A 115,063-nucleotide genomic window follows, 5' to 3' on the forward strand; every position below is an offset into this window, starting at 1 on the left:
TCCCAATCGGGACGCGGACACCCCGAGGGTGGTGCCCACCCGCTCGACCGGAAGAGTCAGGCGCTGAAGTCCCGACCGGCGAACGGGCCGACGACGGCGAGGGACATCGGCCGGTCCAGCAGTTCGGCGGCGAGGGCGTTGACGTCGTCGAGGGTGACCGCGTCGACCCGGTCGAGCAGCTCGTTGACCGGCACCAGGTCCCCGTAGAGCAGCTCGCCCTTGGCCAGCCGGCTCATCCGGGAACCGGTGTCCTCCAGGCCGAGCACGAACGAACCCTTGCTCATCCCCTTGCCCCGGGCCAGTTCCGCCTCGGTGACGCCGTGCGCGGCGGTACGCGCCAACTCGGCCCGGGTCAGCTCCAGCACCTCGTCGACCCGACCCGGGGCGCAGCCGGCGTAGACGCCGAACAGGCCGCTGTCGGCGTACTGGCTGGCGTAGGAGTAGACGGAGTAGGCGAGGCCGCGGCGCTCCCGGATCTCCTGGAACAGCCGGCTGGACATGCCGCCGCCGAGCACGTTGTTCAGCACCCCGAGAGCGAAGCGGCGTTCGTCGAGCCGGTCGATGCCCGGGCAACCCAGCACGATGTGCGCCTGCTCGGTCTCCTTCGCCTCCACCACCGTGGCGGCGGCCCGGGTGCGTACGGCGGGGGTGGCCGGTCGCTGCGGCGCGGGCGCCGCCGGGTCGGTGTCCAGCGGGGTGCCCCGCAGCGCCTGGCGGACCAGCCGCACCACGGCGGTGTGGTCGAGGTTGCCGGCGGCGGCGATGACGATCTGCGGCGCGACGTAGCGCCGCCGGTAGAAGCTCTGGATCTGCCGGCGGGTCATCGGGGTGACGGTCTCCGCGGTGCCGGAGATCAGCCGGCCCAGCGGGTGGTCACCGTAGACGGCCTGGGCGAACAGGTCGTGCACCTCGTCGCCGGGTTCGTCGTCGTGCATGGCGATCTCCTCGAGGATCACGCCGCGTTCGGTCTCCACGTCGGCCGGCTCCAGCAGCGAGTCGGCGACCAGGTCGCACATGACGTCGATGGCCAGGGGCAGGTCCTCGTCCAGCACCCGGGCGTAGTAGCAGGTGTACTCCTTCGTGGTGAAGGCGTTGGTCTCGCCGCCCACCGCCTCGATGGCCGAGGAGATCTCCAGCGCGTTCCGCTTGTGGGTGCCCTTGAACAGCAGGTGTTCCAGGAAGTGGGCGGCACCGGCCTGCGGGCCGGTTTCGTCCCGCGAGCCGACAGCCACCCAGATGCCGAACGAGACGCTGCGCATGGCCGGGATCGCCTCGGTCAACACCCGCAGCCCGTTGGGCAGCACCGTGCGGCGCACCGTGCCGCCCAGCGGATCGTCGCTCAGGGTCCGGGTCACCGCCCGGGTCGACCCACCGGCGGCCCGAGCGGTAGGGGTGGCCTGCCGCCCGGCGCGCGGCGTCGACCCCGGTCGGGTGCCGAGGAAAGACGAATGCCGGGTCCGGCTCACGGCCACCTGCTTCCAGTACGACGAGGGGATGGATGAGTTGACGAACGAACCGGCCGGGCGACGGTGTCGCCCGGCCGGTCAGCGGTTCACGTGTCAGCTGTGCCGGGTACGGCGTCGCGGACGGTTGTCGCCGCCGCCCTCGCCACCGTCGCCACGCTCGGGGCCACGAGCGCCCCGGTCGCCACCGCGCTCGCGGTCACCCCGGTCACGCGGACCCCGGTCACCACCCCGGTCGCGGCCGGCGGGCCGCTCCTCACTAGTTGCGGCGGCCGGCGCCTCGGCACCCTCCGGGCGGACCTTGTCCAGGTAGATCTTGCCGCGCTGGTCGATGTCGGCGATCTCCACCTCGACCCGGTCGCCGACGTTGAGGAAGTCCTCGACCTTCTCGACCCGCTTGCCGTCGCCCACCTTGGAGATGTGCAGCAGGCCGTCGCGGCCCGGCAGCAGCGAGACGAACGCACCGAACGGAGCGGTCTTCACCACCGTGCCGAGGAACCGGTCACCCATCTTGGGCAGGGTCGGGTTGGCGATCGCGTTGATCCGCTCGACGGCGGCCTGCGCCGACGGACCGTTCGTCGCGCCGACGTAGATGGTGCCGTCGTCCTCGATGGAGATCTCGGCGCCGGTCTCGTCCTGGATGGCGTTGATGGTCTGACCCTTCGGGCCGATCACCATGCCGATCTTGTCAACCGGGATCTTGACCGTGGTCACTCGGGGCGCGTAGTCGGACATCTCGGCCGGTGCCTCGATCGCCCGCTGCATCACGTCGAGGATGGTCTGCCGCGCCTCGTGGGCCTGCTGGAGGGCGGCGGCCAGCACGTCGGACGGGATGCCGTCGAGCTTGGTGTCGAGCTGCAACGCGGTGACGAAGTCGCGGGTACCGGCGACCTTGAAGTCCATGTCGCCGAAGGCGTCCTCGGCACCGAGGATGTCGGTGAGCGTGACGTACTGGGTCTTGCCGTCGACCTCGTCGGAGATGAGGCCCATCGCGATGCCCGCGACCGGCGCCTTCAGCGGCACACCGGCGCTGAGCAGGCCCAGCGTCGAGGCGCAGACCGAACCCATCGAGGTGGAGCCGTTGGAGCCGAGCGCCTCGGAGACCTGCCGGATCGCGTACGGGAACTCCTCCCGCGAGGGCAGCACCGGGATCAGCGCCCGCTCCGCCAGAGCGCCGTGCCCGATCTCGCGGCGCTTCGGCGAGCCGACCCGACCGGTCTCACCGGTGGAGTACGGCGGGAAGTTGTAGTTGTGCATGTAGCGCTTGGACTTCTCCGGAGAGAGGGTGTCCAGCGCCTGCTCCATGCGCAGCATGTTGAGCGTGGTGACGCCGAGGATCTGGGTCTCGCCGCGCTCGAACAGCGCCGAGCCGTGCACCCGGGGCAGCACGCCCACCTCGGCGCTCAGCGGGCGGATGTCACGCGGACCCCGGCCGTCGATGCGGACCTGCTCGCGCAGCACCCGGCTGCGCACCTCGGACTTGGTCAGCGACCGGAACGCGGCGGAGAGTTCCTTCTCGCGGCCCTCGAAGCGGGCGCCGAGTTCCTCGTGCACCCGCAGCTTGATCGCGTCCAGGGCCCCCTCGCGGTCGGCCTTGCCGGCGATCTGCAGGGCCTCGGCGACGTCGGCGCGGGCCAGGTCGGCGACCGCGTCGTACGCGTCGTCCTGGTAATCCAGGAAGACCGGGTACTCGGCGACCGGCTTGGCGGCGACCTCGGCCAGCTCGCTCTGCGCCCGGCACAGCTCGCGGATGGCGGGCTTGGCGGCCTCCAGACCGCTGGCCACGACCTCCTCGGTCGGGGCGGGCGCCCCGCCGGCGACCAGCTTCACGGTGTGCTCGGTGGCCTCCGCCTCGACCATCATGATCGCGACGTCGCCGTCGGGCAGGGCCCGGCCGGCAACCACCATGTCGAAGGTGGCCCGGGCCAGCTCCTCGTGGGTCGGGAAGGCGACCCACTGGCCGTCCACGTGGGCCATCCGGGTGGCCCCGATCGGGCCGGAGAACGGCAGGCCGGACAGCTTGGTCGACATCGACGCGGCGTTGATCGCGACCACGTCGTACGGGTGCTGCGGGTCGAGCGCGAGGATCGTCTCGACGACCTGGACCTCGTTGCGCAGGCCCTTGACGAACGACGGGCGCAGCGGCCGGTCGATCAGGCGGCAGGTGAGGATGGCGTCCTCGCTGGGCCGGCCCTCACGACGGAAGAACGAGCCGGGGATGCGGCCCGCGGCGTACATCCGCTCCTCGACGTCGACGGTCAGCGGGAAGAAGTCGAACTGCTCCTTCGGCTGCTTACCGGCGGTGGTGGCGGACAGCACGACGGTCTCGCCGAGCTGGGCGGTGACGGACCCGGCGGCCTGTCGGGCCAGCCGTCCGGTGGAGAAGGTGATCTCACGGGTGCCGAACGACCCGTTGTCGATCACGGCGGTGCGGGTTTCGGTGCCGAGTTTGGTCTCGGTCATGCTGTTTCAATGCTCCTTCGCATCGGGGGCCACGACGCGGGAGCTGTGCGGACGGCCGGTCTTCGATCGAAGCGCCCGGGACCGCCGGCGGGATGCCGGGGTGCCCGGAGGCCACTACCGGAGACCGGTACGCCGACGCTCCCTTGTCTGGGTGGTCGTGGCCCGTTTCTCGGTTGGGACGCCGACGGGGGAGTGACCTGGTGGGCCACTCCCCCGTCACGTCACCGGCGCAGGCCGAGCCGCTCGATGAGCGACCGGTAGCGGTTGATGTCCTTCTTCTGAACGTAGTTGAGCAACCGACGGCGACGGCCGACCAGCAGCAGCAGCCCACGGCGGCTGTGGTGGTCGTGCTTGTGCACCTTCAGGTGCTCGGTGAGGTCGGCGATCCGCTTGGTGAGGACCGCGACCTGCACCTCGGGCGACCCGGTGTCACCCTCGGCGGTCGCGTACTCCTCGCGGATCTTGGCCTTTGCCTGCTGGTCGAGCGCCATGTTCTCCCTGTTCTGGTGGGTTGTCTCAATGCGGTCCGTCGGGCCGGGCTACGGCACCGGTGACGGACGGTCCTCGCACCCGCGGCGTCGAGCAGGCAGGCGAGGCCCCACGTCGGTCAGCCGACGTCCCAGCCAGCCTACCAGCACCCGCCCGACCCGGCCGGTCAAGGGCCACGGGCGGGTCGGTGACCGGTCAGTTCAGCGCCCGGCGGGTCCGCTCGACGTCCTGGGCGATCTGGGCGATCAACGGCTCGATCGAATCGAAGCGGGTCTGGCCGCGCAGATGCGCCACGAAGTCCAACGCCAGCCGCTCGCCGTAGAGGTCGCCGTCGAAGTCCAGCGCGTACGCCTCGACCCGCCGCTCCCGGCCGGAGAACGTCGGGTTGGTGCCGATCGACACGGCGGCGGCGAGCGGCTGCCGCTGCCCTCGACGGATCATCCGGGCGGCGTAGACGCCGTCGGCCGGGACCGCCGCGTTTCGGTGGCAGAGCAGGTTCGCGGTCGGGAAGCCGAGTTCCCGCCCACGCTGGTCACCGCGGACGACCACCCCCTCCAACCGGTGCGGGCGACCCAGCGCCGCCGCCGCGGCGGCCACGTCACCCGCGTCGACGCAGGAGCGGATGTAGGTCGAGGAGAAGACCGTGCCCGACTCGGCCACCAGCGGCGGCGCCTCGACGGCGAACCCGAAGGTGCGGCCGAGCCGCTCCAGCAGCGCCACGTCACCGGCGGCCCGGTGGCCGAACCGGAAGTTGTCGCCCACCACCACGAGAGCGGCGTGCAGGTTCTCGACAAGCACGTCGTGCACGAACGCCTCGGCCGACAACCGGGACACCTCGGGCGTGAACGGCATCACACAGAGCACATCGGCCCCGAGGGTCTCGATCAGCTCCGCCTTGCGGTGCGGCTCGGTCAGCACCGCCGGATGGGAGCCGGGGCGCACGACCTCGGCCGGATGCGGGTCGAAGGTGAGCACCACCGACTTGACGCCGAGTTCACGGGCGCGGGCCACGGCGTGCCCGATCGTCGCCTGGTGCCCCTTGTGCACGCCGTCGAAGACGCCGATGGTGACGACCGACCGTCCCCAGCCACCGGGCGCCGCGTCGTACCCCCGCCACCGCTGCATGCTGCTCCTCCGCTGTCGTTCACCGCCGAACGCCGACGGTCGGCCGTCCGGTACCCGGCGTCAGGCCGGGGCGAGCACGATCTCCGCGCGGGCCCGGCCGGCCCGCTCGCTGACGATAGCGATCAGCCCACCGGCCGGATCGAAGACCGCGTACGGCCCGGTGCGGCCGACCGGATCGAGCGGACCGCCGTGCGACAGCACCTTCGCCTCCTCCTCGGTGGCGTCCCGGCGCGGGAAGAACCGCTCGGCGGCGGCCGCGAGCGGCAGGTCCACCACGTCCGGCGCACGGTGCTCCAGCTCGTCGAGGGTGGCCGCCTCCGCCACGGTGAACCCCCCCACGGCGGTGCGGCGCAGGGCGGTCAGGTGGCCGCCGACGGCGAGGGCCAGACCCGCGTCGCGGGCGATCGCCCGGATGTACGTCCCGGTCGAGCAGGCCACGTCGATGTCGACGTCGACCACGTCGGGCGAGGTCCGGCGGATCGCCAGCACGTCGAGCCGGGACACGGTGACCCGCCGGGCCGGCAGGTCGACGCTCTCCCCCGCACGGACCCGCTTGTACGCGCGCTGGCCGTTGATCTTGATGGCGCTCACCGCGCTCGGCACCTGGTCGATCTCCCCGGTCAACCCGGCCAGGGCGGCCCGGACCGCCTCGTCGGTGAGCGTCCCGGCGGGAGTGGTGGCGATCACGTCGCCCTCCGCGTCATCGGTGACGGTGGCCTGGCCCAGCCGGATGGTCGCCGCGTAGCTCTTGTCCGCACCGATCACGTACGTCAGCAGTCGGGTGGCCCGGCCGATCCCGATCACCAGGACCCCGGTGGCCATCGGATCGAGCGTGCCGCCGTGACCGACCCGCCGGGTCCGCGCCAACCGACGCAACCGGGCGACCACGTCGTGCGAGGTCATACCGCCGGGCTTGTCCACCACGATCAGGCCGTCTGTGCTCACGACGTGCAAGCCTGCCAGACCCGCGCGCCCGCCCGAGCACCGGACAGGGCGCTGAAAACGGGATGTTCGCGCTGGGACCGCCCTGCCACGATGGGCTCATCGGCGACGGTGAGTGCCGCGCCGGCAGACACGGGGAGAACGAGATGAGCACGGACCGTGGTCCCGATCGCGCGCGTCGGCCCGACGATTCGGTCGGCCTGCATACGCCCGATCAGCCCAGCGCGCTGCCGGACTGGATGCTGAATCCACCACCGGCGAGGCGCACGCTGGGCGTCCGACTCGCCGAGGGCGTGGCCGCGCTGCCCGGTGCCGGGGCCCTGCGGCGCCGCTGGTGGGCCTGGCAGCGACGACAGCCCCTGCGTCAGCGCTACCCCAACACCGTGAAGATCCTCGCCCTACTCGTCTCCTTCGTGGCGAGCCTGGCCCTGGTACTCGTCATCTACGCGCTCTACGGCCAGGTCTTGTCAGGCGGGTAGGCGCTCCGCGCCGATGACCGCCCAGCCACCGCTGCGCAGCCGCAGCAGCAGCCCGACGAGGCGGATCACGGTGAACAGCATCAGCCCGGCCCAGATGCCACCGAGCCCGAGATCGAGGGCGTACGCCAGCCAGATCGCCGGCAGGAAGCCGCCGAGCGCGCCGACGACGGTGAGGTTGCGCAGATAGCGGATGTCGCCCGCGCCGATCAGCACACCGTCGAGGGCGAACACCACCCCGGCCAGTGGCAGCATCGCGGCGAACCAGGGCCACGCCACCAGCGCCTGCTCGTGGACCGCGCGATCGGAGGTGAACCAGGTGGGCACCACGGTGGCACCAGCCGCGGCGAGCACGGCGAACGCCGTACCGCAGATCGCGCCCAGCCGGCCGCTCCGGCGGGCCAGCGCCCGGGCCGTCGCGTCGTCACCACCGCCGAGCGCCGCACCGACGAGCGCCTGCGCGGCGATCGCCAGCGCGTCGAGCACCAGCGCCGCGAAGAACCAGAGCTGCACGGCGATCTGGTGGGCGCCCACCGTGGCGGCACCGAACCGGGCGGCCACCGCCGTGGCGGACAGGAAACTGGCCTGGAAGGCCACCCCACGGATCAGCAGGTCCCGGCTGAGCACCAACTGCTGGCCGATGACCCGGGGACGCGGGCGCAGCGCCACCCGCTCGGCCACCAGGGCGGCGGCGAAGAGTGCCCCGGAGAGGGTCTGCGCGATCACGTTCGCCACCGCCGAGCCGATCAGCCCCATGCCCACCGGATAGACGAGCACCGGGCAGAGCACCGCGGAGAGCAGGTTGGGGCCGACCACGAAGAGCAGCGGCCGACGGGTGTCCTGCACACCCCGCAGCCAACCGTTGCCGGCGGCGGCGAGCAGCAGCCCGGGAGCACCGAACGCGGCGATGCGCAGCCACTCGGCGGCGGCGAGCGCCACCTCACCACCGCCGGCCAGGGCACCGCCAGGGCACCGCCGCCGATCTGCATGCCGACGACGACCACCAGCCCGACACCAAGGGCCGACCAGGACGCCTGGACCCCCTCGGCCACCGCCGCGGCGCGGTCGCCGGCACCGTACCGGCGGGCCGCGCGGCCGGTCGTGCCGTACGCGACCACGGTCCCCAGCCAGGCGGTGAGGGTCATCACGGTGCCACCGACGGCCACCGCCGCGAGCGGCACCCGGCCCAGGTGGCCGACGACCGCCGTGTCGACGAGCACGTAGAGCGGCTCGGCGGCGAGTACCACGAGGGCGGGCAGGGCTAGCGCGGCGATTCGGCGCGGCGAGGCGACCCGATCGGCGGCAAGGGTGGACTGGCTCATCGGCGCCGATGGTGGCACGCGGAATGTAAGGGGATCAAACTGGGGTGCTACTTACCGGGGTGAACGTTGTCCCGGGTCAGTGTGGTGGCGCCGCCCCTCAGTACGGCGGCGCGCAGGAATCGTTCGGACCGGTGGTGACGTCGCACGCTTCGGCGGCCGGACGTCACCACCGGCCGGACACCGTCACTGACGGGTGTCCATGGAGGTCTGCAGGGCGCGACGGGCCTGCTCGCGGGCCTCGTCAGTGGTCTCGGGCTGGGGCTTGGCGGCCATCGTGGGCTCCCTTCCGGGGCACGCGTCACCGAGCGCGGCGGCGCGTCACGGGCGGTGCGGGGACTGTCGCCCGAGACCGGTTCCGGGATCGCCGGAACGGCGGAGGGCGGCCTGTTGGCCCGGGTCGGTCAACCCTGGAGCGCGAGCGGCACCGGGTATGGCTCCGCCCTGACCTGCGCTGAAAGCGACGCCGGCCGTTTCCCAAGTTATCGTTCAGGTCCACATGGTGCGTACTGTTCCCGCGATCTGGACAGGTTGCCGCACCATCAACGGGCCAGGAAGTGCCAGCCGATCCACCACCAGAACCCGAACAGACCGATCCGGCCCACCGGCACCGGCCCCACCTCGTACCGCATCACGTACCCGCAGAGTTCGCCGAGCGTCGGGATCTTCGAGCCCTCCCGTCGGGCCAGCCACTCGACCAGCCCGAACAGTGCCAGCCCGACCAGGAACCCGCCGATCGCCAGTGCCCGCATCATCGCCGCACCAGCCCCCAGAACGCCGACAGCCAGACCAACCAGGCCGCGGACCGGACCAGGCGGTCCTCCAGCAGCGGGTCGGCCAGCAGCGAGAAGGTGGGAAAGTCGTCACCGGCCGCCGCGATGAAGGTGACCCCCTCGAAGATCCCGAACACCACCACCGGCAGCGTCCACCAGACCGCACCGGGCCGCAACCGCTCCGGCGCCGGACGAGCCTGCACCCGCTTGGTCAGGCCGAGCCAGATCAGCACCCCGCCAGCACCGAACACATAGACGTTGGCCTCGGTCGAGAACGACGGGAAGCGGCCACCCACCAGGGAGAGGGCGACAAGCACCGGTACGCAGACGACCGGCCGCTCCCAGGTGCGAGGGGTGTCGACGGTGAGGTCGTGGGGCTGCTCCATCATCCGATTCTCCCCGCCCTGTCCAGGTGCCGAAGTCTCGACGCCCCGGAGCTGACCCTGAAATCACCCCTGCTGGTCGGCGTCGCTCTCCGGGTCGTACGCCCGCAACTGGGCCCGGATCCGCTCGACGACCTCGTCCACCGTGCCACGGCCGGTGAAACCGGCGGCCAACCGGTGCCCGCCGCCGCCCAGCGCGACCGCCACCCGACTCACGTCGGTCGCGCCCTTGCTGCGCAGGGAGACCGCCCACACGGCCGGCGCGGTCTGCTTGACCACACAACTGACGTCGGCCTCGGCGGTGCAACGCACCGGATCGATGAGCGCCTCCAGCACGTACGGCCGCTGCTCGTGGCGGGCCAAGTCGTCCAGGGTCGCGTAGGTCCAGACCAGGCCCTGCCCGCCGGCCTCCTCCGGCTCCAGCCGGGCCCGCCCGAGCACCTCACCGAACAGCCGCACCGCGCCGAACGGCCGGCTGTCGAACACCCGTCGCGAGATGTCACCCGGCCGGATCCCGGTGGCCAGCAGCCGGGCCGCCATCTCGTGCACCGCCGGGGTGGTCGCGTCGAACCGGAACGACCCGGTGTCGGTGCTCAGCGCCACGTACAGGCACTCGGCGATGCCGGCGTCCAGCGGCACGCCGAGCCGCTCCAGCAGCTGCTCGGCGAGCACGGAGGTCGCCGCCGCCGCCGGGTCCACCAGGTTCACGTCGCCGAAGCCGCGGTTCGAGGCGTGATGGTCGAGCACCAGGGCGGTGCCCTTCCCGGTCAACCGGCCGGCCAGCTCACCGAGCCGCGACTCGCTCGCCGCGTCGAAGCAGATGACCAGGTCCGGCTCGGGTTCCGCCTCCCCCTCCGATACCAGCAGGTCCAGACCGGGCAGGCCGCGCAACGGCTCGGGCACCTCCGGCGGACCGGGGAAGGTGGCCTGCACCCGGTGGATTCCGAGCCGCCGCAGCCCGAGCGCGAAGCCGAGCATGCTGCCCAGCGCGTCCCCGTCCGGGTTGACGTGACAGATCAGCAGCACCCGGCCGTCGGCGGGCAGTTGGCGGACCGCCGCCACCGCGGCGGCCCAGTCGGCCTCGGTCGGCCCGGATGCCGGCGCGGACGGACTCGACCCGGCCGAGTCGACCGGCCCGGCGGTCGCGGCCCGAGCCGACGCCGCCGCCGGCCGAACCCACCCGGCCGGGGCCGGGCTGTCGCCGCACGGCGGGATCCGGCTCGGTCACGGCACCACCGGAGGGAGCGGTCACCGACGGTCCCCGCCCCGGGCCTCGTCGGCGGTTCCGTCTGGTTCGTCCTCGTCCTCGTCCTCGGTGCCGCTGTCGTCCTCGTCGAGGCGGTACGGCTGCGCCTCACCGGCGTACTCGGCCCGTGCCGCCAGGCGCTGCACCTCGGCATCGGCGTTGCGGGCCGCGGCGAGCAGATCGTCGATGTGCTTGACCTGATCCTGGACGTCGTCCAGGACGAAGGTCAGCGTCGGCGAGTGCCGCAACCCGAGTGCCTTGCCGACCGTGCTGCGCAGCATGCCCTTGGCGCTGTCCAGCGCGGCTGCGGTGCCCGCCTGGGCCGCCGCGTCGCCGAGCACGGTGTAGAAGACCGTCGCGTCCCGCAGGTCGGCGGTGATCCGGGCGTCGGTAATGGTGATCATCCCGAGTCGGGGGTCCTTGATCTGACTCCGCACCACCGACGCGACCAGCTCGCGCACCCGTTCCGCGTGCCGGCGTACCTTGGCCGCATCCGTCATCTCCGCCACCTCCACGGCGTCCCGCCACCGGCCGGGTTTCGGTGACGCCGGCGTCACCGGAGCCCGCACCGACCCCAACACTCGAACCCTACCCGCGCCCCTTGCCCTGTCGTGCGGGGCGGAGGGCAACCGGGCTCAGTCGTCGTCGCCGTGCAAGCGACGACGCACCGACAGCAGTTCGACCTCCGGACGGCCCGCCACCAGACGCTCGCACGAGTCGAGCACCTCGCGGGCGTGTGCCGCCTCGGCGGCCACCACCGCCACCCCTATCTCCGCTCGTCCGTGCAGGTCGAGCGCCCCCACCTCGGCGGCCGACACGTCGAACCGGCGCAGCGCCGCGACGATCGGCCGCACGTACGACCTCTTGGCCTTCAGCGACCGGGAGTCCCCCGGCAGCAGCAGGTCGAAAACTACGGTTGCGGTGTACATCGCTGCGGACACTACCCGCACCCCACCCCACATGATCAAGGGGTTTACGCCAAACGGCGTAAACCCCTTGACCAGTGCGTCACCGCAGGATCAGGCGCGAACCTTCTCCCGCATCTCGAAGGTCTCGATCACGTCGCCGACCTGGACGTTGTTGTAACCACCCAGGGTCAGACCGCACTCGAAGCCCTCCCGGACCTCCGTCGCGTCGTCCTTGAACCGCTTGAGCGAGCTGATCGTGAGGTTGTCCGCCACGACCGTGCCGTCGCGCAGCAGGCGCGCCTTCGCGTTCCGTCGGATGACACCCGACCGGACGATGCAACCGGAGATGTTGCCGATCTTGGACGAGCGGAACACGTCGCGGATCTCCGCGCTGCCGAGCTCGACCTCCTCGTACTCCGGCTTGAGCAGACCCTTGAGCGCCGCCTCGATCTCCTCGATGGCCTGGTAGATGACGGTGTAGTACCGGATCTCCACGCCCTCGCGGTCGGCCATCTCGCGGACCTTGTTCGAGGCCCGCACGTTGAAGCCGATGATCGTGACCGGCTCGGACGAGGCGCTCGCGAGCATGATGTTGCTCTCGGTGATCGAGCCGACGCCCCGGTCGAGGACCTTGAGCTGGACCTCCTCGGGAATGTCGAGGTTGAACAGCGCGTCCTCCAGGGCCTCCACCGAACCGGAGACGTCACCCTTGAGGATGAGGTTGAGCGACGTCTTCTCGCCCTCCTTGAGCTGCTCCATGAGCGTCTCGAGGGTGGCCCGGCCACGGGAGTTGGCGAACGCCGCCGCCCGCCGGCGGGCCTGCCGCTGCTCGGCGATCTGCCGCACCGTGCGGTCGTCCGCCGCGGCGAGGAAGGTGTCGCCCGCGCCCGGCACCGCGGTCAGACCGAGGACCATGACCGGACGCGCCGGCCCCGCCTCGGTGACCTGGTTGCCGTTCTCGTCGAGCATCGCCCGGACCCGGCCGTGCGCCCCACCGGCGACGATCGAGTCGCCCGCCCGCAGGGTGCCCTTCTGCACCAGCACCGTCGCGACCGCACCACGGCCCTTGTCCAGGTGCGCCTCGATGGCCACACCCTGCGCCGGCCCGTCGGTCGGAGCGGTCAGCTCCAACGACGCGTCGGCGGTGAGCAGCACCGCTTCGAGCAGTTCCTCGATGCCGATGCCGGGCTTCGCGGCCACGTTGACGAACATGGTCTCGCCGCCGTACTCCTCGGCGACCAGGCCGTACTCGGTCAGCTGCTGGCGGACCTTGTCCGGGTTCGCCTCCGGCTTGTCGACCTTGTTGACCGCGACCACGATCGGCACCTCGGCCGCCTTGGCGTGGTTCAACGCCTCGATGGTCTGTGGCATGACACCGTCGTCGGCCGCGACCACCAGGATCACGATGTCCGTGACCTGGGCACCACGGGCACGCATGGCGGTGAACGCCTCGTGGCCCGGGGTGTCGATGAACGTCACCGCGCGGTCCTCGCCCTCGTGCGGGACGTGGACCTGGTAGGCACCGATGTGCTGGGTGATGCCTCCGGCCTCGCCGGCGACGACGTTCGCCTTGCGGATCGCGTCGAGCAGCTTGGTCTTACCGTGGTCGACGTGACCCATGACGGTCACCACCGGTGCCCGGCTGACCAGGCGGTCCTCCGCGACCTCGGCGTCGAGGTCGATGTTGAACTGCGCGAGCAGCTCGCGGTCCTCGTCCTCCGGGCTGACGATCTGCACGTTGAAGCCGAGGTGTTCCCCCAGCAGCAGCAGCGTGTCGTCGGAGCACGACTGGGTCGCGGTGACCATCTCGCCCAGGTTGAACATCTCCTGGACCAGCGAACCCGGGTTGGCGTTGATCTTGTCAGCGAAGTCCGACAGCGAGGCGCCACGGGAGAGGCGTACCGTCTGCCCCTGGCCCCGGGGGGCACCCGAGCTCATGGTCGGAGCCGACAGGTTGTCGAACTCCTGTCTGCGCTGCTTCTTGGACTTGCGACCACGGGTCGGCTTGCCGCCCGGACGCCCGAAGGCACCGGCGGCACCACCGCCACGGCCACGACCACCGCCGCCGGGGCGACCGCCGCCACCGGCCGGCGCACCCAGGCGGAATCCACCGCCACCGCCGCCGCCACCGGGACCGCCACGGTAGCCACCGCCACCGCCGCCGCCACCGGGACCGCCACGGTAACCACCGCCACCGCCGCCGCCACCGGGAGCCGCCACGGTAGCCACCGCCACCGCCGCCACCGGGACGACCGGCACCGCCACCGGCACGACCGGCACCAGGCCACCGGGGCGACCCGGCCGCTGGCTCGGCATCGAGGCCGGCTGGGCCGCGGCGGCATCGAGGCCGGGCTGGGCCGCGGCGGCATCGACGCCGGGCTGGGCCGGGAACCACCGGCACCGGCGGCGGCGGCCGCTGCTGCTGGCTGCCCTGGATACCGAAGGGGTTGTTACCGGCGCCGCGCGCCGGCGGGCGACCCTGCCGGCCACCCGGACCCGGGTTGGTGGGACCAGGACGACCCGCGGCCGGGGAACCCGGGCGGGGCGGCATCGCGCCGGGACCGGGTCGGGGACCCGGACGGGCGCCACCGTCGGCCGGGGGCTCCGGCGGACGTTGTCCGCGCTGCTGCTGGCGGGCGGCCTGGGCGGCCTTGACCGCGGCCTCCTGCTCAGCCTTCAGGGCGGCGGCACGCGCACTATCCGCGGCGGCACACCTCGATGTCGTGAGCGCTCGCCGGCTTGGCGACCGGGGCCGCCGGCGGCGGCGGACCGGGCACCGGACCCTTCGGCTTCGGCCCGGGCACCGCCGACGCCGTGGCGGCGTCGGCTTGGCGGTGACCCGAGGCTCGCCGAGGGTCGGCGACGGGGTCGGTGCCGCCGTCGGAGCCGGTGCGGCCGGCGCGGCCGCCGGGGCTCCGGAGCCGCCCGAGGCGACGAAGGCGTTGCGCAGCCGTCGGGCGACAGGCGCCTCGACGGTGCTCGACGCGGACTTGACGAACTCGCCCATCTCCTTGAGCTTGGCGAGTACGGTCTTGCTTTCGACCCCGAGCTCTTTTGCAAGCTCGTGTACGCGGGCCTTACCTGCCACTGCACTCCTCACTCCGAGGTCGTGCGGGCAGCACCCGCAGCGACCTCACTCGTGCACTTGAAGCCTGATCATTTCTGGGACTTCATCGTGTGCTCATGTCGGTCGTCCTACCTTGCTAGCGGCCCTCGTCCGGTCGGGTGACCGGACGTGGTGGTTGACGCGTCAGGTACTCCGCGAGGGCCCCGTCATCCGGAACCCCGGCGACACGCAGCGCGCGCCCGAAGGCACGACGCCGCACTGCCTGCGCGAAGCAGGCCGGATCCGGGTGCATGTTCGCTCCCCGACCCGGCAGCGTGCGGGCCGGATCGGGTCGGAGGCTGACATCAGCCTCGTCGCCAATCGCGACAATCCGCAGCAGTTCACTGGCCGGTGCGCGCCGTCGACAACCCACACAGGTGCGCTCCGGCAGCGCGCGTCGTGCCACTGGTGGAAGTCTACCCCTAGCTACCCGACACCGCTCCGCCCGGTTCCCGGACGTGATCAGCTTCAGCTTGCCCGGCGGGGGCGGCCGGCTCGGCGTCGGAACGGATGTCGATCCGCCAACCGGTCAACCGGGCAGCAAGTCGGGCATTCTGCCCCTCCCGCCCGATCGCGAGCGACAGCTGGAAATCCGGAACCGTCACCCGCGCGGCCCGATTGGCCAGGTCGACCACCTCGACGCGCAGCGCCTTGGCCGGGGAGAGCGCGTTACCGACGAAGGTCGCCGGGTCGTCCGACCAGTCGATGATGTCGATCTTCTCGCCGTGCAGTTCGCTCATCACCGCCCGGACCCGCTGGCCCATCGGGCCGATGCAGGCGCCCTTGGCGTTGACCCCGGCCGCGGTGGAACGCACCGCGATCTTCGTACGGTGACCCGCCTCACGGGCGATCGCGCCGATCTCGACCGTGCCGTCGGCGATCTCCGGCACCTCCAGGGCGAACAGCTTCTTCACCAGATTCGGGTGCGTCCGGGACAGCGTGATCTGCGGGCCACGCATTCCCTTGGCCACGTGCACCACCACGCAACGGATCCGCTCGCCGTGGGTGTACCGCTCGCCGGGCACCTGCTCCGACTGTGGCAGCACACCCTCGAGCTTGCCCAGGTCGACGGTGACGATGCCCTTCTCGGCCCGCGCCTCGTGCGCCTGCACCACCCCGGTGACCAGGTCGCCGTCGCGGCCGACGTACTCACCGAAGTGCACCTCGTCGGTGGCCTCCCGCAGCCGCTGGAGGATCACCTGCTTGGCGGTCATGGCAGCGATCCGACCGAAGTCGTGCGGGGTGTCGTCCCACTCCCGCTCCACGGTGCCCTCGGCGCCCAACTCCTGGGCGTAGACAAGTGCCGCGCCGGTCTTCCGGTCGATCTCCACCCGGGCGTGCGACTGCGCCCCCTCGGTGTGCCGGTACGCGGTCAGCAGCGCGGTCTCGATCGCCGCGAGGATCGTGTCGAACGGGATCTCCCGCTCGCGCTCCAGTGCGCGCAGCGCCGCGAGGTCGATGTTCACCTCTCCTCGTCCTCCACATCGTCATCGTCGTCGACGTCTTCTGATTCGGCCAACTCGTCCAGGCGGGTGAACTCGACCTGTACCCGGCCCGGGCCGAGGTCGGCGTAGGCCCACCGGGTACGGTCCGCGTCGGTCTCCAGCACCACGCGTTCGGCGTTGGCGTCGACCACCCGGCCGGTGACCTGCCGGTCGCCCCCGGACGGCGGGTTACCGCGTACGGTCACCCGAACCAGCCGCCCGACGTTGCGGCGCCAGTGCCGGGGCAGCGTCAACGGACGGTCCACCCCCGGCGAGCTGACCTCGAGCTGATATTCCCCCGCGACGATGTCGCCGCCGCTCTCCTCCGCCGCGTCCAGCGCGGTGGAGACGGCGCGCGACACGTCGGCCACCGCGTCCAGGTTGATCCCGCCGTCGGCGTCGACGATCACCCGCACCACGTGCCGGCGGCCGGCTCGGGAGACGGTGAGATCCTCCAGGTCGTAGCCGGCGGCCTGCACCACGGGCGCGATCACCGAGCGCAGCCGCTCGCGGCGGGCGGCGAGGTCGCCACGGGAGGTCTGACCCGCGCGTGCAGCCTGGCCACCGCGGGGTCGACCCGTCGTCCTGGTGGCACGGCCACGCTGCGTCATCCGAAGAACCCTTCCGCTGCTCGCCGACGCCATGCCGGCACGCCACCGGTGCGGACGCGCCGGTGGCTGCGCAGAGCGTAACGCGCCGCCGGGACGAGGGCCCGGGCGGCGCACCGACGCCACCGCCGGACACACCGCGCGGCGATGGTGTTGACTTGTCCGGTGGCGATGGGCAGAACGACGCGGCAGGACGACGCCTCCGAGCTTTCCCGACGCGGCCTGCTGCGGGCCGGTGCGCTGCTGGCGCTCGGTGGGGCCGCCGCTCCGCTGACCGGTTGCGGCCTGCTCGACCGCGACGAACCACCGCCGCTGCCCGACCCGCTCGCGCCGCTGCTGGACGAGTCCCGACAGCTCGCGGCCGGTCTGCGCGCCGCCGCCACCGCCCACCCCGACCTGGCCGCCCGGCTGCTCCCGCTCGCCGAGTCGCACGAGGCGCACGCCACGGAAATCGCCCGGCTGACCGGTGCGGCGACCGCCACCGCCCCGCCCACCGCCACGGCCGCCCCGTCGGGCACGCCGCCGACGGATCGCTCGGCGACGCTTGCCGCACTGCGCAGGTCCGAGCGCGCCGGCCGGGAGGCGGCGATCCGGCCTGCGCCACGGCGCCCGCCGAGCGCGTAGCGCTGCTCGGGTCGGTCGCCGCCGCTCGCGCCACCCACCTGGAGGCGCTGCGATGAGCGAATCCGCCGAGGCGCTCGCCGCCGCCCTCACCGCCGAGTACGCCGCGATCTGGGCCTACGGCCCCGTCGGGGTCCGACTCAGCGGGGCCGAGCGCAAAGCCGCGGCCGAGGCCGAGGCCGCCCACCGGGCTCGCCGGGACGCGCTCGTGGTGCAGTTGAGTACCGGTGGCGGCAGCGTTCCGCCGGATCGGGCCGGGTACGCGTTGCCCTTCCCGGTGACCGACCGGGCCAGCGCACTGCGGCTCGCCGTGCAGGTGGAGGAACGTACCGCGGCCTTCTGGCGGGCGGCGCTGCCGGTCAGCACCGGCGCCGATCGGGATCGGGCCCTGGCCGCCCTGGTGGAGTACGCGGTCCGGGCGACCCGCTGGCGGCGCAGCGCCGGAATCGCCCCGCTGACCGTGCCGTTCCCGGGCCGGCCGAGCTGAACCGGCCCGGCGGACCCACCCGGGCGTAGTCGAATTCACGTCCGCGCCGGTTGCGGTCCGCATACCAGGTATGCATACTCCGGTCCATGTCCATCCGCCACGGCCTGCTCGCGCTGCTCGAACGCGGGCAGATGTACGGCTACCAGCTCCGGGCCGCCTTCGAGGAGTCGACCGGCGCCACCTGGCCGCTGAACATCGGGCAGGTCTACACGACCCTGTCCCGGCTGGAGCGGGACGGGTTGGTCAGGTCGCTGCCGGAGAGCGAAGCCGGCCAACGGCCGTACGAGATCACCGACGCCGGGCGGGCGGACCTGGCCCTGTGGTTCGCCACCCCGATCAGCCGCAGCGACCGCCCGCGCGACGAGTTGGCGATCAAGCTGGCGCTGGCGTTGACCACCCCCGGGGTGGACGTCCGCGCGGTGGTCCAGACCCAGCGGACCGCCACCATGCGCACGTTGCAGGAGTTGACCAGGCTGAAGTACGCCAGCGACCGGCCGGAGGATCTGCCGTGGCGGCTGGTGCTGGACGCCATGGTGTTCCAGGCCGAGGCCGAGGTGCGCTGGCTCGACCACTGTGAGAGCAGTCTGGTACGGCACCGCCCCCCGGCCGCCGGCCCAGCGCCCCTCTCCGAGGCGGTGGGCCACAGTGGTGAGGAGGCACGACGGTGACCACTGGCGGCGGACGGATGCCGGCCGCACCCGACCCGCGAGCCGCGTCCGACGCCGCCGCGACCGCCGACCCGGCCGTCCCCGGCCCGGCCGGCGACACCGTACTCGACCTGCGTGACGTGCATCGCACGCACGGCAGCGGCCCGGCGGCGGTATGCACGCCCTGCGCGGGGTGAGCCTGGCCGTGCGCCCCGGCGAACTGGTCGCCGTGATGGGCCCCTCCGGCTCCGGCAAGTCCACCCTGCTCACCCTGGCCGGCGGGCTGGACAGCCCGACCGCGGGTGAGGTGCACGTCGAGGGGCAGCCGCTGCACGCCCTCGACCGGCGCGGGCTGGCCCGGCTGCGCCGCCGGCGCATCGGATACATCTTCCAGAACCTGAACCTGATCGGCAGCCTGACCGCCGTGGAGAACGTCGCCCTCCCCCTCGAACTGGACGGCACCGGGGTACGAGCGGCCCGCCGGCTGGCCCTCGACGCACTGACCGAGGTGGGGCTGTCGGAGCTGGGTGACCGGTTCCCGGACCAGCTCTCCGGTGGCCAGCAGCAACGCGTCGCCATCGCCCGGGCGTTGGTCGGGCAGCGGCGACTGGTGCTGGCCGACGAGCCGACCGGGGCGTTGGACTCGCAGACCGGGGAGGCGGTGCTGCGGCTGCTGCGCCGCCGGGTCGACGCCGGGGCCGCCGGAGTGCTGGTCACCCACGAGGCGCGCCATGCCGCCTGGGCCGACCGGGTGGTCTTCCTGCGCGACGGCGTGACGGTCGACTCTCCGACCGCCCCGCTGGCCGGCGTGGAGGCCCTGCTCAGCGGCAGCGGCTCGGTGAGCGGTCGACCGTCCGGACCGACCGGCGGCGGGCGGCTGGCCGAGGCGCTCGGCTCGTGGCGGCCGCGCTGCGGATCGCCCGACGGGGAGGCGAGGCGGGCGCGCGGGCGCACCACCCTGGTACTGGCGATGATCGTCCTGCCGGTGCTGGCGTTGAGCTTCGTCGCGGTCAGCGTCGACATGGCTCGGCTGACCCCGAGCGAGGAACTGGAACGTCGGCTCGGCAACGCCGACGCGGAACTCCGGGTGGTGGGACGCGGCCCGGTCGAGCAGAACTCCGACGGCAGCGGCTGGACCTCCGGAGACGCGGACAAGCCCCCCACCGCACCGGTCACCGCAGCATTTTTCGCCGCGCTGCTGCCCGAGGGCAGCCGGGTGCTGCCGGTACGTCGCTGGGTGCCGTTCAGTGCCTGGCGGGGCGACCGGATCCGGGACGACGTCGCCGCCACCGTGATCGACCTGACCGACCCCCTCGGGCGCGGCCTGGCCCGGGTCCACCGAGGCCGGGTACCGGCCGCCGCCGACGAGATCGCGGTGAACCTGGCAGCCCGACGCAGCCTCGGCGTCGACGTCGGGGACCGGGTCGTGGCCGCGGACGGCAGCCGCACCTGGACGGTCGTCGGCGTGGCCGAACTCCCCGAGCAACTGACCCCGATGGTCCTCCTGCACCCCGCCGGGGCGCCGGTGGAGACCGACCCCGACGAGGTCTTCCTGGCCGACCTGTCCGGCCCGCTCACCGACGACGTCTTCCGGCACCTCAACCGCAACGGTGTCGTGGTGGCCGCCCGGGTACCCGCGCCGCCCGGGAAGCTGCCCCAGCACGTCGACTCGCCCACGGGCCGGATGAGCCTGGAGGAGGTCAGTACCGGCGTGCTGATCGGCGGGCTCGGTCTGCTCGAGGTGGTGCTCCTGGTCGGGCCCGCGTTCGCCGTCGGGGTGCGCCGTCGGCGACGGGAACTGGCTCTGGTGGCGGTGGCCGGTGGCGACGCGGTGCAGCTGCGCCGGGTGGTGCTCGCCGACGGCGTGGTGCTGGGCGGAGTCGGCGCCGTGACCGGGATCGCGCTCGGCGTGGCCGCCGCCTTCGCCGGCCGACCCCTGGTCGAGCAGTTCATCTTCTCGCAGCGGTTCGGCGGTTACCGTGTCTGGCCCGCCGCCCTGGTCGTGATCGCCCTGGTCGCGGTGCTGGCCGGGGTGCTGGCCGCGCTGGCACCGGCGTGGACGGCCGCCCGGCAGGACGTGGTGGCTGGGCTCGCGGCCGGCGCACCGCGCCCGTGCACCGACGTCGGTGGCTGGCCATCGGCACGCGCGGCACGCCGGCGGGACCGTCGTGGCCGCGATCGGCGCTGTGGTCACCTCGCAGCCGGTCATCCTCGCCGGGCTGGTGCTGGGCGAACTGGGGCTGGTGTTCGCCACCCCGACGCTCGTCGGACTGCTGGCCCGGCTCGGTCGGTTCCTCCCGCTGGCACCCCGGATCGCGGTACGCGACGCGAGCCGCAACCGTGCGTCGGCCGCGCCGGCCATCTCCGCCGTGATGGCCGCGGTCGCCGGCAGTGTCGCCCTCGGTCTCTTCCTGGCCAGCGACGACGCGCGCAACGAGCAGCAGAACCGGGCGTTGCTGCCGGAGCACACCGTGCTGGTCACCACCGGCGGCGATCCCGCGACGGACCGCCCGCCCACCCGCGACGAGATCAGCGGCCCGGCGCGGCGGCTGCTCGGTGCCGACACGATCGCTCCGCTGGTGGCGGCCGGCTGCTCGCCGGACTTCTACGCCCGCACCATCACCGCGACCATGCCTCCCGAGCGGGTCTGCCCCTGGCAGCCGTACGAGCCGCTCAGCGCGGCCGACCAGCTGCTGGCCCGCGCCGACCCACGCTGCCAGCACGACGACGAACCGCACGGCCCGTACCTGCGGGTCGCCGTGGACGACGGCACCACGCTGCGGCTGCTGACCGGGGTCGCACCGGCCGACGTCGCGGCCGCCACCGCCACGTTGCGCGCGGGCGGCGCGGTGATCACCGACGCCCGCTTCTCCACGACGACCGTCTGGATCTCCGGGTCGAACACGGGGACGAGACCCGGCCCGCGGACACCGCCACCGTGCCCGGACAGCGCTGCACACCGGGCTCGGTGAGCACTGGCTGCTGCTCTCGCCCGCCGCCGCCGACCGGCTCGGGCTGGCGACCTGGCAGGTCGGCTGGGCGTTGGACGCCCGGCGGCCACCGGACCAGCAGCGACAGGACGACCTCGCCGGCGCACTTCGCCCGCTCGGTGCCGCCGGGGTCGCGGTGGAGCGGAACCGGGACTACGACGACACGCGCCCGCTGCTGCTGTTGCTGGCGGCGGTCTCCGCGGTGGTCACCGTCGGCGCCGCCGGCATCGCCACCGGTCTGGCCGCCGCCGAGGGACGGGCCGACCTGTCCACCCTCGCCGCGGTGGGTGCGGGGCCGGGTGTACGCCGCCTGCTCTCGCTCTGCCAGGCCGGCGTGATCGCGGTGCTCGGCTCGGCGCTGGGCATCGTCGCCGGACTCGCCTCAGCCCTGATCGTGCTGGCCTTCACCAACCAGCGGTACGCCGACAGATGGCCGATCGAACCGCCCTATCCACTGGTGATGCCCTGGTTGACCCTGGGCGTGCTGGTGGTGGTGCCACTGGTGGCGATGCTCGGCGCGGCGCTGCTCACCCGGTCCCGGCTACCGGTGGAACGCCGTCTGGACTGACCCGTACCTGACACCGCAGACTGTGCGGATGTCCGTGCTGGGAAGCCTCACCCGCCGGGTCGGTCGGTACCGCTGGTTCGGTGCCACCGTCCGGCTGCTGGTGCCCGTCGACCGGGCCGTCGGGCGACTGACCCGGGGCCGGGTGGTCGCCCTCGGGCTCGTACCGTCGTTGGTGATCACCACGACCGGTCGCCGGTCTGGTCGGCCACGCAGCAACCCGCTGCTCTACGTGCCCGACGGCGACGCCTACGTGGTGGTCGGATCGAACTGGGGCCAGACCCACCAGCCGGCGTGGTCGCTGAACCTGCTCGCCGAACCGAGGGCCGAGGTGGACGTCAAGGGTCGCCGGATCCCGGTACGCGCCGAGGTGGCCACCGGCGCCGAACGCGACCGGCTGTGGCGGCTGCTGGTCGACCAGTGGCCGGCGTACGAGACGTACGTGGCGCGGGCCGGTGGCCGCCAGATCCGGATCTTCCGGCTGGTGCCCGACGACCGCCTCACCTGATCCCGGTCGCGGCTCGACCGGGGGCACCGACACAGGCGTTAGGGTGTGCGGTGACCGACAGGTCGCTGTGGGTGGCGCGAACGCGGGGTGGTCGGCGTGGACGGTGTCCAGGAACACCGGGACGATCCCCGGTGGGACGTGGCCGAGCGGGTCGCCGCGGCCGTCCGGCGGCGTTTCCCGGCCGATGTGCTCGCGGTCGCGGTCCACGGTCCGCTGGCGCACGGCGACGACGACGGCGGTGGCGACGGTGAGGTGGGGCTGCTGGTGGCCACCTACCGGCCCGGCACCGGGCCGCCGCCGGCGACCCGCCGGGTGGACGGCGTGCTCGTCGACCTGACCGTCGTCGCCGCCGAGGAGCGGCTGCGCCAGGCCCGACAGCTGACCAGCCGGTGGCCACTGACCGCCGACCGGTACGTGACCACCCGGGCCCTGCACGACCCGACCGGATGGCTGGCCACGCTGCGCGACGAGCACCTCGGCCGGCTGGCCCGGGCCCGCCCGGCCGAGTTCACCTCGGCCGCCCGCCGGGCCTGGTACCGGGGCAGCGCCGCGCATGCCCGGGCGGCCCGGCTGGCCGAGTGGTACGAGACCGACCAGGCCCTGCTGATGCTCGGCGAGGCCCGGCTCGGTGCCGCCACGGTCAGCGGGCTGCTCAGCCGCACCTACTTCCGGGATGCGGGCGACGCGATACGGCGAACCGGGCTGGCCGGGGCGGACATGACCGAGGTGGGTGCCGTGCTGGCCCGCCAGTCGGCGGAGCTCACCGCCCGCGGCCGTCCGGTCGACGGCACCATCGACGACCTGCTCGACGGCTGACTCAGCCGAGCCCGCCCTGGACCCCGATCAGCGCACCGATCAGGTACGTTGCCACCGCGGCGGCGGCGCCGAGCAGCAGTTGGCGCAGCCCGCCGGACCACCACCGGCGGTTGGTGAACCGGGAGACGATCGCACCGGCGACGAAGAGCCCGAGCCCGCCGACCGCCAGGGCGAGCGCCAGGCTGGTCGCGCCGAACAGGTACGGCAGCAGTGGCACCAGGGCGCCGACGGAGAAGCAGAGGAACGACGAGAGCGCCGCCGCCCACGGGTTCGGTTGTTCGTCCGGGTTGACGCCCAACTCCTCCTGCACGTGCATCCGCAGCGCCTGCTCCGGGTGGCGGCGTACCGCCTCGGCGACCTGGATCGCGAGGTGCTCGGGCAGCCCCCGGGCGACCCACATGTCGGCAAGCTCGCGGGCCTCGGCCTCCGGGTGACGCTCCAGCTCCCGGCGTTCCTTGGCCACCTCCGCGGCGATCTGCTCGTTGGCGGACCGCACGCTCGTGTATTCACCGAGCGCCATCGAGATGGCACCGGCGACCAGGCCGGCGGTGCCGGTGAGCACGATGGTGCGGGGCGAGACCCCGCCGCCGCCGACGCCGGCGATCAGGGCGATGTTGGTGACCAGGCCGTCCATCGCCCCGAACACGGCCGGGCGCAGCCAGCCGCCGGACACGTCGGCGTGGTGGTGCTCGCGCAGTGCGGCCGGGGTCTCGGTCACGGCAGCGTCAGGATCTCGTGGCCGTCCTCGGTCACCAGCACGGTGTGCTCGAACTGGGCGGTCCACTTCCGGTCCTTGGTGACCACCGTCCAGCCGTCGTCCCACAGGTCGTACTGGTAGGTGCCGAGAGTGATCATCGGCTCGATGGTGAAGGTCATTCCGGGCTCCATCACGTCGGTGGGGCGCGGGCTGTCGTAGTGCGGCACGTAGAGCCCGCTGTGGAAGGACTCGCCGATGCCGTGGCCGGTGAAGTCACGGACCACGCCGTAGCCGAAGCGCTTCGCGTACGACTCGATGACCCGGCCGATCACGTTGATCTGTCGCCCTGGGGCGACGGATCGGATCCCCCGCATCATCGCCTCGTGGGTCCGCTCGACGAGCAACCGGTTCTCCTCGGCCACCTCACCGACGCAGAACGTCGCGTCGGTGTCGCCGTGCACGCCCCCGATGTACGCGGTGACGTCGACGTTGATGATGTCGCCGTCGACGAGCACGGTCGAGTCGGGGATGCCGTGACAGATCACCTCGTTCAGGCTGGTGCAGCAGGACTTCGGGAAGCCCCGGTAGCCCAGGGTCGACGGGTAGGCGCCGTGGTCGACGAGGAAGTCGTGCACCACCCGGTCGATCTCGTCGGTGGTCACGCCGGGCTTGCAGTGCTCCCCCGCCAGCTGCACCGCCTGGGCGGCGATCCGCCCGGCCAGACGCATCTTCTCGATGGTCTCCGGGGTCTGCACGTGCGATCCCTGCCAGGGCTGAGGGGCCTTCTTGCCGACGTATTCCGGGCGGGCGATGTGGGCGGGCACCGGCCGCCACGGGGAGAGCGTGCCGGGGGTCAGCGGCGCACGGACGGTCATGACGCAAGCCTATCGCCGCCCGCGTAGTGACCCCCGCCACCGGTCCTCGCGAGCGGTTGTTGCCCTACCACAAGCACTGTGTCAAGGTGTCTGCGTGGATCAAGGGGGCGCACCTCCCGTCTTCTCCGCCAACGCGGAGACCGATGGTGATCACCTGAGCGTGGTGGTCACCGGCGAGGTCGACATGGCGACCGCCGACACCATGCTCGAGACCGTGCTGCGCGAGCCGGCCGGCCGGGTGACTCTCGACCTGCGGGCGGTCACCTTCTTCGACTCGGCGGCGATTCACGCGGTGGTCCGGCTGGCCGGCCACTATCCGGACGCGTTGACGGTCCTGCCGTCCCGGCAGGTCAGCCGGGTGCTGGAGATCGCCGGTCTGGCAAGTCAACCCTGGTTGCATCCGGCCTGACCGCGACCACCGCTGGCCGCGCGGTCAGCCGGTCAGCACGCGGCGCAGGGTGAGCCGGGTCCCGTCGGGGGTGTGCTCGACCGAGAGATCCCCGAGTGCCCGGATCAGCGACAGTCCGCGACCCCGGAAACCCGAGCCGGTCGACTCCCGCCACTGCCCGCTGTCCGACACCGTCGCCACCACCGTGCGGTCCTCGATCCGCACCTCGATCTCGACCACCGGCTCCACCGGGTCGACCGGGTGCTCGATGGCGTTCGCCGCCGCCTCGGAAACCGCCACGGTCAGGTCGAACAGGTCCGTCTCGCCCACCCGGTGCGCGACGAGAAAGTCCTCCAGCCGCTTGCGTAGCACGCTCAGCCGGGTCGGGTCGGCGGGCAGCCGCAGCGCGAACCGGTTGAGTTCGACCGCCTCCAGGGCCAGTACCGCGACGTCGTCCCGGCGGGGCCGGCCGGCGACCCGCGCCACCACCGCGTCGATCAGGTCGGCCACGTGTTCGCCGGAGCGGGCCGCGTCGGCGCGCAACAGGGCCAACGAGTCGTCGATGCCCATCTGCCGGTCCTCGATCAGGCCGTCGGTGTAGAGCAGCAGCCGGTCACCGGCCCGCAGCTCGCCGGAGACGGTCTCGTACTCGGTGCCCGCGATGGCACCGACCGGCGGCCCGAGCGCCCGCCCGTGCAGGAACGCGACGTCGTCGCCCCGGATCACCAGGGGCGACGGGTGCCCCGCGCTGGCATAGCGCAGTCGACCCGTCCGGGGGCTGAACCACAGGCAGAAGACCGTCGCGAACGAACGTGACTCGGTCGAGCCCACCAGCCGGTTCAGCCGGGTCAACGACTCGCCGGGATCGAAACCCTCGAGCACGTACGCGCGCAGCGCGTTGCGCAGCTGGCCCATGGCCGCCGCCGCCGGCACCCCCTTGCCGACCACGTCACCGATGATCAGCATGAGTTCGTCGTCGTCCCGGGCCACCACGTCGTACCAGTCGCCACCCACCTCGACGTCCGCGCTGCCCGGCAGGTAGCGGCTGGCCACCACAGCCCCGGGCAACTGGGGCAGGGTACGGGGCAGGAAGCTGTGCTGAAGGGTGGTGGCGATGCGGTGCTCGGCCTCGTAGAGCTGAGCGTTCTCCATGCGTACCCCCACCAGGCGGGCGAGCTGGGTCAACGCGGCCTCGTCGGCGTCGGTGCTCTCCGCGGTCGGATGCCACACCCGCAGCTCACCGAGCGGCTGGTTGGCCACCCCGGTCAGCGGCAGGACGAACGACGGCTCGGCGCTGCTGGGCCCGCCGGCGTCGGCCTCGAAGCGCGTGCCACCGGCGGAAACCACCACCCGGACGGCCTCGGCGAGACTCAACGCGTGACGGGCGGCGATCTGGAGCACGTCGGCGGTGGAACGGGCGGTGTTGACCGCGACCGCCGCGTCCGCGAGCGCACGCAGCCGGCGGATGATCTGGTTACGTAGCTGGCCGAGGGCCATGTTCGCCCGGACCCGGGCGATCAGCTCCTGCCCGGAGAACGGTTTGGTGAGGTAGTCGTCGGCACCCACCGACAACCCGGCCACCTCCTCGGCCGAACCGGCGCGGGCGGAGAGCAGCACGATCGGCACGTACCGGGTACGCGGATCCGCGCGCAGGGCGGCGACCAGCCCGAAGCCGTCCAGTCGCGGCATCATCACGTCGGTCAGCACCAGGTCGAAGGCGCTCTCGGTGGCACGCCGCAGCGCCTCCACCCCGTCGGCGGCGGTACTCACCTCCCAGGTGGGCACGAGCAACCGGGTGACGTGTTCGCGCAGATCGGGATTGTCGTCGACGACCAGCACCCGACCGGCGGGCACGGCGGCGAGGGGCCGGGGTGCCCGCTGCGTCGAGGCGTCGGCGTCCGGCACGGTGGAGGCGTCGGTCGGCACCGGGCGGGACCCGGCCGCGACGGCATCGGCGGTCCAGTGCACGGTCTCGGCGACGAAGAGCGGGGCCTGCCGTGGCTCGCGAACGGCCTGCTCGGCGTGCTCGGCATCGGCCACCCGGTCGGTCTGCAGATGCCCGGCACCGAACGGGACGGTCACCAGGAAGGTACTGCCGACGTCGACCTGGCTCGTGACGCTGACCCGGCCGCCGTGCATCTCGACAAGTTCGCGCACCAGGGCCAGGCCGATCCCGGTGCCCTCGTGGCTGCGGGAGCGCACTCCCGGCACCCGGTGGAACCGCTCGAACACGTGCGGCAGTTCCCGCGCATCGATACCCACCCCGGTGTCGGAGACCTCCAACTGCGCCGCACCGTCGACCGCACGGACCCGGATGCTGATCTCACCCTCGAAGGTGAACTTCAGGGCGTTGGAGACCAGATTGAGGACGATCTTCTCCCACATGTCCGGATCGACGAAGACCGGCTCCGCCAGCGGCGGGCAGTCCACGACCAGCCGCAGGCCGGCCCGTTCGGTGGCAGACCGGAACGTGCTGGCCACCCGGGAGGTGTAGTCGGCCAGGTCGGTCGGCTCGTAGTGCGCCACCAGCCGCCCGGACTCCAGCCGCGAGAAGTCGAGCACCGTGTTGACCAGCTTCAGCAGCCGCAACGCGTTGCGGTGCATCACGGTCAGCCGCTGGTTGTGTTCCTCGCTGAGCCCCGGGTCCGCGAGCAGGTCCTCCAACGGGCCCAGCACCAGGGTCAACGGGGTGCGGAACTCGTGACTCACGTTGGCGAAGAAGTTGGTCTTGGCGAGGTCCAGGGCGGCCAGCTCGGCGGCGCGGGCCCGTTCCTGCTCGTACGCCCGCTGCTTGCCGACCGCCCGGGAGATCTGCGCGGCGACCAGTTCAAGGAACGTGCGGTAGTCCTCGGTGAGCGGCAGGCGCCGGGTCACTCCCAGCACCAGCACCCCGGCCGGGTCGTTGGTCGCGCTGATCGGCAGCACCACCGCCTCGTCGGCGGCCTCGGGCGGGACCCGGCCGAGCAGCTCGGCGGTGGCCACCGCCGCTTCGACGCCGACCCCGCCCAGCTCCACCACCCGGGCAGGCGGATCAACGGCGACGCTGACGGCTCCGCTCACCCCGGCCAGGCGCAGCTGTCCGTCGTCGTCTCGCAGGTAGAGCAGCCCGAACGGGACATCGGCCCGATGCCGGTCCAGCACCGCCGCCGCGACCTGGCCGAGTTCCGCGCTGCGGACCGGATCGGCCAGCTCCGAGCCGAGTTCGGCCAGCGCCCGCAGCCGGCGTTCGCCGAGCACCCGCCCGGTGGTCTCGCTGCAGATGCAGAGCACCCCGCTGATCGTGCCGTCGACGTCGCGGATCGGATCGTACGAGACGTCGAAGTAGACGTCCTCCACGAAGCCGTGTCGATCCAGCAGAAAGTGATGGTCGCGGGCCTGGTACGCCTCGCCGCTGCGCAGCACGCCGGTCAGCAGCGGCCCCAGCACGTCCCAGGTCTCCGCCCAGTGCTCCCGGGCGGGTTCGCCGAGCACGGCGGGATGCTTGTCTCCGATGGTCGGCCGGTAGGCGTCGTTGTAGAAGGCACGCAGGTCCTCGCCCCAGAACATGGCGATCTGCGCCTTCGAGGCGAGCATCGTGCTGACGGCGTTGCCCAGCGACGTCGGCCAGCGCTCCGGTGGACCGAGCGGACTGGCCGACCAGTCGCGGTCCCGCAGCAGGGTGCCCATCTCGCCGCCGCCCGCGAATGCCGCCGAGAGCAGCGGCGACATCCCACTTCCCGCTGCGGACGGCTGACCACCGTCCACGCCCCCCTGGGCCGAGTTCATGCAGCCTCCCCGGCCGTGTCCCACACCGCGCCCGATCACCAGTGCCCTGATCCGCCTTCTACCCAGACGGATCAGCAACGTAACGCATCCGACGGTTCGGACGCTGTTCAGCTCCAGGTGAGCATCGGTGACGGTCCGACCGACGTCGGACCACTACTCCTTGCGCCCGAACAATCACAGTGGGGTGACGTACGCGCCGGTGATGCCGCCGTCGACGACGAACTGCGCGGCGGTCATGAACGAGGCGTCGTCGCTGGCCAGAAAGGCCACCGCGGCGGCGATCTCGGTCGGTTCACCGAACCGGCCCATCGGCACGTGCACCAGCCGGCGGGCGGCGCGCTCCGGATCGGCGGCGAACAGCTCGCGCAGCAACGGCGTGGCAACCGGTCCCGGGCAGAGGGCATTGACCCGGATGCCCTCCCGGGCGAACTGCACGCCCAGTTCCCGGGTGAGCGCCAACACCCCGCCCTTGCTCGCGGTGTACGCGATCTGTGACGTCGCCGCGCCCATCAACGCCACGAAGGAGGCGGTGTTGATGATCGAGCCCCGGCCCTGCCGGCGCATGTGCGGGATGACGTGCTTGCAGCAGAGGTAGACGCTCGTCGTGTTGACCCGGAGCACCCGTTCCCAGGCGTCCAGCCCGGTCTCCAGGATGGAGTCGTCGTCCGGCGGGGAGATGCCGGCGTTGTTGAACGCGACGTCCACCCGCCCGTACCGCCCGACCACCCCGTCGAAGAGGTCGCGTACCGCCGCCTCGTCGGCCACGTCGGCCGCCACGAAGCTCCCGCCCACCTCGTCGGCGGCCCGCTGGCCGGCCTCGGTGTCGACGTCGACGCAGACCACCCGGGCACCCTCGGCGGCGAACCGCCGCACGGTGGCCAGCCCGATACCGCTGGCCGCCCCGGTCACCACGGCCACCCGGTCCCGCAACCGTCCCTGCATGCTCACTCCTCGGTGCTGACGAAGACGTTCTTGACGTCGGTGAACGCGTGCAGGGCGTCCGGTCCCAGTTCCCGACCCAGGCCGGAGCGCTTCATCCCGCCGAACGGCGTCCAGTACCGCACCGAGGAGTGTGAGTTGACGCTCAGGTTGCCGGCCTCGACGGCCCGGGCCATCCGCAGCGCCCGGCCCACGTCCCTTGTCCAGATCGAGCCGGAGAGACCGTACTCGGTGTCGTTGGCCAGCCGGACGGCGTCGGCCTCGTCGTCGAACGGCAGCACCGAGACGACCGGGCCGAAGATCTCCTCCCGCCAGTGGCGGTCCCCGGGCGAGTCGGCGAGCAGCACGGTCGGGGCGTACCAGTAGCCGGAGCCGTCGGGCCGGGAGCCGGTGAACGCCACCCGCGAACCGTCGACGTACCCGGCGACCCGGTCCCGCTGCCCGGCCGAGATCAGTGGTCCCATCTCGGTGCTCTCGTCGGCCGGGTCACCCACCCGGAAGGCGCGTACCGCCGGTTCGAGCAGTTCGAGGAAGCGGTCGTACACCCCGCGCTGCACCAGCAGCCGGGACCGGGCGCAGCAGTCCTGGCCGGCGTTGTCGAAGACCGCGTACGGCGCACTGGCGGCGGCCCGCTCCAGGTCGGCGTCGGCGAAGACGAGGTTCGCCGACTTGCCGCCCAACTCCAGGGTCAGCCGCTTCACCTGGCTCGCGCAGCCGGCCATGATCCGGGTGCCCACCTCGGTGGAGCCGGTGAAGCAGATCTTGCGGACCGCCGGGTGGCTGACGAACCGTTCGCCGACCACCTCGCCCCGCCCGGGCAGCACGGTGAACACGCCCTCCGGCAGACCCGCCTGGTCGGCCAGCTCGGCCAGCCGCAACGCGGTCAACGGCGTCAGCTCGGCGGGCTTGAGCACCACCGTGTTGCCGGCGGCGAGCGCGGGAGCGAAGCCCCAGGCGGCGATGGGCATGGGGAAGTTCCACGGCACGATCACCCCGACCACGCCGAGCGGTTCGTGGAAGGTGACGTCCAGCCCGCCCGGCACCGGGATCTGCCGCCCGGTGAGCCGTTCCGGCGCCCCGGCGTAGTAGTCCAGCACGTCCCGGACGTTGCCCGCCTCCCAGCGGGCGTTACCGATGGTGTGGCCGGCGTTGGCCACCTCCAGCCGCGCCAACTCCTCCAGGTGCTCGTCCACCACCGCCGCGAACCGCCGCAACAATCGGCCCCGCTCCGCCGGGCTCACCCACCGCCACCGCTGGTACGCCCGCTGCGCCCGCTCGACCGCCGCGTCCACGTCCCCGACCGAGCTGTCCGCGACCTCCCGCAACACCACCCCACGAGCCGGATCCCGTACCTCACCCATCCACCCTCACCCCACCCTCTCCTTGTCGACGGGGTGGGGGTCAGAGGCGTTCGAAGCCACGGGTGAGTTCCCAGTCGGTGACGGCGGCGTCGAAGGCGGCCAGCTCGACGCGGGCCATGTTGGCGTAGTGGGCGACCACCTCCTCGCCGAAGGCGGCGCGGGCGACCGTCGAGCCCTCCCAGAGGGTGAGGGCGTCGCGGAGGGTGCCGGGGACGCGTTCGGCGTTCGGGTCGTCGTACGCGTTGCCGGTGCACTCCTCGGCCAGGTCCAACTCGTTCTCGATGCCGTGCAGCGCGCCCGCCACCAGGGCCGCGATCGCCAGGTACGGGTTCACGTCGGCACCCGGCACCCGGTTCTCCACCCGCATCCCCTGACCGTGGCCCACCACCCGCAGCGCGCAGGTGCGGTTGTCGGTGCCCCAGCGCAACGCGGTCGGAGCGAACGAGCCCGGCTGGTAACGCTTGTAGGAGTTGATGTTCGGCGCGAAGAGCAGGCTCATCTCCCGCATCGTGGCGAGCAGTCCGGCGAGCACCCGCTGCCCGGTCGGGCTCAGGTGTGCCGGCCCGTCACCGAGCATGGCGGAGCCACCGGAGGCGTCGCGCAGCGAGAAGTGGATGTGGCAGGAGTTGCCCTCCCGCTCGTTCGGCTTGGCCATGAACGTGATCGACATGCCCTCCTGGGCGGCGATCTCCTTCGCCCCGTTCTTGTAGATGACGTGGTGGTCGGCGCAGGCCACCGCCTCGTCGTAGCGGAAGGCGATCTCGTGCTGGCCGAGGTTGCACTCCCCCTTGGCGCTCTCCGGAACCAGTCCCGCGCCGGCCATCTCGGTGCGGATGCGGCGCAGCAGAGGTTCCACCCGGGCGGTGCCGAGCAACGAGTAGTCCACGTTGTACTGGTTCGCCGGGGTCAGCTCCCGGTAGCCGCTGCGCCACGCCTGCTCGTACGAGTCCCGGAAGAGCACGAACTCCAGCTCGGTACCGGCGTACGCGGTCAACCCGTGCCCGGCCAGCCGGTCCAACTGTCGACGCAGGATCTGCCGCGGCGAGGCGATCACCGGACCGGTGCCGTCCAGCCACTCCAGATCGGCCAGGAGCAGGGCCGTCCCCGGCTGCCACGGCACCCGACGCAGGGTGCCGAAGTCCGGTTTCATCGCGAAGTCGCCGTAGCCGCGTTCCCAGCTCGACATCGCGTACCCGTCGACGGTGTTCATGTCGACGTCGACGGCGAGCAGGTAGTTGCATCCCTCGCTGCCGTTCGCGACGACCTGGTCGAGGAAGTACGGGGCGTGGAACCGTTTGCCCTGCAACCGACCCTGCATGTCGACAAGGGCCAGCACCACCGTGTCGATCTCGCCCTCGGCGACGGCGACCCGCAGTTGCTCCAACGTGAGCGGCGGCATTCTCATCCGCGAGCCTCCATCACCAAGGTCTACCGGCCCAGCCGATCACCGTCAACAGGACGCTCCGCCCGTACCCCCATCCACTCCCCCGGCAAACCGTCCGGGACCGATGACCGGTCGCCATCCGCGCACCGCGACAACGTCGACGCCGGCGATCGTGAAGTAGGGATCGTCGGCCATGAGCCGATCGACCTCCGCCCGGTCGCCGGTGAAGACCAGCAACGCACCGGAGTCGCCGTCCCAGGGGCCGGCGAGGAGCAGTGCGCCCTGCTCGTGCAGCGCCCGCAACCGGTTCCGGTGGGCCGGCCGGGCCGCCAGCCGGGCAGGTTCATCGGTGAAGGAGAGTTCCACACAGATCATGGCGAGGAGCCTAGGAACCAGGCGGTCGTACGGCTGTATCCCGCGATACGCTCCGCGAGATGGACCAGGTCGAACTGGCGGCGGTACCGCTGTTCTCGATGCTCGATGAGGCACGCCTGGCGTGGCTCGCCACCAGGTGTCCGCCCCGCGACCTTTCCCGGGGCGCCACCGCCGCCCGCGTCGGCGAGCCGGCCCGACACCTCGTTGTTGTGATCCGCGGAACGCTCTCGGCCGGCTATGACACCAGCCACGGCTCGCGAGTCCGATTCGTGACGGTGACCGGCCCATGCGTGATCGACAAGGCCGCCGTACTCGGCGGCGAATCGCACACGGCAACCTGGACCGCGTCGACCGCCTGCCGGATCCGCCTCCTACCGGCGGGCCTCCTGCGAGATCTCATCGACCAGGTTCCGGCGCTCCGCGACCACGTCCTACGCCACCTGTCCGACCAGGTGAACCGCGAACGCCGGGCCCAGGTCCGCCGCGCCGCGCCGCAGCCCGTCACGCGGGTCGCCGCCTGGGTCGCCGAATCCATGCGTACGCGGGGCAGCCGGATCATTCTGCCCGGGGCGCAGCAGGGACTGGGCGAGGAGATCGGCCTGTCCCGGGTAACCGTCAACCGCGCGCTACAGGTTCTCGTCGGCGCGGGCGCCATCCGGGTCGAGCCCGGCGCCATCATCGTGTTGGACCCGAGTCGCCTCACCGACAGGGACGGCAGGTAGGAGCGCCAGGGTCGCAATTGCGTTGCCGGTCGGGCGGGGTGTGCCTCATCCTTAGGCCTGTGACCAGGCCCGATCGCGACGGGCCGACCACCGGGCCCTCGGAACGGCCCGGCCGCCGCGGCGGCGCGGGAAAGCGTCACCTCTCTCTCGGGTACGGCGTCACGCCATACCCCGACTCCGCCCCGCGCCGCTTCGGTCAGCACCGGTGCCGCGACCGGTCAGGCCATCACCAGGCCGGCCACCCACAGCGCACCGATCACCATGCCGGAGAGGAACTCGACAAGCATCGACAGACCCGCCGCGGCGACCGCCTGTTTCGTCGCCGGCCAGGCGAGTCGGGTGTCGCCGAGCCGCAGCCGCTCCATCGCGAAGATGCCGCCCACGAAGCCGATGACCAGCCCGACCACCGGGATCACGAAGAAGCCGACCAGGCCGAGCACCGCACCGGCGAGCAGTGACGTGGTGGGCACCCCGGCCCGCTTGAGATTGCGGCCGGGCCAGGCGTACTTGACGACGGTGCCGGCAACGGCGACAAGCGTCGCCGCGGCGAGCACCAGCCACCGGCCGGCTCCGGCGTCGCCGAACAGGGTCCACACCAGTACCCCGCCCCAGCACAGCGGCAGCGCCGGTAGTCCGGGCACCACCACCCCGGCCAGCCCGGCGAGGATGGCCAGCGCGGTGATCACCGACACCGCGGCACCCGTGTCGGTCAGGCTCACGTCGACTCCCATTGGCTCGGCACGTCAGTTGCGAAGGGCATTGTCCACCGCGGGCGTCGACCCGGTGCCCTTCCTCACTCCGGATCGCGGAGCCGGGCGACGATCGCCTCCGCCGGTCCCGGTGGGCCGAACAGCCGGCCCTGCGCGGTGTCGCACCGCAACGCCCGCAACCGTTCCGCCTGTACCTCGGTCTCCACCGCCTCCGCCGTGACCCACAGTTCCAACGCGTGGGCCAGCCGCACCAGCGCGTCGACGATGCGTTCGTCGCGGTGGTCGGCGTCGTCCGGCTCGGTGCCCCGGATCCCCTCGACGAACGGGCCCGCCAACTTCAGGCAGGTGATCGGCAACCGGCGCAGGTAGGCCAGATTCGAGTACCCGGTGCCGAAGTCGTCCACGGCCAGCCGTACGCCGAGCGCGGCGAGCCGGTGCAGCGTCCGCAGCGGCTCCCCCGCCGACCCCATCACCGCGCTCTCGGTCAGCTCCAGTTGCAGCAGTTCCGCCGGCAGTCCGCTGCTGGCCAGCGCGTCGGCCACGGTGTCAACGATCGCCGGGCGGTCGGCCTGGCGGGCGGCCAGGTTGACGCTCACCACCAGCCCGGCGTCCGGGAACTCGGTGTGCCACCGCTGGGCGTCGCGGCACGCCTGCCGCAGCACCCACTCACCGAGCCGGACGATCAGGCCGGTCTCCTCGGCGAGCCCGATGAACCGGTCGGGACCGATCAGCCCGAGCTCCGGATGCTGCCACCGGACGAGCGCCTCGACGGCCAGCATGCGGCCGTCGAGCAGCGACACGATCGGCTGGTAGTGCAGCACGAACTCGCCCCGGTCGAGGGCCAGCGGCAGCCCGGCGGCCAGCGCCGACCGGGCGGTGTCCCGGGCGCTGCGCTCAGGGTCGTACACCGCCCACCGGTCCCGGCCCTCCGCCTTGGCCCAGTAGAGCGTGGCGTCGGCGGCCTTCATCAGCTCCACGACGCTGGTGCCGGCGACCGCCGAGTCGACGATGCCGATGCTCGCCGAGACCGCGAGCTGCTGGTCGCCGACGGACACCGGCGCGGCGACGGCGGCCAGCGCCGACTCGGCCACGGCGATCACGTCCTGGACGGCGGTGACCCCGTCGACCAGGATGACGAACTCGTCACCGCCCATCCGGGCGACCAGGTAACCCTGCTCGGCCACGCAGTCGGCCAGCCGTCGGGCGATCATCACCAGCAGCCGGTCGCCGAGGGCGTGCCCGAGGCTGTCGTTTATCGCCTTGAAGCCGTCCAGGTCGAGGAAGCAGACACCGACCCGACCGGGTGCGTCGGGCTGCTCGACCAGGCCGGCCAGCGTGTCGAAGAACAGCGTCCGGTTCGGCAGGCCGGTTAGCGGGTCGTGCAGCGCCTGGAAGCGCAATCGCTGCTGGAGTTCGTACCGTTCGGTGATGTCCTCGACCACGGCCACGGTGAACCGGGGCCGGCCGTCGTCGTGGCGGATCAGTGAGACGGCCAGGTCGGTCCAGACGGCGCTGCCGTCCTTGCGGTAGTAGCGCTTCTCGACCCGGACCGCGTCGTGCTTGCCCTCGATCAGTTCCTGGTACAGCTCCCACATGCCGGCCGCGTCGTCGGCGTGGAACAGCGACGCCACGTTGAGCTGCCGCAACTCCTCGACGGGGTAGCCGAGCATGTCGGCGAAGGCGTGGTTGACGTCGATGATCGTCCCGTCGGCTGCGGCGATGCCGATGCCGATGGCCGCACCGTCGAAGACCGCCCGGAAGCGGGCCTCGCTGTCACGCAACGCCTGCTCGGCGTCGTCTCGCGCCTGCCACATGGCGCGGGCGATCCCCTCCTGCTGGACGAAGGTCCGCTCCCGCAGCGCGCCGGCGAAGCCGGCCGCGAGCGCGCCCCGCATCACCGCGAGCCGCTCGTCGAGGTCAGGCGGCCCGGCCACGGCGAGGACCTCGGTCCGGAACCGCTCACCGAGCGTACGGATCGACCACTCGATCACCCCCGGCTCGGTGAGGTGCGCGGCGACGAGTGAGCGTCCGACCTCCTCCGCCGCCGCTGCCGGTTCCTCGGCGGAGAGCAGCACCTCCGCCAGTCGGAGGGTGTGTCCGAGCAGCAGCCGCTCGGTCTCGGCCGCGCTCAGCGGCACGAAACCGAGCCGGCGTACGGCCCGCGTCCAGGCGGCGGCGTACCGCTGGGCGCCGGCCGGGTCGACGGTTTCCCCGCCGGAGGCACCCACGGCGGCCATCGGATCAGCCGGCGGGCCGGTCGTTCCGGGCGACACCACCGAAGGCACCGAAGCGCTGCCCGTCGGCGGTGGCCTCGGACGGCGAGTCGGGTCGCCACAGCTCCATGTGCACCACCCCGGGCTCCACAATGGTCCAGTCGCCGAAGAATGCGGTGATCTCGGCCCGCGAGCGGAGGGTGATCTCGGTGGCGGTACGCGCCGACAGCCGCTGCGCGTCGAGCATCTCCTGCGGCTGGTCCTCGAAGGTGGAGTGGGAGATCACCAGGTAGCTGCCGGAGGCCGTCGCCGCGCGCAGGGTGGCCAGGATGTCACCGGGCCGGTCGGTGTCCGGGACGAAGTGCACCACCCCGGCGAGCAGGATGCCCAGCGGCCGGTCGAAGTCGAGCAGGTCGAGTTTGCGCGCCTCGGCCAGGATCCGTTCCGGATCCCGCAGGTCGGCGTGGATGACGCCGGTCGACTCGTTGCCGGCGAGCAGTTCCCGACTGTGCGCCACCGCGACCGGGTCGATGTCGACGTAGACCACCCGGGCCTTCGGGTTCGCGGCCTGGGCCACCTCGTGCACGTTGCCGACGGTGGGGATGCCGGAGCCGATGTCCAGGAACTGTTCGATACCGGCGTCGAGCAGGGCGTGCACTGCCCGGCGAAGGAACTCCCGCCCGGCCCGCATCGTCGCCGGCAGGTTCGGCGTCATGGCCGCGATCTGGTCGGCCAGTTGCCGGTCGATGTCGAAGTTGTGGGCGCCGCCGAGGAAGTAGTCGTACACCCGCGCCGCGCTGGGCCGGGAGAGGTCGATCTCGGCGGGAAGTCCGTCCGGCTGTTGCACTGGTTGCACCTCACGTCGTCGCCGTGGATCGTGATGCTGACCACTCTAGGCCGGTCCGTCGCGCGGGGGGAGATCCACAACGCTCTTTTCCTGATCCACCGTTCGGTGCCGACGGGTCAGGCGGCCTCCAGCAGCAGCGCGATGCCCTGCCCCACCCCGATGCACATGGTGGCCAACGCCCGCCGCCCGCCGCGTCGACGCAGTTCCAGGGCGGCGGTGAGGGCCAGCCGGGCACCACTGGCGCCGAGCGGGTGTCCCAGGGCGATGGCGCCGCCATTGGGGTTGACATGCTCCGCGTCCTCCGGCAGGCCGAGTTCGCGCAGCACCGCGACTGACTGGGCGGCGAAGGCCTCGTTCAGCTCGATCACGTCGATGTCGGCGAGCGCCAGCCCCTGCCGGTCCAGCAGCCGCCGGGTCGCCGGAACCGGCCCGATGCCCATCACCCGGGGCGGCACACCGGCCGCCGCCGTGCCGGTGACCCGGGCCAGCGGCGTCAGACCGTACGCGGCGACGGCCGCCTCCGAGGCGACCAGCAGGGCCACCGCGCCGTCGTTGACGCCCGAGGAGTTGCCGGCGGTCACCGTGCCGCCGTCGCGGAACGGGGTGGGCAGCGCCGCCAGTTTCTCCAGCGAGGTCTGTCGGGGGTGCTCGTCGACCTCGACCAGCCGGGTCTCCCGCCGGCCCGCCGGCACGGTCACCGGCACGATTTCCTCACCCAGCCGGCCGTCGGCCTGGGCCTTCGCGGCCCGCAACTGCGAGCGGTACGCGAACTCGTCCTGTGCCGCCCGGTCCACGCCGTACTCGGCGGCCACGTTCTCCGCCGTCTCGGGCATCGAGTCGATACCCCAGCCCCGCTCCATCAGCGGGTTCACCAGCCGCCAACCGATGGTGGTGTCGTACACCTCGGCGGATCGGGAGAACGCAGTGGTGGCCTTCGGCATGACGAACGGCGCCCGGCTCATGCTCTCCACCCCGCCCGCGACGACCAGGTCCGCCTCACCGGCGACGATCGACCGGGCGGCGGTGGCCAGCGCGTCCAGCCCGGAGCCGCAGAGCCGGTTGACCGTGCTGCCGGGCACCTGCTCGGGCAGCCCGCCGAGCAGCGCCGCCATCCGGGCCACGTTGCGGTTGTCCTCGCCGGCCTGGTTCGCGCAGCCCAGCACCACGTCGTCGGTACGCGCCCAGTCCACCGACGGATGCCGCGCGACCAACTCGCGGATCACGTGGGCGGCCAGATCGTCGGGGCGTACGCCGGCCAGCGCGCCCGCGTACCGGCCGATCGGGGTGCGGACACCGGCCACCAGGTATGCCACGGTCATCGCGAGTCCTTCGGGGGTGGGGGAAGGTCGTCAGGGGTGCGTCCACCGGGTCCACGGCGACTCACCGACGGCCAGGATATCCCCGCTGGGTGCCGATAGGTTGTGGGCATGGCACGGGCCCAGTTCAGCGCGGAGACCAGCGGCGGCGCGTTCGTCCGCCAACCCAACCGGTTCACCGGGCGGGTGACGCCGCACTCGACCGCACCGCCGGGCGGCGGACCGGACGAGCAGGACCGCTGGCCGCTGGAGCCGGGCCGCTACCGGCTGATCTGGTGCCGGGCCTGCCCCTGGGCGCACCGAGCGCTGATCGTGCGTAACCTGCTCGGGCTGACCGACGCCATCTCGTTGGGCACCGTCGACCCGATCCGCGACGACCGAGGTTGGCGGTTCGCCCTCGACCCGGACGGCTTCGACCCGGTGCTGGGCATCGGCTTCCTCTCCGAGGCGTACCTGGCCACCGATCCGGACTACACCGGCCGGGTCACCGTGCCGGCGCTTGTCGACACCCGTACCGGCCAAGTGGTCACCAACGACTATCCGCAGCTGACCCTGGACCTGTCCACCGAGTGGCGGCGGCTGCACGCCCCCGGCGCGCCGGACCTCTACCCGGTCGAGCTGCGTCCGGAGATGGACGCGCTGATGGCCGAGATCCACCGGGACGTCAACAACGGCGTCTACCGATGCGGTTTCGCCACCTCCCAGCAGGCGTACGACGAGGCGTTCGAGGCGCTGTTCGTCCGGCTGGACGCGCTGTCGGAGCGGCTGGCCGGGCGGCGTTACCTGATGGGTGACTCGATCAGCGAGGCGGACGTGCGCCTGTTCACCACGCTGGTCCGCTTCGACGTGGCGTATCACGGACACTTCAAGTGCAACAGGCAGAAACTCACCGAGATGCCGGTGCTGTGGGCGTACGCCCGGGACCTGTTCCAGACCCCCGGTTTCGGGGAGACCGTCGACTTCGACCACATCAAGCGGCACTACTACGCCACTCATCACGAGATCAATCCGACCGGCATCGTCCCCCTCGGGCCGGACCTGCACGGCTGGACGACGCCGCACGGGCGTGGCTGAGCCGCCGGCAGCGGTCCGACGGTCGGTGCGACGCGGCGCCGCGCTGGTCGCCGCGCTCTGCGCCCTGGCTGGCGCGGCTGCGGTGACACTCGCCGTGGTCGCTGGCCCAGGACCGGGCCTGACCGGGTACGTGAGTGAGGCCGGTGTCGTCGACAGCGACTATGCCTGGACGTACCGGATCGGAGTGTTCGCCCTGGCCGGGGCGCTGCTGCTGCTCGCCGTCGCGGTACGGGTCGGTGCGCCGCACTGCGGCGACACGGCACTTCGGGTCGCCGTGACGCTGCTCGTGGTGGCGAGTCTGTGCACGGTCCTGTCCGGAGCGGTGACGTGCAGCGCGGGCTGCCCACTGCCGCCGTTCGAACGGGCCACCGTGGCGGATCTGGTGCACGGTGCGGCCAGTGTCGCCGCGACGGCGGCGGTGGTCTTCGCGATGCTGGCGGTCGCCTTCTCGCCGGTGGCGCGACGCCGGCTGCGGCGCACCGGCGTCGTCGCGGCAGCGGTGTCGCTGCCACTCGCGGGCGCGGTCGGTTTGGCGATGCTGCTGGTTGGCCGGAGTCCGCTCGTCGGGGTGCTGGAGCGGCTGCTGCTGACGGTTGTCGTCGGCTGGGCCCTGGCCACCGCCGGAGCGTTGGCGGTACGCGACCCCACGGCGGTGGCGGCGCAGGACCAGCGGGCACCGACCGTGCGCGAGCCCACAGCTCGCCGTCGGCGCTGAGGTCGCGCCCCCGGGAGAGGATGGCGCAATGAGTTCGTTGTTCACGCCGCTGACGCTGCGGACGGTCACCCTGCCCAACCGGATCGCGCTGGCACCGATGTGCCAGTACAGCGCTGGCCCCGACGGCCTGCCCACCGACTGGCACCTGGTGCATCTCGGCACCCGGGCGATCGGTGGCGCGGGCCTGGTGATGACCGAGGCGACCGCCGTGCTGCCGGAGGGCCGGATCAGTCCGCAGGACACCGGGTTGTGGTCCGGGCGCCACGTCGACGCCTGGCGGCCGGTGACCAGGCTCGTGGCCGCGCACGGCGCGGTGCCCGTGGTGCAGCTCGCGCATGCCGGGTTCAAGGCGTCGACGTACCGGCCGTGGGAGCCGCGCCAGGGTGGGGTGCCGGACGCCGAGGACGGCTGGACGCCGATCGGGCCCACCGGTGAACCGTTCGTGCCGGAGTACCGGGTGCCGTCGGCCCTGGACGACGCCGGGATCGCCGATGTCGTCGCGGCATTCGCCGAGTCCGCCACGCGGGCGGTGGCGGCCGGCTTCGCCGGCGTGGAGATCCACGCTGCACACGGCTACCTGCTGCACGAGTTCCTCTCTCCGCTGACCAACAATCGGGCCGACGGCTGGGGCGGTGACCGGGCCGGACGGATGCGGCTGACGCTGGAGGTGGCTCGGGCGGTGCGCGCCGCTGTCGGTGAGGACGTGCCGGTACTGGCCCGGATTTCGGCCACCGACTGGGTGCCGGGCGGCTGGACGGTCGAGGACAGCGTGGCCCTCGCCGCCGAACTCGCCGCCGCCGGGGTGGACCTGATCGACTGCTCCTCCGGCGGGGCGTCGCCATCCGCCAAGGTCCCGGTCGGGCGCGGCTACCAGGTGCCGCTGGCCGCTCAGGTCCGCCGCGGGCGCAGGTGCCGACCGGCGCGGTCGGCCTGATCGTCGAACCGGAGCAGGCCGAGGCGATCATCGCCGACGGCGAGGCCGACCTGGTGCTGCTCGGCCGGGAACTGCTGCGCAATCCGTACTGGCCGCACCAGGCGGCCGCCAAGCTGGGCGCCGCGCCCAACTGGCCGGCCCCGTACCTGCGGGCGGCCTGACCGGCGGGTCCGGCTGCCCGGTGACGACCGAGGGCAGCCGGACCCGCGCTGATCTCAGACCCGCTCTCAGCCGGCCAGGTGACCCCAGCGTCGGTCCAGGTCACGCCACGGACCCTGGGCGGCCACCGTGCCGGCGATGAGCACCACCACGTGGTCGGCCCGCACCAGCGCGGCCCGCTTCGAGGTGGAGCCGACCACTGTCACTCCCCGGTCCCGCAGTGCCTGCCACAGCGCCAGCTCGGTGGTGACGTCCAGCGCGGAGGAGACGTCGTCGGCCACCAGCAGTTCGGTACGCGGCGCCAGCGCCCGGGCCAGCGCCAGCCGTTGCAGCTGCCCACCGGACAACCGGGTGCCCTTGTGCCCGATGAGCAGGCCGAGCCCGCTGCCGGTGGCGGCCAGGTCGTGGTCGAGCTGGGCGGTGCTGACCGCGTGTGCGGCGTCCACCTGATGCCCGAGGGTGATGTTGTCCGCGACCGTGCCGGAGAGCACCCGGGGCAACTGACCGACGTAGCCGACCTGGTTGGGACGCAGGAACAGCTCCGGCTCGGTCACCGGCTCGCCGTTCCAGGTCAGCAGCCCGGTGTGCGGGGCGATGCCGGCGAGGGCCCGCAGCAGCGACGACTTGCCCGAGCCGACCGGCCCGACCACGAGGACCAGCTGCCCGCGGGCCACGGTCAGGTCCACGTCGCGCACGGCGGTGGTGCCATCGGTGTGCCGGACGCCGAAGCCGACCAGTTCCAGCCGCCGCAGCGGGGTACGCGGTGGCACCGTCGGGGCGGGGGCGGTGCCGGCGGCCAGGTCCACCCCGGGCACCCGCGCCGAGTACGCCTCGATCCCGGTCATCTCCGCCGTCCGTCGGGTCCACACCCGCGCCGACGGCACCTGGGAGATCAGTGAGGCGGTGGTCCAGGCGAACCAGCGGGCCGCGCCCAGCGTGGCGACCGCGACCAGCGCCGCCCCGGCGGAAAGCCGACCGGTCAGGAACAACGCCCACACGCCGATCGGGAACAGCCCACTGGCCACCGCCGGCGTGGAGCGTGCCCAGACCTGCACGGCGATCTCCCGGCGCTGCCGTTCGCTGCGTACGGTGTCGAGGTTGGCCAGGTGGGTCAGCACCGGTCGGGTGGCCCCGGCCAGCTTCACCGTGCGGGCCGCGGACAGCGTGGAGACCAGGGCGGTGGCGAAGGCCGCCCGCGCGGCGACGGTGTCCCGCGCCGCCCGCTCCAGTCTCGGGCCGAACGCCGTGGCGGCCAACCCGGAGAGCACCATCGTGCCGAGGAAGAACAGTCCCGGTACCACGCTGCCGGTGATCAGGGTCATGGCGACCAGCAGGATCAGGCCGACGGTCTGGTCGAGCACGTTGTCGGCGAGTTGGACGACCCGCTCGGTGTCGCCGCCCTGGGCCACCACCTCGGCGGGGGTGTGCCGGCTGACCCGGCGCGGGCCGGTCTGGCCGTACACCAGGCGGGCGCTGATCCGCAGCATCTGCCGTACCCACCAGGCGGGGAACCACAGGTGGGTCCAGTAGTGCGCCGGGATGGCGAGGATCAGCCCGGCCGCGATACCGACGGCGGGCAGCCAGGGGTCGCCGGTGCCGTCGACCACGTCGGCCCAGAGCCAGGCGAGCACCGGCCCGTCCAGGCCGAGGATCGCCAGCACGGCGAAGATGCCCACCGCCGCCGCGCCGTACCGGGGGTCGTTGAGGCAGAGCCGGGCGATCTCCCGCAGGGTCCGTCCCCGGGAGGCCGGTCGCCGGTCGGCTTCGGTCGCCGCGTCCGTGGCACCGGCGCCGGTTTCACGCCCGCCGACCTGTCGCCCCTCCGCCGGGTCGACCGGCTCCGGCCCGACGACCGGCGCGGGATCGCCCACCGGTAGACCTGCCTCTACGTCGTGCCGGGCGGGCAGCTCAACATCGTCCGGCGGTGGCGAGTCCGTGCCGTCGCCGGTCTCGCCACCGCCGGGCAGCAGCACGTCGGCGCCACGCGCGGCGGCCGGGCGGGCCACCACGGGCGCGCTGATCGCGGCCGCCGGGCTGAACGTGCCGGCTGGTGTGGCGGCGGCCGGGTTGGCACCGACGAGCGCCGGCTCCGCCCAGATCCGGTCCGCCGCCGGCTCCGGCAGCAGCTCGGTTGCCACGTCGACACCGTGCCCGCCCTGGTGACCGGCCGCCAGCAGCTCGGCGAAGCGCCGCGACTCGGCCAGCGGGGCGGCCTCGACCACGGCACCGTCGGCCAGTACCACCACCTCGTCGCAGCGGCTCACCGACGACAACCGGTGGGCGATGACGATGCCGATCCGGTCGCGCAGCAGCCGCTCGGTGGCCTGCTGCACCCGGGTCTCGGTGACCGGGTCGAGCCGGGCGGTGGCCTCGTCGAGGATCACCACGTGCGGGTCACGGACCAGGATCCGGGCGAAGGCGACCAACTGCTCCTGACCGGCCGAGAGCACGTGGCCGCCGTCGCCGAGGCGGGTGTCCAGGCCGGCCGGCAGCTCGGCGATCCAGTTGGCCAGCCCCAACTCGTCGAGGGCCCGGGCGGCGGCGTCGAGCAGCTCGGGGTCGAACAGCGCCACGTTCTCGGCGAGCGTGCCGGCGAGGATCTCGGTACGTTGCGGCACCACGGCGACCCACTGGCGCAGTTGCTCCACGTCGAGGTCGAGCACGTCGCGCCCGGCGAGCAGGACCGTCCCCGCTGGCACGTCGACCGCCCGGGTGAGCAGCTTGGCCAGCGTGGACTTGCCCGACCCGGTGCGGCCGACCAGGGCGTACGAGCGGCCCCGTACGAAGGTCAGGTCGACGTCACGCAGTGCGGGGCCGCGATCGGCGTCCGGCCCGGTGCTCGGGTAGCGGTAGGTCAGGTCGCGGATGACCAGGTCGCCGTCGCTGGGGGCGGCACCGCCGCTGGGTTCCTGCGGGGCGGCCGAGAGCAGTTGGACCCGCCCCCACGCGCCGAGTGCGTACTGCACCTCCGGCACCATCCGGCTGACGTGTTCGACGGTCATGCCGAGGGAGAGTGCGAGCAGCCAGATCGCGGTGATCCGGGCGGCATCGACCCGGCCGGTGGTCAACGCCCACACCCCACCGAGCACGACCAGCGCCACCCCGGCCCGGGCCACCCCGGCCGCGACGGTGTTGACCTGCGCCGACATCTGCCACACCCGCAGTCCACGGCGCAGCACCTCGGCCGCCCGGCCGGCGTACAGGCGCAGCACGTACGGCCGGGCCAGGCTGGTGCGTACGTCGTCCTGGCCGTGGATCGACTCCTCCATCACGGCCGCGAGGTCCGACCAGGCCGCTTCCTCGTGCATCCGGGCCGGGGCGATCCGGGCGGCGGGACGCCGCAGGGTGTACGCGAGCAGGACGCAGAGCAGCAGCATGCCGAGCCCGGCCGGCCACCAGACGGTGAGCGCGACGAGCGTGGACAGCAGGCCGACGGCCAGCGCCTGGGCCAGCCGGACGCCGGGGCCACGCACGCCCGAGGCGACGTCGTACACGTCGCCGTCGATCCGGTCCAGCATCTCACCGACCGGGGTCGTCTCCAGGGCGGGCACGGGCTGTCCCAGCGCCACCCGGCACAGACGACGGCGCAGGTCGGCGGACCAGTCGGCGGTCACGCCGGCCATCACCAGGCTCACCACCAGGTCGCTGACGACCGCCGCGACAAGCGCCACCGACAGCAGCACGAAGAACCCGACGGAGCGGTGCAGCAGCACCGGCCCGGCGAGCGCGGCGGTGGCCGCCTGGCCGATGCCGCCGAGCAGGATCAGGACGACCACCAGGGTCATCCGGCGCGCGGAGGTGACCCACAGATCACGGAGCAGGCGCATGCGTCGGTTCCTCCGGTCTGGTGGCGGAGTTTCCAGCCTGCTTCGCCCGGCCGCCTGACTCAACGCATTTTCGCCGGTGGCGGGGCGTGACGAGGATCTCCGTCAGCCGGCGGGCCAGCTCAGAACAGCACGGTCGCCAGGGTGCCGACCGGACGGAAGCCGCAGCGCTCGTAGACCCGTCGGGCGGGCAGGTTGAAGTCGTTGACGTAGAGGCTGACCGTCGGGGCGACCCGGTTCAGCGCGTCGGCGACCACCGCGGCCATCGCGGCGGTGGCGATGCCGCGTCCCCGCCACTCGGGTGCCACCCACACCCCCTGGACCTGCGCGGTGCGCCGGGTGACGACCGCCAGTTCGGCCTTGAACACCACCCGGCCGTCGACGAAGCGGGCGTACGCCCGGCCGGAGCGGATCATGTCGGTGACCCGGCGCCGATACCCGCGCCCGCCGTCCTCGGCGAGTGGGGAGACGCCGACCTCCTCGGTGTACATCGCCACCGCGGCCGGGAAGAGCCGGTCGAGTTCGCCGCTGCGCACCCGGCGCACCTGCGGGTCGACCGGGACCGGGGGCGGCGCGTCGGTGACCAGCAACGGCTGGTTGGCGCGTACGTCGCGGGCCGGTCCCCAGGTGTCGGAGAGCCGCTCCCACAGTTGCAGGACGGCGTCGGCCCGCCCGACGATCGAGGAACAGAGCCGTTCCTCGCCGGCCAGCAGGTCGGCGAAGGCCGCGATGGCCTGCGGGCCGGCCAGCACCGGGGTGAGGTTGCCGCCGAGCCAGCAGACCGATTCGAGGTGCCGGCGGGAGCCGTACCCCAGCACCCGGCCCTCGGCCCGCCACCAGGCCAGCCCGCGCGCGGCGACCCGCTCCGCGACCTGCGCGCTCGCGAACGGGTCGAGGTCGAGCAACCGCTCGACCGCGCGCCGTTCCGATTCCCCGATCTGCCGCACCGGCGCCGTCAGCACGGTTACAGCCTGCCAGATCCCTTCACCTTCCGTCGGCAGACACCAACCCCACCCCAACCCACCCCCACCCACCCCACCCGCGTTGATCAAGACGTTTTCGCCAATCTCGGAGGCGAGTCACGACGCGAACTTCTTGGTCAACAAGGCGGAACCCGGGCGGGCTGAGGTGAAGGTGAGTTGTCGGCGTTGTGTTGGCGATATATCGTTGATGCATCAGTAATAGTTTCAGGAGAAGGAGAAGCTCATGAGGTTGCATCGACGTGGGCATGGCGTGCACGAAGGGCGGATGCGGGGGTTCGGGTTCCCGCCGGGGCCGCCGTTTCCGCCGGGCGGGCATGGGTTCGGGCACGGCCGGGGCGGTCGCGGACGGGGGCGGGGGCGCCGACCGAACGTCCGCAACGCGGTGCTGGCCCTGCTCACCGAGCGGCCGATGCACGGCTACGAGATGATCCAGGAAATCGACTCCCGCACCGGCGGGAGCTGGCGACCCAGTCCCGGTTCGATCTACCCGACCCTCCAGTTGCTGGAGGACGAGGGCGTCATCGCCGCCACCGAGGAATCCGGCGGTGGTCGCAAGCGGTTCACCCTCACCGAGCAGGGCCGCGCCGAGGCCGACGAGGCGGCCCAGACGCCACCGTGGGCGGAGGTCGCCGAGGACACCATCAACAGCTGGCACGACATTCGGCACGCCGGCATGCAGGCGATGCAGGCGCTGCGCCAGGTGATGATGACGGGCACCGACGACCAGCGGGAACGGGCCGCCCAGGTGCTCGACGAGACCCGCCGCAAGCTGTACGCGATCCTCGCCGAATCCGAGTGACCCCGGTACGCGTCGAGGGCGGCCACCCAGTGGGTGCCCGCCCTCGTACGTCCCGCCTCGCCCGCGCCGCCCGCGTTCGTGCCGCCCGCGTTCGTCAGTGCACGGTGACGGTGGCGCCGGGAATCATGTCGCGTAGTTCCTCGGGCAGCTCGGCGCCCATCTCGTCGGCGAGCCGCAGCGCCTCCTCGATCAGGGTCTCCACGATCTGCCCCTCGGGTACGGTCTTGATGACCTGGCCCTTGACGAAGATCTGCCCCTTGCCGTTGCCGGAGGCCACGCCCAGGTCAGCCTCGCGGGCCTCACCGGGACCGTTCACCACGCAGCCCATCACGGCGACCCGCAGCGGCACCGGCAGCCCTTCCAGGCCGGCGGTGACCTCCTCGGCCAGCTTGTAGACATCCACCTGGGCCCGACCACAGGACGGGCAGGAGACGATCTCCAGGCCACGCTCGCGCAGCCCGAGCGACTCCAGGATCTGGTTGCCGACCTTGATCTCCTCGACCGGCGGCGCGGACAGCGACACCCGGATGGTGTCGCCGATCCCCTCGGCCAGCAGCGCGCCGAAGGCGACCGCCGACTTGATGGTGCCCTGGAACGCCGGCCCGGCCTCGGTCACCCCCAGGTGCAGCGGGTAGTCGCACTGCTCGGCGAGCTGCCGGTACGCCCGGATCATCACCACCGGGTCGTTGTGCTTGACCGAGATCTTGATGTCCCGGAAGCCGTGCTCCTCGAACAGCGAGCACTCCCACAGCGCCGACTCGACAAGCGCCTCCGCCGTCGCCCTGCCGTACTTGGCCAGCAGCCGCTTGTCCAACGAGCCGGCGTTGACCCCGATCCGGATCGGCGTACCGGCGGCGGAGGCCGCTGCCGCGATCTCCTTGACCTTGTCGTCGAACTGCCGGATGTTGCCCGGGTTGACCCGCACCGCCGCGCACCCGGCGTCGATCGCGGCGAAGACGTACTTCGGCTGGAAGTGGATGTCGGCGATCACCGGGATCTGCGACTTGCGGGCGATCGCCGGCAGCGCCTCCACGTCGTCCTGGCTCGGCACCGCCACCCGCACGATCTGGCACCCGGACGCCGTCAACTCCGCGATCTGCTGCAACGTGGCGTTCACGTCAGCGGTCAACGTGGTGGTCATCGACTGCACCGACACCGGCGCGCCACCGCCGACCGGCACGGACCCGACCATGATCTGGCGGCTGGCCCGGCGGGGCGCGAGCGGCGGCGGCGGTACGGGCGGCATACCAAGACTGACAGCGGTCACTTCAGGCACTCACTTTGGGAAGAGGGAGATCGGGTTGACCACGTCCGCGGTGATGGTGAGCAGGGTGAACACCCCACCGATCAGAATCACCACGTACGTGAAGGGCATCAGCTTGAAGTAGTCCACCCGGCCCGGGTCGGGCTTGCGCAGCCGCGCGTACACCCAGGAGCGGGCTCGTTCGAACCAGGCGATGGCGATGTGGCCGCCGTCCAGCGGCAGCAGCGGCAGCAGGTTGAACACCCCGATGAAGAAGTTCAGCGAGATGAACAGCATGACGAAGATTTCCCAGGCGTTGTTGGCCACCGCCTCGCCACCGAGGACGCTGGCCCCGACCACGCTGATCGGGGTGTCGATGTCCCGTTCGCCGCCGGTGATGGCGGTCCACAGCGCGGGGATCTTCTCCGGCAGCCGCTGCAACGCCTGCGCGGTGGCCACCGCCATGTCGCCGATGAAGGAACTGGTCGCGCCGACCGCCTCCACCGGGCCGTAGGTGACCAGGCCGGGGGTGCTGATGATCAGCCCGATGCCGAGCGCGGGAACGTCGGTGACCGGCCCGTCGGGGTTGTCGATCGGGGGGCGCTTGGTGGTGCCCAGCACGGTCTCGACGGTGCCGGTCTGGCCGTCGCGCTCGTAGCCGATAGTGGCGGTGGCACCCGGGCTGGCGGTCCGCAGGACGGTGAGCAGGTCGCCGTAGTTGGTGATCGGGGTGCCGTTGAACGAGGTGATCCGGTCGCCGTCGCGGAGCCCGGCGGCGGCGGCCGGGCTGGCGGCGTCGCTCGGGGTGCACTCGCGGTAGGTGGTGTCCGGCAGGACGCAGTCCTGGAGGGCGATCACGGCGGGCTCGGCACGGATCTGCGCCTCGGTGGTCGGGCGGTCCGGGTTGGGCAGGCCGAAGGTCATCGCGGCCAGCCAGGCCGCGAAGATCGCCAACCCGAAGTGGGTGACCGACCCGGCGGACATCACGATGGTGCGCTTCCACACCGGGTAGCGCCACATGGCCCGCTTCTCGTCACCGGGCTCGACGTCGTCGTCCTGCGGCGTCATCCCGACGATCTTGCAGAAGCCACCGAGCGGGATGCCCTTGAGGCCGTACTCGGTCTCGCCGCGCCTGAACGAGAAGATGGTGGGGCCGAAGCCGACGAAGTAGCGGGTGACCTTCATGCCGAAGGCCTTGGCGGTGAGCATGTGCCCGGCCTCGTGCAGGCTCACCGAGACGAGAATGCCGAGGGCGAACAGCACCACCCCGAACGCGAACGACATCAAGCTCCTTCCACCGCAGCAGCGATGATCTCCTGCGCGTGTGCGCGCGCCCACGACTCGGCTTCGAGTACGTCCTCGACGGTACCCGGTTCGCCGAAATCGGGAGCCTCCTCCAACACGCGCTGCAACGTGTCGACGATGCCGAGGAACGGCAACCGCCCGGCGACGAACGCCGCCACGCACTCCTCGTTGGCCGCGTTGTAGATCGCCGGCCGGCACCGGCCCGCCTCGCCGGCCGCCTTGGCCAGCGCCACCGCCGGGAACGCCTCGTCGTCGAGCGGCGCGAACTCCCAGCTGTGCGCCGTGGTCCAGTCGACGGCGGCGGCCGCCTCGGGCACCCGGTCCGGCCAGCCGAGGCCCAGCGCGATCGGCAGCCGCATGTCCGGCGGGCTGGCCTGCGCCAACGTCGACCCGTCGACGAACTCGACCATCGAGTGGATCACCGACTGGGGGTGCACCATCACGGTGATGTCGGCGTACGGCACGTCGAACAGCTCGTGCGCCTCGATCACCTCGAGCGCCTTGTTGACCATGGTCGCCGAGTTGATCGTGACGACCGGTCCCATGTTCCAGGTCGGGTGGGCGAGCGCCTGCTCCGGCGTGACCGCCGTCAACTCGTCGCGCCGCCGCCCCCGGAACGGCCCACCGCTGGCGGTCACCACCAGCCGGCGTACCTCACCCCGGGTGCCGCCGCGCAGGCACTGGGCCAGCGCCGAGTGCTCCGAATCCACCGGGACGATCTGCTCCGGCCGCGTCACCGCGCCCTTGACCAACGAGCCGCCGGCCACCAGCGACTCCTTGTTGGCCAGCGCGAGCGTACGCCCGGCGCGCAGCGCGGCCAGCGTCGGCGCGAGCCCGAGCGACCCCACCACCCCGTTGAGTACGACGTCACACGGCCACTGCGCCAGCTCGGTCATCGCCTCCGGCCCGGCCACGATCTTGGGCAGCTTGAACTCGCCGCTCGCCCAGCCCCGCCGGCTCGCCTCGGCGTAGAACGCCAACTGGAGATCCTGCGCGGCGGACGCCTTGGCCACCCCGACCACGTCGACACCGAGTTCGAGCGCCTGGGCGGCGAGCAGCCCGATGTTGCCGCCACCGGCACCGAGCGCCACCACCCGGAACCGCTCCGGGTTACGCCGCACGATGTCGATGGCCTGGGTACCGATCGACCCGGTACAACCCAGCAGCACAAGATCACGGGGGGACGTCACACCGCCCATTCTTCCCCACCGCCGCTGCGTGCAGGGAAGGGCACCTTGTCAACGCCTCCGGTAGAGCAGGGCCCCCGTGCTGACAGGAAGCAGCTACCGTCAGCTCTCCCCGAGCGGGGCATCTTCGTCCTCCAACGGAGCTTCCTCGCCGAGCAGGTCGCCCGGATCGACCGAGAACTCGAACGGCTCCCGCATCACGAAGGTGCTCCCGGCCGCAGCGGCGGCCACCGTCGGTACTCGCCGTCGGTCAGCTCGAACAGTGCGATGGTGGGGACTCGGTTACGCAGGTCGACCCGGAGGAAGAAGGGTACGCCGGCCGTACCGTACTCGCGCGGACGATCGATGATGTCCTTACGCCGATTGCCGGGCGACACGACCTCGCCAAGCAGAACGGCATGCCTGATGTCCATGGTCGTGCGCCCCCCGCCGGGAACACGCAGCACGACGAGGTCGGGGATGAACAGATCCTGGCCGGAGACGACGTTCGCCTCCGCGTAGAGCCACAGCTTGGCCTTCCGGGCCGCCTGCTTCAACAGGTACGCGAGGTCGAGCTCGGCATCCTGGTGGTCATATCCGGCGTGGGGTGTCACGATCACGCTTCCGCTCAGCACCTCAACCTTGGGGCCGTTGGTCTCCGGCAACAGGTCGAGGGCGAGCTGGGCGGTCCACGGCTCGTCGTGCCACCGCAGCACGTCGAACGACGGCCCGGCGGGCCGGTCGCCGGCACCAGCGTCCGGCGCGGGCTCGGGCGCGTACGCAGCCTGGGCCATCCGGGCTCACCCCCTCAGCGGAACATCTTGCTCAACTCAGCCTAGCCAGCGCAGCCCGCACCGCACGCCATCGCACAACCTGTCCGACACAGCCGGGGCGAACGACGTCGACCAGGCCGCCGACTGTGGGTACGTTTCTTGTCGTCGGGACAGCAAGAAACGCACCCACAGCTTGCGGTCACGTCAGTTCAGGGGCGGGTGTCGAAGCGGCCCGCGCGGCTGGCGGCGACCAACCGGGGTCCAGCCGGGACGACGTGCGCCACACTCCGTCACGTCTCATGGGTCATCTCCTTGCGATTGCCGTGATCAGCTCACGGGAGTCATCGACATCGAGCGCCCGCTCGCCGAGCGAATGCCAGGCCTCCTCGTAGGTCTGGATCTCGTGCGGCTTGTCAAGGTAGGCCGCGCCGCACGGACCGTCCTTGTAGACGGTGGTCGGCTCCGGCTCCCGCACGTGCGTGGGGAAGTCGAGCACGGTGGAGGTGCCCGTTTCTGCCCAGCGGAATAGGCCAGCCGCCAAGGGAAGCACCCGGAACTTGACGTTGGGTTGGCGGCTGGCCATCACCAAGGCTTCGAGTTGCCGAGCCATCGCGAGCCGATCACGCAGCGGTCGACGTAGCACCGCCTCGCTGAGGATGACGTCGTAGTGGGGCGCTCGGGGGACTGCCCGCACCAATAGCCGTTGCGCCCACCGCCGGGCCCAGTTCACGATCTTGTGAGCTACTTCCGTCCGTACGATTCGTACGAGTTGTACAATCGGAACCGTGAGTGAGCCCGCAGCCGAACTCCCGATCTCAGACGCCCGCGACAGCCTCGCGGACGTCGTCTCCCGCGCGCACTACGCCGGGAGGATCACCTACGTCACCCGTCGGGGGCAACGCCTGGCCGCCATCGTCCCGGCCGAGGTCGCCGAGGCCATCGAGCGCGCCGAAGACGCCGGCGATGTCGCCGCCGCCCGCGAGGCCCTGACCCGCATTGACGCCGGCGACACCCCGATACCGCTGGCCGACCTACGCGATGAGCTCGGCTTGTGACCAGCCCGACTCCACCCGCCTACACCGTCCAGGTCGACCGAGCCGCCGCCAAGCTGCTGCGCAAGCTCGACCGCCCCGTGCAGGCCCGCCTCGTCACCGCCATCGCGAATCTAGCCACCGAACCTCGCCCAGCCGGCGTCAAAGCCCTGACCGGCCACTCCAACCTCTTCCGCATCCGCGTCGGTGCATACCGCATCATCTACACCGTCCGGGACCAGGAGCTGATCGTGCTCGTAGTCCACCTCGGGCACCGCAGCGACGTCTACGACCTGCTCTGAGGCACGCGGCCCGCCCCGAGTGCCACGACCCGAGCCTCATCCGTCAATACGCAGTCGGCACGCGGTACCGTCCTGACAGCGTGGCAAGGCAAAGGTCGTCGGATGACGGGCCGTCGAGTACCCGATCAGGCGGTACGCGGTGCGTCATCGGTCTTCGGCCACGGTGGGTCGGGTGGCGTCCACGGCGGTGTGCCCGCCGATGAGGATCCTCGCCTCGGCACCCGGCGTACGGCGCAGCGGATGGCCCACACGACGCCGACAACCATCACAACCACCGCGACGATCGGCACGGCGACCACCGCCGCACGTTGCGGAGGCCAACCGGTCAGCAGACGCAGCAGCAACGGCAGTGGCACCATCGCCCCAGCGAGGGTGCCCGCGACGCAGATCCGGCCGGCCACGGCCTGCGACGGCTCCGTGACGTTGGCGACGAGCACCGCGACGCCCGCCGGCACCGCCGTCATGCCCACGATCAGCGCCACCACGAGAACCGATCCCACCGCGTCGTCCGAGTTCGCGCCACGCAATGCGTAGGGGACGTACACGCCGAGCGCCACGAGGCCGAGCGCGCCACCGACAGCGGCGATTGGAATCACGAACCAGCCGTACCGCCGCGCCAGCAATGTGGCACAGCCGGCAAGCACCACCAGGCTTCCCACCGCGACCGACAGCGGAACGGCGACCCGCCAGCCGACGGTGACGGTCGCCTCCGCGACATCCGGGATCGGTGTCGCGGGTTGCTGGTGCCGGAAGCTGTCACCGGCAAGCGTGCCGAAACCGATGCGCTCCCAGCGGCCGGCGGTGTCGCGGCGGACGAAACCGTCCCGGCCGTTCGCCACCAGCACGACCACTCCACCGTCCGGCTGATCCCGGACCAGCAACGCGCGGGACGACAGGTACTCCGCCACGTCACGCATACCGGGTATCGCCGTTGCCAGTCGCTGCCGGGCGTCCTCGTCGACCTGCCAGGCGACGCGCCAGTTGGCCCCACCGTCCCGGCTCTCCTGCACCGCCAGGCGGCGCGGCACGATCCGGAAGCAGTGCCCCGGATCCCGCGCCGAACAGTCCTCCCCCGACGCGGCCGGTGGCGGCTGCTTGGAGAACAGCTCGTAGCCGCCCTCCGGCAGCTCCGAGAACGTCGGTCCGTCGTCCGCGCCGATCCACCAGGTGTAGGGCTCCCGGGAATCGTGATAGGCGTTGCCGATGCCGGCCACGGCGACGTCCCGCCACTCGTACAACGCGACAGCGTCGTCGTACCGGGGAGCGGAGGTGGCCGCGACGCCCAGCCCGGCGATCGGCAACACCACAAGCACCGCCACCATCCGCAGCCAACGTGCCGGGCTCGGGCGGGCCACCGCCGAGCGCCACGTCCACCAGGCCAGCCCCAGCGCTGGCAACGCCAGCAGGTCCGTGCCGTCGGCCAGGATCACCGACGGTCCGTTCACCACGCTCCACACCGCGGACGCCGTGGCCGCCCCCTCCGGAGTGGCCTTCACCGCCGCGAACCCCATCCCGACAACGAGGACCGAGCCGGCCGCCAGCAGGTCGCCCATCCTGTGGCCAGACCTGGGACCAGCACCCCTGACCGTACGCCGCCGCACCGGCAGTCGACCGCACCCGGCCACCAGCAGCACCGGTAAGACGGCCAGCAGCGGTGGTGCCATCACCAGCCCGGCGACGTCGCTGAGCTTTCCCGTCAACCAGCCGGGATAGGCCGCCTTGAGCACCTGGTCGTTGAGGATCAGCAGCGCGGTGGCCGCCACCGTCACCGGATGGATCAGCCAGGTCAGGAAGCTGTCGATCGACCCACCGCCCGAGCGTTCCACGCCTGGTCGATGCTGCGGTGACCCGTCCATGCTTCCCCCGTGATGCTGCGAGCGCCTGCGCCTTCACGGTCGACCCTGCTGATAACACTCCAGCCTCGCCCGAGCCTCAAAGCCGCATCCATGCCGATCTGTCCAGCACGTCGCGGGCACCCCTGGCGCTCGTCCAGCAACGCGGACAACAGGACGGTTGCCGAAGCGGATCACGGGGAACTGGAGCGCGATGGGCGGTGCGTGGGAGCGGACTAAGCGGATCACCACGGGGGCTTTCCGCCCCGTCCGTGGTCGGGATCTGTCGCTGCACGCCGCCTCGATCACGTTCTACGGGGCGATCGCCGTGGTGCCGGTGGCCCTGCTGGCGATCTGGCTGACCTCGCTGCTGGTCGGGGCGTCCCAGGTGCGACGGCTCACCGGGTACGCCGTGGAGGCGCTGCCGGACGCGATCGGTGCGCCACACGCGGTGGCCGCGCTGGTCGAGGCCGGGGTCGGCCTGACGCCGTGGCTGGCGCTGGCCGCACTGCTGCCGGCGTCGCTGTACGGCGAGGGGCTGCGCCGGGCGTTCGTGTCGGTCGCCGCGCCCCGCTCCGACGAACACCTCGTCGGCTGGCGGGGCCGGTTGCTGCTGCTGCCGCTGCTGGCACCGGCCCCGGCGCTGTTGCTGTCGATCCTGCTGGCCCTGCCGACCACCACCGGGCTGGTCCGGCGTGGCGGCTGGGCCGGCGCGCTAGGGGTGGTGCTGTCGTTCCTGGCGGTGTGGCTGGTGCTCACGCCGGTGCTGATGTGGGTGTTCCGGGTGGTCGGCCCGGCCTCGCCGGACTGGCTCGCCACGCTGGGGATGGGCTCCTTCACCGCGGCGAACCTGTCCGGCTTCCTGCACGGTTTCGTGCTCTTCGCCTCGTTACCACTCGACCTGGGCGTGCCCTTCGGTGGGCTCGACGAGGTGGGTGCCGCCGTGGCGATCCTGCTCTGGCTCTACCTGTTCCACGTGATCGTGCTGGCCGGCTACTCCGCCACCCTGGCCCTGTCCGCCTGGCGTCAGCGGCGGAAGGGGCCGGTGACCTCGTAGGTGATGCCGCCGGAGCCGGTCGAGTTGCCGCTGGTGCCGCGCTGGGAGGAGAAGTAGAGGCGGGAGCCGTCAGGGCTGAACGCGGGGCCGGTGATCTCCGAGGAGGACTGGCCGTTGATCCGCAGGAACGGGGCGACCACGCCGGCCGGAGTGATCACGCAGACCTCCATGTTGCCGCCGTCCTCGGCCACGTAGAGGTCCCCGCCCGCGGTACCGGTGATGTTGTCGACGCCGGTCAGCGGCGCGGTGCCGGCCGGCACCAGCGAGTCGTCGTACGCCAGGTCGATGCGCTGGTTGACCGCGTCGTACGCCCACACCCGGTTGTCGCCCTTGGTGGTGAACCAGCAGATGCCCCGGTCGTACCAGCAGCCCTCGCCACCGTCGAAGTGCTTCGCCGCGCCGACCTGCCACCGGGTCGGGATCGGGAAGCCGTCGCGGTCCGGAATGTTCTGCCAGGTCACCGGGCCGGAGGTGGCGTTGGCCGGGGCGCACAGCACCTGCACCTGACCGGTGCGCAGATCACCCCAGGTGTCGGGGACGAAGCGGTAGAAGCAGCCGTCGCTCTCGTCCTCGGTCAGGTAGATCACCCGCCGGTCCGGGTCGCAGGCCGCCGCCTCGTGGGTGAACCGGCCCATCCGGGTGCGCTCCTCGGCGCTGCGGCTGCCGTCGGGCCAGGTCTCGAAGACCCGCCCCAGCGGCACCTCCTCGCAGGACAGCCAGGTACCCCACGGGGTGGCCCCACCGGCGCAGTTCACGTTGGTGCCGCCGAGGATGCGGTACGCGGTGGCGATCGACCCGTCGGCGCGGAAGCGCACCGCGGAGGCCCCACCGATCAGCGGCACCTCCGAGTTCGAGACGTAGATCCAACCGTCACCGGCCGGGAAACAGGCACCACCGTCCGGCGCCCAGTGCCAGACGTACGAGGTGCCGGCGACCCGCTGACCCGAGCGGGCGATGACCCGGCTGCTGAAGCCGGCGGGCAGGTGGATGCCGTTGGCGTCGGCGGCCAGCAGGCCCCCGTACGGGCCGGGGCCTGGTTGGGCGGGTGCGGCCAGCGCGGCACCGGCCCAGAGGCTGCCCGAGAAGGCGGCACCACCGACGACGGTGGCACGCAGCACGGTACGACGATCCATCAGGGGAACCTCCCAGGGGTGGCGGGGGCGGGCCCCACCGACGCTAGGTCCCCCACCCCATCGACAAAACCCACTCCCCCATGAACACAAACCAAACCCTCAACAGCGGTGGGGCGGGGTGCGAACGGGTTAGGGTGCGGGGATGGTGGGTGGTGGGGTGCCGGGGCGGGCGGACGTGGTGGTCGTGGGGGCGGGACACAACGGGTTGGTGTCGGCGATCCTGCTGGCGCGGGCCGGGCTGGACGTGCTGGTGCTGGAGGCCGCCGAGGTGATCGGTGGGGCGACGCGGACCGAGAACCCGTTTCCCAAGGTGCCCGAACTGCGTCACTCCACCGGGTCGTACCTGCTCGGGCTGATGCCGCCGGAGCTGCTGGCCGCGCTCGACGTCCGGATCCCGGTGCTGCGCCGCGACCCGCACTACTTCCTGCCCACCCCCGGCGGGGTCGGCTCGCCGTACCTGCTCTTCGGCACCGACACGGAGGCCACCCGGGCGCAGCTCGCCGAGTTCTTCTCCCCCGCCGACGCCGCCGCCGACGAGGCGTTGCAGGCCGAGCTGGCCGCGTTGCGCGAGGACCTCGCCCCGGCCTGGCTGGCCGAGCCGCTCGGCGTCGAGGAGACCGCCGACCGCTACGTCCGCCCCGCGCTGCGCCAGATCTTCGTCGACCTGGTACGCGGCTCCGTAGCCGACTACCTGGCCCGCTTCGACTTCCGCTCCGAGCTGCTGGTCAGCATGTACGCGGTCACCGACGGCCTGTCCGGGCTCAACGCCGGCCCCGACGACCCCGGCACGGGCCACAACTTCCTGGTGCACAACATGTGCCGGCTACCCGGTTCGGGCGGCACCTGGATGATCGCCGAAGGCGGCATGGGCACCGTCTCGCGGATCTTCGCCGACGCGGCTCGGGCCTCCGGAGCCCGGATCGTCACAGGTGCCCCGGTCGCCGCGATCAGCCTCGACGGGGGTGCCGTTCGGGGCGTGGTGCTCGCCGACGGCCGCCAGGTCGACGCCGAGGTGGTGCTCGGCGCCTGCGACCCGTACCGGCTGATGGAGCTGCTGCCCGACGGCGCGCTGCCGACCACGCTGAGCGAACGGATGGCGGCGGTCCGGCGCACCGGCAGCACCCTCAAGTTGAACCTGGCGCTGCGTGGCCTGCCCCGCTTCTCCTGCCTGCCCGAGGGCGCGCCGAGCCCGTTCGGCTCCACCATCCACCTGCTGCCCGGCTCGGCGACGCTGGCCGGCGGCGCCGGCGAGTCACCGATGGCGGCGCTGCGCGCCATGTGGGCCGACGTGCGGGCCGGGCGACTGCCGGCGGAGCCGACGATCGAGTGGTACCTGCACACCACCGTCGACCCGTCGCTGGCCGACCCGGCCGGGCACCACTCGTCGGCGCTGTTCGTCCAGTCGGTGCCGTACGAGTTGGCCGGCACCACCTGGGATGCCGAACTGCCCGGTTACGTCGACAAGCTGATCGGGATCTGCGAGCGCTACGCGCCCGGCACCGGCGACCTGATCGCCGACGCGGTGCCGCTGCCGCCACCCGGCATCGAGACGCACTTCGGCATCACCGGAGGCCACATCCACCACGTCGACAACACCGTCTCGTTCGCCGACCGGATGCCCTACGCCACCGGCGTCGACGGGGTGTACGCGGGCAGCGCCGGCTGTCACCCGGCCGGCAGCGTCATCGGCGCCGCCGGCCACAACGCCGCCCAGCGCATCCTCGCCGACCTCGGCCGGTAGGCGACGGCTCAGCCCGCCGGCTGGGTGACCTCCGTGACGGAAGCCTCCTCGCCGACCCGGTGCGCGCGGACCTTGTGGCCGACGCTGGTCAGGCAGCGCCCGCTGGGCAGGTCGAACCGCCACCCGTGCAGCTGGCAGGTGAGCTGGTCGCCGTCGACGATGCCGAACCGGCTCAGGTCCGCCTTCAGGTGCGGGCAGCGCCGCTGCACCACCCAGTCACCGAGGGTGATGTCCTCGGCGTCGACGGCCCGCTCGTGCTCGTCGTACCAGCCCTCGGCGTACTGGAGGCGCTCGGTGGACAGGCACTTGAAGAAGGCGTACACGAACTCGTTGTACTGCCCGATCCGGGCGGCCGAGAAGCGGCAGGACAGGAAGAGCGAGTTGACCCAGTCGACCTCGCCGATGTGCAGCAGGTGCTCCACCAGCGCCCGTTCGGTACGGAACCGGTAGCGCACCTTCTCGTCGGCGTACGGCCGCACCTGCTTGCCCGGGAAGTCGACCACGATGGATTCGATGCTCTCACCGTCGTAACCGACCAGGTCGAAGCGGACCGGCCCGCCAACCCCCTTGGCCAGGTAGATCGACTCGTCGAGCAGCGGTTCGACGCGCCGCTTCAGCTCCTTGAGCACGTCGACCTCGGGGTGCCGCCAGGACGCCTTCTCCGCCTCGATGATGGGCCGCTTGCGCTCGCGCATCTCCTCCAGGTGGGCGACCTTGTTGGCGAAGAACTCCTCCACCGGCACCGGGTGGGTGGTCGTGGCCCCGGTGGTGGTGACCTCGGTGACGCTGCCGGGCAGCAGCACGATGCCGTTGGTGCCGCCGACCTTGGCGTACTCGGACAGAAAGACCGACTGGTCGGGGAAGATGTTCCCCTCGTCGCCGAAGATGTCGTTGAACTGCCAGAGCTCGTCGTCGAGGAAACACGGCGGGCCGGCGATCGGGAAGACGTGGTCGGCCTTGAGGTCGTCGATGTAGCGCCAGGTGCGGTCGAACTGCCGGTCCCGCTTCTGCTTGCCGAACGCGGTCTTCGCCGCGCTGGGCAGCTCGTAGACCATCGGGTACCAGATGGCGCCGGAGAACTGCAGCAGGTGCGCGTGCACGTGACCCAGCTCGGCGAAGGTGCTCAGGTCGGTCGGTCGGGCGTCGTTCTGGTTGAGCAACCGGACGCCGTCGTACTCCACCCAGAGCGAGGAGTCGCCGATCGGACCGTCGGTCGGGCTGGTCAGCGCCTGGATCATGATCTTCAGGCCGCCGTCCAGCTCGACGACCTCCTCGTTGCGGGTCTTCAGGAAATTCGTGAAGCCCAGCGCGCGGAACTCGTCCTCCATTTCGGAGGTGGGGAACTCGGGCAGCAGCACGGTCGCCTTCTTCGACACGTACCGCTTGAGGTGCGCCGCGTCGAAGTGGTCCCGGTGCAGGTGGGAGACGTACAGGTAGTCGACGTCGCCGAGGGCCTCCCAGTCGAGCTGAGAGTTGTCGGGGAACGGGAACCAGGACGCGAAGTAGGCCGGATTGACCCACGGGTCGCACAGGATGCTGCCCGCGGCCGTGTCGATCCGCATGCTCGCGTGCCCCGTACCGGTCACTCGCACCGCAGTTCCCCCTCAAAACGACAATCAAGGTGTACGCCCCAGAACGCTACCGGAGGCAGTCTGGTCCTCGCCCCGCGACGCCGGTAGTGCCCTTGCACCCACCGGAGCGGGGCCCATCGGCCCTGGCCGGAAACCGTCCCGAGGGACGTGCCAGACTAGCCGGAGATCCGTTCGCGAGGAAGGACCGACAGTGGCAGGCAGCGAGCCGGTAACGTCGCCAGACCAGCACAAGCCCGGGCACCGGAAGGCCGGGCGGATCGGCGCGGTGCTCACCGCGTTCGCGCTGCTGGCCATGCTCTGCGGCAACCACGAGGGCAGGGTCGAGAACCTCTGGCTGATCGGTTTGGCCGCGCTGCTGCTGCTCATCGTGATCGGTGACGTGGTGCTGCGCCGCAACGGCCTGCGCTCCTGACGATCCGGGCCACCCGCGACGGCCTGCGCTCCTGACCACTCGGGCGAGCTGCGCCGCTGCGCGCTCCGGCCCCAGCGACGACCTGTCCGCCAAACACCGCAGTTTCCGGCGCGAACAGCGCGAGGGCCCGCTCCGGTTCTCGGAGGCGGGCCCTCGCGCATCGCTGTCGGTCAGCGGCCGAAGAGGATGTCCTGCACGTTCTTCAGCGCGGCGTCGACCTCGGCCTCGAAGTAGCCGCCCTGCACCAGCCCGAAGCGCAGCGTGTCCAGGTCCTTCGGGTTCACCGGCATCTGGTTGCGCCCGGCCATCCCGCCGAGCAGCGACTCGAAGAACCGGTCCACCTGGTCCGGGTCGTATCCGCTGCCGAAGCGACGGACCTGGAAGCTGCGGCGGATCTGGTCCACCCGGTAGAGGTCGCTGCCGGGCGGGCCGGCCATCGGTGGCCCACCCATCGGGGGGCCGGCCATCGCGGGCGGACCACCCATTGCCGGAGGGCCGCCCATCGGAGGGCCGCCGAGCGCCTGCTGCGGCAGGCCGGGAGGCCCGGCCGGGCCGCGCCGCGGATCCCGGTCCGGCAGCCTGATCTCTGCGGTCATGTCGGTACGGCCGTGCCGACCCGCCTCGAACCCGTCGAAGCGCTGCTCATCCGGGGGCCGTAGCCACCGGGGCCGTCCGGCGGACCGTAGCCGCCCGGCGCGTCCGGCGGACCGTAGCCACCGGGGCCGGCAGGCAGACCACGCGGCGGAGGCCCACCGTGCCCCATGCCGCCGGGAGGGCCCATCGGCGCACCTGGGCCCATCGGGGCGGCCGCCCCGCGCGGGCCGTCGTAGCCACCCCGGGGAGCGTTGTCGTACCCGCCGGCGAAGGCGCCCGTCGGCTCGTCGTAGCGACCGTAGGGTGGCCCGGCCTGTGCCGGCATCGCCCGGGGCGGCATCGGCGGCTGCGGCACCGGGGACATGCCGCGATCGTCCCGCATGCCCGGGCCCATCCGGTCCATCGGGCCCATCCGGCCGTCGCCGCGACCGGACACGCCGCCGCGCTCCTCCAACTCCGCCAGCTGCCGTTCGACCCGGTCGAGGTGCAGGTCCACCTGCCACTCGTCATAGCCGTTGAAACGAACCCGGAAGACGACGTCGTGGACTTCCTGCGAGGCCACCGGCGCTCCGACCGGCTGCCCGGCAAGTGTCGCCTCGACCCGGTCCAGGAAGGCGTCCACCTCGTCAACCTTGTATCCCCGGCGGAGCGCCTTACGCCGGAAACGCTGACCCTGACTCGCCACTATGTCTCCTGGTCTCGTTCGCCACGCCCGGTCACGCCGTCATCTCCCCGGCCGGGTCGGTGCCACTGTCCTCCGCGGCGGCCAGCTGCCCACATGCCCCGTCGATCTCGCGACCTCGGGTGTCCCGCACCGTGGTGGACACCCCGGCGTCGCGCAACCGCCGGACGAACTCCCGCTCGACCGGCTTCGGGCTGGCGTCCCAGCGGCTGCCCGGAGTCGGGTTCAGCGGGATCAGGTTCACGTGGGCCAACTTGCCGGCCAGCAGCCGGCCGAGCAGGTCAGCTCGCCACGGCTGGTCGTTCACGTCCTTGATCATCGCGTACTCGATCGACACACGACGGCCCGTGCGGGCCGCGTAGGCCCAGGCTGCGTCCAGCACCTCGCACACCTTCCAGCGCTGGTTGACCGGCACGAGTTCGTCGCGCAGCTCATCATCGGGGGCATGCAGCGACAACGCAAGAGTCACGGAGAGGTCTTCGCTGGCCAGTCGGTGGATGGCCGGCACCAGCCCAACCGTGGAAACGGTGATGTGCCGCTGCGACAGGCCGAGCCCCTCGGGCGCCGGCGCGACCAGGCGACGGATCGCGGCGATCACCCGGTTGTAGTTCGCCAGCGGCTCGCCCATCCCCATGAAGACCACGTGCGACAGCCTCGGCGGTGACCCGGCGACCTTGCCGGAAGCGGCCACGCCCGCCAGGTACACCGCCTGGTCGACGATCTCGGCGGTGGAGAGGTTGCGGGTCAGGCCCGCCTGGCCGGTCGCGCAGAACGGGCACGCCATGCCACATCCGGCCTGGCTGGAGATGCAGACGGTGACCCGGTCCGGGTAGCCCATCAGCACGCTCTCCACCAACGAGCCGTCGTGCAACCGCCACAACGCCTTGCGGGTCGCGCCGTCGTCGCAGGCCAGCTCGCGTACCGGGGTGAGCAGTCGGGGCAGCAGCTGGTCGGCCAGGCGGTCGCGGGACGACGCCGGCAGGTCGGTCATCTGCGCGGGGTCGCGGACCAGTCGGCCGAAGTAGTGGGTGGAGATCTGTCGGGCCCGGAACGCCGACTCGCCCAGCTTCGTGACCAGGTCCTTGCGGCCGGCGAGGTCGAGGTCGGCGAGGTGTTGCGGTGGCATCGCCGCCCGGCGCGCGCCAGGCGCGTCCGGGTCGACCGGGATCAGGGGAAGACTCGTCATGGCACGTCCAGTCTGGCACGCCCGGCCCGGAACACGCCCCCGCGGAGGCGCCGGATCCGCTCCCGCCTCGTCCGCCTCCCGGTTCCGCCGCCGTGGGCCATGCCTCAGTTCACCGCCGGGACGAAGACCACGAGCAGCAGGTACGCCGTGGGCACCGCGAACAGGACGGAGTCGAGCCGGTCCATCAGGCCGCCGTGCCCGGGCAGCAGGTTGCTCATGTCCTTCACACCGAGATCTCGCTTGATCATCGACTCGGCGAGGTCTCCGAGGACCGCGGCGCCCGAGATCGCCACCCCGAACACGGCGCCCCACCAGGGCGCCACGTCGAACAACAGCCAGAGCAGCACGGCACTGCCCAGGGCCGCCGCGCCGACCGAGCCGGCGAAACCCTCCCAGGACTTCTTCGGGCTGATCGTCGGTGCCATCGGCCGCTTACCGAAGTTGGCGCCGGCCGCGTAGCCCCCGGTGTCGGAGAGCACCACCGCGACCAGCGTCACCAGCACCCGCAGCGCACCGTCACCGGGAGACGACGCGAGCAGGGCGGCGAAGCCGCCGAGGAAGGGCACGTACACCGAGATCAGAGTCGCCGCGGTCATGTCCCGCCGGAGGTTGGCCGTACCGTCGCCGAGCCGCCAGACCAGGGTGCCCGCCACGGTGACCAGCAGGCCGAGCAGGAGCGCGTCCAGCCCCGCGAACCAGGCCAGGGTCACGGTGAGCACCCCACCGGCGACCAGCGGCACCAACGGCACCTCGGCGCCGCCACGGCGTACCGCGCGGGACATCTCCCAGATGCCGACGCCGAACGCCGCGACGAGCACCAGCAGGAACGCCGGGGTGTAGAGGAACAGTGGCAGCAGCACCGCCGCGCCCAGGCACACCCCGACCGAGATGGCCGCCGGCAGGTTCCGCCCGGCCCGGCTCGCGCCCTGCTGGGTGGCCGGCCGACCGGCACCGGCCCGACGCCGGCCCCGGTGGCGCCGACCCGGACCGTCCGTCCCGTCGGGCTCCGGCGTCCCGAGGTCCGCGTTCCCGGGTGGAACGGCGGCGAGCTGGGTGGTCGGCGCGTCGTCGTGCTCCCGCACGGGCGTCAACTGGGTGGTGGGTGCCTCGTCGTGGTCCCGACCGGCACCGACCCGCACCGGCGCGATCTGTGCAGTGGGTGCGTCACCGTGGTCCAGGTCGCGGGGTGCGCCGCGCCCGTTCGGTGGCTGGTCCCAGCCGCCGGGTCCGCGCCCGTTTCGGTTCTCCGGAGCGGGCCGGTCGCCGCCGTACCGGCCACGGCCCCACGGACCGGGTTCGACGTCCGGATCCGGCCAGGGCAGCGAGGTGGGTCGGTCCGGGCGATCCCAGTCACGGGCCTCGGCGCCGCCGTAGGGGTCGAGGTGGGACATCACGCACCAGGGGGAAGCGGTACGAGATCCACCACTTGACGCACAGCCACTACCATCCCCTACCCGCGCGAGGCGCTCCGTCTATGTGCCGGCCTGTCGGCTGGCCGATCCCCACCGTTCACCGTCGGGTCACCGGGAATCGTGCCGAGCCTACTGCACCCGCCCGCCCGGCAGGACGTACCGGTGCCCGCTCCCGCAGCCTTGATCATGAAGTTGTCACCACGCCACGCCGGTGGCAAGGGCGACAACTTCATGATCAAGCAGGTGGTGACCTCGGCGTCAGACTTCCAGGAGCTCGGACTCCTTGTGCTTGACCAACTCGTCGACGTGCGAGACGTAGCGCTGGGTCAGGTCGTCGAGCTCCTTCTCGGCGCGGCGGCCCTCGTCCTCGCCGACCTCGCCGTCCTTGACGAGCCGGTCCAGCTCCTCCTTGCCCTTGCGGCGGATGTTGCGGATGGCGACCTTCGCCTCCTCACCCTTGTGCCGGGCCACCTTGATCATGTCCCGGCGGCGCTCCTCGGTCATCTGTGGGAGCAGGATGCGCAGTTGGTTGCCCTCGTTGTTCGGGTTGACCCCGAGGTCCGAGTCCCGGATCGCCTTCTCCATCGCATTGATCTGCGAGTTGTCGTACGGCTTGATGATGGCCATCCGCGGCTCGGGAACGGCCACCGACGCCATCTGCGTCAGCGGGGTCGGGCTGCCGTAGTAGTCGATGATGACCTTGGAGAACATGGCCGGAGTGGCGCGACCGGTGCGGATGGCGCCGAACTCCTCCTTGGCGTGCTCGACCGCACGCTCCATCTTCTCCTCGGCCTCGAGGAGGGTGTCGTCGATCACCGGTCTCCTCGCCTCCTTCTTGTGCTCGTCGTGGGCTTGTCGGGTCACCGGGACCGCCGAGATCGCCGTCGGCGGTCGGCTCAGGTGGTGATCAGCGTGCCGATCTTGTCGCCACCCACGGCCCGGACGATGGTGTCGTCGCCCTGCGCGCCGAAGACCAGCATCGGCAGGCCGTTCTCCATGCAGAGGCTGAAGGCTGCCGCGTCGGCGACCCGGAGGTTGCGACGCAGCACCTCGGAGAAGGTGATCGAGTCGAACTTGCTGGCGGTCGGATCGATCCGGGGATCGGCCGTGTAGACGCCGTCCACGCCGTTCTTGCTCATCAGCACGACGTCCGCGTGGATCTCCAGCGCGCGCTGGGCGGCGACCGTGTCGGTGGAGAAGTACGGCATGCCCGCGCCGGCGCCGAAGATGACCACCCGGCCCTTCTCCAGGTGCCGGATCGCCCGCAGCGGGATGTACGGCTCGGCCACCTGGGCCATCGTGATGGCGCTCTGTACCCGGGTCTCGATGCCCTCCTTCTCCAGGAAGTCCTGGAGGGCCAGGCAGTTCATCACCGTGCCGAGCATGCCCATGTAGTCCGCCCGGGCCCGGTCCATGCCCCGCTTCTGCAACTCGGCGCCCCGGAAGAAGTTGCCGCCGCCGACCACCACGGAGACCTGCACACCCCGGCGTACCACGGTGGCGATCTGCCGGGCGATGGCCTGCACCACGTCCGGATCGACACCGATGGCGCCGCCGCCGAACACCTCGCCGGACAGCTTCAACACCACCCGCCGGGCCCGGCCGGGCGGTGGTGCCGTCGGATCGTCCGCCGCCAACGTCCGGTCACTCACAACCTGCGTCATCCGCCCGTCCTTCCCCCACTGGCGCGCTCAGGTGCGCGTACCTGCCGCTGCCGACCTTATGGGACGAGGAGGCCGCGGTGTGTGTCGCGTACACCGGCGGCCTCCTCGTCTCGTCGTTGCTCCCAGCCCACGGGCGCGGTACGCCCCGAGCCGGCTCAGGCCTGGCCGACCTCGAACCGCACGAAGCCGGTGACCTCGATGCCCGCCTCAGCCAGCACCTGCTTCACCGTCTTCTTGTTGTCGGTCACCGAGGACTGCTCCAGCAGGACGAAATCCTTGAAGAAGGAGTTGACCCGGCCCTCGACGATCTTCGGCAGCGCGGCCTCGGGCTTGTTCTCCTCGCGGGCGGTCTGCTCGGCGATGCGCCGCTCGGACTCGACGACCTCGGCCGGCACCTCGTCGCGGGTGAGGTACTGCGGCCGCATCGCGGCGATCTGCATCGCCGCACCGCGCGCGTCGGCGTCGCCCGCCTCGTCGGTCTTGCCGGCGTACTGCACCAGGACGCCGACCGCCGGGGGCAGGTCCTGCGCCTTGCGGTGCAGGTAGACCGCCACGGTGCCGTCGAGCTTGGCGAACCGGTTGAGCACCAGCTTCTCGCCGATCTTGGCGGACTGCTCCTGGACCAGGTCGGCGACGGGACGACCGTCGATCTCGCTGGCCAGCAGCTCCGCGGCGTTGCTGACGCCGGCGCGCTCGCCGTGCTCGACGAGCTGCTGCGCCAGCGCGATGAAGGCATCGTTCTTGGCGACGAAGTCGGTCTCGCAGTTGAGTTCGAGCAGCGCCTTGCCGGAGTGCGCGATCAGACCGTTCGCGGCGGTCCGGCCGGCCCGCTTGCCGACGTCCTTGGCGCCCTTGACGCGCAGGATCTCGACGGCCTTGTCGAAGTCGCCCTCGGCCTCGGTCAGCGCCTTCTTGCTGTCCATCATGCCGGCGCCGGTCAGGTCGCGGAGCTTCTTGACGTCCGCGGCGGTGATCTGGGACATGGCTCTCTCTTCGGTGTTGAGACTGCGTGGAATGGTCTGCGGTGACGATTACCCGGTTCCGAGAGGTTCGTGCCCGGTCTACCCGCCGCCGGTCACCGTCAGCGGAACGGACGGTGACCGGACGGCGGAACGGTCACTGACCGGAGACGGCGGCGGGCTGCTCGGCGGCCGGCTGCTCAGTGGCGGGCTGCTCGGCGGCCGGCTGCTCGGCGGCGGACTGCTGCTCGTCGGCCTTCTTCGGCTCTTCAAGCAGCTCGCGCTCCCACTCGGCCAGCGGCTCGTCGGTGGCGACACCCGCCTCCGGCTTCTCGTCGCCGCCCCGGCGACGACCGGAACGGGCGATCAGGCCATCGGCCACGGCGGCGGCGACGACCTTGGTCAGCAGCTCGGCCGAGCGGATCGCGTCGTCGTTACCCGGGATCGGGAAGTCGACCTCGTCCGGGTCGCAGTTGGTGTCGAGCACGGCGATCACCGGGATGCCCAGCTTGCGGGCCTCGTCGACGGCGATGTGCTCCTTCTTGGTGTCGACCACCCAGACCGCGGCCGGGAGCTTCTGCATGTCCCGCAGGCCGCCCAGGGTGCGGGTCAGCTTGATCTTCTCGCGGGAGAGCTGCAGGGTCTCCTTCTTGGTGTAGCCGGCGGCGGTGCCGCTGAGGTCACCGAGGGCCTCCAGCTCCTTCATCCGCTGCAGCCGCTTGTACACGGTCTGGAAGTTGGTCAGCATGCCACCGAGCCAGCGGTGGTTGACGTACGGCTGGCCGACGCGGGTCGCCTGCTCGGCGATCGCCTCCTGGGCCTGCTTCTTCGTGCCGACGAACAGGATGCTGCCGCCCTCGGCCACCGTGTTGCGCACGAAGTCGTACGCCTTCTCGATGTAGTCGAGGGTCTGGCGCAGGTCGATGATGTAGATGCCGTTGCGCTCGGTGAAGATGAAACGCTTCATCTTCGGGTTCCACCGCCGGGTCTGGTGCCCGAAGTGAACGCCACTCTCCAGCAGCTGACGCATGGTCACGACGGCCATGATTCGTACTCCTTGCGGTCCCTGGTTGTCCCGCCCGGCCGGCGGCCGGGCGTCCTGGTGCCCGGTCGTCGACCATGGTGGGCCCGACCGGGGTCGGGACCAGGGAGGCCGCCGCCGCACGACGACTCGTGAGGAGGGCACGCGAGGTCGACCGCACGAGGCGGTCGCCGGTTGACCAGTGTACGCGCTCTCCCGACCGGGCCACGCCCGGGTGCGGCGATGCTCCACTCCACGGCGGCCGACCCGCGTGCAGCCACTGGCACGGGTTCGCGCCACCGACGGCCAGGCCGCCTGCCGCCGCCGGCTACTCACCGCCGCATCCGCCGGCTCGGTGACGCGCAGCCGGTGGCACGACCCTCAGCCGGCGGCGAGCGCGGCCACCAGGAAGAGCGCCAGGCCGACCGTGAGGTAGGCCGTCGGCGGTCGCAGCCAGCCCCGCGCGCCGTCGAGCAACGAGAACCCGGTCGTCCGCAGCCCGTAGAGGCCGGCCGCGAAGATCGGCAGTCCGCAGACCAGGAACGTGCCCGCCAGCACGTCCCCGGCGGCAACCGGATCGGCGGTCGCGCCGTGCAGCAGCACCCGCACCGCCGGCACCTCGAAGATCACGACCAGCGCCGCGAAGAGCACCGCGAGCACCGGCCGCCGCGTCCGGTAGACACCATCCCCGGGCAGTACGCCGCCCGCCGGTTGACCGGGTGCCAGGTGGCCGGGTACCGGATGGCCAGCCGCCGGGGACCGGTCACGGCGTCGGCGGGACCGGGCGGGGCCTCGCCCACCGGCGGTTCCGTCCGGGGTGCCACCGACGGCACCGGCCCGGTCGGCTGCTCCAGCGGGTTGGTCGCCTCGGGGCCGCGCTTGGTCTCGACGATCGGGTATCCGGCCAGCACGGCGCGGGTCGGATCCGTGGACAACGGCGCTCCGCCGCTGGTCGGGCCCACCTCGTAGGCGGCGCGTCGGCCGGGCCGGTCGACCGGCAACTCACCGGAGACGTCCGGTCCCGCCGGTTCCGCTCGGCGGGAACGCGACGCCCGGTAGCGCTCGGTCTCCCCCGCCACGTCGCCGAGCGGGTCCGTCAGCGCCGCGCGTCGCGGCGAGCCGTACCGGTCGTCGTCGTCACCGCGCTGCTCGGGTACCGCGCGGGGCTCGTCGCCGAGGTGGCGCTCCTCTCCCGCCGGACGCCACTGCGGGTCGGTGTAGCCACGGTCATGGTCGCCCGGATACCAGCGCGGCTCCTGGTCATCGGCGAAACTGCGTCGTCCGTCCACGCCCGGCACCGTATGCGACAGGCGGTTGGTACGCCATTCGACCCCGCACCTGACCAGCCCGGGAAGATGGCTTAGCACATCCGGGACATGATCGTCCGGTCGTCCACAACACCCTTGGTTGTCCACAGGTCACCACGACGGGGTCGCCGCGAGTCCCGGCCCGGAGCAGTGTGCCGGTCATGACCAAGCGGAACCAGGCGATCGGCGGTTACGGGGAACGCTGCGCCGTCCGGCACCTCATCGAGGCTGGACTACGCCCGGTGGCCCGCAACTGGCGCTGCCGCACCGGGGAGATCGACATCATCGCCTGGGACGGGCCGGTGCTCGCCTTCTGCGAGGTGAAGACGCGGCGGACCACCACCTTCGGCAGCCCCGCCGAGGCGGTGGTGCCACGCAAGGCCCGCCGGCTGCGGAGGCTTGCCGCCGCCTGGCTCGCCGCCACCGGCACCACCGCCGACGAGGTGCGCTTCGACGTCATCTCGGTGCTGCTGCCCCGCCTCGGTCGGGCGCGGGTCGAGCACGTCAAGGACGCCTTCCGGTGAGCGAACACAGCGACCGAACCGGTCGACCCGATGCGCTGGTGCCGTGTCGGGGCACCGCACGAGCCGAGGTGACGCGGTGAGTTACGCCCGGGTGCTCTGCGTCGGTCTGGTCGGGGTGACCGGGCAGTTGGTGGAGGTGGAGGTGGATCTCGCTGCCGGCCTGCCCGGAGTGGTGATCTCCGGCTTGCCCGACACCGCCCTGCACGAGGCGCGCGACCGGGTCCGGGCCGCGGTGGTCAACTCCGGCCAACGGTGGCCGAACCGCCGGATCACCCTCAACCTGCTACCGGCCACCCTGCCCAAATTCGGTTCGGCGTTCGATCTGGCGATCGCGGTGGCGCTGCTCGGCGGCTCCGGCGAGCTCCCGCTGCTGCCACTGGACGGCGTGGCGGTGCTCGGGGAGCTGGGCCTGGACGGCACCGTGCGACCGGTCCGGGGCGTACTGCCGATGGTCGCCGCGGCCGCGAAGGCCGGCATCCGACGGGTGATCGTCCCGGCCGGCAACACCGCCGAGGCGGCGGTCGTGCCCGGCCTGCTGGTCCGCGGCGTCGACACCCTGCACCGGCTGGTCGCCTTCGTCCGCGACGGCAGACCGCTGATCGAGCCGGCGGTCGACGCCCCGCCGCCGCCCGCACCCGGACCCGACCTGGCCGAGGTCGCCGGGCAGGGGCTGGGCCGACGGGCGCTGGAGATCGCCGCCGCAGGTGGCCACCACCTGGCGCTGATCGGGCCGCCGGGAGCGGGCAAGACGATGCTCGCCGAACGCCTGCCGTCGATCCTGCCGGAGCTGGACGACGAGGCGGCCCTGGAGGTCACCGCGCTGCACTCGATCGCCGGCCTGTTGCCGGCGGGAGGCCGGCTGATCCGGCGTCCGCCGTTCCAGGCACCTCATCACACCGCGACCGTTCCCTCGATCGTCGGTGGCGGGTCCGGGCTCGCCCGCCCCGGCGCGATCTCACTCGCCCACCGTGGGGTACTGCTGATGGACGAGGCACCGGAGTTCAGCAAGGCGGCGCTGGAGGCGCTGCGTCAGCCGTTGGAACACGGCCGGGTGCTGTTGACCCGCAGCCGGGGCAGCGCCGAGTATCCGGCCCGCGCCCAGCTGGTCCTCGCGGCCAACCCGTGTCCGTGTGCGAACCCGGCCGGCGACGACCGCTGCGAGTGTGCCCCGCAGGCCCGCCGCCGTTACCTCGGCCGGCTCTCCGGTCCGCTGCTCGACCGGATCGATCTCCAGGTGCGGCTGCCACCGATGCGCGCCGCCGAGCTGATGGAGTCGACCAGTCACGAATCCTCCGCGGTGGTCGCCGGGCGGGTGGTGGCGGCACGTGCGGCGGCGGCTGCCCGCTGGGCACCGCTGGGTCGGCGGCTCAACGCCGAGATACCCGGCCCGCAGCTACGTCGGGCGCCGTGGCGGCTGCCCGGCCGCGTCACCGCCGATCTGCGGTCCCGGCTCGACTCCGGTTCGCTCTCCGCCCGTGGCTTCGACCGGGTCGTCCGACTCGCCTGGACGATCGCCGACCTCGACGGGCGGGCCCGGCCGGACGCGGGAGACGTCGGCGAGGCCATCACGCTCAGGACGGGAGAGGGCACATGAGCAGCCATGAGGAGTTGATCCTGGCACGGGTGGCGTTGACCTGGCTGGCCGAGCCGGGGACCCGGTCGGTGCACGCGCTGGTTGACGAGCTCGGCCCGGTGGGCGCGCTGGACCTGCTGCTGGACGGCGGAGCACCCCAGCAGGCGCTACGCGAGTCGGTGGCGGCCCGCAGCCGGGGCGGTGACGCCAGGATGATCGCCGCCGAGGCGCTGCGCCGCGCCGCGCGACTGGGTGTCCGGGTCGTCATCCCCGGCGACGACGAATGGCCGGAGACGGTGGAACATCTGCGCACGCTCCGCCTGTCCGACGCCCGCCGCCGGGTGGATGTCGAGACCGCACCGCCGCTCTGCTTCTGGGTACGCGGCTCCTGGCCGCTGGCGGAGGCGCTGGACCGGTCCGTGGCGGTGGTCGGGTCCCGGGCCGCCACGGCGTACGGCACCCACGTCGCGACCGATCTGGGTTACGGCCTGGCCGACCGGGACTGGACCGTCGTCTCCGGCGGCGCGTTCGGCATCGACGCCGCCGCGCATCGTGGGGCGCTGAACGCCGGTGGGCGCACTGTCGCGGTGCTCGCCTGCGGGGTGGACCGCGCGTACCCGATGGGCAACGCGGCGCTGTTCGACCGGATCGCCGACATCGGTCTGCTGGTCAGCGAATGGCCGCCGGGCGCGGAGCCGCTGCGTCCCCGTTTCCTCATCCGCAACCGGGTGATCGCGGCGGGTACCCGGGGCACGGTGCTGGTCGAGGCGGCGGCCCGCAGCGGCGCCACGCAGACCACCCGACGGGCCATCGCCCTGGGTCGACCGGCGATGGTGGTGCCGGGTCCGGTCACTTCCGCCATGTCGGTCGGTGCCCACGAGATGCTTCGGGAGTACCTGGAGGCGCGACTGGTGACCGGCCTGGCCCACGTGCTCGAGGAGGTGGGTCGGATCGGCGAGTTGGCCCCGGTGCCGCGCGGGCCCGAACGCCCCACCGATCTGCTCGACGACGACGCCCGGTCGATCGTGGAGGCGATGCCGCGACGCGGCCGCGTCGATGTGGACGCCCTCGCCGTGCGGGCCGGTCTTGCCGTTCGCACGGTGCTGCGCAAACTGCCGCTGTTGGAGGAGTTGGCCCTGGTGGTACGCCGGGAGGACGGCTACGCCCTGGTCACACCGAGCCGGCCGAGCACGCCGGCCCAGCCCGGCCCGAGCACGCCGACCCCGCCCCGCCCGGTCGCGCCGGTGAGCAGGCCGATCGGCGGTGACGCCCCGCCTTCCGCCTGATCACCGGGTGCCGCCTGGCGGGCCGCCTGTTCGCCGTCCGGGCCTACCGACCGTAGGGTGGATCTCGTGGGCAGGATGGGCGGGCACGTGCCGGCCGCCAACGGCACCCAGGCGATGCACGACGCGCTGCCGGCACCACTGCGGGACGCGGTGGACGAGTTCGCGGGATACCTGGCCTCGGTCCGCAACCGCTCGGCACACACCGTGCGGGCGTACGTCGCCGATCTGGTGTCGCTGTTGGATCATGCTGGGCGGATGGGCTGCACCGAGGTGGCCGAGCTGAGCCTCGACACGGTCCGCAGCTGGCTGGCCCGGCAGCGCACCACCGGCGCTGCCCGCACCTCGCTGGCCCGCCGGGCCGCCGCGGCCCGGACCTTCAGCGCCTGGGCGCACCGGCACGGGCTGCTGCCCACGGACGTCGCCGCCACGCTGGCCAGCCCCCGACCGCGCCGGACACTGCCCACGGTGCTCCGCCCCGAGCAGGCGGCCCTGCTCGTCGAGAGACCCGTCCACCCCGCGGCCATCCCCGGGTCCGGCAGGCCGGCGTCCGGCGCCGATCCCCAGCCGTCAGCCGAAGACCCATCCGTCGCCGGCCAGGCGGTACGGCTGCGCGACCGGGTACTGCTCGAACTGCTCTACGGCACCGGGGTACGGGTCAGCGAGGTGTGTGGAATCGACACCGCCGACGTCGACCAGGATCGGCGGGTCGTCCGGGTACGCGGCAAGGGTGGGCGGGAGCGGACGGTCCCGTACGGCCTGCCGGCGCAACGCGCCCTCGACGACTGGCTGCGGCACGGGCGGCCGGTGCTGGCGGTCCCCGAATCCCGGGACGCGCTGCTGCTCGGTGCCCGGGGCGGCCGGCTGCATCCGACGATGGCTCGGCGGATCGTCGGTGATCACGCCGAGGCGGCGGGGCTGCCCCGGACCAGCCCGCACGCGCTGCGCCACACCGCCGCGACCCACCTGCTCGAAGGCGGCGCGGACCTACGGGCGGTGCAGGAACTGCTGGGGCATTCCTCGCTGGCCAGCACCCAGATCTACACACATGTCTCGGTGGAACGGCTCCGGGCCGCCTACCGCCAGGCCCACCCGCGCGCCTGACGGTAGGCGGCCCGGGGCCTCCGAGTCACGCACGAATCACCCGGCGGCGGGACGCCGTGCCGGACGTGCGGACTGCCCGGCATCCCCGACCGGTGACGGCGGCAGCACCACCGGGCACACCGAGCCCGACGGCTACGATCATCGGGTGAGCGTCCCGCCGCCGCCCGAGCCGATCACGGGCGCCCGTCTGCTCTTCTCTCTCGACCCGGCGGTCAGCCACCTCAACCACGGCTCGTTCGGAGCGGTCCCGATCGTCGCGCAGCGCGCCCAGCAACGGCTGCGCGACGAGATGGAGGCCGACCCGCTGCGGTTCTTCACGCAGGGACTGGTCGACCGGATCGCGCACACTCGCCGGCACCTGGCGGGTTTCCTCGGTGCCGATCCCGACGGCACCGCCCTGACCACCAATGCCACCACCGGCGCCGCCGTGGTGCTCCAGTCCCTGGGGCTGCGGTCCGGTGACGAGGTGCTCACCACCGACCACGGCTACGGTGCCGTCGCCTACTCCATCCGACGGGAGTGCCACCGCACCGGGGCGACGCACCGGGTCCTGCGGGTGCCGTTGACCGCCACCGACGACGAGGTGGTACAGATCGTCCGGGACGGGCTGCGGCCCGGCCGGACCCGGCTGCTGGTGGTCGACCAGCTCACCTCGGCAACGGCCCGGCTGTTCCCGGTCGCCGCGATCGTCGGAGTGGCCGGTGAGCACGGCGTGCCGGTGCTTGTCGACGCCGCACACGCTCCCGGCATGCTGCCGGCATCGGTGCGCAGCATCGGCGCCGACTTCTGGGTGGGCAACCTGCACAAGTGGGGGTACGCGCCGCGCGGCACCGCCGTGCTGGTGGTGGCGACACCGTGGCGGGACCGGATCGAGCCGCTTGTCGTCTCCTGGGAGCAGGACTCGGGCTTCCCGGCTCGCCTGGAGTGGCAGGCCACCTCGGACTACACGGCCTGGTTGAGCGCACCGGCAGGGCTCTACACACTACGCAGCCTCGGCGTCGACCGGGTACGCGCGCACAACGCCGGACTGGCCGCGTACGGGCAACGGGTGGTGGGGGACGCGCTTGGCGTGCCACCGGCCGACCTGCCCGACCCGGGCGGACCGACGGTCGCCATGCGACTCATTCCGTTGCCGGCGGGGCTCGCCACGACCCTGGACGGTGCCCGGGCGTTGCAGACCCGGATCGCGGAGCGGCTCGCCACCCAGGTCGCCGTCACGACCTGGGACGGCCGCGGCTGGCTGCGCCTGTGCGGCCAGGTCTACAACACGCCCGAGGAGTACCAGCGACTCGCGTTCGGGTTGCCCGGTCTGCTCGTCCAGCGTTGATCGAGCGCGCCCGGCTGACGGTGAGGTCACCGACGGGCAGCAGTCGGACCCGTCCGAGACCGAGCAGAGCCAGCGGGTCGAGGTAGCCCTCGCCCCGATGCAGCCCCCAGTGCAGGCACGCGACGGCCGGACAGCCGGCGTGCCCGGGCAGCAGGTTGCCCAGCGGCGTACCGGCCGACACCACCGCGCCCACCGTGACGGTCGGTCGGACCGGTTCGTACGTGGTCCGTAGGCCGTCGACGTGGCCCACGGTGACCACCGGCCGGTCGGCGACCATGCCGGCGAACAGGACCGTGCCGGCGCCGGCCGCCCGGATCGTGGCGGCGGCCGGGGCGAGCAGGTCGACTCCCGGTGCCCGGCCAGCCACGGCCGGGGCGGCGGGTCGAACCGGCGAACCGGCCGTGGCACCCCGTCGACCGGCCATCTGAACCGCCCGCTTCCGCCGAGCTGCGGCACCCTCGACCGGCCACCGCGGGGACGGCCGAGCATCCGGCGCGGCCGGCGAGGGCGACCAACCACGCGCCCCGGCCACGCCGCCCATCGATCCGGTGGGGGCCAGCAGCAGGAGCGTCGTGAGTGCGCCGAGTATCGACATCCGTGGCGACATGCCGTCGAGCCTGACCGGGCCCGTCGAAGTCCACCGCCCCGGGCGGCCGATCTGTGGACGACCGGGCGTCCTGTGGACAGTCCACGCACGCACTGGTCGATCTGCTATGGGCGAACGTCGCCTAGGCTCGGTGCGTGACCCGCGACTGGTACGCCTGGCACCACCATTACGAGGATCCGGATTCGTCGCTGTCGCGGCGGCTGACCGAGGTGCGCCGGCGGATCGGCACCGCCCTGGCGGAGGCACCGCCCGGCCCGCTGCGGGTGGTCAGCCTCTGCGCCGGGCAGGGCCGGGACCTGATTCCCGTGCTGGCGACCCATCCGCGTGGCGGCGACGTGACCGCGCTGCTGGTCGAGCAGGAGCCGCGCAACGTGGAACTGGCCCGCGCCGCCGTCCGTGAGGCGGGACTGTCCGGGGTCGAGGTGAGGTGCGGCGACGCGGCCGACAGCGATGCCTACGTCGGAATGGTTCCGGCCGACCTGGTGCTGGCCTGCGGCATTTTCGGCAACATCTCCGATGCCGACGTGCGAGCCGTGGTGGCACACTGCGCCTGGCTCTGCGCCACCGGCGGTACCGTCGTCTGGACCCGGGGCCGATGGGAGCCGGACCTGGTACCGACGATCTGCGACTGGTTCGTCGCGGAAGGGTTCGAGCAGGTCTCGGTCAGCACCCCGGCGGAGGGGGTCGGCGTGGGCGCGCACCAGCTACTCGGTCCGCCGCGACAGCGGCCGGCCGGCGCGACGATGTTCGAGTTCGTCGGGCGTCCGGAGGCCGCCGGGCACTGACGAACCAACCGAGTGCACTGTGGACGCGGGACGCGGGCCGCGCGGCGGGTGGGGGCCTCCGTCGCCGCTCCGGCGGTATGCGGGGTCAGCCGCCGAAGCCGGAGTCGGCGGGCAGGGAGATGTCCGGCTTCTCCAACTCCTCGACGTTCACGTCCTTGAATGTCATCACCCGGACATTCTTCACAAACCGAGCAGGGCGGTACATGTCCCAGACCCAGGCGTCGTGCATCTCCACCTCGAAGTAGACCTCGCCGTCTGAGTTGCGGACATGCAGGTCGACCTGGTTGGCGAGGTAGAAACGGCGTTCGGTCTCCACCACGTAGGAGAACTGACGGACGATGTCGCGGTACTCCCGGTAGAGCTGGAGCTCCATCTCGGTCTCGTACTTCTCGAGATCTTCCGCGCTCATCGCACTCCGCCTTCCATGACCACATCTTCCCCCACCGGCGCCGGAGGCCGAGGCTGCTCGCCCAACGCCACGCCGACGGTACCCCCTACGGCGCCTGCGCGCCCCATCGGCTCGTCCCGGCTTGCGCCGAGCGGTCGCCGCGAGCGGGGTGGCCGGCCGTCGAGCCCGGAGACGGCGGCCACGTTGACGTACGAGTAACGGTGCTCCCGACACGGCCCGCGCTCACGCAGTGCGGCGGTGTGCTCCGCGGTGATGTACCCCTTGTGCTCGGCGAAGCCGTAGCCGGGATGCTCGGCGTCCAGGTCAACCATGATCCGGTCCCGGGTGACCTTCGCCAGCACGCTCGCCGCCGCCACACAGGCGGCCACCCGGTCGCCCTTCCACACCGCGAGCCCAGGTGCACCCAGGCCGTCCACGCCGAACCCGTCGGTCAGGACATACTCCGGCCGGACCGCGAGCGACGCCAGCGCTCGGCGCATCGCGGCCAGGTTGCACACGTGCAGCCCCCGGGCGTCGACCTCGTCGGCCGGGACGACCACCACCGCGTACGCCAACGCGCGCTCGACGACCTCGTCGTGGATCCGTTCCCGACTCGCCGGGGTCAGCAACTTGGAGTCGGCCAGCCCGTCGATCTCGCCTCGCCGGCCCTCCGGCAGCACCACGGCGGCGGCGACCAACGGCCCCGCGCAGGCACCGCGGCCAGCCTCGTCGGCACCGGCGACATGCCGGAAGCCGCGCCGTTGCAGGGCCCGCTCCAACGCGTAGAGCCCGGCCTCCCGGCGTACCACCGTGCGTGGTGGAGTCAGCATGCCCGTCCCTCGATGACAGCCGTCGTGCCCAACGCGCGGGCCAGAACCTCGGCAAGGTCAGCTGGGTAGCAGCGCTCCCGGGTGCCGCGCAACTCGTCCGCCGACCACCACCGGTGATCGTCGACGCTGCCCCGCTCCACCTCGCTGAACCCCGCCGTGTCGACCTCGTGCGCCGTCACCCGGACCAGGAAGAACTGCTGCTCCTGCCGGTACCAGACGCCGCCGAAGGAGAACTCGGTGACGTCGGCGTGCACCGGTTGACCGACCTCGGCCACGCTCACGCGGAGCCCGGTCTCCTCGGCCAGCTCGCGGATCGCGCCCTCGGCGTACGTCTCCCCCGGGTCGAGTCCTCCGCCGGGGGTGAACCACCACCGGCCGCGTTCCGGACGGGCGGGGTCGAAGCCGCGGAACAGCAGCAACCGGCCGGCCGCGTCGACAAGCAGGACGCGAGCGGCACACCTCGGGGTGTAGACGGTCACCGCACCAGACTGCCAGATGCCTGCGACGTCCCCCACGCCGCGCTGTCCGGGACGGGTGGACGCCCGTTCACCGACGGTGCCGGCCCTGGTCAGGAACTCGGGATGGCCTCGAACTCGTCCGGCACGGTCAGGATCCTGGCCCGGTCGAACGGCCAGAAGATGGTGAAGGCGCGCCCCACCACGTCGTCCTCGGGAATGGTGGCGGCCTCGATGTTCTGCCCGGACTGCTGGTAGTGCTCCAGCGAGTCACCGGAGGCGGACCGGTGATCGCCCATGACCCAGAGCCGACCCTCGGGCACCCGCACGTCGAACTCCTGGTCCGCCGGCTTGTCCCGCTGACCGTCGACCGAGAAGATGTACGGCTCGTCGAGCGGGGTGCCGTTGATCAGCAGGCGGTCCTGGTCGTCGCAGCAGACCACCCGGTCGCCGCCGACACCGATCACCCGCTTGATGAAGTCCTCCCCCGCCGGATTGCCACTCCACTCCATCGGTGCCTTGAAGACGATCACTTCGCCGCGATGCGGCGAACGGGTGTGGTAGACGAGTTTGTTGACAAGTACCCGATCGTCGATCTTGAGAGTGTTCTCCATCGACGGCGAGGGGATGAAGAAGGTCTGCAGTACGAAGGCACGTACCAGTACCGCGACCAGGATCGCCACCCCGAGGAGGATGGGCAGTTCCTTCCAGAAGGAGTGGCGCGGCTTGTCGGTCTGCTCGTCAATCACGGGAGGAGCCTACGTTGCCCGACCGAGCGCCACCGTCCGGAACGCGCGAGAACGGAAAGTGTGGCCGCAATCGGGATCAGCAGGACGACACCTCCGTCGGGGTCGGGGCGTACCGGGGCCGCCCCGCCGGCGGTGGGTGGCGGGGCGACGGTGGCGAAGGTGTCGGGGATCGGCAGCGAATGCCACCGGTCGGACGGCCAGACCACCGCGAACGCCCGCCCGACCACGTTGTCGATCGGCACCGTGCCCTGGCACCGGGCGTCCTGCGAGACCTGCCGGTGGTCGCCGAGGACGAACATCTGACCGGGCGGGACCACGATCTCCTCGAACCGGCGGGAACGGCACTCCTGCGGATTCGGCGGGAGATCGAGCGGCGAGTCGCGCAGCACGTACGCCGACTCGTCCAGCGGGGTGCCGTTGACCAGCACCCGTCCCTGGTCGTCACAGCAGCTCACCCGGTCCCCGGGCAGCGCGATGACGCGCTTGATGAAATCCTTCTCGCCGGGCCGACCGACGCCGACCAGATCGCCGACGGTGCGGCCGAGCTTGTCGGCGAAGCTGGTGGGCGGCTGCACGTCCACCTGCGGGACCCACTGGTCGGTGCCCCGGAAGACCACGACCTCGCCGCGCTGTGGGTTCCGGACGTTGTAGACGACCTTGTTGACGACGACCCGATCGCCGACGAGCAGGGTGTCCTCCATCGACCCGGAGGGGATGAAGAACGCCTGGAGCAGGAAGGTGCGGATCAGCACCGCCAGGCAGAAGGCGACGATGAGCAGCAGCGGCAACTCCTGCCAGAGCGGCATCTGCCGTTTACCGCGCCGGGTGCGTCGGCGCCACGGATCGGCCGCGCCGCTGTCGTCAAGCGCCTGTACCACGCTCACTCCCCGGTCCGCAGAAACAACTACCGCCCGGGAACCTCGTCGAGGCTCCCCGGGCGGTAGTGGAGGTCACCCGCCACACACGAGGCGGGTCACCGCCGCGCTGCGCCCGTACGACCAGGGTAGTGCGGACTGGCCGGTACGGCATACGCGCAGTTCGGGCGGCGTGGCGCGGTGCGAGATCAGCTCGGCTGCTTCTCGCGCAGCTCCTTGATCTTGGCCTTCTTGCCCCGCAGCTCCCGCAGGTAGTAGAGCTTGGCCCGGCGGACGTCACCGCGAACCACGACCTCGATCCGGTCGATCGCCGGGCTGTTGATCGGGTAGGTCCGCTCGACGCCGACGCCGAAGCTGAGCTTGCGGACGGTGAAGGTCTCGCGCAGCCCGGCACCCTGGCGGCGGATGACGACGCCCTGGAAGATCTGGACCCGGGACCGGGCCCCCTCGACCACCCGGGCGTGCACCTTGACGGTGTCACCGGCACGGAAGTCGGGCAGGTCGGTGCGCTTCGACTGGGCGTCAAGGGCGTCCAGGATGTTCATCGCTGTGTCCTCGTGAGGCTCACGGCGCACCGTCACTCGGCGCGCGGATGGGTGATACTGATCCCCGGGTGGTGGCCGACGCGAACCGACCCCAGTCGGAGATCCTCGCAGCCGCCCACGGGCGCGGACGACTGCGGCAACCCCCCTACTTTGCCACATCCGGTCCGGGCACCTGAAATCCGGCCCGGTCCAGCGCCGCCACGTCCCGTTTGTCCAGGCTCTGCGGATCCAGCCCGGTGAGCATGTCCGGCCGGCGGCGACCGGTGCGGACCAGCGCCTCGTCACGACGCCAGCGGGCGATCCGGCCGTGGTCGCCGGAACGGAGCACCTCCGGCACCGGCAGTCCGCGCCACGTGGCCGGCTTCGTGTACATCGGCGCTTCCAGCAGCCCGTGCGCGTGGGACTCCTCGGTCAGCGAACCGGCGTTGCCGAGCACCCCCGGCAGCAGCCGGGTCACCGCCTCCAGGATCACCAGCACCGCCACCTCGCCGCCGAAGAGCACGTAGTCACCGAGGCTCACCTCGGTGACCGGCATCCGCGTCGCCGCGTGGTCGAGGACCCGCTGGTCGATGCCCTCGTACCGGCCGCAGGCGAACAGCAGGTGCGGCTCGGCCGCCAACTCGTGGGCCATCGCCTGGGTGAAGGGCACGCCGGCCGGCGACGGCACCAGCAGCCGTGGCGGGGTCAGCTCCGCCGGTGCCAGGGCGTCCAACGCCTCACCCCACGGCTCCGGCCGCATCACCATGCCGGGTCCGCCGCCGTACGGGGTGTCGTCGACGGTGCGGTGCACGTCGTGGGTCCAGCCCCGCAGATCGTGTACGGCCAGCCGCAGCGTGCCGTTGGCCCGCGCTCGGCCGATCAGCGAAAGGTCCAGCGGTGCGAAGTACTCCGGGAAGATCGACACGATGTCGACGCGCATCAGGCTGCTCCGCCAGCTAGAGATCGAGCAGGCCGCCGGGTGGGTCCACCACGACCCGGCCACCGGCGAGATCGACCTCGGGGACGATCGCCTTGACGAACGGGATCAGCGCCGTGCGCCCCTCGGGACGCCGCAGCACCAGCAGATCGGAGGCGGGAGCGTGGTCGATCCGGGCCACCTCACCCAACTGCTCGCCGGTCGGTGTGACCACGGCCAGCCCGACCAACTGGTGATCGTGGAACTCCTCCGGATCCTCCGGCGGGCTGACGTCGGCGCTGTCCACCGCGAGCAGGGTGCCCCGCAGCGCCTCGGCGACGTCGCGGTCCAGCACCCCGTCGAAGGCGACGAGCAGCCGCCCCTGATGCCGCCGCGCGAACTCGACGGTCAACGTGTCGGGCGTCCGGAACGGCACACCGGGACCGTCCGGTGCGGACTGGGCGGCGTTCGCCCCCGGCACGGTCTTGAGCACCATGCCGGGGGCGAACCGCGTCTCGGGCTCGTCGGTACGCACCTCCACGGTGACCTCACCGCGGATGCCGTGCGGCTTACCGATCCTGCCGACGATGAGCTGCATCAGTACGAGTCGACGATGTCGACGCGTACGCCGCGCCCACCGATGGAGCCGATCACCTGGCGCAGCGCCTTGGCGGTCCGGCCGGACCGCCCGATCACGGTGCCCAGGTCCTCGGGATGCACCCGGACCTCCAGCCGCTTCCCTCGCCGGGAGTCGACCATCCGGACGCGCACGTCGTCGGGGTGGTCGACGATGCCCTTGACCAGGTGCTCCAACGCCGGCCGCAGTGCCATGTCAGGCCTGCTCGCCGGTGTCCGTGGCGGGCTGCTCCTCGGCCTTCGGGGCTTCCTCGGCCTTCGGGGCCTCGGCGGCCTTGGCGGCCTTCTTCGCCGGCTTCGCCGGGGTGTCGGCCACACCCGCGGCGGCCTTCGCCTCGGCCTCGTAGGCCGCCTTGCGGTCGGCCCGCTCGGGCGCGACCTTCAGCGGCGGCGGGGCCGGCAGGCCCTTGAACTTCTGCCAGTCACCGGTCAGCTCCAGCAGCCGCTGCACCGCCTCGCTGGGCTGGGCGCCGACGGACAGCCAGTACTGGACCCGCTCCGACTTGACCTCGATCACCGAAGGGTCTTCCTTCGGCTGGTAGATGCCGACGAACTCGATCGCTCGGCCGTCGCGCTTGGTGCGCGAGTCGGCGACGACGATGCGGTACTGCGGGTTGCGGATCTTGCCCATCCGCAGGAGCCGGATCTTTACGGCCACGGTTGTTTCGCTCCTGTTGCGATCTCACCGACCCGGTACGGGCGGTGCACGGGTGAGCGCCAACCGGCACAGTGGGGTTGGGCCGGAGACCGCTCGGGTGGACTGGCGACGCGCCCGGGTTAGAGGGCGCCGGACACGCGCCGGATACCAGCCAGCCATTCTGCCAGATCCTCGCCGGAACGCTCACACCGCACCGGCAGACGTCACCCCGGACGGACCCGGCGTGACGAACGACACCCCCGGCCCGGTCAGCGCACCGGTGGTCGGTCCCAGCCGTCCGGCAGGCGATCGGGGGCGGTCCAGTGCGGCGGCGGGGTGAAGTCGCACCAGGTGCCGTCGAAGGGGAAGACCCCCGCCTCGGCCAGTGCGATCACCCGTTTACCCTCGGCCCGCACCGCGGCCTCGTCGGTCACCCAGTAGTGCTCCGGGAAGGCCAGCCGTTCGACGAACTCGTCCTCGTCCTTCCACTCCCAACCGCGGTCCGGACGGACCCACACGTCGAGATCCTGGTCGACGATGTCCACGCCGGCCAGCCCGCCGTCGTCCCACCGGACCCCCGGTTCCTCCAGGTTGACGTACCAGCCGGCGAAGCGGCCTTGCACGTCACGGAACCACCAGACCGAATGAGCAGCGCCCGTGGGCAGGAACTTCAACAAGGGTGGGCCGTTCCAGCGGCCCTGCGCCAGCCGGTAGGTCGGAGTCAGCCACTCCCGGAAGGGCACCGCCCGCATGCCCAGCCCGGCCTCGTTGACCTCGCCGGCCACCGGGCTGCCCTCGGCCACCCAGAGCAGCAGCCCCCGCTCGTCGTCGCTGACCACCCGCGCCGGCCGTACCCAGCCAACCCGCCCCCGCCGCACGTTACGGTGCACCACCACCCGACCCCGCTCAAACCCCACACCCCGACCCTACCCGCCCCCTCACCACCCACCACCCCGTCCCACCCATCGTTGATCATGAGGTTAGCGGCAATTTTGGAGATCAACTTCGCCGCTAACCTCATGATCAACCACGTCGGTGGGGTGGGGTGGGGTGGGTTAGTAGGCGCGGGCGAGGATGGCGATGAGGTCGGTTTCGGTCTCGGTGTCGGGGACGGTGCCGTCGGCGCGGACCAGGCAGCGGACGGTGACGCCCTGGGCGTTGGCCTTGGCCTCGCCGTCGACGCCGACGACGGACCACGGGACGCGGGCCCAGCCGGTGGTAGCCGCCTCCAGCGCCTCGTCGAGGGTCGCCACGTCGACCGTGCGCGACTCGCGGAAGGCCAGCGCCTGGTCGTGCAGCGCCCGCTGGTCGGCATCGAGAGCGGCGAGCACCGCGCCGACCACGTCCGCCACCGGCGTGGGCGCCTTCGAGCCGTCGGTACGGCGGACCACCACCGCGTTGCCTGCCGCCAGGTCACGGGGACCGACCTCGACGCGTACCGGATAGCCGCGTAGCTCGGCGTCGACGGCCCGGCGGCCGAACGGGGTGTCGGTGCGGTCGTCGAGCGTCACCCGGACACCGGCGTCCCGCAGCGCGTCGCGCAGCTTGGCCGCCGCCTCGGTGACGCCGTCACCGTCCTTGACCACCATGACGTACGCCTGGGTCGGCGCCAGCCTCGGCGGCACCCGCAGCCCGTTGTCGTCGCCGTGGCACATGATCAGGCCGCCCAGCATCCGGGTCGAGGTGCCCCAGGAGGTCGTCCAGGCGTGTTCCCGGCCCCCTTCGGCCGAGGAGTAGCTGATGTCGAACGCCTTGGCGAAGTTCTGGCCCAGCTCGTGGCTGGTGCCCAGCTGAAGCGCCTTGCCGTCGCCCATCATGCCTTCGCAGGTGTAGGTGGCGGTCGCCCCGGCGAAACGCTCGCGGGCGGTCTTGAGCCCGACCACCACCGGGATACCGAGCACGCTCACCATCAGGTCCTCGTACGCCTCGTGCAGGATCTTGCGGGCGTAGGCGCGGGCGTCGGAGCGGGTGGCGTGCGCGGTGTGGCCCTCCTGCCAGAGGAACTCGCTGGTCCGCAGGAACACCCGGGGGCGCAGCTCCCAGCGGACCACGTTGGCCCACTGGTTGAGCAGCAGCGGCAGGTCCCGGTAGGAGTCGATCCACTTGGCCATGAACTCGCCGATGACCGTCTCGCTGGTCGGCCGCACCACCACCGGCTCGGCGAGCTGCTTGCCGCCACCGTGGGTGACCACGGCCAGCTCCGGCGAGAAACCCTCGACGTGCTCGGCCTCGCGCTTGAGGTAGCTCTCCGGGATGAACAGCGGGAAGTACGCGTTCTCCGCCCCGGCGGCCTTGATCCGGTCGTCCATCTCGGCCTGCATCCGCTCCCAGATGGCATAACCGGCCGGTCGGATCACCATGGTGCCCCGCACCGGCCCGTTGTCGGCCAGCTTCGCCTTGGCGATCAGATCCTGGTACCAGCGAGGAAAATCCTCTGCCCGGGGAGTAAGCACGCGCGCCATGACCGCACATCCTATGCGCCCTTCCCCCACCCCCCACGCCCAACCCACCCACCCTCCGCCGCGATGATCAAGAAGTTTGCGTCGCCCGGGGGCTGGAATCTGACGCGAACTTCTTGATCACCGCGGGCAGGCGGCGGGGGGTGGGTGGGGGCAGGTGGGGGTGGGTCAGGGGAGGGGGTGGCCGCGGAGGATCAGGTGGGTGGGGGTGCGGAGGGTGGTGAGGTCGGTGCGGGGGTCTTCGGGGTAGATGGCGAGGTCGGCCAGGCCACCTTCGACGAGGCCGGGGAGGCCGAGCCAGGCGCGGGCTCCCCAGGAGGCGGCGGCGAGCACGTCCAGGGTGGACATGCCGGCCTGCTCGTGCAGCAGGAGCATCTCCTCGACGGCGAGGCCGTGGTCGATACCGCCACCGGCGTCGGTGCCGACGTAGATCGGCACACCAGCCTCGTACGCGGACCGCACCACCTGCGGGAAGCGGTCACGCAGGGCGAGCATGTGCTCGGCGTACCCGGGGAACTTGGCCCGGGCCTGGTCGGCGATGTGGCCGAAGGTACGGATGTTGATCATCGTGGGAACCAGCGCGGTGCCCTGCCGGGCCATCAGGTCGATCAGGTCGAGGCTGAGTCCGGTGCCGTGCTCGACCGAGTCCACCCCGGCCCGCACCATGACCTCCACCGCCGACTCGCTGAAGGTGTGCACGGCGGCGCGTACCCCGGCGGCGTGGGCGGCGGCGACGGCGGCGGTCATCGTGTCGGCGTCCCAGGCCGGCGCCAGGTCGCCGACGCCCCGGTCGATCCAGTCCCCGACCAGCTTCACCCAGCCGTTGCCGGCGGCGGCCTGCTCCGTCACGGTCGCGGCCACCTCGGCGGCACCCACCTCCACACCGATGTCGCGCAGGTACCGCTTGGGCGGTGCCACGTGCCGGCCGGCCCGGACCAGCCGGGGCAGGTCGGGTTCGTCGTCAAGTTCCGGGTACGGGAAGGGTGAGCCCGCGTCCCGGAGGGCGAGGACTCCGGCGTCCCGGTCGATCCGCGCCAGCGCACGCGCCTGGTCCAGCGAGGTGATCGGTGCGCCGCCCCGGGCGATGCCGATGTGGCAGTGCGCGTCCACCAGGCCGGGCAGGATGAAACCGCCGTCGGCGACCGTCTCCGCGCCGGGCACCGGTTCGAAGGTGACCCGGTCGCCGACCAGCCACAGGTCGCGTACCTCGTCGTCGGGCAGGAGCACACCGCGCACATGCAGAGCCATGCGCACAGTCCTACCCGATCACTGCCCGTCGCGCGCCAGAAGCCCGGCCCGCCGCACGGTCAGCGCGGGCAGGTCCACCGACACCTTCCAGGGCCGCTCGCTGACGAAGAGGTCCTCGGTGTGCGTGGTGACCTCGTAGTCTCCGGACGCGCTGAGGGCGTACTCGGTAAGCGTCATCTTCTCGTGCAGCGGGTCGACCACCCAGTACGACCGGACCCCCGCGTGGGCGTAGACCTTGGCCTTGTCGTACAGGTCGCGGAAGGTCGAGGTGGGCGAGATGACCTCGACGGCGAGCAGCGCGTCCTCCACCGGGACGGGCGAACGGTTCGCGTGCTCCCGGCGGATGGCGACCACGTCGGGTCGGGGCTCGTTGCGCCGGTCGATCCGCATCGACAGGTCGATGCTGACCAGGTAGTCGGGCGGGCAGTTGACTCTGAGCGCGAGCAGCAGCTCGACGCAGAGATCCTGATGCAGGGCGGTCGGCGACGGCACGATCAACCTTCCGTTGACCAGTTCGTACGGAAGGTCCTCCGGCAGCTCGCCGAGGTCGTCGACCGTCCACTCCGAGCGCTCGGGTGGGATGGGCAGCATGGGGGCCACGGTCATGACTCCTCCTTCCAGGGGCGACATCACCCTAGGAGCTGATGACGTCACCCGCCGTCACCGACACGCTCAGCGGGGCGGCTTGCCGTCCTTGCCGAACTTGTTGAAGTCGATCTTCGGCAGCTTGAAGCCCGGCGGCAGACCCTGACCGGCGGCCAGGTCGTCGGGGTTCATCCCCGGCGGCAACTGCGGCATCCCGCCCGGGAAGCCACCCTGCACGCCCCGGGTGCCGGCGCCGCTGCGCGGCCGGTTGCCACCCTTGGTGCCCTTGCGCTTGTTCTTCGGCGACTTGGTCGCCTTGCGCCGACCGGCACCGGGCAGGCCCATCATGCCGCCCATCTGCTTCATCATCTTCTGCGCGTCGGTGAAGCGGTTGAGCAGCTGGTTGACGTCCATCACGGTGACGCCGGAGCCGTTGGCGATCCGGGCCCGCCGGGAACCGTTGATGATCTTCGGGTTGGTGCGCTCGGCCGGGGTCATCGACCTGATGATCGCGGTGATCCGGTCGAAGTGCTTGTCGTCCAGCTCGGCGAGCTGGTCCTTGACCTGCCCCATGCCCGGCATCATGGCCAGCACGTTGGCGATCGGCCCCATCCGGCGTACCGCGATGAGCTGGTCGAGGAAGTCCTCCAGGGTGAACTGCTCGCCGCCCATCAGCTTGGCGGTCATCTTCTCCTTCTGATCGGTGTCGAAGGCCGCCTCGGCCTGCTCGATCAGAGTGAGGACGTCGCCCATGCCGAGGATCCGGCTGGCCATCCGGTCGGGGTGGAAGACGTCGAAGTCCTCCAGTTTCTCGCCGGTGGAGGCGAACAGGATCGGCTGCCCGGTCACCTCACGGACCGACAGGGCGGCACCACCGCGGGCGTCGCCGTCGAGCTTGGAGAGAACCACGCCGGTGATGCCGACGCCGTCCCGGAACGCCTCGGCCGTCCGGACCGCGTCCTGGCCGACCATCGCGTCGATGACGAAGACGACCTCGTCCGGGTTGACCGCGTCCCGGATGTCGGCGGCCTGCTGCATCATCTCCGCGTCGATGCCGAGCCGGCCGGCGGTGTCGACGATGACGACGTCCCGGGCGGCCCGGCGGGCGTGCTCGATCGAGGATTTCGCCACCTGCACCGGGTCGCCGACGCCGTTGCCGGGCTCGGGGGCGTACACCTCGACGCCGGCTCGGCCACCGAGCACCTGGAGCTGCCCGACGGCGTTGGGACGTTGCAGGTCGGCGGCGACCAGCAGCGGCTGGTGGCCCTGGGCCTTGAGCCAGCGGGCCAGCTTGCCGGCGAGCGTGGTCTTGCCGGAGCCCTGGAGGCCGGCCAGCATGATCACCGTCGGCGGCTGTTTGGCGAACTGGAGCCGCCGTCCCTCGCCGCCCAGCACGGCGATCAGTTCCTCGTTGACGATCTTGACGATCTGCTGGGCCGGGTTGAGCGCCTGGGAGACCTCGGCGCCGCGCGCCCGCTCCTTGACGTTCGCGATGAAGCCCTTGACCACTGGCAGCGCGACGTCCGCCTCCAGCAGCGCGAGGCGGATCTCGCGCGCGGTGGCGTCGATGTCGGCGTCGGTGAGACGTCCCTTGCCGCGGAGCTTGGTGAAGATCCCGGAAAGGCGGTCACTCAAGGTGTCAAACACGCGAACATCCCGTTTGTCAGTGTTCCGATGAGCACGAACGAGGCCGGGTGAGCTGTCCGACCACCGCTAGGGTAGCCCGCCACCCACACCCCCGCTCCCGGCCGGGCAGCCCACCGCCGGGGGCAGGTCTGTGGCAGTTGCGGTCGCCGACACGCCGCCCGGTCGACGCCTTCACTGCCACAGATCCTTCGGGCGTCGCTCAGACGGCGGCGAGCACGGCTGCCTCCAGGCGGGCCCGTTCGTCCTCCGGGGGCCAGCCACCGACCAGGTAGAAGGCGTCGACCACGTCGCCGCCGAGGGTGGCGATCCGGGCCGCCCGGACCTGGGCGCCGGCCGCGTCGAGCGCACTGGTGACCCGGTAGAGCAGGCCGGCGGCGTCGGCGGCCCGCAGTTCCAGCAGTACCGCGTCGGTGGCGGCGTCGCGGTGCCAGACCACCCGCGGTTGGGCCCCGGCCCCCGTGCGGCCAGGGCCCGACCGCGCAACCGCTGGGTCACCGACACGTCGCCGCGTACCGCGCGACGCAGGTCCGCGCTCAGCGCCACCGGATCCGGGGCCAGGCCGTAGCGCGGCTGCACCCGGCACTGCACCAGGGCTCGCCCGTCCACGGTCGAGGCGTCGGCGGCGAGCACTTCCAGCCGGTGCAGGGCCAGGCAGCCGGCCACCGTCGCGAGCAGGCCCCGACGATCGGCCGCGGCCACCGACACCCGATCCCCGGTCAGGTGTACGACCGGCAGCGGCCCGGCCACCAGCGCCGGGTCCGGTGCCGGCGGGGCAGGTACGTCGCCGGTGTCGAGGGTGGTGCGTACCCGGGCGACCAACTCGGCGACCAGCCGGCCCTTCCAGTCCGACCAGGCGGCCGGGCCGGTGGCGGCGGCGTCGGCGCGCACCAGCGCGTACAGCAGGTCGAGGGTGGTGACGTCGCCGACCGACTCGGCCACCCGGGCGATGGTGACCGGGTCGGACAGGTCCCGCCGGGTGGCCACCTCGGGCAGCACCAGGTGCAGCCGGACCAGCGTGCCGATCAGCGTCGCCTCGGCGGCCGGCAGGCCGATCCGGGTGGCGATCCCCTCGGCGATCGGCGCGCCCACCACGCTGTGGTCACCGGGGAGCCCCTTGCCGACGTCGTGCAGGAGCGCGCCGAGCAGCAGCAGGTCGGGACGATCCACGTCGCGGGTGTGCCGGCTGGCCTCGGCGGCCGTCTGCACCAGGTGCCGATCCAGGGTGAACCGGTGCACCGGGTTGTGCTGGGGCAGGCTGCGCAGCCGGGTCCACTCCGGCAACCATCCGTCGATCAGCCCGTACCGGTCGCAGGTCTCCCAGGCCGGGATCATGCCGGTGCCGGCTCCGAGCAGCGTGGTCAGGGCGGCGCGGGCCTCCGCCGGCCAGGGCGTGGGCAGCGGCGGGCAGTACGCGGCCAGCCACTCGCAGGTGGCGCGGGCGATCGGCAGCCCGGTGGTCGCCGCGGCGGCGGCCAGCCGCAGCGACAGGCTGGCGTCCGGGCGGGCGCCGATGGCGGTGCGGGCCAGCACCAGTTCGCCGTCGTGCTCGACCACGTCCCGGGCCACCGGGCGGCGCAGTGGCCTTCCGTCTGCGCCACGACGGCGACCGGAGCGCAGCCGGTCGGTGGCGCGGAGCGCGTCGTCCAGGGCGTGGCTGACGGTCCGGGCGTCACCGGCGACCCGACGCAGCAGGGTGTCGCCGTCGCCGTCCTCACCCCGCGACGCCGGGCCGTACCGCTGCTCCGGTGCGGACCCGGCCGGCTGCGGCGGCACGGTGCCCGGCGGGGCGTCCTCGGCGACGCCGGACGGTGTGCGACGCAGGCCGAGCAGGGCGGCCACCCCGTCGCGCTCCTGGGCGAGCAGCCGGTCGACGCGCCGGCCGACCTGCTGGTGCAGCGCGTCCCGGGTGTCCAGCAGCCGCAGGTGTGCGGCGTGTACGGCGGGTCGTAGCGCGTCGGTGATCCCGGCGGTGGCGATGGCCCGCAGGATGCCGACGTCACGTAGCCCCCCGGCCGCCTCCTTCAGGTCGCCCTCCAGCAGGTGAGCCAGTTCGCCGTGGGCCTGCCAGCGGGCGGCGGTGCTTTCCCGCAGGGGCGCGAGCTGGCGGACGGCGGTGCGCCGCCAATGGTCGGTCGCGCTGCTCACCAGCGTGTCCGCGAGGTCCGGGTCACCGGCGACGAGCCGGGCGTCGAGCAGCCCGAGGGCCACCTTGACGTCGTCCTGGGCGACCGACAGCGCCTCGGCGACGGTCCGGACGGAGTGGTCGAGCCGCAGCCCGGCGTCCCAGATCGGGTACCAGAGGGCGGCGGCCAGTTCGTCGATGCCGGGCACCCCGGCGTGCACCAGCACCAGGTCGAGGTCGCCGTAGGGGGCGCACTGCCGCCGGCCCAGCCCGCCGACCGCGAGCAGCGCGACGCCCGGCCGGTCCGGCAGCAACCGGGCCAGCCAGGCGTCGTACGCGTCGGCCCGGGCCCGACGCGCCGTCGCGCCGATCCCGGCCGGTACGCCGACGACCTCGTTGACCAGGAGGTCAGCGCTACCGGGGGGTTCCGAGGCTGCCCTGCTGGTCAACGAGGTCATCGATCAGCGCCCTACAGTGCGTCCAGGCCGCGCTCGCCGGTACGGACCCGGACGACCTCCTCGACGGCGGTCACCCAGACCTTGCCGTCACCGATCTTGCCCGTCCGGGCCGCCGACACGACGGCGTCGACGATCTTCTCGACGTCGATCTCGTCGGTGAGCACCTCCACCCGGATCTTGGGCAGGAACTCGACGGTGTACTCGGCGCCCCGGTAGACCTCGGTGTGGCCCTTCTGCCGCCCGTAGCCCTGGACCTCACTCACCGTCAGACCGGCCACGCCCAGCGTGTGCAGGGCCTCCTTGACGGCGTCCAACTGGTGCGGCTTGATGACCGCGGTCACCAGCTTCATGTCCAACCCCTCCATTCGCAGAACGTTAGCCGGCGACCTTTTCGCTTACCGGTTCGGTGGGCTCGGTCTTCGGCGCCGCCGAGGTACCGATGCCCGCGGCGGCGAACGCGCCACCGCCACCACCCGTGGAGCTGAACTCGTACGCGCTCTCCGCGTGCTCGGCGTTGTCGATGCCGTCGACCTCGGCCTCGGCGCTGGCGCGGAAGCCGATGGTCTTGTCGATCACGAAGCCGATGAGGTACGCGACCACGAACGAGTACACCAGCACGGCGGCCGAACCGAGAGCCTGCTTGCCCAGCAGCGTGACACCGCCGCCGTAGAGCAGACCGTCGTTGCCCTCACCCGCCAGCACCTCCATCGCCAGGAAGCCGATGAGCAGCGAGCCGATGATGCCGCCGATCATGTGCACGGCGACCACGTCGAGCGAGTCGTCGTACTTGAGGCGGTACTTGAGGCCGACGGCCAGCGCGCAGACGACACCGGCGATGACACCCAGCGCGATGGCGCCGAGCGGCTCCAGGAAGGCACAGGCCGGGGTGATGGCGACCAGACCGGCGATGGCACCGGACGCCGCACCGAGGGTGGTCGGCTTGCCGTCCCGGATCTTCTCCACCAGCAACCAGCCAAGCACCGCGGCGGCGGTGGCGACCTGGGTGTTGATGAAGGCGATCGCGGCGGTGCCGTTGGCGGCCAGCGCCGAGCCGGCGTTGAAGCCGAACCAGCCGAACCACAGCAGGCCGGCACCGAGCAGCACCATCGGCAGGTTGTGCGGCTTGAAGCTGTCCTTCGGCCAGCCGACCCGGCGACCGAGCACCAGCGCCAGGGCGAGAGCCGCGGCACCGGCGTTGATGTGCACCGCGGTGCCACCGGCGAAGTCGAGCACGCCCAGCTCGAAGATCCAGCCACCGCCCCACACCCAGTGCGCCACCGGGAAGTAGACCAGGGTGGCCCACAGGCCGGCGAAGAGCAGCCACGGGCCGAACCGGGCCCGGTCGGCGATCGCGCCACTGATCAGCGCGACAGTGATCACAGCGAACATCAGCTGGAAACCGGCGAACAGCAGGTCGGGGATGCCACCCTCGGTCCCGCTCTCCAGCATGCCGCGCAGGCCTGCGGCGGAAAGATCACCGGTGATCCCGCCGACGTCCTCACCGAACGCGATGCTGTAGCCGTAGAACACCCACAAAAGGCTGACCAGGCCGATCGCGCCGAAGCTCATCATCATCATGTTGAGCACGGACTTGGACCGGGTCATGCCCCCGTAGAACAGCGCCAGGCCGGGCGTCATGAGCAACACCAGCGCGGCTGAAGTCAAAATCCAGGCGGTGGCACCAGAATCTAGCTCCGGCACGCTGCCTCCTCTCGGGTTGTTTTCTCCCTCCCTCCCGGCACCGCGCAGCATCGCCCGTACGCCGGTTGCGCGGAAGCCTGGTGGTCCGCTGTTTCACCCAGGGTCCCCGGCCGGTTTCCGAACCATGACGGCTTGTTTCGGACGTGTGAAGAAAGTCGCACACCTCGGCGCTTCGACGGGGGTGGATCGGCCATTTGGTGCCGGTCTATCCCCCCGTCGGCCCAGCGACCGCCGAAACGGTCGCTCAGCGCAGGGCGTGCTCGAGGGCGTGTCGCTCGTAGTCGAGCAACCGAAGATCCCGCATCGGCCGGCGCAGGTGGCCCTTGTGCACGATCCGGACGAAGGCCGGCTCCCCGGCCGCCGCCATCCGGCGGATGCCCTCGACGTGGTCCACGATCCGCTTGCGGATGGTCCGGATCAGCCGATGGCGGTCGCGCGGAATGAGCCCGTAGGCGTCCGCGAAGAGCCGCAGCCGGCGCGGCCGGTCCGGACGCTTCCAGCCGAGGGTGATGGAGTCCCGGTCGGAGAAGATCGGCACCCACGTCCAGGCCGCGTACGCCACGTCGTAGATCCGGGCACCGGGCGAGGCGAGGTCGAAGTCGATCAGCCCGAGGGTGCCGTCCGGCCGCCAGATCACGTTGTGCGGTGCCGCGTCGTGGTGGCAGATGACCTCGGTGTCCGGTGGCGGCGGGCCGAACGAGCGCCACACCGCCTGCGGTGGCGGCACGAAGCCGTACTGGGCGTCGTGGAACATCCGCAGCATGGTGGCGACAGTGACCAGGGCCTCGTCGGTGACCCAGTGCGGGGCCAGCGGGTACTCCCCGCACTCCCCCTCCAGGTAGGACAGCACCTCCCGGTTGCGCTCGTCCATGCCGAGGGCGCGGGGTGCGCCGGTGAACCCGACGTACTCCAGGTGACGCAGCAGGGCGTGCACCGACGGGGTCCACGGTCCGGCGTTGCGCCGCACCGTGTCACCGACCCGCACCACGGTGCTCACGTTCCCGCCGTGCAGCGGGATCTCCTGCGAGGTCACGTACGGTCTCCCGAGGCGCTGCGACGGGTGGCTCGCGTCGCGCCAGCCCGCGTACGCGCGATCGTCTCTGGTCACCCGAGGTTACGCGGTCTGGCCGGTGGGTTCGGTACCCAGCAACGCGTCGACGAACTGTGCCGGGTCGAACGGTGCCAGGTCGTCGGGGCCCTCGCCGAGGCCGACCAGCTTCACCGGGATGCCGAGCTTGCGCTGCACGGCGATGACGATGCCGCCCTTGGCGGTGCCGTCGAGCTTGGTCAGCACCACACCGGTGACGTTCACCACCTCGGTGAAGACGCGCGCCTGCTCCAACCCGTTCTGGCCGGTGGTGGCGTCGAGCACCAGCAGTGTCTCGTCGATCGGGCCGTGCTTCTCCACCACCCGCTTGACCTTGCCCAACTCGTCCATCAGGCCGATCTTGTTCTGCAGGCGGCCGGCGGTGTCGACGAGGACCGTGTCCACGCCGGTCTCGATACCCCGCTTGACCGCGTCGAAGGCGACGCTGGCCGGGTCGGCGCCCTCCGGACCGCGGACTGTCTCGGCCCCGACCCGTCCGGCCCAGGTCTGCAACTGGTCGGCGGCGGCGGCCCGGAAGGTGTCGGCGGCGCCGAGCAGCACACTGCGGCCGTCGGCGATGAGCACTCGGGCGATCTTGCCGCAGGTGGTGGTCTTGCCCGCGCCGTTGACCCCGACCACGAGCAGCACCGCCGGGACGCCCTCCTTCGGTGCGGTGTGCAGCGACCGGTCCAGCCCCGGGTCGAGCGCGGTGACCAGCTCGGTGGCGAGCAGGGTGCGCAGCTCGGCGACCGAACGGGTACCCAGCACCCGGGTGCGCTCCCGCAGCCGGTCGACGATGTCCCGGGTGGCGTCGACACCGACGTCGGCGGTGATCAGGCTGTCCTCGATCTCCTCCCAGACGTCCTCGTCGAGCCGGTCCCGGCTGAGCAGACCGAGCAGGCCCTTGCCGAACACGTTCTGCGACCGCGACAGCCGCGACCGTAGCCGCACCAGCCGACCGGCGGTCGGCTCGGGCACCTCGACGGTCGGTGCCGGCGCCTCGACCGGCGGCTCGACCAGGACACCTGTGGACAGGTCAGCCTCCGGCGCCTGCACCGGCGGGCCGGCGAGGTCCTCCTCCGCCCGGGTGTCGACCTCCGTACGCGGCAGCGGCGGCTGCGGCCGTCGGCGCAGCCGCGGCACGACCAGCCCGATGCCGCCGAGGATCAGCAGACCGAGCAGGGCGAGAGCGATGAGGAGGTATTCCGTCATGCCGGAATCCTGTCAGATGCCGGCGATCACGTCTCAGCCACCGCTCCCGCCGGGCTCGGCGATCACCCGGCGCCCGACCGCCCCCGGCGTCCGCCCAGGATGCGGCGGTAGTCTCGGCCACAGTTGGCAGTGGTGCGCCGCCGGCCGGGTAGTAAAGGATGAAGCTTTCTCGTCTGGAGGTCCACATGCCCGCCGAGCTGCTCATCGGCCCCCTGCTGCGCCGGGTCGTCGGCACTCGGGCCACCGTCTGGGTGGAGACCACGACGCCGGCCGTGGTCACCGTCCGCACGGCCGGCGGCGCCACCGGCACCGCCCCCACCTTCAGCGCGTACGACCACCACTACGCGCTCGTCGTGATCGACGGGCTGACCCCGGACAGCGCCACGACGTACGAGGTGCTGATCGACGACGAGGTGGTCTGGCCGCTGCCGGACAGCCGCTTCCCGCCCAGTCTCATCCGCACCCGGGCCACCGACGACCGGGACCAGCCGGTCCGCCTGCTCTTCGGTTCCTGTCGGGAGACCACCCAGCACGCGACCACCCGCAAGTTGCCGCCGGACGCGCTCGACGCGTACGCCCGGCGGGTGATGGCCGACCCGGACCCGGCCGCCCTGCCCGACCTGCTGCTGCTGCTCGGTGACCAGGTCTACGCCGACGAGACCTCGCCGACCGTCAAGCGGCTGCTGCGCCGTCGGCGGCGGCGTCCGCAGGGCGCACCGAAGGACCAGGTGGTCAGCTTCGACGAGTACACCAAGCTCTACCTCGAGTCGTGGCGCGACCCGGAGATCCGCTGGCTCCTCTCCACCGTGCCGAGCGTGATGATCTTCGACGATCACGAGATCATCGACGACTGGAACACCTCGGCCTCCTGGCGGGCCGACATGCGCGAACAGTCGTGGTGGGCCGAGCGGATCGTCAGCGGGCTGGCCTCCTACTGGGTCTACCAGCACCTGGGCAACCTCTCGCCGGACGAGATCGCCGCCGATCCGGTCTTCGCCAAGGTGAGCGCGGCGGAGGACGCCACCGGTGTGTTGCGGGAGTTCGGTGCGCGCGTCGACACCGAGGCCGACCTGGCCCACGACACCGAGCGCTGGCGGGCCGTGCAGTACCAGTGGAGCTACGCGCTCGACCTGGGGCGCACCCGCCTGGTGATGCTGGACAACCGGTGCAGCCGGGTGCTGCAACCGGGTCGGCGGGCGATGCTGCCGCCCGGCGAATGGTCGTGGTTCGTCGACCGCGCCCACGGCGGCTACGACCACCTGGTGGTCGGCTCCTCACTGCCCTGGCTGCTGCCGCCCGGCATCCACCACGTCGAGACGTGGAACGAGAAGCTGGCCGACTCGCCCCGGCGGTGGGTCGCCGGGCTGGGCGAGCGGCTGCGCCGCGCGCTGGACCTGGAGCACTGGGCGGCGTTCCGCCGCTCGTTCGACGCGCTGGCGGAGCTGTTCGCCCGGATCGGCGCCGGCACACCTGGCACGCCCGACGACCGCAAGGGCGCCGGGCCGGCGTACCCGCCACCGGCGTCGATAAGCGTGCTCTCCGGCGACGTGCACCACTCGTACGTGGCGCGGGTCAGGTTCGCCGACCCCGGTGTACGCACACCGGTGCACCAGCTCACCTGCTCGCCGATCCACAACCAGGTGCCGGCCGGGATGCGCCCGCTGATGCGGCTGGGGTGGGCGCGCGGCCCGGCCGGAGCGGCCCGGGCCCTGGCCCGCACGGCGGGGGTCCGCCGCCCGCTGGTCAAGTGGCGCAGGCTGGCCGGGCCCTACTTCGGCAACGCGGTGGCGACGCTCACCCACGCCGGCCGCGGGGCCGAGGTGATCATCGAGGGCACCACCGGCGACGGTCACCTGCACGTGGTGGCCCGGCAGCGGCTCGCCGACGGCCGCTGAGCGCACCGCAAACCTGTCGCGGGTTGTCGTCATCCGGGCCAGAATCCCGGGATGACCTGGACAGCACCGGCGGTCGACCGGACCCCTGAGCCCTACGTCGGCGACGAGCGCACCATGCTGGAGGGCTGGCTGGATTATCACCGGCAGACCCTCCTGCTCAAGTGCGCCGGCCTCACCGCCGAGCAACTGCGCACGGCCAGCGTGGCACCGTCGGGCCTCACCCTGCTCGGGCTGGTGCGGCATCTGGCCGAGGTGGAGGCCTGGTGGTTCCGGGAGAACTTCGCCGGTGAGCAGGTCGACTACCCGTACTACACGGACGACGATCCGGACGCCGACCACGACGTCAGCGCCGCCGACGCCGAGGCGGACTTCGCCACCTACCACCGGGAGGTGGCGCGGGCCCGCGCCGCCGTCGTCGGGCGGTCGCTCGACGAGACGTTCACCGAGGTCGGCCCGAAGCGACGGACGTTCAACCTGCGCTGGGTCTACGTCCACATGATCGAGGAGTACGCCCGGCACCACGGGCACGCAGACCTGATCCGCGAACGCATCGACGGCGTCGTCGGGGTGTGACGGAGAGCGTGGCTGGTTGGCGCGGGTTGCGGCATGTCGCGGTCACCCGTCGGCGGGACACCGCCACGTGCCGCGACCCGGGCGCGGAAAGTGAGCGACCGAGGTCGGAGCCGGATCAGGCGGCCAGCGCGGCCCGCAGATAGCGCAGGTCGGCCGGGCCGTTCCAGCGGTACGCGGACAGCCCGGCCGCCCGGGCGCCACTTATCGCCCGATCCTCGTCGTCGACGAAGAGCACCCGGGCCGGCGGCGTGTCCAGCGCCGCACAGGCGGCCTGGAAGTACTCGGGTGCCGGCTTGTGCACCCCGATGACCGAGGAGTTGACCACCACGTCCAGCTCGCCGATCAGGTCGAGCGCGGCCAGGTCGGCGTCGAGCAGGTCGGTGGCGTTCGTGCCGAGCCCGACCCGGATGCCGGCGGATCTCGCCTCGCGGACGAACGCGAGCACCTCCGGGTCGACCTCACCGCGATAGCGCTGCCACTGGGCCACCGCCGCCCGCGCCCGCCCGGCGTCACCGACCGACGGGGTGAGCGCGTCGGCCACGCTCGTCATCCAGTCGGCGTGGCTGACCTGGCCGGTGAGCACCGGTTGCAGCCGCCCCCACTGCATGGCGATCTCGCCGAGCACACCGGCGGAGAGGCCGTACTCCCGCTCGACGGCGGCGGCGACCGCCGGATCCCAGCGCCGCAGCACACCGTCGAAGTCCACCAGGAGCGCCGTCGCGCGTTCCCGAGCCACTACCCGTTCTCCTCGCCGCGGCCCTGCCGCTCGTCATCCCCGTCGGCCCGGTTGAGCCGTTGACTGATCACCTGGGTGACCCCGCCGCGCATCGTCACACCGTAGAGCGCGTCGGCGATCTCCATGGTCCGCTTCTGGTGCGTGATGACCATCAGCTGGCTCTTCTCCCGTAGCTGCGCCAGCAGGGTGATCAGCCGGCCCAGGTTCACGTCGTCGAGGGCCGCCTCCACCTCGTCCATGATGTAGAACGGGCTCGGCCGGGCCCGGAAGATCGCCACCAGCATCGCGACCGCGGTCAGCGACCGCTCGCCGCCGGAGAGCAGCGACAGTCGTTTGATCTTCTTGCCCGGCGGGCGGGCCTCGACCTCGACGCCGGTGGTCAGCAGGTCGTCCGGGTCGGTGAGGATCAACCGGCCCTCGCCACCGGGGAACAACACGGTGAAGACCTGCTCGAACTCTCGCGCGGTGTCGGCGAAGGCGCTGGCGAAGACCTCGAGGATCCGGTCGTCGACGTCCTTGACCACGGTGAGCAGGTCCCGTCGGGTCGCCTTGAGGTCCTCCAACTGCTCGGAGAGGAACTTGTACCGCTCCTCCAGCGCCGCGAACTCCTCGAGGGCGAGTGGGTTGACCTTGCCCAGCAGGGCCAGTTCCCGTTCCGCCTTGGCGGCCCGCTTCTCCTGCACCGGGCGTTCGTAGCGGACCGGTTCGGGAACCGGCAGCTCATCCCGCTCGGCGGCGGCCACCTCGGCCTCGGTGGGCGGCACCAGCTGACTCGGGCCGTACTCGGCGACCAGGGTCTCCACCGTCAGGCCGAAGTCCTCGGCGGCCTTGGCCTCCAACTGCTCGATGCGCAGCCGTTGCTCGGCGCGGGCGACCTCGTCCCGGTGCACCTGGCTGGTCAGCCGTTCCAGTTCCGCACCGAACCGTTTCGCGGCGGCCCGCACCTCCTGCAGCTCCGCCTCGCGGGTGGCCCGTTCCCGCGCCACCGCGTCGCGGTGCTCCTCGGCCCGGGCGATGCTGCTGGTCAGCTGGGTCAACGCCGTCCGCGCGCCACCGGCCACCGCGCGGGCGATGGCGGCGCCCCGGGTCCGCGCCGCGCGTCGGGCCGCCGCCCGCTCCCGGGCCGCCCGTTCGGCACCGGCCTGCCGGCGCAGCGAATCGGCCCGCCCGGCGATGGAGGCGACCCGCTCCTCGGCGGTACGCACCGCGAGTCGGACCTCCATCTCGTTCTGCCGGGCCTGCGGCACCATGGCGGCGAACTGGTCGCGTTCCTCGGTGGAGGGTTCCGCGTCGATCGGGGTCGCCTCCGCCAACCGCAGCCGCTCCTCCAGCTCGGCCAGGGTGGTCAGATCCCGCTCTCGGGCCGCCTCGGCGCGCGCTCGGGACTCGCCGAGGCGATCGGTCTCCGCCTTCGCCGACCGCGCGGCGGCACCCAGCTCGGCCAGCCGTCGTGCCGCGGCGTTGCGGTGGCTCTCGGCCTCCCGTTTGGCCGCTGCGGCGTGCTGCACCGCCTCCTTGGCGGTGGCCACCTCGGCGCGTGCCTCGACCAGCTGTTCGCGCAGATCGGCGCTGGTCCGCTCGGCCGCCAGCCGACTGGCCCGGGCCTCCTCGACGGCCGCCTGGACCTCGATGTAGCTGGGCGCCTTGGCCGACCCGCCGGCCGCCGCGTACGCGCCGACGACGTCACCCTCCCGGGTGACCGCCCGTAGTTCGGGATTGCCGGTGACCACCTCGGCGGCGGCCGACAGGTCCGCCACCAGCACCACGTCCCGCAGTGCCCGGTGCACCGCGGGCCGGATCTGGTCGTCGCAGTCGACCAGGTCGGGTGCCCAGTGGGCGCCGTCGGGCAGTTTCGGGCGCAACGCGTCGGCCGAACCGGACATCCCCGGCCCGGCGGGGCTGCCGACGAGCAGCCCGGCACGTCCGGCGTCGGAGATCTTCAGTAGGCGCATCGCCTCGACGGCCTCGTCGACGCCGGTCACCGCGACCGCGTCGGCCAGCCCACCGAGCGCCGCGGCGAGCGCCGCCTCGTGGCCCGGCGCCACCGAGAGCAGCCCGGCGAGGCCGCCCAGCAGACCGGGCACCTGGTCGGCGCGGGCCAAGAGGGCGCCGGCACCGTCCTTGCGGCGCAGGCCGAGGGCGAGCGCCTCCTCCCGCGCCTTCCAGGTCGCGGCGTCCTTCTCCGCTGCCCGCTCCGCGTCCGACAGCGACCGGACCGTGGCCTGTGCCTGCTCCTGGGCGGCGACGGCCTCCGCGTGCCGGGCGTCCAGGTCGGCGTTGTCGCGGTCGGCCTCGGTGGACTGCTCGGCGACCGCGTCCAGCTCGGCCTGGGCCCGCTCGGCGCGGGCCATCGCGTCGGTGTGCGCGGCGGCGAGCCGCTCGATCTCCTCGCCGGCGCTGGTGGTGCGCGCCCGGGCGGAGTTCACCTGTCCGGTCAGCCGGGCCAGGCCCTCCCGCCGGTCGGCGATCGCCTTCGCCGCAGCGACGAGTTCCCGCTCGGCGGCGGCGAGCTGCCGCTCCAACTCCTGGCGGTGCTCGACCGCCTCGGCGAGCCGGACCTGGTCGTCGGTGAGCGCCGCGCGCAGTTCCTCCTCCTGCTCGCGGACCCGCTCGGCCTCGGCCTCCAGCTGTTCCGGGTCCCGCCCCGGGCGCTCGTCGTCCGGCGTGGCGGTCAGATGCCGCAGTCGTTCGACGGCGAGCTGCTCGATCGAGCGGAACCGTTCCTGCAAGGCGGAGAGCTTGTACCAGGTGTCCTGGGCGGCGGCCAGCAGCGGGGCGTCGGAGGCCAACGCCTCCTCCAGTTCGCCCAGGCGGGACTGCACCTCGGCGTGCTCGGCCTCGACCTGCTCGCGTCGCTGCCGGAGCGCGGTCTCGTCCGCGATCTCCTTGTCCAGCGTGGTCCGCAGGGTGGCCAGGTCATCGGCGAGCAACCGCAGCCGGGCGTCGCGCAGGTTGGCCTGGATGACGGCGGCCCGGCGGGCCACCTCGGCCTGCCGGCCGAGAGGTTTGAGCTGTCGGCGCAGTTCGGCGGTGAGGTCGGTGAGCCGGTTCAGGTTGGTCTGCATCGCGTCGAGCTTGCGCAGCGCCTTTTCCTTGCGCTTGCGGTGCTTGAGGACGCCGGCCGCCTCCTCGATGAACGCCCGCCGGTCCTCCGGCTTGGCGTGCAGCATCCCGTCGAGCCGGCCCTGCCCGACGATGATGTGCATCTCGCGGCCGATGCCGGAGTCGGACAGCAGTTCCTGGATGTCGAGCAGCCGGCACGAGTCGCCGTTGATCTCGTATTCGCTCTCGCCGGAGCGGAACATCCGGCGAGTGATGGAGACCTCGGTGTACTCGATCGGCAGGGCACCGTCGGTGTTGTCGATGGTGAGGGTCACCTCGGCCCGGCCCAGCGGGGCCCGCCCGGCGGTACCGGCGAAGATGACGTCCTCCATCTTGCCGCCGCGCAACGCCTTGGCGCCCTGCTCGCCGAGTACCCAGGCGATGGCGTCGACGACGTTGGACTTGCCCGAGCCGTTCGGGCCCACCACGCAGGTGATGCCCGGTTCCAGCTTGAGCGTCGTCGCGGAGGCGAAGGACTTGAAGCCCTTCACCGTCAGGCTCTTGAGATACACCTTCTCGATCCTCGTCCGGTGGCCGCCGTACCGTCGCCCGGCTGCGCGGACCCTGGTAAACCCGCAGACTAACCCGGGACCGGGTGGAGCACGCCACGCGACCCGCCTGCCCGGCCGTCGGACACCGGCCGGACCCGACTGCACACCCCGTGGCCGGGGGCGATCGAGCACGCACAGAGCTGCGCGCCGGCACAGGGTGTCGGCGCGCTAGGTGCGGTGGTGCTATTCAGTTGTGGCGACCGGTTGCGGCGGTCGCTCTCGTGCGACCAGGTGAGTTCGGCCGCTTGCGCGGCGACCAGGTGGATCAGGTCAGCGCGGGCTCGGCCAGACGGAGCAGATCGTCCGCCTCCGCCGCAGCCGCCGCGAGCCGATCGTTCTCGGCGCGCAGCCGCGTGACCTCGAACTCCAGTGACTGAACCCTGGCACGCAGTCGGGTGACCTCGTCGAGCAGGCGCCGGTCGGGCGCCGCACCTACGTGGCCGTAGAGGGCCTTCGCCATTTTTACTCCTTGATGTGCGCTGCCGGAGAGGCCGGCCAACGCGCGCCCATGTGAACGCGACTACCATTCCCACAATTTCTGGGCATGACCGGGCGCGACTGGCGACAACACCATATTGAGCCGACAGCCCCTGCTTCGTCAAGTTCTCGCAGGCCGTAGATCATCTAGGCGTCGGCCACACCCCTCGCGGGAGGCTGCCACCAGGCGCGGACACGCTCTGTCCGGACACCCCGACTCTACGCTGCGGAATCATCGAACACCTCACCCAGACGTACCGGCTCCTCTTAACTCTTCCTTAGCCAGATTGCCGCTGCTCAGACACAACACGTAGCGTCACCCCGGCCCGTAACTGACCCGTGGAGGCGACAGGCGTGCACGGCTGGAATGATCCGATCGACCCGGAGCGCATCCCGTGGCGAGCGGAACCGCCGACCGACGATCCGGCCTGGTTGACCGACCGGCCGGCGCCACGGTCGTCCTACCTGTTCGGCGACGATCCGGTGGAGCCGTCCGACGGGTGGTACCGCGACCAGCCGACCGAGCAGTGGCGGTCCGACGCTGCCGAGCACCCGGTGACGGAGGCGTACCGGCAGGCGGAGCAGCCGTACCCGACAACGGAGCAGGACTGGTACGACGCCTCCGGCGCGCCGCACCAGCAGACCGGGCGGCACCACCGCGACGACGAGCCCACCGCCACCGACTGGCCCGCGCACCACGCCGCGCCGCAGGAGAGCGCGTACGCCTACGATGATCGGCCCGACTGGTACACCGATCAGGCCGTTGGGTACACCGACCGGGCCGGCGCGTACGCCGAACCGGTCGTAAGCCCGCACTACGGCCCGCCGCAGACCGGGCACCGGGAACTGGCCGGTGTCGACGAGCCGGCGCTGGAGCCGACCGCCGCGACCCGTCGGTCCCGCCGACTGCCGCGCCCCTGGTGATGGGAGGTGCCGCCGCGGCCGCCACGCTCGTGGTGAGCATCGGCGTCGCCGCCCTCGCGCTACCCGGTGACGACGCCCCGACCAACACGACGGCGGGCCAGGAACCGGTCGCCAGCGCCCCCGCCGCGCCGGAGGAGGATCCGGCGCTCACGCTCGACCTGCCCGAGAGCACCAGCCCGAGCGCCAGTCCCAGCCCCAGCGCCTCACCGAGCACCGCCACGGCAGCACCGTCACCGAGCCGGACCAGCCGGCCCAGGCCCGCGCCCTCGCGGAGCACGGCCCCTCCCGGCTCGGCACCGACCGCCAGGGCAGTCCGAGCCGGGCCGCCTCGACCAGCCCGTCGCCCTCCGACGGCGTCACCGCCGAGGCGGCCGAGGTGGTCAAGCTGGTCAACGCCGAACGGGCGAAGGCCGGCTGCGGCGCGCTGAGCATCGACGACAAGTTGATGACCGCGGCCCAGCGGCACAGCCAGGACCAGGCCGACCACCAGAACATGTCGCACACCGGCAGCGACGGTAGCGATCCCGGCGACCGGATCGACCGGGTCGACTACGCCTGGCGTACCTATGGCGAGAACGTCGCGTGGAACCAGCGGACGCCCGCGGCGGTCATGGACGCCTGGATGAACAGCGACGGACACCGTGCCAACATCCTCAACTGCGCCTTCACCGAGATCGGCGTCGGCGTGGCGCGCAGCAACGGCCCGTACTGGACGCAGGTCTTCGCCGCACCGCGCTGAGTCGGCCGCGAATCCTTGTCGGGTCCGTGCTCGTTTGACCGGGTGGGTACGCCGGGACCCGGCGTACCGGGCTCGGGCGGCCCGACGCCGCCCCGCGACCTGCGGAGCTGGCGATGCGGTTCGGCCTGGGCGGGCGACCGGCCCGGTGGGTGCACCGCCGGGCGCTGCCGGCCGGCCTGACGTTCACACTGCTCCTCACGGCTGCCGCCTGCCGGCCTGACCTCACCCCGCCCGGGGCACCGACCAGTTGGCCGACCACCTCGGCGCGGCACTGGCAGTGGCAGTGGCAGCTGGACGGGGTGCTCGATCCGGACGTCGAGGCGGACGTTTTCGTCCTCGACCCGGTCGACACCACCGCCGCGCAGACCAGCGAGCTACGTTCCCGGGACCGTCGGCTGGTTTGCCAGGTGCACATCGGTTCGGTGCACCCGACCGACCCCGACGCCAGCCGCTACCCGGCTCGCGTCCGCGGCGCGACGACGGCGCGGACCGGGCGCGTCTGGCTCGACGTACGCCGGTGGGACGTCCTGCGGCCGGTGCTGGCCGACCGGTTCCGGCTCTGTCGTGGAAAGGGTTTCGGCGCGGTGGTGTTCGCCGACGCCGACGGCTACGACAAGCGCTCCGGCTTCGCGCTGGAGTTCGACGACCAGTTGACGTTCAACCGTGAGGTCGCCGCGCTGGCCCGCTCGCTGGACCTCTCCCCCGGGCTGCTCAACAATCTGCCGCAGGTCGCCGCGCTGGCACCGGACTTCGACTTCGCCGTCAACGAGGAGTGCGTACGGCTGGACCGGTGCGACAAGTTGCTGCCCTTCGCCGACGCCGGCAAACCGGTGTTCCACGTCGAGTACACCGGTGCCACCATCGACTTCTGTGTCACAAGCGTCGGCTACGGCTTCGCCTCGATCCGTAAGAACCGCTCCCTGGACGCCTGGCGCCTCCCCTGCCCGGCCCCCTGACCACACGTCCGGCCCCGGCAGAGGGCGAGGTCAGCGGCGCGAGCGGGGGCGCGGTTGGCAGCGGGGGCAGCTGTACGACGAGCGGTTCATGAAGGCCTCGCGGCGGATCGGTGCGCCGCAGCGACGGCAGGGCTGCCCCTCGCGCCCGTACGCGTTCAACGATCGGTCGAAGTAGCCACTCTCGCCGTTGACGTTCACGTAGAGGGCGTCGAAGCTGGTGCCACCCGCGGTGATCGCCTCACCGAGGACGTCCCGCACGTGCGCGAGCAGCCGGTGGGCGGCCGGGCCGGTGAGCGCGTCGGTGGACCGGGTGCCGTGCAGCCCGGCCCGCCACAGCGCCTCGTCGGCGTAGATGTTGCCCACCCCGGAGATCAGGCTCTGGTCGAGCAGCGCCCGCTTGACCTCGGTACGCCGCCGACGCAGCGCGGCCACGAACTCCGCGTCGGAGAACTCCGGATCAAGCGGATCGCGGGCGATGTGGGCGATCTCCGCCGGCAGCGTGCCGCCGCCCTCGCTCACCGCCAGCCCGCCGAACGTGCGCTGGTCGACGAAGCGCAGCTCGGGGCCGCCGTCGTCGAAACGGAACCGGACCCGCAGGTGCGTCTCGTCGGGCGCCTCCGCCGGTTGCAGCAGCAGTTGCCCGGACATCCCGAGATGCCCGACGACGGCGTCCCCGCTGTCCAGCGGCAGCCAGAGATACTTCCCGCGTCGACGGACGTCGAGTACCTTCCGGCCGGCCAGCACGTCGGCGAAGTGCGCGCCGCCGGGCACGTGGCGACGGACCGCCCGGGGGTGGCGTACCTCCACCGAGTGGATCCGACGGCCGGTGACCCAGCGGGACAGGCCCTGCCGGACGGTCTCCACCTCCGGCAGCTCAGGCATGGTGCGCCTGGGCCTCGACCTCGTCGACCAGCTCCCGCTGGCCGTCCACCGTCCCGTTGACCTGGCCGTCGACCGAGCCGTCGGCGGCCGTCCCGGCCTGGTCAGCGGTCTTCTCCACCTGCTCGGCGGCTTTCTCCGCCTGCTCGGTGAGGGTCCGCCACGCCGACTCCGCCGCCCGCTGCTCGGCTTCCTTCTTGCTCCGCCCGTCGGCACCGCCGTACCGGTTGCCGGCCACCACCACCCACGCGGTGAAGGTCTTCAGGTGGTCCGGCCCGGTCCCCTCGATCCGGTACTCCGGAACGCCGAGGCCGAGTGCGGCGGTGAGTTCCTGGAGGCTCGTCTTCCAGTCCAGCGCGGCACCCCGGCCGGCGGACTCGGCCATCAGCGGGTCGAACAACCGGTGGATGACGATGGCGGCGGTGTCCAGGCCGTACTGGAGGTAGATCGCGCCGAGCAGCGCTTCGAGGGTGTCGGCGAGGATGCTGGCCTTGTCCCGACCGCCGGTGGTCTCCTCGCCCTTGCCGAGCAGCAGGTAGGGGCCGAGCCCGTCCGGGCCCAGGCCGCGCGCCACGTCGGCGAGCGCACGCATGTTGACCACGCTGGCGCGCAGCTTCGCCAGTTGGCCCTCCGGCAGGTCCGGATGGTTCTCGAAGAGCGCAGTCGTGATCACCACACCCAGCACCGAGTCGCCGAGGAACTCCAGCCGCTCGTTTGTGGGCAGGCCGCCGTTCTCGTACGCGTACGAACGGTGGGTCAGCGCGCGTTCCAGTAGCTCCGGGTCCAGCGAGACGCCGAAGGCGGCCTCCAGGTGGCCGATCTCGGGTCGCCGGCGCTTGTCGTTGCTCATGATGTGCGTACCTCGGTGTCGGTCGTGCGATCGGTGCGGTCCCCGCCGAGCAGCGCGGCGACCCGCTCGGTGGCGTCGCGCCGCCAGAGGTGGGCGGCCAGGGCGATGCCGGAGGCGATGTCGTCGGCGCGGGCGGCGCCGTGGCAGACGACGACGGTGCCGGCCACACCGAGCAGCGCGGCGGCCCGGGGCGCGCCGCCGCCGGGCGGGTTCCCGCCGGCCATGGCGTACGCGCCTTCGATGGCTTTGAGCAGCACGTTACCGGTGAATCCGTCGGTGACCACCACGTCGGCGCTGGTGCCGAGGCAGACGTCGTAGCCCTCGACGAGCCCGACGTAGCGGGCATCACCGGGCAGCGCCGCCGCGCCGAGCATGGGGTCGGTGAGCCGGCGAGCCCGGTCACCCTTGCCGGCTTCGGTGCCCACGGAGAGCAGCCCCACCCGGGGCGCGGTGATGCCGTAGGCGACCGAGGCGTAGGCGGCACCGAGGGCGGCGTTGCGGGCGAGGGTCGCCGGGCTCGGCTCCAACGAACCACCCACGTCGAGCAGGACGACGGTGCCGGAGACGGCGGGCAGCGCGGCGGCGAGGGCGGGGCGCCGCACATCGGGCCAGCGACCGAGGACGAGGGCGGCGGCGGTGACGGTCGCACCGGTGGACCCCGCGGAGACCAACGCGTCGGCGTAACCGGCACGAACGGCCGCCACGGCCGCCCGGACGGTGGTGTCGGCACGCGCCGCGCTGGGGTCGTCGGCCATGTCGACCACGGAGTGGGTCGGTCGGACCGTGATCCGGTCCCGTTGCGCCGGGTCCAGGGCGTCGATCAACGCGCCGGCGACCCGGGTCGGCCCGACGAGAAGCAGGTGCAGGTCCGGGTCGTCGCGCACCGCCCGCAGAGCGCCGTCCACCACGACGGCGGGAGCGTCGTCCCCGCCGAGGAGGTCAACGGCGATCCGTGCGACGCCCGACTCCGTCTCGACGCCGACCGGCCTGGGCCGGCCGGCGTCGGCCGGAGTTGCGGACGACCGCCGGGGGGTGTGCGTCACCCGACCTGTGGTCGGGGACGTCACGCGCCGTCCGGGTCAGACCTCAAGGACCTGGCGGCCGTTGTAGGTGCCGCAGACCGAGCAGGCGGCGTGCGGCAGCTTCGCGGACTTGCACTGCGGGCAGGCGACGGTCGCGACCGCCGCGGCCTTCCAGTTCGCCCGGCGGGACCGGGTGTTGCTGCGCGACATCTTGCGCTTGGGGACGGCCACGGTTCTTACTCCTCTGTACGGGTCAGTTGCGACAGGCCCGCCCAACGCGGGTCGATCTGCTGGTGGCTGTGATCGGCCGGCAGATCGTCCCGGTGCACCCCGCATTCGGGGCACAGACCTGGGCAGTCCTGACGGCAGAGCGGGTTGTTCGGCAGCGCGAGCACCACCGCGTCCCGCAACGCCGGTTCCAGGTCGATCAGGTCTCCCTGCATTCGACCGACCTCGTCTTCCTCGGTGGTGGCGTCCGTGGTGCTGTTCTCGTACGCGTACAGCTCCTGGATCGTCACCGTCACCGATTCGTTGATCTCGCGCAGGCAGCGGCCGCACTCGCCCCGGATCGGACCGCTGACGGTCCCCGAGACGAGCACACCCTCGGACACCGACTCCATCCGCAGATCGAGGTCGAGGTCCGCGCCCTCCGGCACGCCGATCAACTCCACGCCGAGGTCCGACGGTGCCGGGACCACCCGTTCGACGGTACGCAGAGCACCAGGTCGGCGTGGCAGCTCCCTCGTGTCGAGGACCAGCGGCGACCTGGGGTCGAGTGAAGTGGGTGAGTTCTTGGGCATAGTCAGACTCCGGCCGGTGAGAGGCCGACAAACGAGGTTACCTGGACGGACGCCCCAGCGTCGAACCGGGGTGACCAGCCGCAGCAGCGGTCGGTCCCGGCGGTGGCGGGCAGTCCGGTCGGCGGCGGACGATCCGTTCGGCGGCAGCGGTGCGAGATCAGAAGGGCAGCGGTCGCTCCGCCTCGTCCCCGGCGAAGGTGCCGATCTCCCGCAGCGCGTGCATCTTGTCCCGGCCGCGCTCTATCGACGCCAGCGCCCGGGTGAGGAACTGTTCGAAGTTGGCCAGCGCGGTGTCGACGTAGTCGTCGACCTCCTCGCGCAGCCGCTGCGCCTCCGCCCGCGCCTCGGCGATGATCCGGGCACCCTCGTGCTCGGCGGAGACGGTGATCTCGTTCACCGAGACCAGGCGGGCGTGTTCCGCCTCACCCTCGCTGATGATGCGGTCGGCCTCCCGCTTGCCGGCCTCCATGATCTTGTCCCGCTCCTCCAGCAGGGCAGCGGCGCGGCGCAGGTCGGCCGGAAGCCCTTCGCGCAGTTCGTCGAGGGCCCCGATCATCTCACTCCGGTCGACCATGCAGTTGTTGCGCGACATCGGCACGGAGCGCGCCTGCTCCACGATGTTGATCAGTTCGTCGATGCGGTCGAGCGGGTCCACCGGTACCTCACTCCTGTCATTCGTCGGGCCGACCTACATCATGCGGGCTGCGGCCGGTTTCCCGCTTCACCCAATGATGTCGTCCCGTACCAACCCCGCACCGACCCCTCCCCGGGCGTGTCGCACCACCCCACCTCGCGATCTCGCCCGTTCCGTCCCGGCAAACCGCGGTAGAAGCGGCACAGCGGCGACCAGAACGGCACGATCGAGAGCTGGTCAGGGTGGTGGGGGGACCAGGCGGGCCTTGAGGGCGTCGCGGACCACGTCGGGGACGTGGGGGGTGACGTCGCCGCCCCACTTGGCCACGTCCTTCACCAGGCTCGACGAGAGGAAGGAGTAGAGCGGGTTGGTCGGCATGAACAGCGTCTCGACCCCGGCGAGACCGATGTTCATCTGCGCCATCTGCAACTCGTAGTCGAAGTCGCTGACCGCCCGCAATCCCTTGATCAGCACGGTCGCCCGCTGCGCCCGGCAGAAGTCCACGAGCAGGCCCCGGAAGGACGCCACCCGCACGTTGCCGTAGGAGGCGGTCACCTCACGGAGCATCTCGATCCGCTCCTCGACGGTGAACAGGCCGCTCTTCGACTGGTTGACCAGTACGCCGACGATCACCTCGTCGAACAGCCGGCTGGCCCGGCCGATGATGTCGAGGTGACCGTTGGTGACCGGGTCGAACGATCCGGGACACACCGCACGTCTCATGATCGGCGACCGTACCAAAGGGTGGTCTCGCCGTACCGGCGACTGCGCTGGCCAGTGATGCCTTCCACCCACTCGACCGGTGCGCCACGGCTGGACCGCTCCACCACCACCACCGCCTCCGGCGCCAGCCATCCGCCGTCGACCAGAGCGGCGAGCATCGTGCGGACGCTGTCGTCCGGCAGCGCGTACGGCGGATCGGCGAAGACGACGTCGTACGGCTCGCCCGCCACGGCGGCGGCCAGGACGGTGGCGACCTTGCCGGCGACCAGCCGGGCCGAGGCGCCGACCCGCAGCGCCGTCAGGTTCTCCCGGATCACCCGGGCGGCGCGCGGGTCGGACTCGACAAGCAGTACGTGCCCAGCGCCCCGCGACAGCGCCTCCAGGCCGACCGCGCCCGAGCCGGCGTAGAGGTCGGCGAAGCGGGCACCGTCGAGGTCCATCTCGGCCTCGACCGCACTGAACAACGCCTCACGTACCCGGTCGGAGGTGGGTCGGGTGCCGGCACCGGGCGGGGCGGCGATCCGCCGACCGCCGAGGCTGCCCGCGACGATGCGGGTCATCGCTCGCTCCTGCTCACCTTCGTGACGCTACGCGAGACCAGAATCGGAGCGGGCGGCCCCCGCTTGATCACCGTGGGTGGATCAATGATCTCACATTCATAACATCTCACTTAAGCTTCCCTGAGGGCTGTTTCGTTTCTCACGATCTCGCTAGGGTCTGCCCGGTGCCGGCGTCATGGCCGCCGGTCATCGGCACGGGAGGCACCCTCTCAGGCGCGGCACGTGCCGCCAGCGCCGTCCGTCCCGCCCGCGCCGACCCTGACGCTTCTTTACCCCGGGAGTACGCGTGATCCGACCCAAGCTGTCGCTCCGGCGGCCGCTGGCTGTCCTGGCAGCCGCCCTCATCGGCCTGACCGGAGCGGCGGCGGTGGCCACCCCCGCCGCCGCACACCACACCACCATCACCGCCACCGTCGTCTGCGACCAGCTCAGCGGTGAGCGGGTGATCACGTGGACGGTGGCCAACAGCGAGCGCAGGACTGCCGCCACGGTCAAGAAGGTGACCGCCGAGCCGTCGACTCCGGTCCAGGTACTCGTGCCGGGTGCCGACCCTGTCGACCTGCAGGGCGTGGCGATCCCCCGGAACGGCTCGGTCCAGGCCGTACAGCGCGTTCCGGGCGACACCGCCAGCGCCAAGCTCATCGTCGAGGGCCGCTGGGACAACCGGCGGGAGAGGACCAACGAGGGCACCATCAACCTCGCCGCCGACGGTGCGTGCACGCCGGCGCCGAAGTGCGTCGACGCCAGCGAGGCGAAGTACAGCCACACCTTCGACGGCCCGAAGGGCACGGCGACGGTCAAGCTGGAGGGCGACCTGCCGCTGTGCGGCGAGGAGAAGCAGTACTTCACCCTGGTGTCGTACTTCGCCCCGCGCCCGCAGTTCGCCACCCCGCAGTACGTCTACGGCGAGCCGGACAGCGACTTCCTCGGCGCCGGCCAGAACGAGATCGAGCTGAACGTCGGTGTCCCGGACTGCCACACCCAGGTCGACCTGATCTGGGGCGGCGTCGACGAGGTCATCGACCCGCTGGTCGAGGACGGCCCGCGCTACGGCTCGAAGAAGCTGGGCGAGAAGGGTGCTCCCGGCAACCGCTCGTCGGGCCCGCAGGGCTGGTACAACGGCGGCAGCAAGAACTGCACCACCCCGGCGTCCACCTTCGCCTCCGCCTGCGACGGCAGCGTCACCGTCTCGCTGAGCAACGACGGTTCGATCTCGAAGTACCCGGTCGAGTTCGAGGTCCGGGGCGAGAACGGCTGGTCCAAGACCGTCACCGTCGCGCCGGGCAAGGCCGACAACGAGACCGTGGTGCCCGCCGAGAACGCCGGCAAGATCGAGGTGCTGGTCGACGGCGAGGTCATCGAGAACGGCACGTACTCCTGGGAGCGTCCCGAGGACTGCCCGCTGCCGACGGTGACCACCGACGCGGACTGCGAGACCTTCGGGCTGACCGCGTCGAACCCGGAGGGCGGCATGCCGGTCAAGGTGGAGTTCACCTACGGCGACAAGACCGAGACCCGTACCGTCGCCCCGGGCTCGTCGGAGAAGGTCACCTTCCCGGCCGGTGACGAGGAGGCGGCGCTGGTCGTCCTGCCGGAGCTGGGCCTGGAGCTTGAGGTCGTCTACGCGCCTGAGGGCTGCGGTGGCGGTGGCGGCGGCGAGGAGCCGCCGGGCCTGCCGGTGACCGGCGCGGCGGCCGGCGGCATCGCCGCGGGCGCGATCGCCCTGCTGGCGCTGGGCGCGGTCCTGTTCGTGATGGCGCGGCGGCGGCGGATCCACTTCACCGCCTGAGCCGAGCCGGCCAACTGAATTGATCTGAACCGCCCCGGTCGCCCATATGGGCACCGGGGCGGTTCACGTTTCAGCGCAGGTCCTCCGACCGGCCGACCTGTCGAAGCCTGAGGGCGCTGCCGACCGGCGCACGACCGTGGCGTCGACCACCAACGGACGGTCAGCCCTTTTCGAGGTACTCGGCGCGGTCGGCGTCGACCAGCGCGGCCACCGAGGCGGCGAGCGCCGGATGCCGGGCCAGCGCCGGATCCTCCTCGACCAACGCGATCGCCTCCGCCCGCGCGTCCCGGATCAGGTCCGCGTCGCGCAGCAACGACAGCAGGCGCAGGTGCGAACGACGGCCGGACTGGGTGGCGCCCAGCACGTCCCCCTCCCGCCGCTGTTCCAGGTCCAGCTCGGCGAGCTTGAAGCCGTCGGTGGTGGAGGCGACGGCGTCCAGCCGCTCCCGTGCCCCGCTGCCTTCGGCCGCCTCGGTCACCAGCAGGCAGAGCCCGGGTGCGCTGCCCCGGCCCACCCGGCCACGCAACTGGTGCAGCTGCGAGACGCCGAACCGGTCGGCGTCCAGCACCACCATCATCGTCGCGTTGGGGACGTCCACCCCCACCTCGACCACCGTGGTGGCCACCAGCACGTCCAGCTCTCCGGCGGCGAAGGACCGCATCACCGCGTCCTTCTCGTCGGCCGGCAGCCGACCGTGCAGGACCCCGATCCGCAGCCCGTGCAGCGGCCCGTCGGCCAGCAACGGCGCGACGTCGGTCACCGCCAGCGGTGGCCGCCGTTCCGAGTCGTCGACCGCTGGCGGCTCCTCCTCGGCCCCCGACGTCGAATCCCCGATCCGAGGACAGACCACGTACGCCTGGTGGCCGGCGGTGACCTCCTCCCGCAGCCGCCGCCAGGCACGGTCGAGGAAGGCCGGCTTCTCCGCGGCCGGCACGACGTGCGAGGCGATCGGCGAACGACCGCGCGGCAACTGGGACAGGGTGGAGATCTCCAGGTCGCCGTAGACCGTCATGGCCACCGTACGGGGGATCGGGGTGGCGGTCATCACCAGTACGTGCGGCGGCTGCTCCGCCTTGGCCCGCAACGCGTCGCGCTGCTCGACGCCGAACCGGTGCTGTTCGTCGACCACGACCAGACCCAGGTCGGCGAAGTCGACCCCCTCGTAGAGCAGCGCGTGGGTGCCGAGCACGATGCCGGCCGCGCCGCTGGCGACCTCGGCCAGCGCCCGCCGCCGCGCCGCCGCGCCCAGCGAGCCGGTGACCAGTTCCACCCGGGTGGCGTGCTCGGCGGCACCCAGCTCACCGGCCTGGGCGAGCGGGCCGAGCAGGTCGAGCATGCCCCGGTGGTGCTGGGCGGCGAGCACCTCGGTGGGGGCCAGCAACGCGGCCTGCCCGCCCGCGTCGACCACCTGGAGCATGGCCCGCAGCGCCACCACGGTCTTCCCGGAGCCGACCTCGCCCTGCAACAGCCGGTGCATCGGGTGACCGGTCGCGAGGTCGGCGGCGATCTCGACACCGACGTCACGCTGCCCGGCGGTCAGCTCGTACGGCAACCGGGCGTCGAAGGCGTCGAGCAGGCCACCCGGTCGCCCCGGACGGGGGCGCGCGGGCGACGCGGCGGCGTCCCGCTTGCGGCGGACCAGGGTCACCTGCACGGCGAACGCCTCGTCCCACTTCAGCCGCCGACGGGCCCGGTACAGCTCCTCCCGACTGGACGGCCGGTGGATCTCCCGTAGCGCGGTGCCCAGGCCGACCAGGTTCCGACCGGCCCGCACCGTCGCCGGCAACGGATCCTCCGGCGGGGCCACCGTGTCCAGCACCACCCGGACGCAGCGGGCGATCACCCAGGTGGGCACCGCCGCCGCGGCCGGATAGACCGGAATGAGTGCCCCGGCGAACTCCTCGATCTGCTCGCTGGCCGCCGCCTCGCTGTCGGTCTGTTCCCCGAGCAGGACGTACTCCGGCCCGTTGAGCTGCCGCCGGCCGCGGAACTCGGTGACCTTCCCGGCGAACAGCCCCCACCGGCCCGGCCGTAGCTCCCGTTCGCGCCACGCCTGGTTGCCGAAGAAGGTGAGGGTGAGGCTGCCACCGGAGCCGTCGCCGACGGTGACCTCCAGCAGGTTGCCCCGCCGCTGCCGCATCGGGCGTACGGCGGTGCGCTGCACCTGGGCCAGCACGGTGACCTGCTCGCCGACGTCCAACGCGCGGATG

At 72.1% G+C, this 115,063-nt stretch carries 101 protein-coding genes and 10 pseudogenes (1 of these 111 running past the window's edge); 33 read left to right on the plus strand and 78 right to left on the minus strand.

The window, feature by feature from the left end; genetic code table 11:
* Positions 1-56 precede the first annotated feature (56 nt).
* The 5 genes from ENC19_RS03440 to truB all read right to left on the minus strand — a co-directional run bounded on the left by ENC19_RS03440 (position 57) and on the right by truB (position 6,485).
* Positions 57-1,466 carry a M16 family metallopeptidase gene (locus tag ENC19_RS03440; RefSeq protein WP_408058045.1) on the minus strand — a complete coding sequence of 470 codons (1,410 nt, stop codon included), beginning with the start codon at positions 1,464-1,466 and terminating at the stop codon, positions 57-59.
* Positions 1,467-1,559: 93 nt separating this feature from the next.
* On the minus strand, positions 1,560-3,926 hold the full coding sequence (locus ENC19_RS03445; protein ID WP_164445654.1) for a polyribonucleotide nucleotidyltransferase: 2,367 nt from the start codon (positions 3,924-3,926) through the stop codon (positions 1,560-1,562).
* Positions 3,927-4,147: 221 nt separating this feature from the next.
* Positions 4,148-4,417 (minus strand): 30S ribosomal protein S15, encoded by a 270-nt coding sequence (rpsO, locus tag ENC19_RS03450; RefSeq protein WP_013732184.1) that lies wholly within the window; start codon positions 4,415-4,417, stop codon positions 4,148-4,150.
* Positions 4,418-4,610: 193 nt separating this feature from the next.
* Positions 4,611-5,540: a bifunctional riboflavin kinase/FAD synthetase gene (locus ENC19_RS03455; RefSeq protein ID WP_164445655.1), complete on the minus strand. Its 930-nt coding sequence runs from the start codon at positions 5,538-5,540 to the stop codon at positions 4,611-4,613.
* A 60-nt stretch (positions 5,541-5,600) separates the two neighbouring features.
* The gene (gene truB / locus ENC19_RS03460) at positions 5,601-6,485 is read right to left on the minus strand and encodes a tRNA pseudouridine(55) synthase TruB (protein ID WP_164445656.1); all 885 of its coding nucleotides are present in this window, start codon (positions 6,483-6,485) and stop codon (positions 5,601-5,603) included.
* A gap of 143 nt (positions 6,486-6,628) precedes the next feature.
* Between truB and ENC19_RS03465 the strand changes: the two genes are divergently transcribed.
* Entirely contained in the window at positions 6,629-6,961 is a 333-nt protein-coding gene (locus tag ENC19_RS03465) for a hypothetical protein (protein ID WP_164445657.1), read from the plus strand.
* Here the strand turns inward: ENC19_RS03465 and ENC19_RS03470 are convergent.
* The 10 genes and pseudogenes from ENC19_RS03470 to rimP form a co-directional block, all read right to left on the minus strand.
* Positions 6,950-8,280 (minus strand): annotated as a pseudogene (locus ENC19_RS03470) (MATE family efflux transporter). The gene ENC19_RS03465 and the pseudogene ENC19_RS03470 overlap by 12 nt on opposite strands.
* 539 nt (positions 8,281-8,819) lie before the next feature.
* Positions 8,820-9,029 (minus strand): DUF6186 family protein, encoded by a 210-nt coding sequence (locus tag ENC19_RS03475; RefSeq protein WP_199172386.1) that lies wholly within the window; start codon positions 9,027-9,029, stop codon positions 8,820-8,822.
* Positions 9,029-9,436 (minus strand): hypothetical protein, encoded by a 408-nt coding sequence (locus ENC19_RS03480; protein ID WP_164445986.1) that lies wholly within the window; start codon positions 9,434-9,436, stop codon positions 9,029-9,031. The genes ENC19_RS03475 and ENC19_RS03480 overlap by 1 nt, the downstream gene beginning before the upstream one ends.
* Before the next feature lie 63 nt (positions 9,437-9,499).
* Complete coding sequence (locus tag ENC19_RS03485; protein WP_216592596.1) at positions 9,500-10,495, minus strand: DHH family phosphoesterase; 996 nt, start codon at positions 10,493-10,495, stop codon at positions 9,500-9,502.
* A 186-nt stretch (positions 10,496-10,681) separates the two neighbouring features.
* A complete protein-coding gene (gene rbfA, locus ENC19_RS03490; RefSeq protein ID WP_164445658.1) occupies positions 10,682-11,179 on the minus strand; it encodes a 30S ribosome-binding factor RbfA in 498 nt (165 codons plus the stop codon).
* A 135-nt stretch (positions 11,180-11,314) separates the two neighbouring features.
* Positions 11,315-11,608 (minus strand): DUF503 domain-containing protein, encoded by a 294-nt coding sequence (locus ENC19_RS03495; RefSeq protein WP_164445659.1) that lies wholly within the window; start codon positions 11,606-11,608, stop codon positions 11,315-11,317.
* A 90-nt stretch (positions 11,609-11,698) separates the two neighbouring features.
* A pseudogene (infB, locus tag ENC19_RS03500) lies at positions 11,699-14,675 on the minus strand (translation initiation factor IF-2).
* 93 nt (positions 14,676-14,768) lie between these two features.
* Positions 14,769-15,099, minus strand: a pseudogene (locus ENC19_RS29820) (YlxR family protein).
* Positions 15,100-15,115: 16 nt separating this feature from the next.
* On the minus strand, positions 15,116-16,159 hold the full coding sequence (nusA, locus tag ENC19_RS03510) for a transcription termination factor NusA (protein ID WP_164445661.1): 1,044 nt from the start codon (positions 16,157-16,159) through the stop codon (positions 15,116-15,118).
* Positions 16,156-16,788 (minus strand): ribosome maturation factor RimP, encoded by a 633-nt coding sequence (rimP, locus tag ENC19_RS03515; protein WP_164445662.1) that lies wholly within the window; start codon positions 16,786-16,788, stop codon positions 16,156-16,158. Before rimP ends, nusA begins: the two co-directional genes overlap by 4 nt.
* A 219-nt stretch (positions 16,789-17,007) precedes the next feature.
* On the opposite strand from rimP, the pseudogene ENC19_RS03520 reads away from it, so the two are divergent.
* The 8 genes and pseudogenes from ENC19_RS03520 (at position 17,008) to ENC19_RS03550 (ending at position 23,419) form a co-directional block, all read left to right on the plus strand.
* Positions 17,008-17,465: pseudogene (locus ENC19_RS03520) on the plus strand (hypothetical protein).
* Positions 17,462-17,893 (plus strand): ferritin-like domain-containing protein, encoded by a 432-nt coding sequence (locus ENC19_RS03525; protein WP_164445663.1) that lies wholly within the window; start codon positions 17,462-17,464, stop codon positions 17,891-17,893. Before ENC19_RS03520 ends, ENC19_RS03525 begins: the two are co-directional and overlap by 4 nt.
* An 86-nt stretch (positions 17,894-17,979) precedes the next feature.
* A complete protein-coding gene (locus ENC19_RS03530) occupies positions 17,980-18,561 on the plus strand; it encodes a PadR family transcriptional regulator (RefSeq protein ID WP_164445664.1) in 582 nt (193 codons plus the stop codon).
* 110 nt (positions 18,562-18,671) lie between these two features.
* A pseudogene (locus ENC19_RS03535) lies at positions 18,672-19,372 on the plus strand (ABC transporter ATP-binding protein); the annotation flags it as partial.
* A gap of 852 nt (positions 19,373-20,224) precedes the next feature.
* Entirely contained in the window at positions 20,225-21,868 is a 1,644-nt protein-coding gene (locus ENC19_RS31260; RefSeq protein WP_328824150.1) for an FtsX-like permease family protein, read from the plus strand.
* Entirely contained in the window at positions 21,769-22,098 is a 330-nt protein-coding gene (locus ENC19_RS03540; RefSeq protein ID WP_328824151.1) for an FtsX-like permease family protein, read from the plus strand. The genes ENC19_RS31260 and ENC19_RS03540 overlap by 100 nt, the downstream gene beginning before the upstream one ends.
* A gap of 28 nt (positions 22,099-22,126) precedes the next feature.
* Positions 22,127-22,603 (plus strand): nitroreductase/quinone reductase family protein, encoded by a 477-nt coding sequence (locus ENC19_RS03545; RefSeq protein ID WP_164445666.1) that lies wholly within the window; start codon positions 22,127-22,129, stop codon positions 22,601-22,603.
* A 96-nt stretch (positions 22,604-22,699) separates the two neighbouring features.
* Complete coding sequence (locus ENC19_RS03550; RefSeq protein WP_164445667.1) at positions 22,700-23,419, plus strand: nucleotidyltransferase domain-containing protein; 720 nt, start codon at positions 22,700-22,702, stop codon at positions 23,417-23,419.
* Between the two features lies 1 nt (position 23,420).
* Here ENC19_RS03550 and ENC19_RS03555 read toward each other — a convergent pair whose 3' ends face one another.
* Together ENC19_RS03555 and map are read right to left on the minus strand one after the other, a co-directional pair.
* The gene (locus ENC19_RS03555; RefSeq protein WP_164445668.1) at positions 23,421-24,137 is read right to left on the minus strand and encodes a VIT1/CCC1 transporter family protein; all 717 of its coding nucleotides are present in this window, start codon (positions 24,135-24,137) and stop codon (positions 23,421-23,423) included.
* On the minus strand, positions 24,134-24,991 hold the full coding sequence (map, locus tag ENC19_RS03560) for a type I methionyl aminopeptidase (RefSeq protein ID WP_164445669.1): 858 nt from the start codon (positions 24,989-24,991) through the stop codon (positions 24,134-24,136). Before map ends, ENC19_RS03555 begins: the two co-directional genes overlap by 4 nt.
* A gap of 94 nt (positions 24,992-25,085) precedes the next feature.
* Here map and ENC19_RS03565 point away from each other — a divergent pair, with 94 nt between their 5' ends.
* Positions 25,086-25,400 (plus strand): STAS domain-containing protein, encoded by a 315-nt coding sequence (locus ENC19_RS03565; protein ID WP_281601850.1) that lies wholly within the window; start codon positions 25,086-25,088, stop codon positions 25,398-25,400.
* 24 nt (positions 25,401-25,424) lie between these two features.
* Here ENC19_RS03565 and ENC19_RS03570 read toward each other — a convergent pair whose 3' ends face one another.
* The 5 genes from ENC19_RS03570 to ENC19_RS03590 all read right to left on the minus strand — a co-directional run bounded on the left by ENC19_RS03570 (position 25,425) and on the right by ENC19_RS03590 (position 33,203).
* Positions 25,425-29,144 (minus strand): SpoIIE family protein phosphatase, encoded by a 3,720-nt coding sequence (locus tag ENC19_RS03570; RefSeq protein WP_164445671.1) that lies wholly within the window; start codon positions 29,142-29,144, stop codon positions 25,425-25,427.
* A 174-nt stretch (positions 29,145-29,318) separates the two neighbouring features.
* Positions 29,319-30,086: a 3-oxoacyl-ACP reductase gene (locus ENC19_RS03575; RefSeq protein WP_164445672.1), complete on the minus strand. Its 768-nt coding sequence runs from the start codon at positions 30,084-30,086 to the stop codon at positions 29,319-29,321.
* A gap of 2 nt (positions 30,087-30,088) precedes the next feature.
* Complete coding sequence (locus ENC19_RS03580) at positions 30,089-31,444, minus strand: aldehyde dehydrogenase family protein (protein ID WP_164445673.1); 1,356 nt, start codon at positions 31,442-31,444, stop codon at positions 30,089-30,091.
* 40 nt (positions 31,445-31,484) lie between these two features.
* On the minus strand, positions 31,485-32,849 hold the full coding sequence (locus ENC19_RS03585) for a glutamine synthetase family protein (protein ID WP_164445674.1): 1,365 nt from the start codon (positions 32,847-32,849) through the stop codon (positions 31,485-31,487).
* 45 nt (positions 32,850-32,894) lie between these two features.
* On the minus strand, positions 32,895-33,203 hold the full coding sequence (locus ENC19_RS03590) for a YciI family protein (protein WP_164445675.1): 309 nt from the start codon (positions 33,201-33,203) through the stop codon (positions 32,895-32,897).
* Positions 33,204-33,262: 59 nt separating this feature from the next.
* On the opposite strand from ENC19_RS03590, the gene ENC19_RS03595 reads away from it, so the two are divergent.
* Positions 33,263-33,925, plus strand: coding sequence for a Crp/Fnr family transcriptional regulator (locus ENC19_RS03595; RefSeq protein ID WP_164445676.1), 663 nt, complete (start codon positions 33,263-33,265; stop codon positions 33,923-33,925).
* A 218-nt stretch (positions 33,926-34,143) separates the two neighbouring features.
* Here ENC19_RS03595 and ENC19_RS03600 read toward each other — a convergent pair whose 3' ends face one another.
* The 4 genes from ENC19_RS03600 to pcaF form a co-directional block, all read right to left on the minus strand.
* The gene (locus tag ENC19_RS03600) at positions 34,144-34,644 is read right to left on the minus strand and encodes a DUF456 domain-containing protein (RefSeq protein WP_164445677.1); all 501 of its coding nucleotides are present in this window, start codon (positions 34,642-34,644) and stop codon (positions 34,144-34,146) included.
* A gap of 74 nt (positions 34,645-34,718) precedes the next feature.
* Positions 34,719-36,872, minus strand: coding sequence for a putative bifunctional diguanylate cyclase/phosphodiesterase (locus ENC19_RS03605; RefSeq protein ID WP_164445678.1), 2,154 nt, complete (start codon positions 36,870-36,872; stop codon positions 34,719-34,721).
* Positions 36,873-36,876: 4 nt separating this feature from the next.
* Positions 36,877-37,695: an SAM-dependent methyltransferase gene (locus ENC19_RS03610; RefSeq protein WP_164445679.1), complete on the minus strand. Its 819-nt coding sequence runs from the start codon at positions 37,693-37,695 to the stop codon at positions 36,877-36,879.
* Between the two features lie 116 nt (positions 37,696-37,811).
* The gene (pcaF, locus tag ENC19_RS03615; RefSeq protein ID WP_164445680.1) at positions 37,812-39,014 is read right to left on the minus strand and encodes a 3-oxoadipyl-CoA thiolase; all 1,203 of its coding nucleotides are present in this window, start codon (positions 39,012-39,014) and stop codon (positions 37,812-37,814) included.
* Positions 39,015-39,122: 108 nt separating this feature from the next.
* Here pcaF and ENC19_RS03620 point away from each other — a divergent pair, with 108 nt between their 5' ends.
* The 4 genes from ENC19_RS03620 to ENC19_RS30855 are packed head-to-tail and all read left to right on the plus strand — an operon-like array spanning position 39,123 to position 41,895.
* The gene (locus ENC19_RS03620) at positions 39,123-40,085 is read left to right on the plus strand and encodes a glutathione S-transferase family protein (protein WP_164445681.1); all 963 of its coding nucleotides are present in this window, start codon (positions 39,123-39,125) and stop codon (positions 40,083-40,085) included.
* Positions 40,078-40,800: a DUF998 domain-containing protein gene (locus tag ENC19_RS03625; protein ID WP_164445682.1), complete on the plus strand. Its 723-nt coding sequence runs from the start codon at positions 40,078-40,080 to the stop codon at positions 40,798-40,800. The genes ENC19_RS03620 and ENC19_RS03625 overlap by 8 nt, the downstream gene beginning before the upstream one ends.
* Positions 40,801-40,828: 28 nt before the next feature.
* Complete coding sequence (locus ENC19_RS03630; protein WP_268967961.1) at positions 40,829-41,734, plus strand: NADH:flavin oxidoreductase/NADH oxidase; 906 nt, start codon at positions 40,829-40,831, stop codon at positions 41,732-41,734.
* The gene (locus tag ENC19_RS30855) at positions 41,710-41,895 is read left to right on the plus strand and encodes an oxidoreductase (RefSeq protein ID WP_328824136.1); all 186 of its coding nucleotides are present in this window, start codon (positions 41,710-41,712) and stop codon (positions 41,893-41,895) included. The genes ENC19_RS03630 and ENC19_RS30855 overlap by 25 nt, the downstream gene beginning before the upstream one ends.
* A 66-nt stretch (positions 41,896-41,961) precedes the next feature.
* Here ENC19_RS30855 and ENC19_RS03635 read toward each other — a convergent pair whose 3' ends face one another.
* Positions 41,962-45,720 (minus strand): ATP-binding cassette domain-containing protein, encoded by a 3,759-nt coding sequence (locus tag ENC19_RS03635; RefSeq protein WP_164445683.1) that lies wholly within the window; start codon positions 45,718-45,720, stop codon positions 41,962-41,964.
* 119 nt (positions 45,721-45,839) lie between these two features.
* Complete coding sequence (locus ENC19_RS03640) at positions 45,840-46,679, minus strand: GNAT family N-acetyltransferase (RefSeq protein WP_164445684.1); 840 nt, start codon at positions 46,677-46,679, stop codon at positions 45,840-45,842.
* Positions 46,680-46,923: 244 nt separating this feature from the next.
* On the opposite strand from ENC19_RS03640, the gene ENC19_RS03645 reads away from it, so the two are divergent.
* Positions 46,924-47,499 carry a PadR family transcriptional regulator gene (locus ENC19_RS03645; protein ID WP_164445685.1) on the plus strand — a complete coding sequence of 192 codons (576 nt, stop codon included), beginning with the start codon at positions 46,924-46,926 and terminating at the stop codon, positions 47,497-47,499.
* 94 nt (positions 47,500-47,593) lie between these two features.
* Here the strand turns inward: ENC19_RS03645 and ispG are convergent, their stop codons facing one another.
* The 5 genes from ispG to ENC19_RS03670 all read right to left on the minus strand — a co-directional run bounded on the left by ispG (position 47,594) and on the right by ENC19_RS03670 (position 52,746).
* Positions 47,594-48,766, minus strand: a complete 1,173-nt coding sequence (gene ispG / locus ENC19_RS03650) for a flavodoxin-dependent (E)-4-hydroxy-3-methylbut-2-enyl-diphosphate synthase (RefSeq protein WP_164445686.1) — start codon at positions 48,764-48,766, stop codon at positions 47,594-47,596.
* Between the two features lie 9 nt (positions 48,767-48,775).
* Entirely contained in the window at positions 48,776-50,026 is a 1,251-nt protein-coding gene (locus ENC19_RS03655; protein WP_164445687.1) for a M50 family metallopeptidase, read from the minus strand.
* Positions 50,026-51,237 carry a 1-deoxy-D-xylulose-5-phosphate reductoisomerase gene (gene dxr, locus ENC19_RS03660; RefSeq protein ID WP_164445688.1) on the minus strand — a complete coding sequence of 404 codons (1,212 nt, stop codon included), beginning with the start codon at positions 51,235-51,237 and terminating at the stop codon, positions 50,026-50,028. Before dxr ends, ENC19_RS03655 begins: the two co-directional genes overlap by 1 nt.
* Positions 51,238-51,431: 194 nt before the next feature.
* Positions 51,432-52,007, minus strand: a complete 576-nt coding sequence (locus ENC19_RS03665) for a Uma2 family endonuclease (RefSeq protein WP_164445689.1) — start codon at positions 52,005-52,007, stop codon at positions 51,432-51,434.
* 283 nt (positions 52,008-52,290) lie between these two features.
* Positions 52,291-52,746 carry a DUF5753 domain-containing protein gene (locus tag ENC19_RS03670; RefSeq protein WP_281604580.1) on the minus strand — a complete coding sequence of 152 codons (456 nt, stop codon included), beginning with the start codon at positions 52,744-52,746 and terminating at the stop codon, positions 52,291-52,293.
* A gap of 25 nt (positions 52,747-52,771) precedes the next feature.
* Here ENC19_RS03670 and ENC19_RS29825 point away from each other — a divergent pair, with 25 nt between their 5' ends.
* A complete protein-coding gene (locus ENC19_RS29825; RefSeq protein ID WP_164445690.1) occupies positions 52,772-53,041 on the plus strand; it encodes a type II toxin-antitoxin system prevent-host-death family antitoxin in 270 nt (89 codons plus the stop codon).
* Positions 53,038-53,319 carry a type II toxin-antitoxin system RelE family toxin gene (locus ENC19_RS03680; protein ID WP_164445691.1) on the plus strand — a complete coding sequence of 94 codons (282 nt, stop codon included), beginning with the start codon at positions 53,038-53,040 and terminating at the stop codon, positions 53,317-53,319. Before ENC19_RS29825 ends, ENC19_RS03680 begins: the two co-directional genes overlap by 4 nt.
* Before the next feature lie 125 nt (positions 53,320-53,444).
* Here the strand turns inward: ENC19_RS03680 and ENC19_RS03685 are convergent, their stop codons facing one another.
* Complete coding sequence (locus tag ENC19_RS03685; RefSeq protein ID WP_164445692.1) at positions 53,445-55,145, minus strand: hypothetical protein; 1,701 nt, start codon at positions 55,143-55,145, stop codon at positions 53,445-53,447.
* Between the two features lie 220 nt (positions 55,146-55,365).
* On the opposite strand from ENC19_RS03685, the gene ENC19_RS03690 reads away from it, so the two are divergent.
* Positions 55,366-56,208 carry a YhjD/YihY/BrkB family envelope integrity protein gene (locus ENC19_RS03690; RefSeq protein ID WP_164445693.1) on the plus strand — a complete coding sequence of 281 codons (843 nt, stop codon included), beginning with the start codon at positions 55,366-55,368 and terminating at the stop codon, positions 56,206-56,208.
* Here the strand turns inward: ENC19_RS03690 and ENC19_RS03695 are convergent.
* Positions 56,178-57,341 (minus strand): alkaline phosphatase PhoX, encoded by a 1,164-nt coding sequence (locus ENC19_RS03695; protein ID WP_164445694.1) that lies wholly within the window; start codon positions 57,339-57,341, stop codon positions 56,178-56,180. The genes ENC19_RS03690 and ENC19_RS03695 overlap by 31 nt on opposite strands.
* A gap of 142 nt (positions 57,342-57,483) precedes the next feature.
* Here ENC19_RS03695 and ENC19_RS03700 point away from each other — a divergent pair, with 142 nt between their 5' ends.
* Positions 57,484-59,082: a phytoene desaturase family protein gene (locus ENC19_RS03700; RefSeq protein WP_164445695.1), complete on the plus strand. Its 1,599-nt coding sequence runs from the start codon at positions 57,484-57,486 to the stop codon at positions 59,080-59,082.
* Between the two features lie 8 nt (positions 59,083-59,090).
* On the opposite strand, the gene ENC19_RS03705 is transcribed toward ENC19_RS03700, so the two are convergent.
* Positions 59,091-60,674 (minus strand): Rieske 2Fe-2S domain-containing protein, encoded by a 1,584-nt coding sequence (locus ENC19_RS03705; protein ID WP_164445696.1) that lies wholly within the window; start codon positions 60,672-60,674, stop codon positions 59,091-59,093.
* Between the two features lie 190 nt (positions 60,675-60,864).
* Between ENC19_RS03705 and ENC19_RS03710 the strand changes: the two genes are divergently transcribed.
* Positions 60,865-61,086: a DUF2631 domain-containing protein gene (locus ENC19_RS03710; protein WP_093401678.1), complete on the plus strand. Its 222-nt coding sequence runs from the start codon at positions 60,865-60,867 to the stop codon at positions 61,084-61,086.
* Between the two features lie 170 nt (positions 61,087-61,256).
* On the opposite strand, the pseudogene ENC19_RS03715 reads toward ENC19_RS03710, so the two are convergent.
* The 9 genes and pseudogenes from ENC19_RS03715 to ENC19_RS03750 all read right to left on the minus strand — a co-directional run bounded on the left by ENC19_RS03715 (position 61,257) and on the right by ENC19_RS03750 (position 69,893).
* Positions 61,257-62,365 (minus strand): annotated as a pseudogene (locus ENC19_RS03715) (DivIVA domain-containing protein).
* Positions 62,366-62,396: 31 nt separating this feature from the next.
* The gene (rlmN, locus tag ENC19_RS03720; RefSeq protein WP_164445697.1) at positions 62,397-63,548 is read right to left on the minus strand and encodes a 23S rRNA (adenine(2503)-C(2))-methyltransferase RlmN; all 1,152 of its coding nucleotides are present in this window, start codon (positions 63,546-63,548) and stop codon (positions 62,397-62,399) included.
* A 104-nt stretch (positions 63,549-63,652) separates the two neighbouring features.
* Positions 63,653-64,939 carry a phosphatidate cytidylyltransferase gene (locus ENC19_RS03725; protein ID WP_164445698.1) on the minus strand — a complete coding sequence of 429 codons (1,287 nt, stop codon included), beginning with the start codon at positions 64,937-64,939 and terminating at the stop codon, positions 63,653-63,655.
* 279 nt (positions 64,940-65,218) lie between these two features.
* A complete protein-coding gene (gene frr, locus ENC19_RS03730; protein ID WP_093402027.1) occupies positions 65,219-65,776 on the minus strand; it encodes a ribosome recycling factor in 558 nt (185 codons plus the stop codon).
* 80 nt (positions 65,777-65,856) lie between these two features.
* Entirely contained in the window at positions 65,857-66,624 is a 768-nt protein-coding gene (pyrH, locus tag ENC19_RS03735; RefSeq protein WP_093401681.1) for a UMP kinase, read from the minus strand.
* A gap of 155 nt (positions 66,625-66,779) precedes the next feature.
* The gene (gene tsf / locus ENC19_RS03740; protein ID WP_164445699.1) at positions 66,780-67,607 is read right to left on the minus strand and encodes a translation elongation factor Ts; all 828 of its coding nucleotides are present in this window, start codon (positions 67,605-67,607) and stop codon (positions 66,780-66,782) included.
* 133 nt (positions 67,608-67,740) lie between these two features.
* Entirely contained in the window at positions 67,741-68,628 is an 888-nt protein-coding gene (gene rpsB / locus ENC19_RS03745) for a 30S ribosomal protein S2 (protein WP_164445700.1), read from the minus strand.
* A gap of 357 nt (positions 68,629-68,985) precedes the next feature.
* Positions 68,986-69,255 carry a hypothetical protein gene (locus tag ENC19_RS29830; RefSeq protein WP_235944366.1) on the minus strand — a complete coding sequence of 90 codons (270 nt, stop codon included), beginning with the start codon at positions 69,253-69,255 and terminating at the stop codon, positions 68,986-68,988.
* Positions 69,231-69,893: a hypothetical protein gene (locus tag ENC19_RS03750; protein ID WP_235944367.1), complete on the minus strand. Its 663-nt coding sequence runs from the start codon at positions 69,891-69,893 to the stop codon at positions 69,231-69,233. Before ENC19_RS03750 ends, ENC19_RS29830 begins: the two co-directional genes overlap by 25 nt.
* 179 nt (positions 69,894-70,072) lie before the next feature.
* On the opposite strand from ENC19_RS03750, the gene ENC19_RS03755 reads away from it, so the two are divergent.
* The 5 genes from ENC19_RS03755 (at position 70,073) to ENC19_RS03775 (ending at position 75,722) form a co-directional block, all read left to right on the plus strand.
* The gene (locus ENC19_RS03755; RefSeq protein WP_164445701.1) at positions 70,073-70,435 is read left to right on the plus strand and encodes a YraN family protein; all 363 of its coding nucleotides are present in this window, start codon (positions 70,073-70,075) and stop codon (positions 70,433-70,435) included.
* 76 nt (positions 70,436-70,511) lie between these two features.
* The gene (locus ENC19_RS03760) at positions 70,512-72,029 is read left to right on the plus strand and encodes a YifB family Mg chelatase-like AAA ATPase (RefSeq protein WP_164445702.1); all 1,518 of its coding nucleotides are present in this window, start codon (positions 70,512-70,514) and stop codon (positions 72,027-72,029) included.
* The gene (locus ENC19_RS03765; RefSeq protein WP_164445703.1) at positions 72,026-73,294 is read left to right on the plus strand and encodes a DNA-processing protein DprA; all 1,269 of its coding nucleotides are present in this window, start codon (positions 72,026-72,028) and stop codon (positions 73,292-73,294) included. The genes ENC19_RS03760 and ENC19_RS03765 overlap by 4 nt, the downstream gene beginning before the upstream one ends.
* A 75-nt stretch (positions 73,295-73,369) precedes the next feature.
* The gene (locus ENC19_RS03770; protein ID WP_164445988.1) at positions 73,370-74,395 is read left to right on the plus strand and encodes a tyrosine recombinase XerC; all 1,026 of its coding nucleotides are present in this window, start codon (positions 73,370-73,372) and stop codon (positions 74,393-74,395) included.
* Between the two features lie 145 nt (positions 74,396-74,540).
* Entirely contained in the window at positions 74,541-75,722 is a 1,182-nt protein-coding gene (locus ENC19_RS03775; RefSeq protein ID WP_164445704.1) for an aminotransferase class V-fold PLP-dependent enzyme, read from the plus strand.
* Here the strand turns inward: ENC19_RS03775 and ENC19_RS03780 are convergent.
* Positions 75,610-76,211: pseudogene (locus tag ENC19_RS03780) on the minus strand (peptidoglycan DD-metalloendopeptidase family protein). The gene ENC19_RS03775 and the pseudogene ENC19_RS03780 overlap by 113 nt on opposite strands.
* A 252-nt stretch (positions 76,212-76,463) precedes the next feature.
* Between ENC19_RS03780 and ENC19_RS03785 the strand changes: the two are divergent.
* Positions 76,464-77,114, plus strand: coding sequence for a class I SAM-dependent methyltransferase (locus tag ENC19_RS03785; RefSeq protein WP_164445705.1), 651 nt, complete (start codon positions 76,464-76,466; stop codon positions 77,112-77,114).
* Between the two features lie 85 nt (positions 77,115-77,199).
* Here ENC19_RS03785 and ENC19_RS03790 read toward each other — a convergent pair whose 3' ends face one another.
* The 20 genes and pseudogenes from ENC19_RS03790 to ftsY form a co-directional block, all read right to left on the minus strand.
* Entirely contained in the window at positions 77,200-77,523 is a 324-nt protein-coding gene (locus tag ENC19_RS03790) for a DUF2469 domain-containing protein (protein WP_007075222.1), read from the minus strand.
* On the minus strand, positions 77,520-78,332 hold the full coding sequence (locus ENC19_RS03795; RefSeq protein ID WP_164445706.1) for a ribonuclease HII: 813 nt from the start codon (positions 78,330-78,332) through the stop codon (positions 77,520-77,522). The genes ENC19_RS03790 and ENC19_RS03795 overlap by 4 nt, the downstream gene beginning before the upstream one ends.
* Entirely contained in the window at positions 78,326-78,811 is a 486-nt protein-coding gene (locus tag ENC19_RS03800; protein ID WP_164445707.1) for an NUDIX hydrolase, read from the minus strand. Before ENC19_RS03800 ends, ENC19_RS03795 begins: the two co-directional genes overlap by 7 nt.
* 89 nt (positions 78,812-78,900) lie before the next feature.
* Positions 78,901-79,536 carry a signal peptidase I gene (lepB, locus tag ENC19_RS03805; RefSeq protein WP_164445708.1) on the minus strand — a complete coding sequence of 212 codons (636 nt, stop codon included), beginning with the start codon at positions 79,534-79,536 and terminating at the stop codon, positions 78,901-78,903.
* A 9-nt stretch (positions 79,537-79,545) separates the two neighbouring features.
* Positions 79,546-80,414, minus strand: a pseudogene (gene lepB, locus ENC19_RS03810) (signal peptidase I).
* A 185-nt stretch (positions 80,415-80,599) separates the two neighbouring features.
* A complete protein-coding gene (gene rplS / locus ENC19_RS03815) occupies positions 80,600-80,956 on the minus strand; it encodes a 50S ribosomal protein L19 (protein WP_093401691.1) in 357 nt (118 codons plus the stop codon).
* A 145-nt stretch (positions 80,957-81,101) separates the two neighbouring features.
* Complete coding sequence (gene trmD / locus ENC19_RS03820; protein WP_164445709.1) at positions 81,102-81,875, minus strand: tRNA (guanosine(37)-N1)-methyltransferase TrmD; 774 nt, start codon at positions 81,873-81,875, stop codon at positions 81,102-81,104.
* Positions 81,876-81,891: 16 nt separating this feature from the next.
* Positions 81,892-82,449 carry a ribosome maturation factor RimM gene (rimM, locus tag ENC19_RS03825; protein ID WP_164445710.1) on the minus strand — a complete coding sequence of 186 codons (558 nt, stop codon included), beginning with the start codon at positions 82,447-82,449 and terminating at the stop codon, positions 81,892-81,894.
* Positions 82,449-82,682, minus strand: a complete 234-nt coding sequence (locus ENC19_RS03830) for an RNA-binding protein (RefSeq protein WP_013732101.1) — start codon at positions 82,680-82,682, stop codon at positions 82,449-82,451. Before ENC19_RS03830 ends, rimM begins: the two co-directional genes overlap by 1 nt.
* A 1-nt stretch (position 82,683) precedes the next feature.
* Entirely contained in the window at positions 82,684-83,145 is a 462-nt protein-coding gene (gene rpsP / locus ENC19_RS03835) for a 30S ribosomal protein S16 (RefSeq protein WP_164445711.1), read from the minus strand.
* Between the two features lie 248 nt (positions 83,146-83,393).
* On the minus strand, positions 83,394-84,041 hold the full coding sequence (locus tag ENC19_RS03840; protein ID WP_164445712.1) for a DUF402 domain-containing protein: 648 nt from the start codon (positions 84,039-84,041) through the stop codon (positions 83,394-83,396).
* Positions 84,042-84,179: 138 nt separating this feature from the next.
* Positions 84,180-85,586 (minus strand): proline--tRNA ligase, encoded by a 1,407-nt coding sequence (gene proS, locus ENC19_RS03845; protein ID WP_164445713.1) that lies wholly within the window; start codon positions 85,584-85,586, stop codon positions 84,180-84,182.
* A gap of 165 nt (positions 85,587-85,751) precedes the next feature.
* Complete coding sequence (locus ENC19_RS03850; RefSeq protein ID WP_164445714.1) at positions 85,752-86,831, minus strand: amidohydrolase family protein; 1,080 nt, start codon at positions 86,829-86,831, stop codon at positions 85,752-85,754.
* Between the two features lie 18 nt (positions 86,832-86,849).
* Positions 86,850-87,437 carry a Uma2 family endonuclease gene (locus tag ENC19_RS03855; protein ID WP_164445715.1) on the minus strand — a complete coding sequence of 196 codons (588 nt, stop codon included), beginning with the start codon at positions 87,435-87,437 and terminating at the stop codon, positions 86,850-86,852.
* 66 nt (positions 87,438-87,503) lie between these two features.
* Positions 87,504-89,063 carry a signal recognition particle protein gene (gene ffh / locus ENC19_RS03860; RefSeq protein ID WP_164445716.1) on the minus strand — a complete coding sequence of 520 codons (1,560 nt, stop codon included), beginning with the start codon at positions 89,061-89,063 and terminating at the stop codon, positions 87,504-87,506.
* A 199-nt stretch (positions 89,064-89,262) separates the two neighbouring features.
* A pseudogene (locus ENC19_RS03865) lies at positions 89,263-91,643 on the minus strand ([protein-PII] uridylyltransferase).
* Positions 91,644-91,654: 11 nt separating this feature from the next.
* Positions 91,655-91,993 (minus strand): P-II family nitrogen regulator, encoded by a 339-nt coding sequence (locus ENC19_RS03870; RefSeq protein ID WP_166458079.1) that lies wholly within the window; start codon positions 91,991-91,993, stop codon positions 91,655-91,657.
* A gap of 25 nt (positions 91,994-92,018) precedes the next feature.
* Positions 92,019-93,395 carry an ammonium transporter gene (locus ENC19_RS03875; RefSeq protein WP_164445717.1) on the minus strand — a complete coding sequence of 459 codons (1,377 nt, stop codon included), beginning with the start codon at positions 93,393-93,395 and terminating at the stop codon, positions 92,019-92,021.
* A gap of 193 nt (positions 93,396-93,588) precedes the next feature.
* Positions 93,589-94,452: an aminoglycoside phosphotransferase family protein gene (locus tag ENC19_RS03880; RefSeq protein WP_216592600.1), complete on the minus strand. Its 864-nt coding sequence runs from the start codon at positions 94,450-94,452 to the stop codon at positions 93,589-93,591.
* Positions 94,453-94,458: 6 nt separating this feature from the next.
* On the minus strand, positions 94,459-95,643 hold the full coding sequence (ftsY, locus tag ENC19_RS03885) for a signal recognition particle-docking protein FtsY (RefSeq protein WP_164445718.1): 1,185 nt from the start codon (positions 95,641-95,643) through the stop codon (positions 94,459-94,461).
* A 185-nt stretch (positions 95,644-95,828) separates the two neighbouring features.
* On the opposite strand from ftsY, the gene ENC19_RS03890 reads away from it, so the two are divergent.
* Together ENC19_RS03890 and ENC19_RS03895 are read left to right on the plus strand one after the other, a co-directional pair.
* Positions 95,829-97,538 (plus strand): alkaline phosphatase D family protein, encoded by a 1,710-nt coding sequence (locus ENC19_RS03890; protein WP_164445990.1) that lies wholly within the window; start codon positions 95,829-95,831, stop codon positions 97,536-97,538.
* A 51-nt stretch (positions 97,539-97,589) separates the two neighbouring features.
* The gene (locus ENC19_RS03895) at positions 97,590-98,111 is read left to right on the plus strand and encodes a DinB family protein (protein ID WP_164445719.1); all 522 of its coding nucleotides are present in this window, start codon (positions 97,590-97,592) and stop codon (positions 98,109-98,111) included.
* 115 nt (positions 98,112-98,226) lie between these two features.
* On the opposite strand, the gene ENC19_RS03900 is transcribed toward ENC19_RS03895, so the two are convergent.
* From ENC19_RS03900 to ENC19_RS03910, 3 genes are all read right to left on the minus strand, one after another.
* Entirely contained in the window at positions 98,227-98,847 is a 621-nt protein-coding gene (locus tag ENC19_RS03900) for an HAD-IA family hydrolase (protein ID WP_164445720.1), read from the minus strand.
* Positions 98,847-102,461 carry a chromosome segregation protein SMC gene (gene smc / locus ENC19_RS03905; RefSeq protein ID WP_164445721.1) on the minus strand — a complete coding sequence of 1,205 codons (3,615 nt, stop codon included), beginning with the start codon at positions 102,459-102,461 and terminating at the stop codon, positions 98,847-98,849. Before smc ends, ENC19_RS03900 begins: the two co-directional genes overlap by 1 nt.
* 304 nt (positions 102,462-102,765) lie before the next feature.
* Entirely contained in the window at positions 102,766-102,960 is a 195-nt protein-coding gene (locus ENC19_RS03910; protein ID WP_093401709.1) for a hypothetical protein, read from the minus strand.
* A 371-nt stretch (positions 102,961-103,331) separates the two neighbouring features.
* Here ENC19_RS03910 and ENC19_RS31660 point away from each other — a divergent pair, with 371 nt between their 5' ends.
* From ENC19_RS31660 to ENC19_RS03925, 3 genes and pseudogenes are all read left to right on the plus strand, one after another.
* Positions 103,332-103,901 carry a hypothetical protein gene (locus ENC19_RS31660; RefSeq protein WP_164445119.1) on the plus strand — a complete coding sequence of 190 codons (570 nt, stop codon included), beginning with the start codon at positions 103,332-103,334 and terminating at the stop codon, positions 103,899-103,901.
* A pseudogene (locus tag ENC19_RS31665) lies at positions 103,898-104,640 on the plus strand (CAP domain-containing protein); the annotation flags it as partial. The gene ENC19_RS31660 and the pseudogene ENC19_RS31665, both read left to right, overlap by 4 nt.
* A gap of 113 nt (positions 104,641-104,753) precedes the next feature.
* Positions 104,754-105,596, plus strand: a complete 843-nt coding sequence (locus ENC19_RS03925; RefSeq protein ID WP_164445722.1) for an endo alpha-1,4 polygalactosaminidase — start codon at positions 104,754-104,756, stop codon at positions 105,594-105,596.
* A gap of 30 nt (positions 105,597-105,626) precedes the next feature.
* On the opposite strand, the gene mutM is transcribed toward ENC19_RS03925, so the two are convergent.
* The 8 genes from mutM to rsmD all read right to left on the minus strand — a co-directional run bounded on the left by mutM (position 105,627) and on the right by rsmD (position 111,064).
* Complete coding sequence (gene mutM, locus ENC19_RS03930) at positions 105,627-106,478, minus strand: bifunctional DNA-formamidopyrimidine glycosylase/DNA-(apurinic or apyrimidinic site) lyase (RefSeq protein ID WP_164445723.1); 852 nt, start codon at positions 106,476-106,478, stop codon at positions 105,627-105,629.
* The gene (rnc, locus tag ENC19_RS03935) at positions 106,471-107,325 is read right to left on the minus strand and encodes a ribonuclease III (protein WP_164445724.1); all 855 of its coding nucleotides are present in this window, start codon (positions 107,323-107,325) and stop codon (positions 106,471-106,473) included. The genes mutM and rnc overlap by 8 nt, the downstream gene beginning before the upstream one ends.
* Positions 107,322-108,275, minus strand: a complete 954-nt coding sequence (locus tag ENC19_RS03940) for a phosphate acyltransferase PlsX (protein ID WP_281604583.1) — start codon at positions 108,273-108,275, stop codon at positions 107,322-107,324. The genes rnc and ENC19_RS03940 overlap by 4 nt, the downstream gene beginning before the upstream one ends.
* A 129-nt stretch (positions 108,276-108,404) precedes the next feature.
* The gene (gene rpmF, locus ENC19_RS03945) at positions 108,405-108,578 is read right to left on the minus strand and encodes a 50S ribosomal protein L32 (protein WP_091435485.1); all 174 of its coding nucleotides are present in this window, start codon (positions 108,576-108,578) and stop codon (positions 108,405-108,407) included.
* A gap of 5 nt (positions 108,579-108,583) precedes the next feature.
* Positions 108,584-109,147 (minus strand): YceD family protein, encoded by a 564-nt coding sequence (locus ENC19_RS03950; RefSeq protein ID WP_164445726.1) that lies wholly within the window; start codon positions 109,145-109,147, stop codon positions 108,584-108,586.
* Between the two features lie 157 nt (positions 109,148-109,304).
* Positions 109,305-109,802: an ATP synthase subunit B family protein gene (locus ENC19_RS03955; protein ID WP_164445727.1), complete on the minus strand. Its 498-nt coding sequence runs from the start codon at positions 109,800-109,802 to the stop codon at positions 109,305-109,307.
* A 216-nt stretch (positions 109,803-110,018) separates the two neighbouring features.
* Positions 110,019-110,504, minus strand: coding sequence for a pantetheine-phosphate adenylyltransferase (coaD, locus tag ENC19_RS03960; protein ID WP_164445728.1), 486 nt, complete (start codon positions 110,502-110,504; stop codon positions 110,019-110,021).
* Positions 110,501-111,064: a 16S rRNA (guanine(966)-N(2))-methyltransferase RsmD gene (gene rsmD / locus ENC19_RS03965; protein ID WP_164445729.1), complete on the minus strand. Its 564-nt coding sequence runs from the start codon at positions 111,062-111,064 to the stop codon at positions 110,501-110,503. The genes coaD and rsmD overlap by 4 nt, the downstream gene beginning before the upstream one ends.
* Before the next feature lie 286 nt (positions 111,065-111,350).
* On the opposite strand from rsmD, the gene ENC19_RS03970 reads away from it, so the two are divergent.
* Complete coding sequence (locus tag ENC19_RS03970) at positions 111,351-112,853, plus strand: cell wall anchor protein (protein WP_164445730.1); 1,503 nt, start codon at positions 111,351-111,353, stop codon at positions 112,851-112,853.
* A 160-nt stretch (positions 112,854-113,013) separates the two neighbouring features.
* Here ENC19_RS03970 and recG read toward each other — a convergent pair whose 3' ends face one another.
* Positions 113,014-115,063: the 3' portion of an ATP-dependent DNA helicase RecG gene (gene recG / locus ENC19_RS03975; protein ID WP_164445731.1), read on the minus strand. 155 nt of this gene lie beyond the right edge of the window; the window shows 2,050 of its 2,205 coding nt (coding positions 156-2,205); its start codon lies beyond the right edge, outside the window — the gene reads right to left on this strand; it ends in the stop codon at positions 113,014-113,016.

The organism is Verrucosispora sioxanthis, from assembly GCF_010560025.1.
GTDB lineage: Bacteria > Actinomycetota > Actinomycetes > Mycobacteriales > Micromonosporaceae > Micromonospora > Micromonospora palythoicola.

Excerpts from the sequence above, each read along its gene's own strand:
- ENC19_RS03445 (WP_164445654.1), bottom strand. The coding sequence starts at position 3,926 with ATGACCGAGACCAAACTCGGCACCGAAACCCGCACCGCCGTGATCGAC.
- rpsO (WP_013732184.1), bottom strand. The coding sequence starts at position 4,417 with ATGGCGCTCGACCAGCAGGCAAAGGCCAAGATCCGCGAGGAGTACGCG.
- ENC19_RS03455 (WP_164445655.1), bottom strand. The coding sequence starts at position 5,540 with ATGCAGCGGTGGCGGGGGTACGACGCGGCGCCCGGTGGCTGGGGACGG.
- ENC19_RS03465 (WP_164445657.1), top strand. The coding sequence starts at position 6,629 with ATGAGCACGGACCGTGGTCCCGATCGCGCGCGTCGGCCCGACGATTCG.
- ENC19_RS03475 (WP_199172386.1), bottom strand. The coding sequence starts at position 9,029 with ATGCGGGCACTGGCGATCGGCGGGTTCCTGGTCGGGCTGGCACTGTTC.
- ENC19_RS03480 (WP_164445986.1), bottom strand. The coding sequence starts at position 9,436 with ATGGAGCAGCCCCACGACCTCACCGTCGACACCCCTCGCACCTGGGAG.
- rbfA (WP_164445658.1), bottom strand. The coding sequence starts at position 11,179 with ATGACGGATGCGGCCAAGGTACGCCGGCACGCGGAACGGGTGCGCGAG.
- ENC19_RS03495 (WP_164445659.1), bottom strand. The coding sequence starts at position 11,608 with ATGTACACCGCAACCGTAGTTTTCGACCTGCTGCTGCCGGGGGACTCC.
- rimP (WP_164445662.1), bottom strand. The coding sequence starts at position 16,788 with ATGACGCAGCGTGGCCGTGCCACCAGGACGACGGGTCGACCCCGCGGT.
- ENC19_RS03525 (WP_164445663.1), top strand. The coding sequence starts at position 17,462 with ATGAGCGAATCCGCCGAGGCGCTCGCCGCCGCCCTCACCGCCGAGTAC.
- ENC19_RS03530 (WP_164445664.1), top strand. The coding sequence starts at position 17,980 with ATGTCCATCCGCCACGGCCTGCTCGCGCTGCTCGAACGCGGGCAGATG.
- ENC19_RS31260 (WP_328824150.1), top strand. The coding sequence starts at position 20,225 with ATGAGCCTGGAGGAGGTCAGTACCGGCGTGCTGATCGGCGGGCTCGGT.
- ENC19_RS03545 (WP_164445666.1), top strand. The coding sequence starts at position 22,127 with ATGTCCGTGCTGGGAAGCCTCACCCGCCGGGTCGGTCGGTACCGCTGG.
- map (WP_164445669.1), bottom strand. The coding sequence starts at position 24,991 with ATGACCGTCCGTGCGCCGCTGACCCCCGGCACGCTCTCCCCGTGGCGG.
- ENC19_RS03570 (WP_164445671.1), bottom strand. The coding sequence starts at position 29,144 with ATGAACTCGGCCCAGGGGGGCGTGGACGGTGGTCAGCCGTCCGCAGCG.
- ENC19_RS03575 (WP_164445672.1), bottom strand. The coding sequence starts at position 30,086 with ATGCAGGGACGGTTGCGGGACCGGGTGGCCGTGGTGACCGGGGCGGCC.
- ENC19_RS03580 (WP_164445673.1), bottom strand. The coding sequence starts at position 31,444 with ATGGGTGAGGTACGGGATCCGGCTCGTGGGGTGGTGTTGCGGGAGGTC.
- ENC19_RS03585 (WP_164445674.1), bottom strand. The coding sequence starts at position 32,849 with ATGAGAATGCCGCCGCTCACGTTGGAGCAACTGCGGGTCGCCGTCGCC.
- ENC19_RS03590 (WP_164445675.1), bottom strand. The coding sequence starts at position 33,203 with ATGATCTGTGTGGAACTCTCCTTCACCGATGAACCTGCCCGGCTGGCG.
- ENC19_RS03595 (WP_164445676.1), top strand. The coding sequence starts at position 33,263 with ATGGACCAGGTCGAACTGGCGGCGGTACCGCTGTTCTCGATGCTCGAT.
- ENC19_RS03605 (WP_164445678.1), bottom strand. The coding sequence starts at position 36,872 with ATGGCCGCCGTGGGTGCCTCCGGCGGGGAAACCGTCGACCCGGCCGGC.
- pcaF (WP_164445680.1), bottom strand. The coding sequence starts at position 39,014 with ATGACCGTGGCATACCTGGTGGCCGGTGTCCGCACCCCGATCGGCCGG.
- ENC19_RS03620 (WP_164445681.1), top strand. The coding sequence starts at position 39,123 with ATGGCACGGGCCCAGTTCAGCGCGGAGACCAGCGGCGGCGCGTTCGTC.
- ENC19_RS03630 (WP_268967961.1), top strand. The coding sequence starts at position 40,829 with ATGAGTTCGTTGTTCACGCCGCTGACGCTGCGGACGGTCACCCTGCCC.
- ENC19_RS03635 (WP_164445683.1), bottom strand. The coding sequence starts at position 45,720 with ATGCGCCTGCTCCGTGATCTGTGGGTCACCTCCGCGCGCCGGATGACC.
- ENC19_RS03645 (WP_164445685.1), top strand. The coding sequence starts at position 46,924 with ATGAGGTTGCATCGACGTGGGCATGGCGTGCACGAAGGGCGGATGCGG.
- ENC19_RS03655 (WP_164445687.1), bottom strand. The coding sequence starts at position 50,026 with ATGTCGTTCGCGTTCGGGGTGGTGCTGTTCGCCCTCGGCATTCTCGTC.
- ENC19_RS03665 (WP_164445689.1), bottom strand. The coding sequence starts at position 52,007 with ATGGCCCAGGCTGCGTACGCGCCCGAGCCCGCGCCGGACGCTGGTGCC.
- ENC19_RS03690 (WP_164445693.1), top strand. The coding sequence starts at position 55,366 with ATGGGCGGTGCGTGGGAGCGGACTAAGCGGATCACCACGGGGGCTTTC.
- ENC19_RS03695 (WP_164445694.1), bottom strand. The coding sequence starts at position 57,341 with ATGGATCGTCGTACCGTGCTGCGTGCCACCGTCGTCGGTGGTGCCGCC.
- ENC19_RS03700 (WP_164445695.1), top strand. The coding sequence starts at position 57,484 with ATGGTGGGTGGTGGGGTGCCGGGGCGGGCGGACGTGGTGGTCGTGGGG.
- rlmN (WP_164445697.1), bottom strand. The coding sequence starts at position 63,548 with ATGACGAGTCTTCCCCTGATCCCGGTCGACCCGGACGCGCCTGGCGCG.
- ENC19_RS03725 (WP_164445698.1), bottom strand. The coding sequence starts at position 64,939 with ATGTCCCACCTCGACCCCTACGGCGGCGCCGAGGCCCGTGACTGGGAT.
- pyrH (WP_093401681.1), bottom strand. The coding sequence starts at position 66,624 with ATGACGCAGGTTGTGAGTGACCGGACGTTGGCGGCGGACGATCCGACG.
- tsf (WP_164445699.1), bottom strand. The coding sequence starts at position 67,607 with ATGTCCCAGATCACCGCCGCGGACGTCAAGAAGCTCCGCGACCTGACC.
- rpsB (WP_164445700.1), bottom strand. The coding sequence starts at position 68,628 with ATGGCCGTCGTGACCATGCGTCAGCTGCTGGAGAGTGGCGTTCACTTC.
- ENC19_RS03755 (WP_164445701.1), top strand. The coding sequence starts at position 70,073 with ATGACCAAGCGGAACCAGGCGATCGGCGGTTACGGGGAACGCTGCGCC.
- ENC19_RS03765 (WP_164445703.1), top strand. The coding sequence starts at position 72,026 with ATGAGCAGCCATGAGGAGTTGATCCTGGCACGGGTGGCGTTGACCTGG.
- ENC19_RS03770 (WP_164445988.1), top strand. The coding sequence starts at position 73,370 with ATGGGCGGGCACGTGCCGGCCGCCAACGGCACCCAGGCGATGCACGAC.
- ENC19_RS03790 (WP_007075222.1), bottom strand. The coding sequence starts at position 77,523 with ATGAGCGCGGAAGATCTCGAGAAGTACGAGACCGAGATGGAGCTCCAG.
- ENC19_RS03795 (WP_164445706.1), bottom strand. The coding sequence starts at position 78,332 with ATGCTGACTCCACCACGCACGGTGGTACGCCGGGAGGCCGGGCTCTAC.
- rplS (WP_093401691.1), bottom strand. The coding sequence starts at position 80,956 with ATGAACATCCTGGACGCCCTTGACGCCCAGTCGAAGCGCACCGACCTG.
- trmD (WP_164445709.1), bottom strand. The coding sequence starts at position 81,875 with ATGCGCGTCGACATCGTGTCGATCTTCCCGGAGTACTTCGCACCGCTG.
- rimM (WP_164445710.1), bottom strand. The coding sequence starts at position 82,449 with ATGCAGCTCATCGTCGGCAGGATCGGTAAGCCGCACGGCATCCGCGGT.
- ENC19_RS03830 (WP_013732101.1), bottom strand. The coding sequence starts at position 82,682 with ATGGCACTGCGGCCGGCGTTGGAGCACCTGGTCAAGGGCATCGTCGAC.
- proS (WP_164445713.1), bottom strand. The coding sequence starts at position 85,586 with ATGGCGCGCGTGCTTACTCCCCGGGCAGAGGATTTTCCTCGCTGGTAC.
- ENC19_RS03850 (WP_164445714.1), bottom strand. The coding sequence starts at position 86,831 with ATGGCTCTGCATGTGCGCGGTGTGCTCCTGCCCGACGACGAGGTACGC.
- ENC19_RS03855 (WP_164445715.1), bottom strand. The coding sequence starts at position 87,437 with ATGACCGTGGCCCCCATGCTGCCCATCCCACCCGAGCGCTCGGAGTGG.
- ENC19_RS03870 (WP_166458079.1), bottom strand. The coding sequence starts at position 91,993 with ATGAAGCTGGTGACCGCGGTCATCAAGCCGCACCAGTTGGACGCCGTC.
- ENC19_RS03875 (WP_164445717.1), bottom strand. The coding sequence starts at position 93,395 with ATGCTGCGCGGTGCCGGGAGGGAGGGAGAAAACAACCCGAGAGGAGGC.
- ftsY (WP_164445718.1), bottom strand. The coding sequence starts at position 95,643 with ATGACGGAATACCTCCTCATCGCTCTCGCCCTGCTCGGTCTGCTGATC.
- ENC19_RS03890 (WP_164445990.1), top strand. The coding sequence starts at position 95,829 with ATGCCCGCCGAGCTGCTCATCGGCCCCCTGCTGCGCCGGGTCGTCGGC.
- ENC19_RS03895 (WP_164445719.1), top strand. The coding sequence starts at position 97,590 with ATGACCTGGACAGCACCGGCGGTCGACCGGACCCCTGAGCCCTACGTC.
- ENC19_RS03910 (WP_093401709.1), bottom strand. The coding sequence starts at position 102,960 with ATGGCGAAGGCCCTCTACGGCCACGTAGGTGCGGCGCCCGACCGGCGC.
- ENC19_RS03925 (WP_164445722.1), top strand. The coding sequence starts at position 104,754 with ATGCGGTTCGGCCTGGGCGGGCGACCGGCCCGGTGGGTGCACCGCCGG.
- mutM (WP_164445723.1), bottom strand. The coding sequence starts at position 106,478 with ATGCCTGAGCTGCCGGAGGTGGAGACCGTCCGGCAGGGCCTGTCCCGC.
- rnc (WP_164445724.1), bottom strand. The coding sequence starts at position 107,325 with ATGAGCAACGACAAGCGCCGGCGACCCGAGATCGGCCACCTGGAGGCC.
- ENC19_RS03950 (WP_164445726.1), bottom strand. The coding sequence starts at position 109,147 with ATGCCCAAGAACTCACCCACTTCACTCGACCCCAGGTCGCCGCTGGTC.
- coaD (WP_164445728.1), bottom strand. The coding sequence starts at position 110,504 with ATGAGACGTGCGGTGTGTCCCGGATCGTTCGACCCGGTCACCAACGGT.
- rsmD (WP_164445729.1), bottom strand. The coding sequence starts at position 111,064 with ATGACCCGCATCGTCGCGGGCAGCCTCGGCGGTCGGCGGATCGCCGCC.